This window comes from Paenibacillus sp. FSL H8-0034, from assembly GCF_038000305.1.
In the GTDB taxonomy this organism is placed as follows: Bacteria; Bacillota; Bacilli; order Paenibacillales; family NBRC-103111; genus Paenibacillus_S.
On the sequence record NZ_JBBOBS010000001.1, the window covers coordinates 1,766,959 to 1,882,301 of the forward strand.

Here is a 115,343-nt window from a genome sequence, read left to right on the forward strand (position 1 = left end):
ACAATACGACGAACATCGCGGCCAGCTCCAAAGCATGCAGTTGTTCATGCAGAAACAGCCAGGAAATAATCACGGTAAACAGCGGATTGCTGATCATAAATGTACTGGCTTTGGCTGGTCCTAATTTGGCAATCGAATCGAAGTACAGGTAACGGCCGAGGTAGGAGGCAAATAAGCCGGATAACATGAACATGAAAAAGCCCCATCCGTGAAACTCCATCGAGTAGCCGTTATATATCCACTGCCCAAGGAAAATCAGACCGGCAAACAGCACATTCATCGAAATGGAAATCAAAAAACCCGTATTTAAATCAAGTCTGCCGCTGGCGACCTTGGTAATGATCACATTCAAAGAAAACAGCAGCAGCGCGCCGATCGCAAGTAACTCACCCATACAAATCCCCCAACCATAAAAATTCATGTTCTCTGATTGTAACATAATGTTGAGCACCGTAGGATGAAGAAGATCAGATGCTTTTAACAAAATCAGCCGGAATTCCCCGACTTCCACCGACAATGCCCTCCAACCGCTGTCGTTAAGTCGGGGATGAATGGCATTAAAAAGAGAATCTAAATTGACTGTTTGCATGCAATCGAATATCCGCAGAAATATGGAACGAATGTCTGACCCATGCTAGAAATTATGCACGCCAACACGAGGGGAAATGGATCAGCCAATCGCAGTTGCAATCCGAACTGAAAGGTCAATTCCCCTTATCAGGGTAGTGAAAGACAGCAGGCAACCTGCTGCTTTGTAGAAAGTTACGGTGAGTAGTAGTAAGAAACTCCTGCCTCTAAGCAAAACGTAGGCAGGGGAGGTTCATATTGACCATTGAAGTGATTTGATGCTACAATGAAATTATATTATTTCGTGAACATAGTTCATTATAATGAACTAAAGAATGCTCACTTATCTATAAAAAAGCCCTTAGGAGGAATAACAATGGCAGACTATACTCAAGTTGGAAAGCTTCAGGTTGCTACGGTACTTTATGATTTTATCAATTCGCAAGCGCTTCCCGGGACAGGTGTGGATGGTGCGTTTTTTTGGTCTGAGCTGGATACATTAGTCCATGAATTGGCCCCCAAGAACAAGGCTCTTTTGGTTAGACGGGATGAGATTCAGCAGCTGTTGAATGTTTGGCACATCAATAATAAGAACAACTTTGATTTTGATGCCTACAAGGCTTATTTGCAGGAAATCGGGTATTTGGAGCCGATAGCAGCAGATTTCAAAGTGACAACCGAAAATGTCGATGATGAAATTGCCGTACAGGCCGGACCTCAGCTGGTTGTGCCTGTCAATAATGCCCGTTATGCGCTGAATGCGGCGAACGCTCGCTGGGGCAGCCTGTATGATGCACTTTATGGAACAGATGCGATTAGTGATGAGGGCGGAGCTGAACGTCAAGCTTCCTATAATCCGATACGTGGAGATAAAGTTATTGCGTTTGCCAAAAATTTTCTCGATCAGTCGGCACCGCTCAGCGAAGGCTCTCATCAGGATGCGGTTGCTTACACAGTTGCAGATGGCCAATTATCGGTATCGCTTAAGGATGGAACGGTAACGGGACTGCACAAGGCGGACCAATTTACAGGCTACCAAGGACAAGCAGCAAGTCCTTCCGCAGTGCTGCTTCGCAATAATGGACTTCATTTTGAAATTCAGATTGATCGTACTCATGCCATTGGCCGTACGGATGGCGCAGGCGTGAAGGATATCGTAATGGAAGCTGCGCTAACCACGATCATGGACTGCGAGGATTCGGTAACTGCGGTCGATGCAGAGGATAAGGTACTTGTATACAGCAGCTGGCTGGGACTGATGAAGGGCGATCTGCAGGCGGTTTTTGCCAAAGGCAGCAGCATGGTGACACGGTCGATGAACCCGGACCGCAGCTATACCTCACCAACTGGTGAAGCGATCAGCCTGCGTGGACGTTCCCTGTTATTTGTACGGAATGTGGGACACTTGATGACGATCAATGCCATTCTTGATCAGGATGGTCAGGAGATTCCCGAAGGCATTATGGATGCGGTGATGACCAGCTTGATTGCCAAGCATACGTTACTTGGGAACGGCCCTTACCAGAATTCTGCCAAGGGATCCGTCTATATCGTAAAGCCCAAAATGCATGGCTCGGCGGAAGCGGCTTTTGCCAATGAATTGTTTGATCGTGTTGAGGATATGCTCGGCTTGAAGCGGAACACGCTTAAAATAGGGGTGATGGACGAAGAACGCCGCACTTCATTGAATCTAAAAAACTGCATTCTTGAAGTCAAGGAACGGATCGTCTTCATCAATACCGGTTTCCTTGACCGTACAGGTGATGAGATGCACACTTCCATGGAAGCAGGCCCCATGATCCGCAAAAGCGAAATGAAAACTTCCCGTTGGCTGCAAAGCTATGAGAAATCGAACGTCGATGTCGGTTTGGATTGCGGACTGCAGGGTCGCGCCCAGATTGGTAAAGGGATGTGGGCGATGCCGGATTTGATGAGCGATATGCTAAAGCAAAAGATTGGGCATCCACAAGCAGGTGCCAATACGGCATGGGTTCCTTCGCCGACAGCAGCTGCACTCCATGCACTGCATTACCATCAGGTTGATGTGCAGCAGGTTCAGGATCAACTCAAGCTATCAATCAGCGATTTGCGCGACGATATTTTGCACATTCCACTGGAAAATAACCCACAATGGAGCGCTGAACAAATTCAACAGGAGCTGGATAATAACGCTCAGGGGATATTGGGCTACGTGGTTCGCTGGGTCGAACAGGGAATCGGCTGCTCCAAGGTACCGGATATTAACAATATAGGCCTGATGGAAGATCGCGCTACGCTGCGTATTTCCAGCCAGCACATCGCCAATTGGCTGCACCATGGTATATGTACGAAGGAGCAGGTGCAGGAAACACTGAAACGGATGGCCGCTGTAGTTGATGGGCAAAATGCTGCCGATCCGGTTTACCGTCCGATGGCCGCGGATTTCGATCGGTCGATTTCCTTCCAGGCTGCATGTGAGCTCGTATTTGAGGGATATCATCAGCCGAACGGCTATACAGAGCCGATTTTGCATCGTCGTCGGATTGAATACAAATCCAGTGCAGCTTTGAAAGCCTGAATTACCTAAATTGCAAGCCGCCGTGACGAACGGCGGTTTTTTTCTGTTCTTAATTTCAAAATGAAATCAAGATGCTATAATAGCCCTAAGAATGGATGCCATTTGAGGTAGCTGTGTTGAGGAGGGTTGTTGTATGTATAAAATTTTGTTAGCTGAAGATGAGAGTCTGATACGCTCACATATCGTTCATCTCATACATACGTATATGCAGGAATTTATTGTTTCCGTTGAAGCGTCCTCGGGGGAGGAGGCCATGGTTTCTTTGGATCAGGAAGAACCCGATATTTTGCTGACGGATATTCGCATGCCGGGAGCTAATGGACTGCAATTAATAAGATACGCTAAAGCACGTTATCCGGACCTTCCGTGTATTGTATTAACAGGCTATCAGGAATTCGAATGGGTAAGAGAGGCGCTTCAGCTTGGTAGTCTTGGATACTTGCTTAAGCCAGTGACCTCCAGTGAGCTCATTGAAGTACTGCAGCGAGCAGTAAGCACTCGCAAAAAAAACAATACCTATGCCGCCTTGTTTCCCCAATTTGAATTGGAGCCTTATTTCTTAAAAGCTTTGGACGGGGACGATGAGGATATACGTTGCTTTGCCGAAAAAGCAAATAAATGCATACCCTTCACGCTTGATAATGAGCCTAAAGCTGTATTGGCTATAGATGATCATATATCCAGACAGCGAATTTTGGAAGCGGTTTCTAATAAAAAGGGTATCGTATTCAGCACCCGATATCTGGTGTTTGCAGTCATTATTACTTTGCCCACTGGCTGGACCGCTGATAGACTGCGCGAGGATATGTACAGGATGTCTATAAGCATGGTCGAGAATCGTGAGAAACCGCCGGCTATCGGGATCAGCAGCTTTTTTTATAAATGGGAAGAAGCACCTTATAAATATCAGGAGGCGTTTCAGCATTACGCTCCAAGATTTTATAGAGGTCATCATTGGGTTGCCGGTCCGACAGACATGGGGGAATATCGTACCCCATCGAGAGCTCTGATTGTAGAGACAGAGCCCGTTATAGACAAGCTGGAACATGCTTATCATTCCGGAGACTTTTCGGAGGTAGAGCGGAACATTCATGAATGGCTGGATAAGATGGTCCAAGAAGCATGGTTTATAACAGACGTCTATACGTGTTGTTCTCGTCTTCTCCGCAGATTTTTGAGTGTGTATTCGAACGATCAGCTTGAGCTTATGGGGCTTCAAAGCTGGAATGCTATGCAATGGGTGACCAAAAGGCGGACAATGGATGTATTGAGGGATGACTTGCTTGGGTTTTTAAGAGGGATTGTTGTTCACACCGAGCATTATTCCGGTAATATCCAGTCGATTGTGGCCAAGGTCCAGGCAATCATCGAGCGCGATTATCGAATGCCTGAATTATCGATCCTGCAATTAGCGAAAGAGCTTTATATTAGCCCCTCGCACCTATCGACCGTTTTCAAGAAAAAAACCGGTAAGCCCTTCAGCCAGTATGTAACCGATCTGCGCATGGACAAAGCCCGCAAACTTCTTCATGAAGACCGTATCAAAACCTATGAGGTAGCGGCTGCAGTAGGCTACTGTAACGAAAAGGCATTTTCCAGAGCCTTTCGTCGTCAATTTGGTGTATCTCCGCAAAACTATAAAAAGCAAAGCGGGCTTCTATAATGAAAATACAAATGATGATGTTATCGATCCGATACAAGCTGCTAGTCGTATTCGTGCTGCTGATCACATTGACTGGCGGCCTTATTGGTGTATCTACATTTATTAACTGGGAACGATCAGCAGAACAGGACGCCATTCTCCTATCCCAACAAGTTCTATACAGCAAAAGAAATTATATGGAATCGTATTTGGATGAACGGATACGCTCTACTTTGCAGATCTGGTTTCAAAAGGATGTACAGGCTTTTATCCAATCGACAAATAATCCGGACCCACTGCTTATTAATCAAGTGGCGCATGTATTAGAAAATGAGATGCATCTAAAACAGGATTTGGCCGCTATTTTTCTATATACGGAGGATGGCAGAATTGTATATCAATCTTCAGAGAATACGTTGAAATATTCGATGGATGCAAGCTCGTTACTGCCCACAACGAACAGTACACGGCCGATAGTTTTGCCGCCACATCATCAGAACTATTTTATTAAGGGCCAGCAGGTGATTTCCATTATTCGTGGTATAACCGCAGGGGGGCAGCAAACTCCACATCATTATATGCTGCTTGATATTCATATGGACATTTTCCATAAGTTAGTGGATGCCGCGCTTTGGAATAAAGGTTACGTGTTTATTGTCGATGGGGCGGGCAAGTTTGTGTATCATCCAGATTCCAATAATGTCGGACATTCATTTCCTTTGCATAATGAAGAGAAAACCGAGCAATCTTATTTTTTCGATGTGTATGAAGGTAAAAAGATGCTGTTCACTGCATTAAAAGGGGACGTATCCGGATGGACGTACTATGGTGCGGTGCCTGAGGAAAATTTGCGAAGCAATATTATCAAAAATCGCAATTTGACTTTGGGTATGATGAGTCTGCTGATCATTGTGGCTACAGTTGCTGCTTTTTTTACAGCGTCTCGTATTACGCGTCCGTTAATTGAGTTAAAGCAGATGATGTCAAAAGTAGAAAAGGGCAACTTTACGGTTTCGCTTCCAATTCGCAGCAATGATGAGATTGGTTTTCTGACGTCAAGCTTTAATCGGATGACGACTCGACTGGACGAAATGACCCGCGAGGTTTATTTGTCTCGAATTAACGAAACGGAAGCAGCTCTAAAACGACTGCAGGCGCAGATCAATCCTCATTTTCTATACAATACGTTAGAGGCCATTCATGCTTTGGCGACCTTGGAGGGAATTAGGCCGATTCAAAAAATTGTCAGGTCCTTATCCACTCTGTTCCGCTACAACATCAGTCAAGAGGAAAGGCTTGTTACGGTAGATGAGGAAATCAAATATTTAAAGGTATATTTGGATATCCAGCAGGTGCGTTTTCAGGATAAATTTCAAATGCACATCACGATTGATCCGGCAGCGCAGTCCATGCAGGTATTGAAGTTTATTTTGCAGCCATTGGTAGAAAATGCATTTACGCATGGTCTTGAACCGAAAGCAGGAACAGGCGATTGCTGGATATCCGTATTAGATGAAGGAGCAGGCGTGCGGATTCGTATTTACGACAACGGTGTCGGCATGAGCTCGCAGCAATTGGATACAGTCAAGACTGCGTTAAGCGATTCGGAATCCGTCATGGGTCGTTACGAAGGCAAAAGTATCGGTTTAGTTAATGTCCATCAGCGTTTGAAGCTTCATTATGGGGATTCTTATGAGATGAAGGTCGAATCCAAACTGAATGAAGGAACCTTGATTGAAATTGTGATTCCCAAGGAAAATACGATGGCCACCTGATGGTCGGTATCGGTGATGATCATATCTACAGCAACCATTTCACATGCGTAGTGCCTGTTAAAAGCGCTTACACAAAAGTACAATATCCCTGTAAGAGTTAAGTATCAGAAACAAACTATTGGAGGGGTAAGAATGAAATTAAACCAAACGTCAAGTCGATTGCTAGTCCTGCTGCTATCGGCACAGGTCATCCTCACAGGCTGCTCAGAAACAGCTAAGCCGCAGATGGCAGAGAAGACTGTGGACAAGGGAGATAATCAGAAGCCGGTTACATTGAAGCTTTTTTCATCCAATGGACAGTTCAATAAAGGCTTCTTTGGCTACAAAGAAGTGGAGGCGTTTATGAAAGCGAATCCCAATATCAAGGTAGAGGTAACTTATGCGAACGGCAAGCAGTGGGTGGATACATTCCAGGCTCTGGCTGCCACGAATGAGCTGCCGGATGTGTTTCAACCAACAACCTTTACTTTCTCCGAGCTGCTGCAAAATAAATGGGTCCAGCCATTGGATGGACTGGTTCAAGCCGATTTCAAAAGTCGATTTGCCGAAGGCACCTTCCTGCAGGGAATCAACATGAATGACAGTAAAATATACACGTTTCCACGAATCGTAGCCAAAAAAGGACGAGAGCTTGTATATAACAAAGATGTGATGATAAAAGCAGGACTTGATCCGGAGAAGCCGCCAAAAACATGGGATGAGCTGTATCAAATGTCCAAGCAGGTCAAAGAAAAGACAGGAATTGCCGGATTGGTGATGCCGATGAAAGAATCCGATGGTTTTACGGATATGCTGGCAATGGCTACGCCTCTCCAACCGACCTTGGACCAGGGCTTTGACTTGAAGGATGGACGTTATGCGTATGATTCGCCTGCTGTTGTTAAAACCTTTGAATTTATGAGCAAGCTGAATAAGGAAGGGCTGCTGCATCCCAATTCACTCACTCTGGGTTTAACGGACGCTCAGGGCGTGTTTGCTAACAAGCAGGCGGCATTTATGATCAATCAGCATTGGATTGTTCGTGTGTTGGAGTTTGAATTGGATAAGGTCAAAGATTTTGGAGTCACGGATGTTCCGGTTCCTGAACAGGGAATGAAATTTACGCAGCTTGGCAGCAGCGCCGATCAGAATGCTTATATTTCGTCGACAACGAAATATCCGAAGGAAGCGGCCAAACTGATTGATTGGCTCAGCTCAAAGGAATATTATACACGGCAAATGAAGGAAGATTATTTGCTGGCCCCGATTCCAGAGCTATTCAAGGATGCGGCCAATTTCCCTAAGCCGGAGCTTAAGGACATGGCAGATTCCTACAGCCGCACAGTTATTGAGAAACCGATTCCGGAGAAGAAGAGTGAGGTTACGGAAGTACGCAAGCTGGAAGCCGCAATAGCCAAACCAAAGCCTGCATGGTGGGAAATTATGCAAGCAGCCTTATTGGGGAAAGGGAATATACAGGAGGATTTGAAGAAGTATACGGCCGATATGAACAAACGCCTGGATGACGCTATCAAGCAAGCCCAGGACAAAGGATTAAAAGTGTCAAAGGAAGACTTCTCATCCCCGCAATTTGACGGTAAAAAGGATTTTAAAAATTGATAACTAAATGGCTCCCTTCCTTGCAGGCAGGGGAGGGGATATTTATAGAAAGGATAGCCGCATGGAGACAGCAAAGATACCTCAATTATCTCAGGTGAAGGGAAAGGCAACACGGAAAAGGCAGCATAAGATTCAGCTTTATTGGATTTACCTGTTTCTGCTGCCGCAGACGGTGATGTATCTGGTGTTTACACTGTGGCCCATAATTGCATCGTATTATTTTTCGTTTTTTAAATGGGATGGGATCGGTTGGCCGACACAATTTATCGGTTTATCCAATTATATAGAGGTGGCCCAGGATTCATATTTCTGGAATGCATTTAAAAATTCTTTTGTATATACGTTTTTTCTTGTCCTTATTGTGGTTCCTTGTTCATTGGTTCTGGCTTTGGTATTAAATAGCAAGTCATTAAAGTTCAAAGTGTTTTTTAGAACGATGTTTTTTGTGCCAGTTGTTTTAACGATGTCCATCATTGGGGTCATTATGAATGTCATTTTTTCCACGGATGGATTTGCGAACAAGGTTTTACTGAGCTTTGGAATTATCGACACGGCAATTCCATGGTTGACGAGTCCAACGCTTGCAATGATCTGCCTTATTATAGTCGGGGTTTGGAAGGGATTCGGAATCAAGGTCATTTATTGGCTGGCCGGGCTGCAAACTTTGCCATTGGATGTGTATGAGGCAGCCCGGATAGACGGTGCCAACCGATTGCAGGAATTTCGCTACATCACGGTGCCGCTGCTGATCCCTTTTCTCGTTATTATTACCTTTTTCCAGACGGTCTGGTCATTGAATGTATTCGACCTGGTAAGAACCTTTACGAATGGCGGACCTATGTTCACGACAGATGTGGTACCCTTATATATTTATCGTTACGCATTTGAGGGAGGGTCACTGCCGCGGATGGGATTCGCTTCTGCTGCCGGTATCCTGTACGGATTTGCTACGATGATTATTTCGATCTTGTTGGGTCTGCTTGTCAAAAAATTCAGCGGCCGCAGAGCAGGCCATTAGAAGGGTAGGATCAATATGAGCCTAACATGGAGATCCATACGAAGCTCCCTGCTGCACATACTATTTTTACTTGCCGCCTTATTATGGATCTATCCTGTAATCTGGGCGGTCACTTCATCGGTGAAAACGACGAGGGAAATGTATTCAGGCAATATAAAGCCATGGCCGGAGCAATTGCAGCTTAACTATCTACTGCCGGGTAATTGGGGTCAATTGATCGATAGCTTTCATTTTAGCAACTATTCAAAGGCTTGGTATATAGCCGATTTTCAGAAGTATTTTATGAATACTATTGTTTTTACCAGTATGGTTGTCGTTCTGATTCTGCTTCTTTGCATGCTTACGGGTTATGTGCTCGGACGGTATTCATTTCCGGGTAAATATGTGTTCATAGGTTTTATCACAGCCACGATGTTCATTCCCAGTGGATACACGATTATTCCGATCTGGCAGCTAATTAATTTCCTTGGACTTTCCAAATCGATATGGGGTCTAGTATTGGCAGAATCCGGCGGGACTCATGTGTTATATATCTTATTGTTTATGACGTATTTCGCAGGGATTCCCAAAGAATTGGAGGAAGCTTCCCTGATCGACGGAGCAGGCTTTATCCGAACTTTTGCGATTGTCATGCTGCCGCTTGCCAAACCGGTCATCGCGACAACGGCGATCCTGCAAATGATCCATACCTGGAACAGCTTTTTTATCCCGCTTGTGTTCACTGTGCATCGTCCTGATCTTCGCACGCTCGGTGTGGGGATTTACTCCTTTGTCCATGATAATGGCAGTGATCTCGCGGGTATGGCAGCAGGAGTCACGATTTCGTTCATACCTATAATAATCGTATTTGTTTTCTTTCAGAGGTACTTCGTGGAAGGAATCGCCGGTGCAGTCAAGGGTTAACAGAAGGAAGGGGTATGTCAATGAAACCAAATATTTTGCTCATTACCGTGGATCAGATGCGTTGGGACTGCCTCGGGGTTATGGGACATCCCGTCATAGAAACTCCTAATCTGGATGCATTAGCGAACAAAGGGGTTTTATTCCGCAGCGCCTATTCGGCAACGCCAATCTGTATCCCGGCACGCGCTGCCATTATGACAGGTATGAGTCAACGTTCCCATGGCAGAGTCGGGTACGCGGAACGTATACCATGGAATTATGCACATACTTTGGCCGGTGAGCTGGCCAAGGCGAATTACCACACGCAATGCGTCGGCAAAATGCATGTGTATCCGACCCGGAATTTGTGCGGCTTTCACAACGTTGTGCTGCATGATGGTTACCTGCATCATAATCGGAGAAAGGATCATACGACAGCTGATACCCATTTTGACTCCTGTGACGATTATTTGCAATGGTTAAGGCAGATGACCGGAGCACAGACGGATTTGACCGATCTGGGATTAGACTGCAACGCCTCGACGGTAGCGCGTCCGTGGCATTTGGAGGAGCGATTGCATCCTACGAATTGGGCAGTTACACAATCGATTGATTTTTTGCGAAGAAGAGATCCAGGAAAGCCTTTCTTTCTGTGGACATCGTTTGTTCGGCCGCATTCACCACTTGACCCGCCACAGGCTTATTTCGATTTGTATAAGGACGTAGATATGCCGGATTCTCCAGTGGGAACCTGGGTAGACCAGCAGGCGGCAGAGCAGAGCAGGAATGACCCGACGATGCTGTTTGGCATTATAGCCAAGCGAAGGCTGGATCGTGCAAAAGCTGGATATTACGCGCTTATCACACATTTGGATGATCAGATCGGGAGACTGCTCAATGCTCTGCAGGAAGCCGGCGTACATCAGGATACGCTTATCGTGTTTACTTCGGATCATGGTGAGCTGATGGGTGATCATCATTTTTTCCGTAAAGGCTTGCCTTATGAAGGAAGCGCCAAGATTCCGTTGATTGTCTGTGACCCCGGAGGACAGATGGGCTTGAAGATCGGAAGTGAAGTCCGGGAGGTTGTGGAGCTGCGTGATATCATGCCTACATTGTTAGAAGCGGCAGGCGTTCCCATTCCCCACACCGTGGAAGGCAGCAGCGTATTGCCGTTATGCAAGGATAAATTTGAATGCTGGCGTTCGTACATTCACGGAGAGCATGCCTTGGGACAGCTATCCAATCATTATGTAACAGATGGAAAGGAGAAGTATATATGGTATTCACAAAGCGGCAGGGAACAGCTTTTTAATCTTGTCGATGATCCTCTGGAACTAACTGATCTGTCCGGCACGGATGAATATAAAACAAGGCTCAACGATTGGAGAACTATTCTTGTAAAAGAATTGGATGGGCGCGAGGAAGGATATGTCGATAATGGATACCTTGTTGCGGGTCGGAAGCCTCAAACGTATCTCAGTCATATCTCGGTCTAATTCTGGAAGGTGCGTCATTATCCCATTTCCTATGAAATGAAGGTGCTGATTTGTTCAGGCAGATCAAGGGGAACGCTCGTTATTGTCTTTTATTTGAACCGATGTTCCTTATTCCCTATAATATGGTTATTACGTATGCATCCGTCTATATGCTTGAATTAGGGCTGAGCCATTCACAAATTGGTCTTATTGCTACAATCGGATCTGTTCTGCAAGTGTTCACATCGCTCGGAAGCGGCTATTTAACAGACCGTTTGGGGCGAAAAAAAGCGTTGTTCATGTTTGACTTGTTATGTTGGAGCGTTCCGGCTCTGATCTGGATGTTTTCCAGTGATATATGGCATTTTGTCATTGCCGTTACTATTAATAGCCTGGTCAAAATTCCGACTACAGCCTTTTATTGTCTGCTGATAGAGGACACCCCTGCTGGGGTTCGATCCAAGGTGTTCTCCATTCTGCAATTTACCGGTGCTGCTGGAGGTGTGTTTGCTCCACTTGCGGCAATCCTAATTGCTTATTATGATCTCGTGACTTCGGTACGACTTCTGTATGCCTTTTTTTTCATGTGTACGACGATGATGGTGATAGCGAGACATTATTTTTTGTATGACACAGAAATCAGTGTCTCCAAAAGGGGGGAAGCCGTCAGCGATACCCTGCCAATGATCGTGAAGCAATACAGGTCTGCCGCAGGGTCATTGCTGCGCAATCGTTCTGTGCTGCCGATCATGTTTGTTTATGTGCTGTTTAATGTACAAATTATCGTTAAAAATACATTTCTGTCTGTCTATATGGTGGATTATTTAAATTTTGATACGATGACAATAGCCTGGTTTCCGGCGATTTCATCGATCTCGATGCTGGCGGCGCTGTTAGGGGTCATACCTCGTCTGAAGCAGAGCAGGATGTTTGTCTACATTACGATCGGTCTCTCTGTGACGGCCGTGTCCTATGTTTTGCTGCTTGTCTCACCGCCCAAAAGCTTTGTATTCGTAATCCTGATTACGGTTTTACATGCTATTGGAACGTTATTGATCCTACCGTTTCTGGAATCGTTCCTTTCGAACGTGGTCGAAGATGCCGAGCGTGCCAAATTTTATGCTCTATTCACGGTCTGCATCATGCTCTTCACTTCTCCGGCAGGTGCACTTGGCGGATGGTTCTATGACATACGACCGGGGATTCCCTTTCTCCTGATAGCCATTGGTTTAGTGGTATGCATGGGAGTCATGCTAGTAGAGGGAAAGCGAATAGGCAAGCAAATAATACGAACTCAAATTAAATGAAATAGTTAATAATTGGAGGCTGGAAAAATGAAGGTAAAGCGCATCGTTACCAATATAGAAACGCAGGATATTACCGCGGCTAAATCCTTTTATCAGGATGTGCTCGGCCTTGAGCTATTGATGGATCATGGCTGGATTGGAACCTACGGTTCTTCCGAGGAGATGAGCATTCAAATTAGCTTCGCTTCACAGGGGGGCAGCGGCACGCCTACGCCTGACCTATCGATTGAGGTTGATGATGTCGATGATGCGCTTGAACGCATGAAGAAGGCTGGTTTTCCAATACAATATGGGCCGGTTGATGAGCCCTGGGGCGTTCGGCGCTTCTACGTTCGCGATCCATTTGGCAGGCTGATTAACATTCTCGCTCATGTATAATCGGACTTACGATAAGGCATCGTATCGGGAGCTACCAAGGCTGTACAACACAGATAAGCATGAATTAGATAAAAAGGAACCTTCAGCTTGCCACAATAGTGGGCCTGAAGGTTCTTTTTGCATTATTCAAGCTCTGTCGCATCATCAGCTTCAACTTGTATCCAGTTCTCCGACCATAGTTCGATTTCTTTGATCAACGGGGCTAAAGCATGTCCTTTGTCGGTTAATGAATATTGGATGCGTACAGGGGTTTCCGGAAACACTTCTCTCAGGACGATCCCCTCCTGCTCTAATTCTTTAAGACGTTCTGACAGCAGTCTACCGCTAACAGGAAGTGCAGTCTCTAGTGAGTGAAATCGCTGGGTGCCACTCATCAGCTGATAAATAATGAGGATTGACCAGCGTTTGCTTAACAGCTGCATTCCTTTTTCGACTCTCGGACATAATGAAAATGGGATTACAGGCGAATTCATAGGTACGATCACCTCACAGTGTTGTAGATTTTCTTTTATTATATACTATTTATTATTAAGTTACAAAAAGTAAATATTAAACTTGACTTTAAAAAGTTATGATTGTATATTTAATTACAAAAAGTAACTTATATTCGTGATTATATTTTTAAGGAGAGCTGCATAATGAAAGATTCCATTCATCCCAATACGGTGCTCGGCGAGGTTCATTTAAAGGTTAGCAATCTGGCTCGCTCTATTCAGTTTTATAAGGAAGTTGTCGGATTACAGGTACTGGATCAAACGGCTGACAGTGCAAGATTTACTGTAGATGGGCACCAGGTCTTGTTAGCGATTCAAGAAGTAACAGGCACCATAGTACCGCGCAGATCCTCGGCAGGTCTGTATCATTTTGCAATTCTCGTTCCGGATCGTAAGACGCTGGGGTTATCATTAAGAAATCTGATTCAGTCCGGTATTCATATCGGGCAGGCGGATCATCTGGTGAGTGAGGCCCTATATATTGCTGACCCGGATAACAACGGTATTGAAATTTACAGAGACCGTCCTCGCGAGAGCTGGAAGCGTGATGCGCTGGGGAATTACAAAATGGCAACAGATCCGATCGATTGGGACGGCTTGCTTGCCGAAGCTGGTGACGAGTCTTGGACTGGATTGCCGCCTGGCACTATTATCGGGCATATTCATCTGCATGTGAGTAATTTGCAGCAGTCGAAAGCCTTTTATATCGACGTCCTCGGGTTTACGGTCGAACTGAATGGGGCGGCGAACATGGGAGCACTCTTCATAGCAGCCGGAGGCTACCATCATCATATCGGTCTGAATATTTGGGCGGGAGTCGGCGCACCTCTGGCACCTGCAGAAGGCACTGGATTGGCTTATTTCACCATCATTGTTCCGAACCAGACGGAGCTGCAAGCTGTCATTGAGCGGGTTAGCCAAGCAGGTATTGCCGTGAACGAGGCTAATGGAGCCTGGGCGCTGAAGGACCCTACCGGTATTGAAATCAGATTAGTTGTAAATAAATAAGAACAAGAAGGATGGGATCATGATGAGAATCGGAATTGTTGGAGCCAGTGGTAAAGCAGGCAGTCTTATTGCTAAAGAAGCTGTGGACAGAGGACATCAGGTAACAGCTATTGTCAGAAATGCATCAAAAATTTCCGTAGATGACCATGTTATGGTTTTGGAAAAGGAAGTGTTCGAGCTTACTTCTGATGATCTGCTGTCATTTGATGTCGTGGTGAATGCATTTGGCGCGCCAGCCGGGGAAGAACATCTTCATGTAGAAGCAGGCAATGTGTTAATTGAAGCTTTAAAGCAAGCACCTAACACCCGTTTGATCGTAGTAGGAGGTGCGGGGAGCTTGTTCGTTGATCCGGATAAAAAGCTGCAATTGTACAATACATCGGAGTTTCCAGCACAATATTTACCTACTGCCAGGAATCAAGGAGAAAACTTAAGAATTTTGCAGCAAACTGATTCGATTCAGTGGACGTTTATTAGTCCGTCTGCTTTCTTCTCACCAGAAGGTAAACGCACAGGAACCTATCAAAAAGGTCAGGATCACCTGCTCGTTAATTCTAAAGGAGAAAGCTATATCAGCTATGCCGACTATGCGATTGCTGTTGTAGATGAAATTGAAAAGCCACAGCATGTCAAGCAACGATTTACGGTAGTGTCCGAGGCTGAATAAGTAGGAAAATGAGTGCAATTGAACAGCCGCCGCTAGAGCAAATAACCTCCTTAAATTTGTAGGAGGTTTATTTGTTGTGTATGAAAGCCCCTTAAACGCGGCAAATTTCCTTAGGGCAGTTTTCACATTTGCAAATATCCTGAAGATAGTGGACATCATTAATGGTCAGCGTACCGTTTTCCATTGAGATTGCATCTTGTTTGCGCAGATCACTCAGCATCCGGTTCACACTTTCGCGGGTAGCGCCGATCATTTCGGCCATTTCCGAATTGTTGATTTTTTTGGTGATCTGGATGCAATCGCCTGCGGGAACACCATAGGAATTGCTTAAACGGATCAGCAGCGAGCAGAGTGCACCCGGTTTTCCATACAGCATGAGGTCACGGAATTTGGTTTGCGTCATCCGATGCATCATGCCCATCCACTTCATAAACTCAATGGCGAGATCACCATGCTGCCATAGCAAGGTTTCCAAATCCTTTTGCTGGATGATGCCGAACTCGGCGTCCTCCATAACCTCTGCATTAAAGGTATGTGCAGATTCCTGAAAAGGATCAATCTGTCCGAACATATCATCGGTATGATGCAGGTAAAGCGTAAGCTTTGTGCCAGCATCCGTAGTCTTCGTCAGCTTGACGAGACCTTTTTTAATATAATACAGGTAATCAGCGGGGTCACCCTCCCAGAACAGCAAGGTATCTGCCTTGGCGTGCTTGGTGTACATAATGCTGTGCAGTCTCTCCATATTTTCAGGTGAAAAGAAATTGGAAATTCCCTCTTTCGTATTTCCTTCTATGGAAGCTGCTTGCATATATTCATCAATGGCCATTCCAGCCATCCCCTCTCCGTATTGGATACCCTTATCATAGCGCGAACGCTCATAAAAAGGCATCGGGGGATCTCCTGATTTTTGGGAAGGGTAAAATGGCCTCTTACTGTGAGGAAAATCACAAGTCAGCTCAGGGTTATCCTTGAATTAGCTACGTTAAAGCCCAATTAGCCCCCATCATATTCCCTTACATGTTTTCAGGGAATTCCCTGACATACAAGGAAGGTCCACAGCGTTACAATAGAACAACACGCAGGGCATGATCTCGAGCAACACAACGAAGTACATCATTTATAAGGGGGAGCGGGCATGGTGGAATACGAAGGGGATCCTATGAGAAGACTTATAGATCATCTGCGAATCAGCTCGTCCCATGACTTTGCAGCTTTGGCGCTCCCGCGGGAGGACGGACGAACCTATGCCTGGTATTACGCCAGCGGTAATCTGAATCATCGCTATAAGGGGATGGTCGTGAAACGCGGAAAAGGGCTTCCAGGTTTAGCTTGGAGGCTTGGTGAAGCCGTTATTAGCGATTCCTCATCAAGCGGTACAGCCAAAGAGAAGCTGGATTGTGCTTTAATGACTGCGGAAGGACTGCACGCTGCAGCAGCTGTACCCATAGGTCCATTAGCAGCCCCGAGCGGAATTATTATGGTAGGAGCCCGTCAAGCCCGGATGTACACGACAACCGAGCTGCAATACCTGGATTCCTGCGCCATTGAGGTCGGTCGTGCTATTCAAATTCATAACCATGGACTTCATACAAAACAGAGCCATAATCCACAGCCATCCGCATTTGAGACTGGACCGATTTAAGAGCAAAGGGCTGCCGCGATAGTGAGTGGTTTATTTAGTAACAACCGGCTGCGCTCTTTTTGTAGCTGATATCCATTGAACCACCACATACACAATAAGAAACAAGATCATAAATCCTGCCGAATAACGATACATGATCGCGTAATCGGACATGGACGAGATTGCCCCGAGAATTAACGCACCTGCGGCTATTCCCAGGTCTGTGGTGTTATAGAACATACTGTTCGCCATTCCGTACTGCTCCTTGGTTGAGGACCGAAGCATCCAGGCTTGAAGGGTTGGCTGGATCGCACCAAAGCCAAGTCCATATAATAGAGCAGACACGATGAGCATGGACATCGATGTCGTATAGGAAAGCACCATCAAGCTTGCCACGACACTGACAGCTGCTGGAATGAGAACGGCCGCAGGTCCCTTTCTGTCAAAAACTTTACCGGAAATAGGGCGGATCAAAATGATGGTAAAGGCATTAAATAAGAAAAACAGACCCACCTGGTCGAGATGTCTCATTTCGCCGTACAAGGCAATAAAGCTGAGCAAGCCGCTGTAGGTCACTGCCAGTATGACGTTCAGCAGTGAAGGAAACAACAGTTTTGTATTAAAAGCCGTTTTGGGTTGCGAGCCTTCACCTGCAGTATGATTCGTGCTGGGAGCGGGTGGAATCGCGCGGGACAACAGAATGATCGGGAAAATCAAAATAATGGCAGCGGTGCTGATGATCGCCAACATACTGAACCCATAATGCTTCATCACATTTAATCCAATCATAGGCCCTATAGACATGGCAAGGCTGGTAGAATGGCCAAAATAGCCAATGCCTTCCCCGAGTCTCTTCGCAGGTATAATTTGCGATACCAGTGTAGGTATGATCGTACTCACCATCCCGAATCCGACACCAAAGCCGACGCGCATGATTAGCATCGAACCTATGGAGCCAGCCCATATCGTAATGCCGGTCATCACGGAAGCAATGACCAGTCCGGCAAACAAAATCACATTACGGTGCACCCTGCGCATTAATACCGCGCTCAAAAAGCGCGACAGGATGGCGGTTATCGCAAACACGCTGGTCACAAGGCTGACAGATAGGTCACCTATATGAAATTCATTTTTGACATACGCGGGGAAAGAAGACAGCATCATTTGCAGATTTAAAAATAAAAGCAATGAACAGATGGTTAAAGAAATAAACGGTTTCGTCCATAATTTTTGTGGTTGAACAGGATTCGGCATAGCGGTGGCGCCTACTTTCTTTCTGTTAATTCGTTTGCGTGATTGTTGATCCGAAGAAGAAGCTCAATAAGCAGATCATATTCGTCATCCGATACACACTGCTTAACATCCTCAGAGACTTGATGCTCGATCGGGGTCGTCTTCAGGATCACCGATCTGCCTTTATCCGTGATATGAACGAGAAACGAGCGTCGATCATTTTCTCCGATTTTCTTATAGATGAAGCCCTTGCCCTCCAAATGATCAAGAATGCGGGTTGTCGTCGGTTTATCTTTTCCTGAAAGCAAGGCAATATCCTTTTGGATCATGCCGTTAGTTTTGTCGATCTGGTACAATACAGACCATTGCTCAGGCGTAATGTCATACTCTTTGAGCCTGTGCTGGAGGAGATTCGTTAATTTACGGTAGGTCATGCCCATGATGAAGCCGACTGAACGATCTAAACCGTTAAAGTTAGTTGTCATAGTAATCTTTCCTTTTCGTTATATTCATCATATAGTTGTTTAGACAATTATATGTAAGACAACTAATATTGTCAATGCATTACGCATAATGCCAGCTCGATAAATAATAAATAATCGCTGGAATCGGCTGCATCGTTGTAGGGGTTCGTTTTTTTTGTTACGATAATTAAAGGAAGAAGTTTGCTCTGCAAACTATAAAAGTCCGGTGAAGAACGAGCGCAGCGGCCAAATGATCCTGGAGAAGCGTAAGCGTTCGCCTTTGAAATCGTGAATAAACCTCTTCATCTCATCCAATTTCACGATTTCAACAGCGATCGGAAGGATATTTGGCCGTCCAGCGAGACTTATTCACCGGACTTCTAAGGAGGATAACATGATCAAGCTATGTATTGTCGATGACCATGCGGTCGTTCGTTCCGGACTCATGATGCTCTTGAATGCCAAGGAAGATATGGAGGTCATCGGGGAAGCGTCCGAAGGAAATGAGGCTATTGAATTGGCATTGAGGTTGCATCCGGATGTCGTACTAATGGATTTAAGTATGCCTCACGGCAAGGACGGGCTAACTGCAGCCAAGGAATTGAAGCAGGTGTCACCTGACATAGCTATTCTTATTTTGACTATGCATGATGATGACGAATATTTATTCCGGGCGATTCATGCCGGAGCTTCAGGATATATTCTCAAAACAGCCCCACATGACGAGCTGTTAACGGCAATCCGTTCGGTCGCCGCAGGCAATGCATATTTATATCCGACAGCAACCAAACGATTAATGATTGAATATGTAGATCGACTTCGTGATGGAGAGGGCAGCAGCATGGAGACACTCTCGGAGCGTGAAACGGAAGTGGTATCTTTGGTCGCCAAGGGCTACAGCAACAAGGAAGTGGCGGAGCAGCTTGTAATCAGTGTAAAAACCGTTGAGTCGCATAAAGCCAATGTGATGGAAAAGCTCGGTCTCAAGACAAGGCCGGAGCTTGTTAAATATGCAATGAAAAGGGGGCTGCTGAATTTTGAATAACAAGCCTGATCCGGAATATTCGGAACAAGGAAACACACCCAACATAATGGAGCAGCATACCGGTGCTTTGAAACAGCTTGCTGATCTAAAATTTGCTCTGGATGAATCGTCAATAGTGGCAATGACTGACGACAAGGGTATCATTCGCTATGTCAACGATAAATTTTGTGAAATTTCCAAATATGATCGGGAAGAACTGATCGGACGGGATCATCGGATCATCAACTCAGGTTATCATGATAAAGCTTTTATGAATGATTTATGGGGGACGATTACTGCTGGTAAGGTATGGCGCGGCGACATCAAAAACCGTTCCAAGGATGGCAGCTATTATTGGGTCAATACGACGATTGTTCCTTTTATCGGCGAGCAGGGGAAGCCTTATCAGTATTGGGCGATTCGTAATGAAGTGACCGAGCTGAAGCGGGTGCAGGAAGAATTGCAGCAGATGATGAAGCAGGTCATGCACATACAAGAGGAAGAACGGCGGCGATTTTCCCGTGAGCTGCATGATGGTATCGGTCAAAGCTTGTTTTCGCTGATCATTCAGATGGATCGTTTGATTGGGGACGATGTTCATTCCGACCTGGGAGCCATTCGGACGCATGTCTCTCATATTATTGAGGACGTACGCGAGCTGGCCTGGGAGCTAAGACCCTCGGTACTGGATGATCTCGGCGTCGTGCCGGCGATTCGCACGTATATCGATAATTTTTCCGAGCATTATGGAATCAAGGTCAGCTTGGATACCAATCTGCGTAAAAGACTGGGAGCACCGGAAGAAACGACTATTTATCGAACCATACAAGAGGCTTTAACCAATGTAGGAAAATATGCGGACGTCGATCAGGCTATGGTCAGTGTGCAGGTGCTTGCAGACAGCGTAAGAGTTGAAATCGTCGATGCAGGAAAAGGTTTTGTACGCGAGGCAGTGTCCCGAGGTGTCGGTTTGTTTAGTATGGAGGAACGTGCCCGTGCTGTAGGAGGCCAGTTAACGATTCATTCGGAACCCGGAGAGGGGACTCGTGTATTGTTGGTAGTCCCATATCCGTGAAGAGGGTTCAGTTAGGTGATGGGGTCATGAGATTAGCCAAAGCCAACCATATAGCCCGATTAACGTAATCAATAGTGTAGGAATCGTAAGGATAATACCGATTTTAAAATAGTAGCCCCATGTGATGGTCACACCTTTTCGAGCCAGTACATGCAGCCATAGGAGCGTAGCCAATGAACCGATGGGCGTAATTTTGGGGCCCAGATCGGAACCGATCACGTTGGCATAAATTAAAGCTTCGCGAGTAACCCCTGCTGTGTTCGTACCTTTGATTGCCAGCGCATCGATCATCACTGTCGGCAGGTTGTTCATTACAGATGACAGCAGGGCCGCGATAAATCCCATACCCAGTGTAGCCGCAAGCAATCCTTGATCTGCAATGGCCTGGATGAGTGCTCCCAATTGATCTGTGAGACCTGCATTGCGCAGACCATAGACAACTACATACATCCCGATAGAGAATACAACGACAGACCACGGAGCCTGCTGAATGACCCGCTTGGTGTCAATCGCCGGACTTCGATGAGCAGCAATAACAAATGAAACAGCGGCAATGCCGGCAATGATCGAGACGGGCACATGGAGAAATTCACTAAGCAGATAACCGAACAGAAGCACCGCCAGAATGATCCAGGATATACGAAACAGACGGATATCTTTGATTGCCTCACGGGGTTGCTTCAACTGTTGAGCATCGTAATGCTTGGGAATACCTTTGCGAAATACCAGATACAGCACAAGTGTACTCGCAGCTAGTGAAAAGAAATTAGGAACGATCATCCGGCTTGCATATTCCACAAAACCAATGCCAAAATAATCAGCCGAGACGATATTCACCAGATTGCTTACGACCAAAGGCAGTGATGTGGTGTCCGCGATAAAGCCGCTGGCCATAATGAAAGGCAGAATCATCCGATCCTCGAATTTCAGTGCACGGACCATGGCAAGCACGATAGGAGTCAGGATCAGTGCAGCCCCATCATTAGCGAACAATGCGGACACAGCAGCCCCCAGCAGAACCACGTACACGAACATGACCATACCGTTGCCTTTGGCCATCCGCACAACATGCAGCGCTGCCCATTCGAAGAAACCAATCTCATCGAGAATAATAGAGAAGAGAATAATTCCGACAAAAGCGAGCGTAGCATTCCACACGATTAGCGTTACATCCCTCACGTCCATGAAGCTAACGACTCCGCACAGCAGCGCAAGGACCGCTCCTCCCACAGCAGACCACCCGATGCTCAGCCCCTTGGGCTGCCAGATGACAAAAACCAGGGTAACCACAAAAATAAGAAAAGCTGTGTAAACCATACTAACCTCCTGAGCTTAAGTACAGCATTCATTATCTTCACATCCCAGCGGTTTGAGCTGTTCTTTCTGTGAAGGGATATGCTTAAGAATTTCGGACACATAAGGCTTGTCTTGAATATGCAACGAATAGTAAACCCATTGACCTTTTTTCGTCTCCTTGACGAGACCGCCATCTTTTAATTTACGCATATGCTGACTGATGTTGGGCTGGCTGGTTTGCAGGATGTCGACAATTTCACATACACATAATTCCCTTTCCTTCAACAAGGCGATGATCGTTAATCGGTTCTTATCTCCCAGCAGCTTTAAAACGTCTGCTATTTCTTGAATTTGACTCATATGTACTCCTTTCCAGCAATAATCATTTATCATTTTCGCATACTCAATTTCATTTGTAAATCATTATATAATCATTTAGTTATATATATATGTTTCTTGAGTCACTGTGATCTATTTAACAGCGCTGCTTACCCTGGAGTAGTAAATTATAGTCATGGAGAACAAATAAACCTAAGCAGTGAACCAAGAAACAGATGAATGTCATTCACTACCAATTAGGAGATGGATAAGATGATGAAATGGATGCGGGAAAATGTATACGCGGCGGGAATTTTTTGTTTGCTTCGGATTTACCTGGGCTGGGAATGGGCAACAGCAGGCTTTCATAAGCTGACAGGCGGGTTTGATGCTACCGGATTTATCAAAGGGGCTGTGACCAAGCCAGTCATCGATAAGGCGACCAATGAGCTGATATATCCGACCTTTACAGCATTTCTTGAGCATTTTGCACTGCCGAATGCAGCGGTATTTAATGTGGTGATCCCTATTGGGGAGCTGCTGGTCGGATTGGGACTTATCGTCGGTGCGCTTACGACGGCAGCTGCATTTTTCGGACTGCTCATGAACTTTATGTTTATGTTTGCAGGCACCGTTAGCACCAACCCGTGGTTAATCTTGCTTGGTGGGATTATTTTTATAGCTGGCACGAATGCAGGGAGATTTGGTGTTGACCATTACCTGGCACCAATGGCACGTAAGCTCATCAACAAATACAAAAAAGACAAAAATGACAAAAATGACAGACCAGTTCATCCAACAACTGGGGGTACGCACAGACGAGCGCATGCTTAACTGCACATGGTTGAATGGACATATAAGAGCTGGAGTGCAGTCGAGCTGGCTGTGCTTCCAGCCTCTTTGAATAATTGGGCCACCTTCGAAAGGAGAGGATGGATATGCTGTCAGGAATTATTTTGGCAGGCGGAGACAGCTTGCGTATGAACGGTGAAAATAAAAGCTTGCTGAGCCTGGACAATGAGGTCTTGATTCTGCGCCAGATCCGAATCATGCGGGAGTTGTGCAGTGAAGTCATTATTGTGACCAACACGCCGAAGCATTTCCTGCGACTGGTTGATACCTCCGTGAGAATCATTACGGATTATATACCGGGAAAAGGGCCTCTAAGCGGAATGCACGCCGGTCTTACGTTATCCCGTAACCAAAGCGCCTGGGTAGTTGGCTGCGATATGCCATTTTTATCACCTGCTGCGGCTGAGCTAATGCTGCGCAAGAAAAAGAGTGGTCTGGACGCAATCATCCCCTGGTTACAAGGTGTTATGCATCCTCTGCATGCTATTTATGACAGAGATTGTGCGGGGCACATTTGGACATTATTGAAACACCAGGATACAGAATTATCCTCTCTGAGGAAGGGTTTATTATGGCAGGAAGCAGTTGAGTCCGAGTTCCAGTCAGCTGGCATCGATTGCAGCTTTGTCACCACAATCAAGACAAGGGATGATTACTTTCTTGCGCAACAGCATCTGGAGATGACTAAGGTGCGGTCCGGATAAATATACATGATAGTAAAAGTGAAAAGCGAATTTTCATGACCATGCTTACAATGCTGGTTTTCGCTAAAGTAAGACCAAAGATTATGCTTACGATGCTGGTTTCACTAAAGTGAAACCCGGAGGAGGAATCAACAATGAACATGTATCAAAAGCCGCGAGTAGAGATGACTAAGGCACCGATGACAGCTATTTCAGAAGGGCTGGAGCGCTTGAAGCAAGAGCATGGGGAGCTCAAGCAGGTTTTAATGGAAATGGAAAAACAGGCGAAGCAGGTTGAGTCCGCACCTGAGCGTTTTGGAGCGCTGCAGTCGCTGCTGAATTTAAGACTATGGGCACTCGCATTTCGGGAAGAGCTTGAACGGCATTCCAATTGGGAGGAGCTTGAGCTGTTTCCTTTCCTAACCTCTTATATAGAGCGTAAAATGTCTCCCTCCATACTGCCCTCCTTCTGGTCGTTAGAGAAAGATCATGAGCTGGCCGATGAGCATATGCAAGCCTTCCTGAGGTCAGTTCATTTGCTAAAGGCAAATCCGGAGGCTATGGGCTACAATCAGGCCGCTGCCTATCTGATTCAAGCTTGTCACATTTTGCAGGAGCATTTGGCTAAGGAAGAGCAGCTTGTTTTTCCTTTGACCCAACAGGTTCTGGACGATATCAATGGAGCGGCAGCCAACCTTTAATTGCTATTGAATTGGTAAAAATATGTCGAAAAATAAAATGAATATGTAATTAATTGTTAAATAATTCGAAATAGTTGTTTAAAGAATTTGAATTTTGGGTAAAGGTTGTGCTACTCTGTTAAAAAAAGGCCGAATCCAGTTCATCACAAGAGCTGGTACGGGGGATTCTTTATATGGGGTGAATGTTCGTCTGTCTCGAACTAGGGAAAACCTCTTCCCGAATCCGTCAACTAACCTCGAAGGCCGCAGGAGGAACAACTTGATATTATTACGGAAGCAGTTTATTTGGTTTATCGCTTTTTTTATGTTTGGTCTGTTGGCTGTTATGCATGCAGGAACTGCTCAGGCAGCGTCGTCTGATGAGGTCAGGATACAAATTAATGATTACCTGGTGACCTTTCCAGACGCCAAGCCCTACATCGATGGCAGCAATAATTTGCAGGTGCCTCTAAGAGTGCTGATTGAACAGTTGGGGTACCAGATGGAATGGAGCAAGAAGGAACAGGCGATACAGGTTACGCTAAGCAGCAAGCAGCAGAAGGTCGAATTGCAAACGGGTGACAGTCGAGTGCTTGTGAATGGAAAAACCGTTACCTTGGAATCAACTCCGCTGTTGTCTCAGCAAACGGTGTATGTACCTCTCCGATTCGTATCGGAAACGTTTGGCTATCAAATTCAGTGGGATGCGGTCAACAAGCTTGCGATCATAGATGCGGATGGTCAGTATCATGCTCCGGTTTGGTACGCACCTAAGCCCAAGGCTTCGATCCTGCAATCCGCATATAACTATTTGGGTGTTCCTTATGTGTGGGGTGGCAGCTCGCCGAATGGATTTGATTGCTCAGGATATGTAGGCTATATTTTTCAGTTAAGCGGAGTTCAATTGCCCAGAACATCGGCAGAAATGTACAGTTCGGCAGGTACTCGGGTTATGGATATTCAAGAAGGTGACCTGGTGTTTTTTGCTGAAGGGCGAAGAACCTCTCATGTAGGTATTTATATTGGCAATGATCAATTCATCTCGGCTACTTCCTATGGTGGTGTCACGGTTGCCAGCTTGAACAGCGGTTATTGGGGTTCCAGATACATAGGGGCAAAACGGTTGTAGCAGAGGCAGCAATCATATCGAATTATTCAGACCTGCCGAAGGGCGGGTCTTTTGTGTTAATATCAGAATATATAGCTTTCAACGGAGCTGATCAGAATTCAAATAAAGCATCCTCTACGACATGAATGCAGACTTATCGGAATAAGCATAGATTCAGTTGGTTGTTAGTCTGAATGTAAAAGAGGCGAGTACGTTGTTCAATAAACTGCAAGGGAACGCCCGCGGATGCTTGATTTATGAGCCCATGTTCATAGTCCCTTATAGCCTATATCTCACCTATGCTTCCATCTACATGCTGGAGCTTGGAATTACGGAGACCGAAATTGGGCTGGTGACTTCACTTGGGCTGGTGCTGCAAATATTTACTTCATTAATCAGCGGCTATTTAACGGATCGCATGGGACGCAAGCGAGCACTGTTGATCTATGATTTGGTTAGCTGGAGTGTGGCTACGCTGCTGTGGATGACAGCCCAGAACGTCTGGTTTTTTGTGATAGCGGCTGCGTTCAACAGCTTTCAAAAGGTGCCCAATACCGCGTGGTACTGTTTGCTCGTTGAAGGGACACACCCTAAGGACCGTGCTTATATTTTCTCGACGCTGCAATTTATTAGTGTGGCAAGTGGATTGCTCGCACCGCTGGGAGGACTTCTGGTAGAGCGTTACACATTAGTTTCTGCCGAGCGAATGATGTATGGATTAGCCTTTGTCAGTATGACAGCGATGTTCTTTTGCCGCCATTTTGCGACCTATGAGACCGAAATCGGGATCAGGAAAATGAAGGAGCACGCCTCTTTTCAATGGAAAGCGCTTTTACTGGAGTACATAATTGTATTGAGGACGATTGTCGCGAACAAGGCGCTGCTGCTCGTATTTGGTATTTATGTGCTGTATCAATTTCAGCTGACGATGCGCAATACGTATTTATCGATTTACCTGGTGCAATCGCTGCAATTCGATGCGGTTTGGATTGCCTGGCTGCCTGCTGTGACGTCCGTAGCGACTTTACTGCTGCTGTTCTTCTATATACCAAGATTAAATCGGGATCGCATGAATACGTATATGTTGGTCGGCCTGTTCATTTGCACGGCAGCCTATATTATACAGATTGTGACGCCGCCCGGTGCAGTCATGCCGATCCTGCTCAGCACGGTGCTCACGGCAGCAGGCAGCATTATTGTGTACCCGAACTTGGAGGCAGCTGTACAGAATGCTATTGATGATGATAAGCGAGCAAGTATTTTTTCGATTTTATCCGTACTGATTCTGATCTTTATTTCACCTGCAGGTTTGATTGGCGGCTGGACCTATTCGATCGATCCGAGGCTTCCTTTTATCCTTATCATCGCCGCATTTATATGGAGTGCTGTCCTGATGCTGCTGTATATCCGACAAACCGGGAAATCTGCCAACATGGAGAATACGAGAAATGAAGGATAAGCAGGAAATATGTCAATTAATGCCGAATATCTTGTGGACACCAAATAAAAGATTTTGATTGATCTGGCGAGTATTGTATACTTGTTGGTAACATGACACGGGGGTTGAACTTACAATGAGTCAAGACGTCAACGGCTTGGGCCGTCATTATTTACAAGCAGAGTCCTATGGTGCTTCTGCATTCTGTTTTTATCGAGCAATTCTTGAGGATCCTAACAATGGCAACGCTTGGAATGGACTTGTGCTTTCACTCAGCTTAATGCGTCGGGAAAACGATGCGCAGACGATTTTGGCCCGATTTGCCCGACACCCACTGCCTTATGACAAGGATATGGTGACCTTTGCCTTGATGATGTATCAGCAAAGCCCATTGGCGATGTCGGAATGGGTACGTGCGATGTCGATAAGATTTGGCGTCAATGCCCAGGAGCGGGAAGCTTTTACACAAATGGCGGAGGATTTGGAGCTTAATTACGCTGATTTGGTATCGCGCCATGGGGAAGAGGTATTAAAGGAGCAGGGTATGTTCAGTCTGGAAGAGTTTGCGGATCGCAAGATCGAGCTGGACTGGTTGATGTCAGAGCCGATCGATACGGTATACGGAGTGATTCAAACATGGCTGGGAGACCCCGAATCGGTGTTATCCGCGGTTAGAATGCTGTGTATGATGCCGGATGTGCGTAGTGAGAAGCTGCTGCGCAGAGTATGCCGTAATGAAGAAGTGGATGGCAAAACAAGAACCCATGCGCTGCTCGCACTTCGATGGCTCGGAGTACGAGGCAACGCCCGCATACATAAGATGGAGGAATCGTTCGTTATCAATCTGGACAATCCTGTACCTGAATTAACGGTGTCTGTTCCCGCTGCCTACAAGCCTGTGCTGGACCGAATGAAGCTTTGGATTGCGAAGCAGCAGGGTGTCGTAACGGAAGAGGAGTACGAACAACACGCTTCTACGGACGAAGTGGATCTTCCGGCCGAGCTCGCTGACAAGCTGGAGCAAGCGGACGTTCCAAGTGTGCTTCAAGAGGTAGTGCATGCCTTGATTCGATCCGCCTACGATCAATATTATCCACTCGTTCCCGGTATTCGCGGAACCCGTCAATGGAGCATAGCGCTGCTGATGCTTATGAAGGACTATGCGGTAGGTGTCATGAACGCATGGCCTTATGGCGAGATCGAAAAGGATGAGACTGCAGTATTGCATCGCAATTGGATCATCAGCGCAAGCCGTGACTTTTATGATAATATTGAAATTGCCAGAAAGCTGCGTGAAAGCCAGCTCGGGTAAGCCCGGTCAAATTCGAAGCACATGCCAGGAACCTTCAACTGAAGGTTCTTTTTTAAGTCGTGTTCCCACCGCCCCGTATCATCCATGGAACACAACTTCAACCACGGATGGAACCCCCATTCCGATGTCCTTCGCCAATGCACCCAAGTAGGGGTTTAGACAGGTACATCGCCTCTGACTTTCATTCGATGCAAAAAAAGCCTTATCCCAAAACAATTTCGGGATAAAGCCTTCGAAGGGAACTATACATCTATACCTAGCCTGAAATGATTAACGTGCTGGCAATGGGTTTCCATAAGGATACGTATAGTTCAATTCCTCGTCGAACGTGATGTAGTCCAGATTGACCATTAATAGCAAATAACGCATTCCTGTTTTGGGATCACTGATGATGATATGATCTCGTCCAGCTGCTTCCAGTCTGCCTTTGAATATTTTGGCATTCCATTCACTGTTGTTCTCGTAGGTCATGTAGATGGTGGCTGTCTTGCCCAGGTTTAATCGTAAAATATTCTCGATGAAGGACTGTTCCAGAGGCAGCAGCCCGGGTATAGTTGGCGACCCCTGTGACGGAGGGGTAGGTGCACCGGGGATGAAAGAACCACTGGGTCCGGCAGGGGGGAACTGACCCATCTGGTTTTGTGGTGTCCCCATAGGCACTTGAACATATCCAGGATAACCGGTGTACGGTGGTGTGCCGCTTCGATATGGATAGTTAATCATTAACGTATTCCTCCTTCATATGGCTCATGCCTCTTCTATATTTATAAGTATTATTACGGCTTGGCCGATTAGTACTAGTTAACGAAAAAAAACCTGCTTTTTTGAGACAGCCTGTATCACGGTCCGACTGTTTCTGAGACTGCAGCAGCAAGAAAAGAGCCAACGTCCACCTATTATAAAAGGTGAATGTTGGCTCTTTTCTTACATGATTGTGAAAATCAAAAGGTTTAGAAATTAAAATTATCCGGATCAGGTCCGAAGCGATGATTCTCGTTCAAGGCATCGAGCAGAGCAGAGTCCTCGGCCGATAAAGTGAAATCAAAGATCGCCGCATTTTCCTGGATTCGTTTGGGATTAATGGATTTGGGAATTACGACGATTCCATGCTGAAGCCCCCAACGAAGAATGATTTGCGCCGCAGATTTGTTGTACTTGTCAGCAAGCTTGGCAAGCGCGGGAATATCCAGATTCCCTTGCATTAATGGGCTCCAGGCTTCAACCTGAATCTTATGAGACTGGCAGAAGCTGCGCAGCTCCAGCTGAGTGAGACGGGGATGCAGCTCGATTTGATTGACCATCGGGACAATTTCGCTTCCCTTGATGACGTCCTCCAAATGATGAACCTGGAAATTACTTACACCAATGGCTCTCACAGCACCGTCTTTATAGAGCTTCTCCATGGCGCGCCAGGTGTCTTTATATTTGCCTTTTACCGGCCAGTGAATCAGGTACAGATCGATTACATCCAGACCGAGTTTTTTGCGGCTTTCATCAAAGGCTTGTAGAGTAGAGTCATAGCCTTGCGAGGCGTTCCAGACTTTAGTGGTAATGAACAGCTCTTCACGTGCGACTCCGCTTTGTTTGATGCCGATACCGACACCATCCTCGTTGCCATAGGCTGCTGCTGTATCGATGCTGCGATAACCTGCTTGAATCGAGGACTTCACGGCATTAATGACCTCGTCGCCATCCTTGGTTTTCCAAACCCCCAAGCCTAGAACCGGCATCTTGATTCCATTATGTAACTCTACGTTCTCCGTAATAGATACAGTCATCGTATTCATTCCTTCCAAAAGTTTTGTTCGCTAAGCAGAATCTTATTTTCTGAATCTTCTGCCGGTTCCCATTATAACACTGTGCACTGTGTATGGAAAATTCTACTGTGATCCAAGTGCTCACTGAAATATGGATAAAAGGCACAAAAGAAAAACAGCTCGCATGTGCCGCGGCTGTAATTTTTTTCTGTATGAGCTAGACGGCAAGATGTTTCTTTACCTGCTCCTCGCTGAGTGTAGAGGAGCTTCCTTCGGCGACGATTACACCTTTATCCAGAACGTAATAGTAATCAGCGATGCTTGTGGCAAAGGAAAGGCTTTGCTCGACGAGAAGCACCGACATTTGTTTGCTTGCTTTTATCGTTTCGATGACGTGTTCAATTTCCATAACGATTGAAGGCTGAATACCCTCCATAGGCTCGTCGAGCAGCAGCAGCTCAGGTTCAGATACTAAGGCGCGTGCGATGGATAGCTGCTGCTGCTGCCCTCCACTCAGGTCTCCGCCCTTACGGCGTATCATTTCCTTGAGTACAGGAAACATCTCATATACGTTGTCAGGTACCTTGCTCTTGCGTATACGGCTTGCTTCCAGACCGAGCATCAGGTTCTCCTCTACGGTCAGCTGTGGAAAAATATCGCGTCCTTGAGGGACGTAGCCGATGCCACTTTTGGCTCTTCGATCCGGAGGGAATGGAGTCATATCCTTCGGCCCATAATGGATCGATCCTTTTTTGGGTTTGATAAGGCCCATAATGGTCTTCATTAATGTTGTTTTGCCGACGCCATTACGACCCATCAGGCAGATCACTTGCCCAGGCTCTACCTTCATCGTAACGTTCCGCAGAATCATGCTTTCCCCGTAACCCGCCTCCAGTTCATGTATATTCAGCATTATCGCTCACCCCGCCTTCCCAAATAAACCTCGGCAACCTTATCATCATTTTGAACTTCCTGCATCGTACCTTCACAAAGTACAGAGCCTTCATGCATGACCGTAACGGTTTTGGCAAATTGTCGGACAAAATCCATGTCATGCTCGACGACGATAATGGTTTGTTGGTCGCTGATCTTGTGCAGCAGCTCACCAGTTTTCTCGGTCTCGCTGTCTGTCATTCCGGCGGCTGGCTCATCAAGCAGCAGAAGTTCAGGCTGCTGAATGAGCAGCATCCCGATCTCCAGCCACTGCTTCTCGCCATGGGATAACGAGCCTGCCTTGTCTTTGGACTTTTTCTCCAGTCCGATCATGTGCAAGTAATATTTCATGCGTTCGCGCTGCTCAACAGTCGTTTGAGCAATAAGTGAACTGAGCAGACCGCGTTTTTGCCGCATGGACAAAAGCAGATTTTCCAACACCGTTAACGTAACGAAGATGGAAGGGGCCTGGAATTTACGCCCGATTCCAAGCTGTGCGATTTGGTGCTCCTGATGTTTAGTCAGATCCACGTGGTTGCGAAACATTACTTTCCCTTTTGAAGGCTTAACCTTGCCGCATAAAACGTCAAGCAATGTCGTTTTGCCGGCGCCGTTGGGTCCGATCAGGAAACGCAGCTCACCGGATGAGAGAGAGAAGTCAAGTCCACGAATGGCTTTGAAGCCATCGAAATCTACCTCTAACTGTTCAATGCGGACCAATTCGCCAGCTGTTTCTTTTCTTGGTGATGTTTCCATCCTGGGAACAACCTCCTTAGAGTTTTTTTACTTGGTCGTGTGAGCGGGCTCTTTATCGCTTTGCATCTCTGTATATTTGGCCAAGGAAGAAGATGAATTCAGCAGATTCGATTTTTTGAACGGATATAAGCCCCATTTCTCACAATAGTCTTGAATGGTACCGACAAGTCCTTTTGGGAAAAAGAGTACGGCAACAATGAACATCGCGCCGAGAATAATCGGCCACCACTCGGGATAAGCTTCGCTGAAAGAGGTTTTCGCCGAGTTGGTAATCACAGCACCCAGTACAGCACCGTATACCGTGCCACGTCCACCAATAGCTACCCACAGCACCATTTCAATCGATGGAACGATACCCATCTGGGCCGGGGAGACGATGCCTTCCTGTAAGACAAACAGGATGCCTGCCAATCCGGAAAGAGCAGCGGAAAAGCAGTAAATGAACACCTTGTACGTAACCGGATTGTACCCGATAAAGCGTACACGGTTCTCGGCATCACGAATGGCGACGAGAATTTTGCCAAGCCGACTGGAGACCATCCATTGACACAGGATCAGGGTTCCGATGACGACGAAGGCGGTAATGTAGTAAAAAATCAATTTTGTCGATGGCTCACCAACATTCATCCCGAGAAATGTTTCAAAGTTGGTTAAGCCGTTCGTCCCGCCAGTATAGCCCTGTTGACCGACAAACAATGTAACGGTAATAATAACAAGAGCCTGTGAGAGAATAGCGAAAAAAGAGCCTTTAATTCGATTGCGAAAGGTCAAATATCCAAGGACGAACGCTACGGCTACAGGAACCAAAATGGCGAGTAGCAGGGTAACTCCAGCCGATTGAAAAGGCGCCCAGAACCACGGAAGCTTATCCACTCCGCTCCACGACATGAAGTCAGGAAGCTCTCCATGCGAAGCAACGAGCTTCAAGTGCATCGCCATACAATAAGCGCCAAGTCCAAAATAAACACCGTGCCCTAAACTAAGAATGCCTGTATAGCCCCAAATCAGATCAAGCCCCATGGCGATAATGGCGTAGCACAGAAATTTGCCCAAGAGTGAGAGTCTGAACTCTGATAAAAACATCGGCGCCGCCAGCATCACGGCGAGCAGGATGACGGTAAATACAATTTTCATCTTCGTGTTGGTGATGGCCATTTTATCAACTCCTAAGAGTTTTGCGTAGCAAAACTGACTTCGTAAGCATTTATTTATTCCCTCTAAAAATCCAGTGAATAAAGAGCGGAGTGTTCAAATGATCCTGTAGAAGCGTCAGCGTTCGCCTTTGAAATCGTGAATAAACCTATAAATCTCATCCATTTTCACGATTTCAACAGCGATCGGAAGGATATTTGGACACGCAGCGGAACTTATTCACCGAATCCTCTAATCCAAAGCCCGCGATTTCATCGTAACCAGACCTGAAGGCTTCCATTGCAGGAATGCAATTATAAGAGTGAAGACAATAACCTTGCCTAACGTAGCGCTGGTTGTATACTCGAAGACGGTGCTAAGCACCCCTATGCCCAGAGCGCCGGCAATAGTACCAATGATTTTGCCAATACCGCCAAGAACAACTACCATAAAGGCGTCAACAATATAATAGGTGCCGATTGTAGGTCCTATAGGTCCAACCAAGGTGAGCGCGCAGCCGGCGATCCCCGCCATACCTGAGCCAAAAGCGAACGCCTGACCGTCGATGCGTCGTGTTGAGATCCCGAGGCAGGAGGCCATACTGCGATTTTGCATAACGGCCTGCATATTGCGTCCGCCGCGGCTGTGGTACTGATACAAATAAATAATGGTAATGCAGACGATAACAAGCCCGATGATGAACAATCTTTTGTAGGGAAGCATCAGGTCCGTACCGAGTGCAAGACCGCCTTCGAGCCATTCAGGAGCTTTGACAGCCACGTTGGGAGCACCAAAAATCTGCCTTGCCAGCTGCTGCAGGACGAGGCTGACGCCCCAGGTTGCGAGCAGGCTGTCGAGTGGTCTGCCGTACAGAAAACGAATGAGCGTCACTTCGAGCAGCCAACCAATAACAAACGCCACACCAAAGGCAACAAAGATCGAAATGATAAAATACCAGCCGAACGCTGATGCAGGCACATATTTCTGAAAGATTTGCTGGATCGTATAAGCCATATAGGCGCCAATCATGATAAACTCCCCATGGGCCATATTAATGACATTCATAAGTCCGAACGTAATCGCGAGTCCGAGTGCAATGAGCAAGAGAATGGAGCTTAAGCTAATACCGTTAAAAAGTTGGAGCAGTAACAAGCCCATCGGAGTCAGCCTCCCTTATAAAATGCAGGACTGCCCTAAGCGGGCAGTCCTAATTTAGTTTGTCGTACCCGGTTATTCCATCGATCGAGCATGTTTCATTATTTCTTGGTCACCTCTGCGCCCCATGGGTAAGTTTTAAGGAACGGATCAGGTTTGACAGGTTTGCCGGAGTTCCATACTTCTTTAAATTGTCCGTCAGCTTGAACCTGACCGATTCGAACGGTTTTGTATACGTGCTGATTGTCGCCATCGATCATGACTTTACCGCCTGGAGCATTAAATTCAAGACCTTTAGCTGCTGTCTTTACTTTTTCCACATCGAAGGAGCCTGCTTTTTTCACAGCCTCAGCCCATAAGTAAACACCAAAGTAACCTGCTTCAATCGGATCGTCGGTTACGCGGTCTTTGCCGTATTTGGCTTTGTAGGCTTCAACGAATTTTTTGTTCTCCGGTGTATCGGTTGTTTGATAATAGTTCCATGCTGCATAGTGCCCTTCCAATACGGAAGCACCGATGCCGCGAATTTCTTCTTCGGCGATACTGACCGATAACGTAGTCAAATCCTTGGCGCTGATACCGGCATCCTTCAATTGCTTGAAGAAAGCTACGTTGCTATCACCATTCAGGGTATTGAAAATGACGTCGGGTTTATCTTTTTTGATTTTGCTAATAATTGTATTGTAGTCGGTATGTCCGAGCGGAGTGTACTCTTCGGCAACCGTTTCGCCGCCTTCAGCTTTCAGCTGTTCCTTGATGATTTTGTTGGCAGTTCTTGGAAATACGTAGTCAGAGCCTAAGAGGAAAAACTTCTTGCCCTTGTTTTGCAGCAGCCAGGTCACTGCGGGTACGATTTGCTGGTTAGTCGTTGCACCTGTATAGAAGATGTAAGGGGATGATTCCAAGCCTTCATATTGAACCGGGTAAAAGAAAAGTCCTTTGTTTTGTTCAACGACAGGAAGTACGGCCTTGCGGCTGGAGGAGGTCCAGCCTCCGAAAATAACGGCTGCTTTGTCTTTTTGCAGTAATTTTTTCGTTTTCTCTGCGAATGTCGGCCAATCGGATGCCCCATCCTCGACAATCGGTTTTAATTGTTTTCCAAGTACGCCCCCAGCTTTGTTAATCTCTTCAATCGCCATCATTTCCGCATCTTTAACGGATACTTCACTGATGGACATCGTTCCGGTGAGTGAATGTAGAATGCCTACAGGGATCGCTTCATCTTTACCTGCTTCCGGTTTGGCTTCGGCCGTTGTAGTTGCCGCTGCTGGAGCTGCTGCCGGCTGTGTCTGAGTAGCACATCCTGCCAGTAATACGGTGAGCGACATACTTACCGCCATTAAAACGTTGATCCCTTTTCTTTTTGCCAACATTCCATCCACTCCTTTTAAATATACTAAACGTAATGAATTCTAACATGAAACATGATTTCTGATCTGAAACCAGAATTTTTTCTGTCTAATCGATGCAATCGATGTTAGTTCACGTTTATCATGATAATTTATATGTAATATATATGTCAATATAAATAACATAAAATAACTTGAATAAATTGGATAAATTAACTTACATAGTTCGACTTTTTGCTAAAATGGCTTGTGAAAACCGTTAAAATACGGAAGATTAATCATTGAATACATAATAAAATGGATGTTGATGATTTACAGCAGATTAGATTGCGAATATAATAAACGTATTAAATGTTAATTATTCGCCTTTATCATGTTATGTTATTTGCCACATCGAGGTTTTGTGTGAAGGAGGTTCACCTGGAATGCATTTAACGGAAAGAGAAAAGGAAAAGCTGCTGATAACGGTAGCGGCAGATCTTGCCCGAAGGCGGTTGAATCGGGGTCTTAAATTGAACTATCCAGAGAGCATAGCTCTGATTACATCGGAAATTATGGAAGGTGCCCGAGACGGAATGACTGTTGCGGAGCTAATGCAATTTGGTACAAAGGTATTGAAAGTGGACCAAGTGATGGAAGGTGTTCCTGAAATGATCCATGAGGTACAGGTAGAAGCAACCTTTCCCGATGGGACCAAACTGGTTACGGTGCATCAGCCTATTGGTCATGGTTAGTTCGTACCCTTTTAAAATGATGAAGGAACGCAATGAACTCCCATTCAACCATTCTGATTTTCTGATAAAGGAGTGAGCTGCCATGATTCCTGGTGAATATCGCATCAAGGCGGGCGAGATTGAATTAAATAAAGGAAAACGTACGGTACGTATATTGGTAACGAATATGGGAGATCGGCCGATTCAGGTTGGGTCGCATTTTCATTTTTTTGAGGTGAACCGCGGGCTTCATTTTGACAGAGAGGCTGCCTTTGGTATGCGACTCAGTATTGCTGCGGGTACGGCTGTACGCTTTGAACCCGGGGAGGAGAAGCCGGTGGAGCTTGTTGAATTAGGGGGAGCGAAGCTGTCCTATGGACTCAATCATTTATCTCAGGGCGAAGCTGCGCATGGGCAGATGACAGAGGCGACTAAGCAGCGATTGGATGTATGGAAGGAGGGTCCGGTCTTGTATGGCAAAGATGGATCGTAAGGCTTATGCACAAATGTTCGGCCCGACTACAGGCGATGCCGTGCGTTTGGCGGATACGCAGCTATGGGCAGAGATCGAGCAGGACTACACCGTATATGGAGAAGAATGCAAGTTTGGCGGCGGCAAGGTCATACGTGATGGGATGGGCCAGTCCAGTCGTCATACGCGGGATCAGGGCGTTCTGGATACATTGATTACCAATGCGATTATTATAGATCATTGGGGAATTGTTAAAGCGGATATCGGGATTAAGGACGGTATTATAGTAGGAATAGGTAAAGCGGGCAATCCGGATCTGATGGATGGCGTACAACCTAATATGATCGTTGGTGCAGGAACGGAAGTCATCGCCGGTGAAGGCAAGATCATAACGGCCGGTGGTATTGATACTCATATTCATTATATATGTCCACAGCAGATAGAAACTGCACTCTCTTCCGGGGTTACGACGATGATCGGTGGCGGTACAGGTCCGGCTGCAGGAACAAGCGCGACTACTTGTACACCAGGTGTATGGCATATGCACCGGATGCTGGAGGCGGCGGAGGCTTTTCCGATGAACCTGGGTTTTACGGGTAAAGGAAATGCATCATTTCCAGAACCGCTTATCGAGCAGGTAGAGGCAGGAGCGATTGGACTGAAGCTTCATGAGGATTGGGGAACGACTCCGGCTGCGATTGATACGTGCTTGCAGGTGGCGGATCAGTACGATGTGCAGGTGGCGATCCACACGGATACACTGAACGAGTCCGGCTTTGTGGAAGACACGCTGGCTGCTATCGGCGGAAGAACGATTCACACTTATCATACTGAAGGCGCGGGTGGAGGGCATGCACCGGATATTATTAAAGCTTCCGCTGAGCTGAACGTGCTTCCATCCTCCACGAATCCGACCCGACCTTACACGGTGAACACAATCGAAGAGCATCTCGATATGCTGATGGTATGTCATCATCTGGATAGTCGAATCCCTGAGGATGTAGCTTTTGCTGACTCCAGAATTCGTCCGGAAACGATTGCTGCCGAGGATATATTGCATGATTTGGGTGTGTTCAGCATGCTGAGCTCCGATTCGCAAGCAATGGGACGGATTGGGGAAGTAATTATAAGAACGTGGCAGACGGCAGATAAAATGAAGCAGCAGCGTGGATATTTACCTGCTCCGGATGAACTGCCACAGCAAGCTGGCGTTACTGCGGATGATCAGGATAATTTTCGTATTAAGCGCTATATTGCCAAATATACGATCAACCCGGCAATTACACATGGCGTTTCTCATTTGGTAGGTTCAGTGGAAGTAGGCAAGCTGGCTGATCTTGTACTCTGGAATCCGATGTTTTTTGGTGTGAAGCCGGAAACTGTACTGAAGGGCGGGATGATCGCCTATGCGCAGATGGGGGACCCGAATGCTTCGATTCCAACCCCACAGCCGGTCATGAGTCGTCCGATGTTCGGTGCTTATGGGCGTGCGCTGAATCAATGTATTACCTTTGTTTCTCAGGCGGCCTTCGACCTTGGTGTTCACACACAGCTGGGACTGCAAAAAAGGATAGAGCCTGTGAAAAATTGCCGGTCTATCACCAAAAAAGATATGATCCATAACGGAGAAACACCGCGGATTGATGTAAATCCTGAAACCTATGAGGTTAAGGTGGATGGGGCTGCTATCACATGCGAGCCTGCCAAGGTTTTGCCGATGGCACAGCGTTATTTTTTATTCTAGAATTCCGGTGAATAAGTCTCGCTGCGCGGCCAAATATCCTTCCGGGATGGTGCTTACGAAGCCAGTTTGCTTAAACTCTCAGCTGTTGAAATCGTGAAATGGGATGAGATAAAGCGGTTTATTCACGATTTCAAAGGCGAACGCTTACGCTTCTCCAGGATCATTTGGCCGCTGCGCTCGTTCTTCACCGGACTTCTGATAAGCAGCAGGCATACGAAGTGAATTTTCTACGAAATAGGCAGATGCTTACGAAGTAAGTTTTGCTACGCAAAACTCAAGTTCATGCTTACGAAGTGAATTTTCTGCGAAATAGGCAAATGCTTACGAAGTAAGTTTTGCTACGCAAAACTCTTAGGATGGTGATCTCTTGCAGCAGGCACAACCGCCCATGACCAATTGGCTCTCCTATGTGCAGCTTCTGGATTCTGCCCTGCCAATCGGCGGATTTTCCCATTCCTTCGGGCTGGAATCCCTTGTACAAAATGGCACGGTGCACACGTCTGCTCACCTGAGGGATTATATGGAAACGATGCTTGTTCAGAGTTGGGCTCCCATCGATGGACTCGCTGTCAAGGCGGTCTATATGTATACGCCTCAGGAGCAGTGGGAAAAGCTGTGGAAGATTGATCAGATGCAGCATGTGCAGCGGACATCATTGGAAACTCGCGAAGGTGTAGTGAAAATGGGACGCAGGCTGCAGCAGCTGGGACTATCGATTTACCCGGAGCTTCCGTGGAGTCAGCTCAAGGAAGCGATCCGCCAGCAGAAGTGTTTTGGCACACATCCGTTGATTCATGGCTGGCTGAGCTATCATTTACAGGTACCGTTGTCAATGGCGGCAGAAGGCTATTTATATGCTTGCACTTTTACCTGCATCAATAGTGGTCTGCGGCTGATGTCCATTGGCCAAACCGAAGGTCAACGTCTGTTGGCTGAGATGCTGCCTGTTATAGCGGCGGCCTGGAAGCAAGCTGAGCATGGAGATCCGTTCGAGGATGGCTTTGGAAATACGCCAATGGCAGAAATAGCCATGATGCAGCACGAAAATTTATATTCCCGTTTATTTATGTCCTAACTATAGCTTTTAATAATTATAAATCAGGAGGAATGTCGTATGTGTCAAGGTGGAGCACATCATCATCATGAGTGGGAAGCGCCGGAGAAGGGTCATTTGGATCGTCCCATGCGGATAGGTATAGGGGGGCCAGTAGGATCAGGTAAAACCGCACTTGTGGAGAGGCTCGCGCGCAGATTGAACGATAAATACAGCATTGCTGTCATCACGAATGATATTTATACGAAGGAAGACGCCAATATTTTAATTCGTTCTGAGGCGTTGACTGCAGATCGTATTATTGGGGTAGAAACCGGAGGTTGTCCGCATACAGCGATCAGAGAAGATGCTTCGATGAACTTTGAGGCCATTGATGAGCTGGAGAAACGCTTTAACCATCTCGATATTATTTTTATCGAAAGTGGTGGTGACAATCTGGCTGCTGCATTCAGTCCGGAGCTGGTGGATCGCTTCATCTATATTATCGATGTAGCTCAAGGTGAGAAGATCCCGCGTAAAGGCGGTCCTGGCATTATCCGCTCGGATATGCTCATCATCAACAAAATTGATTTGGCTCCTTATGTAGGTGCAAGCTTGACGGTTATGGAAGAGGATACTCGCAAAATGCGCGGTGACCGCCCGTTTATTTTCTCCAATATGTTTGATGGTCATGGCGTTGACGCTATCGTAGAGTGGGTAGAGCAGGAATTCGATCATGCCTGAAATCACCGGCTGCATCACCGCTACTTTTAAGGAGCGGGAGGGGCAGACGAGTATCAGCGATAAATACAACACCTACCCATTAAAAATTGCCAAGACGTTTGCTTTCGATTACGGTCAGCTTGGTGTGTATATGATGGATGCTTCTCCCGGTATTATGGCAGGTGACCGATATGAAATGAGCTGGCGGTTCGATGAACGCTCGAATGTGTATATGACGAACCAATCCTATACCAAGGTGCATCCAGCGCGTCCTGAGCAGGGGGATTCTCAATCGGTGCGCGCGAGTGAGCAGGTTCAATCTCTGACACTAGGACCGGATAGCTATGTGGAGTACATGCCCGAGCCCGTGATGCTGTATAAGGATGCTGTATTGTATAGTCGGATGGATGTGCAGATGGAAGCAGGATCGACCTTGATTCTTAGCGATCTCATTTGTCCGGGGAGAACACAACGAGGCGAGCTTTTTCAATATGAGCATTATGAAAATCGTTTCAGTGTTACTTACGAGAATGAGCTCATTTATTGCAGTAAGCAGCGGATCGTACCTGCACAGCAGCGGCTGAACACAATCGGCAGCTGGGCTGAGTTTACTCATCTGGGGACACTTTATATATTCAATGAGCATGTCGACGCAGCTTTTGTGGAAGCATTGAACTTATTTATGGAACAACAGCTGGTAGCGGCCCAACTGGAATATGGCATCAGCCGTACGTACAAAAATGGTGTGGTTTTATCCATATTGGGGCACAAAGTATACGAAATTCAATCGTTACAGGAAGCTGCCTGGCAGTTCGTTCGTCAGCAGCTCTTTGGCAAAATGCCGCTGTATGTACGTAAATAAGCAATTGATCATGTGCTGTGCAACTGGACGTTATTGGGTACTATACCTTGGAATTTCAAAGGGTAGATGCTCAACAACGTCTTTTTCTTAATACAAAAAAGGAAGTGTTTGTAAAGGCTTCTCTAGTCAATAGTGCCAATTGTATCCATATGGCTTACTTAACATACCTATAAGTTGACTATGTATATGGAATAAACTAAAATGAACTCATAAAAATAATTACATGAGAATATGGAAATATGTTGTGAGTTTGACACAATCTATTAGTGACAAATCGAGATAAATAATGAATAATCATAAAGTAGAATCTACGATCGGATCGGATGATATGATACTCACAAAGCCCAGTAGCTGACTGAGCGAATGGGGCCGCCTGTTGAGATACCTCGACAGGCTTTTACAATTTATTAATGAAAAGAAGAGGAGCGGTTTTCGTTGACAGATATTAATTCGTTTCGCATTTTATTATATTACAAATTTGTTCAAATCCCGGAGCCGGAGTTGTTTGCAGCCGAGCATCTTGCATACTGCAAAAGCCTGGAGCTTAAGGGACGTATAATCATCGCAGAAGAAGGCATTAACGGGACTGTATCGGGTACGATCGAGCAAACCGAACAATATATGAAGGATATGCACAATCATCCACTTTTTTCGGATCTGGTTTTCAAAATTGACGAGGCCAGTGAGCATGCCTTCAAAAAAATCTTTGTCCGCCATAAAAAGGAGCTTGTCACACTAAGATACGAAGACCACCTGGACCCCAATGTTCTGAGTGGTAAACGTCTTTCTCCTAAAGAGTTTCATGAACAGCTTCAAAAAGAAGATGTAATCGTCCTGGACGGCAGAAATAATTATGAATTCGATCTTGGGCATTTTCGCAATGCGATCCGGCCTGACGTTGAATCCTTCCGTGATTTTCCACAGTGGATTCGCGATAATCTGAAGGAGGCCAAGGATAAGCCTATTCTGACTTATTGCACAGGCGGAATCCGGTGTGAAAAGCTGACAGGAATATTAATGAATGAAGGCTTCAATGATGTTTACCAATTGGATGGTGGAATTGTTACTTACGGAAAAGATCCTGAGGTTCAAGGAAAATTATTTGATGGCAAATGTTATGTATTTGACGATCGTGTCTCTGTTACGATTAACCAAACCGATGAGGACGTAATTGTCGGAGTCTGTCATCATTGCAGTAAACCGGCGGACACTTACATTAATTGTACGGACGACTTGTGCCACCACCAGCATCTTTGCTGTGATGAATGCCAAGAGGTTTATAAAGGATATTGTACCCCGGAATGTGAAATTAATGATAAAGCAGTTACCAAACTTGGCTAAGCAATAACATCTACAGGTTATTCCCGATCCTTGTTGGTTATCTTAATAGAAAATACGGGCCGATGGTTAACGCAACCGTCGGTTTTTCTATTCTGTATGCCCTGGAAATAGTGACAATCCGGCTACATATTTCGTCTGAAGATGCGACAATATTTTGAATTCGTGCCGTGCTTTATTGTCAAATGGATTTGAGGTTGATATGATAAGGATTGTAGAAGTACAAAGGGAATGTCGCTGCAATTGCTTCATATAGAGTTTTCAATGAAAACTCAGAAGATGCTTACGAAACTAGTTCTGCTAAAGCAAAACTCAGAAGATGCTTACGAAACTAGTTCTGCTAAAGCAAAACTCAGAAGATGCTTACGAAACTAGTTCTGCTAAAGCAAAACTCAGAAGATGCTTACGAAGTCAGTTTTGCTAAAGCAAAACTCTAAGGAGGATACAATCAAGTGAAAGATCAACTCAGCGTTAACCTTACGGTCGATTCGTTACCTGCCGCATCGGAAGCGGAGCATGTGGACCAAGGCCCTGTGACCTGGAGGGATTTTGTACAGTTGGCCAAGCCGGGTATTATTTTTTCGAATTCCATCACAGCGTTCGGTGGTTTTTGGGTAGCCTCCGGATGGCAGGTTAACTGGCTGCAATTGCTGTTTACTATGCTGGGAACTGCATTGGTGATGGGTTCAGGTTGTGTACTAAACAATTATTTGGATCGTGATATGGATACGAAGATGGCTCGTACGCAAAATCGTGCGCTGCCAAGCGGTAAGCTATCTCCTCAGGTCGTCATGTGGTATGGGATCATCCTGGGTATCATTGGTGTATCCGGTCTGTGGTTGCTCGTTAATCCGTTAGCTGCATTATTGGGTATGATCGGATTGTTTGCTTATGTATGGATTTATACGGCATGGTTTAAACGTACTTCGGTATGGAGTACAGTAGTCGGCAGCTTTTCCGGTGCGATTCCTCCGGTTATCGGCTATTGCGCCGTACGTCATGATATTGATGCGGGAGCGATTATTTTATTCGCGATTTTGTTCCTATGGCAGCCTCCACACTTTTGGGCGCTTGGTATTCGTCGTATGGAGGAGTATCGCGCAGCAGGGTTTCCGTTATTACCTGTTGTTAAAGGTACCTATGTCACGAAAATCAGTATGATCCGTTATGTTGTACTGCTCGTACCTGTTTCCATGCTGTTGTATGTGTATGGTTATGTTAATGTCATCTACTTCTACGCGGCCATCGTAATGGGACTATATTGGGCTTATCTCTGTATGAAGGGCTTCAAGAAAACCGAAGGCGAAGAAGAAGTGCTATGGGCCAAGAAAACATTTATTTATTCGATTAATTACTTGACACTGTTATTCATTATTATGGTCCTGACTACAGTGGCGAAATAATAATAGCCCGAAATAACGATTGTAATGTAGCTTCAAGTCCCATGGCAGCATGGGATATTTTTTTTATCGCAAAGGATGGGAACACGGATGAACAACGCATTTTTACAAAAAAACGGCTTTAAGCTGATCGTTATTGTGCTTCTGCTGGCAATGATCGGTACATTGGGGTATATGGTTCTTAAAGGCAACAGCGCAAGCAGCAAAATGGAAGTCATGAAAAAAGCCCCTGATTTTAAGCTCGATAATATTGATGGCAAATCCATTAGCCTGGCAGAGCTGGCCGGACGCTCCAAGCTTGTGTACTTTTTTTATTCCACTTGTCCTGATGTATGTCAGCCAACTACGTATAACCTATCGAAGGTGCAGGATGCTTTGGTGAAAAAAGGCGTTTTCGGTGATAAAACGGCGATTGTATCGATTTCATTTGATCCAACCAAAGATACGACAGCACAGCTTCAGCAATTTTCCAAAAGCTTTCATGCTGATCCTAAGGGCTGGTATTTCCTGCGTGGTGATGAGGCAGCTACAATTGATCTTGCGCAAAAATACGGGGTTATGGTCGTGAAGGATCAACAAGGTCAATTTACGCACAGCAATCTGATTTTGCTTGTTGATAAAAAGGGAGATATGAGAAGGTACTATGCGGGTAACGACGCTGATCTGGATGTTGATAAAATTGCTCAGGACCTGATCGAATTAAGCAAGGAAGGATAGGTGTATACTAGTTAAGGGAGCTCAAGCATGACGTACTTCATTTATATTTTACTTAATAATGTGATACCGCTCTCCATCATGATTGCCTTGGGTGTTATTCTGTATAGAGCGTTCAAGCTGGATATTCGAACGCTTTCGAAGCTGAACTTTTATCTGTTTTCACCCGCGCTTGTGTTCAAAATGCTTTATGAATCTACATTGTCGATGCAATTGATGCTGCAAACCTTGCTGTTTTTTGCGCTTCATCTGGCAGCGATGTTTTTGCTGGTAGAATTCATCATGCGTGTGAGAGGGTACCAGAACAGTATGATCACGGCGATGCGGAACAGCGTCATCTTTTATAACAGTGCCAATTATGCGCTTCCGCTCAATCAGCTTGTGTTTGTCGGTGATGCGTTTACGCTTTCCATCCAGATTATTATTATGATGATGCAATCGCTGCTGCCCAATACGTATGGGGTATACAGCGTGAATGCCCATAAAAATGATCCGCGGCAAACGCTGCGTACGATATTATCGCTGCCTGTGATCTATGTAATTCCACTTGCTTTTTTGATGCGCTGGCTGCATGTTCCTATTCCTGATCCGATCTATATGCCGATCACGTATATTTCCAATGCTTTTGTCTGTACGGCACTCATTACCTTGGGTGTGCAGCTGGGAAGCATGAAGTGGAAGCTGATGTTCTCGGATGTGATGCTCTCCAATGTGCTTCGTTTGTTGATTGGACCTGCTGTAGGGTTTGGTATCGTATGGCTGCTGGGTATTCATGGAACGATGGCCCAAGCGCTTGTGCTTGCGACATCTGTACCAACGTCACTAAGCAGTGCGTTGATCGCAGTAGAATACGATAATGAACCGGAATTTGCCTCACAGGTTGTATTTTCATCGACCATCTTTAGTATTTGTACAGTAACACTGGTCATTTATTTAATCCAATTTATTGCTTAGAGCCGGATCTGGAAGCGGGTAGTTGATATACGCCTCCAAACCGGCTTTTTCTAATTGCAGAATCAGATATTCATCGGGTGTACCCTCTACTCCTGCATAGCCTTTTCGGGTATATATTTGTTCTGCATCCGGGAATGTATCTCGTAAAATGGCGCGGATTTTTTTGCCGGAGGAATCGTTATCTGTAAATAAAAAAATCTCGCTGCTATCGGCATGCTTTTTTAAGGATTCAAGCCGTTCCGTGTTTAAGGATCCAAAGGTACAAAGTATAGTAATGTCCTCCGTCAGCAGCCTCCGCAGTCTGCTTTTATCGTTCTTGCCTTCTACAATAATCGTAATGGACATATCAGCACCTCACAAGCTCACTAGATGATTTGGCTTTCTCAAGTAGTATATCCACTTTCGCCATCCATTCCAAGCTGTTTGTATTTCCCAGGAAATGTCGAAATTAAGCTTATCCGCATATTGGATTCATGGAAGCTGCTGATCTGCCTTGTAGTTGTTATATTAAGATTGTGTGAGAACGGTTTGATAGAATGAACATATTGTTGGATACCATAGGAGATTATGTAATGGATTGGCGTACATTACTGCCAGTTTATCGCAAGAAGTTTGATTTTTTCAGCGAATAAAAAAAGGCACCGACATCACTGTCAGTGCCTTTTGGCTTGTAAATCTGCATTTAATTAGTCGTCAACCTGCTTACTTAGTTGATGAAGTTAGCTTTGGTTAACAAACGTTTCAGCATAGCAGCTGATTGTGCGCGTGTAGCCTGGCTAGTAGGAGCGATTGTGTTATCAGTGATTCCATCAATGATTCCTGCTTCAATCGCTGTTGCTACTTCTTGTTGAGCCCATACGATCTTGTTAGCATCGGTATACTTAGCTAACAATTCATTTTGACGTTCAGAAGTTACAGTTGGTTTAGCACCTGCGTAGTTCAAAGCACGGACGACCATTGCTGCAAGCTCTTCACGTTTGATCGGTTGGTTCGGTCTGAAAGTTGAATCCTCATAACCATCAATGATTTTAGCTTTGGTTGCTGCGCCTACAACGCCAGCGAACCAATCACCAGATGCAACATCATTGAAGGAGCTGCTTCCTGCCGCTTGCTCAAGACCGAGTGAACGAACGACCAAGGCTGCAAATTCAGCACGAGTGATGTTACGCTCCGGTTCGAACGTTGTATCGGTTACGCCATCAACAACCAGCTTGTTGGCCAGTAATTCGATGTAGCCTTGAGCCCAATGACCTTGGCTGTCAGGGAAGTTTTTGTTCAATTCGATTGCTGTATAAATACTGTTGCTATTACGTTTAATTGTAACTGTGCTGTCTGTGTCTGCTGTATTAATCAGAGAAGGGACAAAGCTTAATTTTTTCGTTGTTGTATCGAATACAACGCCTGTCGAACGTGTGGAATCTGCTGCTTTGGTCAAAGGAAGAATACGGCTCACATAATTCGAACCGAGATCAATCGTTTGAGTTTTGCTGTCTGGTGCAAGTCCCACAAGGTTGAAATCAACCGGTGTAGCGATTTCTGTAGCACCCAGGGCAGTAGCTGCAGATGTTATGCTAGCCACATCATCAGCACTTGGAGCACTGATGGATACTTTAATAATGAGCTCATCCACTGTAGTGCCGAGAGCACTTGCCAAGTCACTTAGGTTCAATACTGAGATCGGAAGGATATAAGTGCCTTTACTATTAGTAATCCGTAGTGTCTTGGTTGCGTCATTAGTGAAGCTGGTCAATGCCTTAGCTGGGATCAAAGCCAGATCTCCACTAAGATTAAGCACGACTTCATTGTTAGAAGTTAAAGCGTTTTGCAGCATGTAGGCATCAATGCTTCCATCAGAAGAAACACTCATGGTCGCTCCGGAAATAGTTCCGCCGCCACCACCACCGCCGCCACCGCCGCCGCCAGTGCTACCGCCATTGTTATTGTTTGTGTATGCGACTGTCGTAGTTGCAGATTCGCTTGGATCTACAACACCAGCTTTATATACAGTTGTAGTTACTGTAAGTGGACCCTCATAGCCATAGACAGTTAAACTTGGTATTTGGTAGCTCCATCCTTGGCCGCTTGAGTAAGTATTGTTATACACGGCTGGGGTCACAGATAGCAATGCACCACTGTTTCCGTACACATTGACATATACTGCGTCTCCAACATTGGAATCTAAATAAGTAGTGGAAGATACAGTTGCATTCACGCTATTATTCTGAAATGTTAAATTAGAAAATCCTGTTGCAGCAAAAGCCAGAACAGGCAGCATGATTGAAATCATCAGCGCAAGAACGGTAACTTGTGCGGTTTTTTTGGTAAAGGCTGGCTTCATTAACGTTTCACTCCTATCATTTCTTTTGTTTTTTTTGTGAAAAGGTTCGTTTGTCACTATGCTTTTCACCTCCTTTTTCGACATAGATATGCTGGGTACATGTCTTGTTACAAAGTTCGAACGCAACTCCCTTGTTTAAGTCCGTCTGACCCAAAAAAACGCATTGGGTATATCTGGGTTAAAGGAGACTGAGAAGTAACGCTTAACCTAACTTTTACTTACCCTGGGTAATTAACGTTGAAACACACAAAAAAATCGCCCGCAAAAGGCGATTTGTTAATCAGCACTGGCTGACAGCCAAGCAGTATAATTTCTTTTTAGATAGAAACGGGTTTGAAGGCTCGTAGGGGGACAACAGACAAGGCCAGCATCAGGCAGGCAAATGCAATAAAGTAAGGAGAAGTATGACTTCTCATATGTCCGGCCACAATGGGACCTATAAAGGCGCCTATGGAAAAAGATATGGATAAAAACGAAAATACACGCCCATAATGGCTCGAGCTTGTAATTCCTGCCAGCAGTGAGGCAATAGCCGGAAAAATGATGCCTTTGGCCATTCCAATCATAAATAACGAGACGTAGATCGGAATAGGCCAATGGATCGATAAGCCGAAAAAAATAATCGCCAGCCCCAGACTGCCCATAGTGGTCCTCAGAAATGGGGATTTGCGGTTCAAGAAGATCATGCTCAAGGTGACCAGCGCCCCCAAACTGACAAGTGAAAACAAAATGCCCGATGTCAGAATGGAACCGTTGGATTCCTTCATTAAAGGCAGTTCAAAAAATAGGATCCCTTGTGCACAGGAAATAGCCAAAGGAATACCAAAGAAAAGCCAGGGAACACGATTGTTTTTGAGCTCAGGCAGCTCATCGGGATGTTCAGCAATGCTCTGGCCGTGTGGGATGGACAAGTCGCCAATTGCTTTCTGACCTGTTGCTTCCTTCACTCCAACCATGGCAAGGACACCGGTAGCGATCAGAATCCAGCCCAACACCGTGAAGGATTGCGCAAAACCGAGCTTGGCTACCAGATAAGCGCCGACAGCAGGGCTTAATACTGAGGCCATCGTATGTACGAGTCCATTACCCGCCATAAACTTGCTTTGCTGGACACGGTCCTTGGCAATCTTGGCAAGCAGGGATAGGCATGCAGGCGATAGGAAGGCAAGGACAAAGCCGCTGATCGAGCGGATAATCAACAAATCCCAGGGATCCGTTACCCTTGATTGAACTAACAGCACAATACCTGCTACAATTAGGCTAAAGACAATAAAACCTTTACTTCCATAACGGTCTACACCATATCCTGCCAGCAGGTTACCAGGCAAGTGAGTCAGTGAGTATACACCTAAAATGAGCCCGATGAATGAAGGGGCAGCTCCAAGCGAGATGGCAAACGGGGATAATATCGGGTATTGCGCATGCAGATCGAAAAAAGCTACAAACATGAACAAATATAGCCACAGCGCGGTTTTCAAACGTATCACCTCGAATGGGATCCATAGTCTGCTTGCTTTCAGCAGCGTTATACTACGTTTACGTGACAAGCCCGGAGGTTAGTACCACTATTTTCGCGGGCCGCAGAATAAGCGATACATACAATGATTTATTGAGAAGAGGTTGCCGGTTATGGATCCGTTCCTGTTATTATTTTTGGTGGTCATATTGGTCTTTCTTATTTTTCGTTTGCGAACCACCTTTCGTAAGGCCAAAAAGTTCGACAAATCCGATCAGATTCAGCGCCAGCTCGCAGAACTGAGGAAAAAAAGGGATGAAGACAACGATAAAGATAGTGTATGATTACCAGTATTGAGTGAGATGAATTTGAGGAGAGATGAAGGTTGGATTTTATTACGTCATTTTTACAAGAGCGCTGGTATGTTATTTTGTTGGCTATTGTGATTTTATTCGTTGTTGTCCGCATCGTTAAAACCGTTATCAAATGGGTCATTGTACTTGCCATATTGGCAGGATTATATTTCTATGGTGCCAGCTATAAGGATCAATTGCTCAATATTGGAGCTACGGTAACAACTGAAGTAAAGAATCAGGCGATCAAAGTCGTATCGAACGAAATGAAGGATGCGCAATATAAGCAAAATGCGGACGGGTCTTACACGGTTACGACCAAAAGCCTAAAGGTTGATGGCATGCCGGGAGCGAGCGAGGTCACTGTCACTTTTATGAATCAGACCTTTACCATGAAGCTTGATGATATGCTGAAGGCATTGATCGAGCAGGCCAAGACGAACAAAGCAACCTAACGAGCGCTGCATTTCGTTCATCGTTGAAAAGACTAGGAGTTGAAGCAATGGCATCGACAATCAATCAAATCAGCTCAATCAATTGGATCACTGTGCTTATTGCAGGAACGCTAGTCTTTTCGGTCATTCAGGGGATGATTCGAGGCGCATCATCCTCAGCTCGTCACTTGGCGCTGATGGCTGCAGAAGGTGCTGCTATTGTGGTTGGCATTGTGTTGTCCTGGTGGTTGTCCTCCTGGGCCTCGCCGTATGTTCAAGGATGGCTGGTTGAGCTCAATATTGTGATTCCTACCAAGGATCTTGGTCTATTTGAGCAATTTTATTACACGGTCGTTACATCAGTCCGAGATTTTCCACTGCTGCGGCTCGGCGTTTTATTCATCATTGGTTATGCCATTATTAAACAGATCATCTATCGGATGATCCATCCGTTCTTTGGCCATTGGGAGACAGATAAGTTTCAGGGGGAGTCAAGGCAAACCAGAACCAAACGTCCCGGTATGATTAGCAGTGTGCTGGGTGGAATCATAGGTACGATTTCCGGTCTCGGGCGTTGTTTGCTCATAGTAGCAGCGCTCTTTATTTACACTACCTTTTTGCCGCAAACCGAGATTACCCCGTATATACAAGCTTCCACCCTGTATCAGGAAGGCGCAACGGCTGTTATCAAGCCGGTGGCAGGCGATTTTTTGACCAATCAGCTTCCTGTATTTACGAGAAAGTTTGAGGCGGAAGTCAATAATATTTTACAAAGAAAATATGATGTGCTGGATGCACAGATCCCTCCCGGCATAGCGGAAGCGGCCAAAGAGGTAACGCTCAAAGGAACAACTGACGAGGAAAAAGCGAAGCTGTTATATAAATGGATCGGCACCCGAGTAACTTATGATTGGGATAAGGTTAATCTCTATGAGCAAAAAAAAATCTGGAAGGAGCAAACGCCTGAAGAAACGTATGCAACAAGAAAAGGCGTTTGTATTGATTATTCCAGACTGTATGCCGTGATGGCCCGTTCGATTGGTCTAGAGGTCAAGGTTGTTACAGGGCTTGGCTATGATGGTCGTGGCGGATATGGACCTCACGCATGGAACGAGGTATATTTAAACGATAGCAGCAAGTGGGTACCACTCGATTCTACCTGGGTATCCAGCGGCGGCAACTGGTTTAATCCCCCGAATTTTAATCAGACGCATATCAGGGAAGTTTAAGGTTGTACGCATTACAAAGGAGTTGTAAGCATGTTTGGTAACAAAAAAGCTAATGATGACCCTCAGCAGCAGGAAGCAGCCAAGAGAAGTCACTTTACATTTAGGGTTAATCTGATCTTTTTCTGCACGTTTTTCTTTTTTTCCATTCTGATTGTCAGACTTGCCGTACTGCAGTTTGTCGAAGGCAGCCAGTTGAAGGCGGAAGAAGCCAATAATACCAAGATGGATACACCGATAGGTCCGATTCGTGGCAATATCTATGATCGGGGAGGGGCGCCGCTCGCTTTTACCTCGTCAACCCAATCGCTATATTTCCGTATGGAATCCGACCAAAAGAAAGACGATGTTATTATGCTCGCTCGTAAATTGGAAGAAATATTCAAGGAGCATGGGACGCCGCCTAATAATTTGCTGGGTGCAGCAGAAATCATTAAGGAGATGGATGTCGGTTACGATTTGGACAAGAATACATCGACAGCTCCAAGCTATTCTTTTGTTCCCCGAAGGATCAAATCTGGCTTATCTAATGATGAAATCGCCTATATACTGGAACGCCGCGATGAATTAAAATGGCTTGAGATAATGGAGGAAAGTATTCGTACTTACGACAACGGTCCCATTGCAGCACAGCTGATCGGATATATGAGACCCTTTTCCACGGCGAGGGAGCCGAACAATGGACTGCCCTTTTACAAGAACAAAGACAATACTAAAGGCTATCTAGACACTGAGTATGTCGGATACGATGGTATTGAGCTTATGTATCAGGAGGATCTTCGCGGTAAGAATGGATCAAAAACGTACCCGGTGAATGCCTCGCAAAAAATTATCGGCAAAGTGTCGGTCAAAGCACCGGAAAAAGGAAATAATTTATATTTAACGATTAATAAGAATGTTCAGGAGGTTGCCGAGAAAGCCATTATCGATCAGCTTGCGGCTGCCAAGTCAACGTCCAATCGTTCTGCGTCTGCGCCGAATGCAAGGGCTGGTTATGCGGTTGCGATCGAAGTGGAGACAGGAAAGGTCGTTGCAATGGCCAGCATGCCGGATTATGATCCTAATATATGGAACGGGGTTGTGTTGACCAGCGAGTACAACCGAATCCAGCCATTTATTAATAATGGTACGATTACAAGCGCCTTTCCGGATTATCCGCCAGCCGAGCTCAAAAATCATCCAACTTCGGTTGTATATGTAGGATCGATCATTAAGCCGTTATCGGTGTTAATTGGATTAAATGAAGGGCTGTTTGGGGTCGATACGCTTTATAATGACACCGGTGAGTATACGTATGGTAAGGACAATGGATCGAAGCTGACGAATTCAGACCGCGCTTCTTATGGGTACATCAATGCTGCCGATGCGATCTGGCATTCCTCCAATACGTTCATGTCAGCGATGGTTGGCTACAAGCTGCATCAAAAGTATGGAAGCCAATCTGCTGATATTTGGGAATCGTATTTGAACAAATTCGGTCTTGGTGTGACGAGTGGCAGCGGCTTGCCAAGGGAAAATGCGGGTATCAGCGAGTTTAAAACGAATGAGAAGGAATCGATGCAGTCCAGAATGGTATTTGCCTCATGGGGTCAGAATGAAAAATATACAACGATGCAGATGGCGCAATATGCCGCTACCCTGGCGAGCAGAGGCAAGAAGCTGAAGCCGCTTCTTGTTGATAAAATCGAAACCTATGAAGGTCAGCCCGTACAGACGATGGAGCCTGTTGTGATGGAGGAAACTACATTTCCCAAACCGTATTGGGATTCAGTCATTAAAGGAATGGAAAAGGTGTTTGTGACAGGCTTTGACGGATTTCCTTATCCTTATGCCCGTAAAACAGGAACCTCTACACAATCCGTTGGCGGCAAGCTGATTGATAATGCCGTGTTTATTGCGTTCGCTCCAGTGGAAAAACCAAAGCTTGCGATCGCTGTCGTAGTCCCTGAGGGTGGCTTTGGCTCGTGGAATGCCGCTCCGATTGCACGCAAAATTTTTGATGCCTATGATCAGTATTATGGCTTGGATGGTGTGCCCAAAGGAGCAAAAGGTGCGGCGGAAGCACCATAGTTATGAGTGTATAGATGTTCACAGAACCTGTCTGTCATGGACGGGTTCTTTTGGTGCAGCCTTACGGATTTTACTAAGAATATGCTATACTAAAATATCGAATAAATCGAATGATAGTTAACGTTGCCGTTGTACACTTGAGGAGGAAATGAAGACATGTGCGGTATTACCGGAGCAATGTATTTTGAAGATAGGGAACCGTCTCAGACGATGCTGAAAGCAATGACGGATTGTATCGTGCATCGCGGACCCAATGATTTTGGATTTTGGGGTGAGAACCGGATTGGACTGGGCTTTCGCCGGCTGTCCGTTATCGACCTTAAGGAAGGTCACCAGCCTCTGTCCAATGAGGACGACACCGTATGGATTGTTTTTAATGGGGAGATTTATAATTATAAATATTTACGCAGCTCGCTTCAGGAGAAGGGGCATGTGTTCAAAACACATAGTGATACCGAGGTTATCGTTCATATGTACGAGGAGTTCGGGGAGGATTGTGTGAAGCATCTTCGCGGGATGTTTGGATTTGTGATCTGGGATCGTAAAAAGAAGCGTCTATTTGGAGCGCGTGATCATTTTGGGATCAAGCCCTTTTATTATTTCAAAAACAGCAGGCAGTTTTTGTTTGGATCGGAAATTAAAAGCTTGCTGGCTGCAGGCGGCATGGACCGTTCGATACATACAGAAAGCTTGCTCAATTATTTGACCTTTCAATATGTACCGGAGCCGGATACCATGTTTCGGGATATTCAAAAGCTGCCTCCGGGTCATTATATTTCCATCAGTTACGATGGACAGATGGAGATCAATCGTTATTGGGATCCGATGTTTGAGACTGAAGAGCGTCCTTTTGAGGATTATGTCGAACAGATTCGCGAGGGCTTGAAGGATTCCGTTATTCATCATATGCAAAGTGATGTTGAGCGCGGCTGTTTTTTGTCCAGTGGTATTGATTCTACGGCGATAGCCACCCACATGCGTTCGATTGAGCCAATCCGCACATTTTCCGTCGGCTTCGAAGGTGCTAACAATGAGACGGGGATTGCTCAACAGACAGCAAGAGCGTTGGATACCGAGCATTATTCGAAAATTATTACGCAAAAGGATTTTTTTGATGTGCTTCCCAAGGCGGTATGGCATCAGGATGAGCCGGTAGCTGATCCTTCGGCTATCGCTTTGTATCATGTTGCACAGCTGGCACGCGAACAGGTTACCGTTGTTTTATCCGGAGAAGGTGCCGACGAGCTGTTTGGCGGCTATCGAATTTATAACGAGCCAAATTCGCTGCGCTCGCTGGACCGTCTGCCGATGGGCCTAAAGCGGATGCTGCACGCCGTTGCAAGAATGATGCCTCAGGGGTTATACGGGAGAAACTTTGTGCTTCGCGGTACGACACCGCTGGAACAAAGATTTTTGGGCAACGCGAAGATTTTCACCGAGGATATGAAATCTGAGGTCGTGCGCATGGATCAGGAAATGCTGCGCAGCTACCGCAACCCATGGCAGATTGCTGAACAGTACTATGCCAAAACCAGGCATCAGGATCCTGTCACTCGTATGCAATATATCGATATGAATCTGTGGTTGCCGGGCGATATTTTGATGAAAGCCGATAAAATGACGATGGCCCATTCACTGGAGCTGCGAGTGCCCTTTCTGGATGTGGAGCTGTATGAGGTCGCTCGTAAAATCCCGGCACGTTATCGAATCGCGGAAGGCACGACCAAATACATTTTCCGTAAAGCAATGGAAGGGATCATTCCTGATTTTATTCTTAACCGTCCGAAGCTTGGATTTCCGGTACCGATGCGCGATTGGCTGAAAGGCAATCAAGGCAAAGTGATGCTGGAGCAGATTGAAGCCAGCGGTATTGAGGATTACATTAACATGGGTACGATTCGTAACATGGTAGCCAAACACCAGAATGGACAAGGTGATTATGCAAGGCGTTTGTGGACCGTCTATATGTTTGCCCTATGGCATGTTACGTACATGCAGGACCTGCCTAAGCCTTCTGTAGCCGCAGCACTGTAGAGAGAGGGGACTTGAACGAATGAATAAGGGAAATTACAAGCTTATTGCTTTGGACATGGATGGAACACTGCTGACGGAGGATAAAAAGGTATCCGAGGAAAACCGTGCAGCGATCCAGGCTGCCGAGCAAGCCGGAATCAAGGTGATGTTCGCAACCGGACGAGGGATTCAGAATGTGGAAGCTTACATTGATGAGCTAAAGCTGGAAGCGCCGATTGTTACCGTAAATGGAGGCGAAGTCTGGTCAGCACCAGGCAAGCTGCACAGCCGTGCACTGCTGGAGCCTGCTCTTATCAAAGAAATGCATGCACTGGCAATTGAGTATGATACGTGGTATTGGGCTTATGCGGTTGGTGATATTTATAATAAGGAACGATGGGTAGAGCAGGTGGATGCCAGACAGTGGCTGAAGTTTGGTTATTATTATGAGGATGCAACCTGTCTGCAGGCTATTCGTACCAAGCTGGATTCATGGGGCGTATTTGAGATTACGAATTCGCATCCAGCGAACCTGGAATTAAATCCCAAAGGCATTCATAAAGCGAGCGGTGTCCGACAAGTATGTGAAATGTTTGGCTATGACATGTCGCAGGTGATAGCGATGGGAGACAGCCAAAATGATATTTCGATGATTCGCGAGAGCGGACTTGGCGTAGCGATGGGCAATGCACAGGAAGAGGTCAAAGCGCTGGCAGACGTAATCACAACGAGCAATGAAGAGCACGGCGTGGCGCGGATTATTGAGCAATATATTTTATCTTAAGCAGCTCTCAGGAGGTTTCCACCATGCTCATAACGGCTTGGATTATAGTCATTCTCTTGTTTATAATCGGCATGATCGGGGCCGTTTATCCGATTTTTCCGGGAGCGGTAGCGATTTTTGCAGCATTTTTTGTGTATGGCTGGATGGTCAGCTTTGAGCCCTTCGGTATTTGGTTTTGGGTCATTCAATCGACGATTTTCGTGGGTTTGATTGTGGCAGATTATGCCGTCAGCGCGCTCGGGGTGAAGAGGTTTGGCGGGAATAAGGCTTCTGTCATCGGCAGTATGATCGGTTTGATTGTGGGTCCGTTTGTCATTCCTATCGTTGGTTTAATCGTGGGTCCGTTTCTCGGGGCCGTTATTGGAGAACTCATCATAGGAACAGAAGCCAAGCAGGCGTTCCGGGCAGGCCTTGGCGCATTGATCGGATTGCTTTCAAGTGTTGTGGTGAAATTGGTTTTGCAGGCATTAATGATTGTGTTATTTTTTATTTGGGTGCTGTAAGGAGAAGTTCATGCCTGGTTCGGCAGGCGGTCGAGTATACAGGCAATCAGGCAGGGAGTAGGGAATATGGTGGCAAAGGATTCACTGGTAAAAGGAACACTCATCTTAACCGTGGCAGCGCTCGTTGCAAGAGCACTTGGTGTTGTTCAAAGGGTTCCGCTAATTGTTTTATTGGGTGACATCGGGATGGCGAGCTATGGAATCGCCTTTAACATCTACTCGATGCTGCTGGTTGTGGCAACAGCCGGTATTCCAAGTGCGCTTAGCAAAATGATTTCAGAACGCACGGAGCTTGGACTTTATGCAGAAGCAGATCGCATTTATCGTGCTGCCATAGCGTTCGCTGTAGGGGCGGGAGTTGTCATGACTGTATTCCTCTACGTTTTTGCGCCTTATTACGCTAACATGACATTGAATCCGCAGGCAGCGCTGCCGATACGCACATTAGCGCCTGCGCTGCTGCTGTTTCCGTTAATTGCCATTATGCGCGGCTATTTTCAAGGCAGACGGATGATGATGCCCAATGGCTTATCACAAATTGTGGAGCAAATATTCCGTGTCGCTGCATCAGTCCTGCTGGCTTACTTATTGCTCGCGCATAGCTTGGATTGGGCAGTTGCAGGTGCTTCATTCGGAGGAGTAGTCGGCAGTCTGGCGGCGGTAGCGGTGATGATTTATTATGCGCTTAGGCTGCGTCGCAATGATCGTTCGGAAGGCATGGGGGGATCGGAGCAAGCAGGTGTCTCTCGGTTGGAGACAAAGACAGCTTCAAGTCCGCTTGCGTTCAAAACCATTTACGCACAGCTGTTTAAGCTGTCGATTCCCATTGTCATCTTCTCCTTAACCGTTACTTTGGTGTATACGATTGATTCCTCGATTGTAACCTTGCTCTTGAAGGATCAGATCGGAGAAGCCAGTGCACAGGAGATACTTGGTGTGTTAGTCGGACGTGCTCAATCGCTTGCGGGGATTCCTATCATTTTGGCAATAGCGCTCAGTCAGTCGGTGGTGCCGATCATTTCTTCCGCTTATTCCAAAAAAGATTGGGTACAGGTAGGCGAGCAGACGGGTAAGGTGATGCAGCTATCGATTTTAAGCGGTTTACCGATGGTGCTTGTTATTTGCCTGGCAGCAGGTCCCTTAAACGGATTTATTTTTGGTAACTTAAAGCATTCGGCTGTTGTTGATACGTATGCGGCACCGATGATCATCTTATTAACGATCAGCTCGATTTTTCAGATTGTGATGCAAACCTCGGGTGCTGTATTGATGGGGATGGGTAAAATGCGTCCACTCGTACTGCACGTAATAGCAGGTATTGCCATCAAGCTGGTGGCCAGCCTGGCGCTTGCGCCTTGGCTTGGAATTTATGGAATTATAGCGGCTACTTGTCTTTGCTTTATGGCGATGACCGTGCTCAATTTGTGGGTGCTTCGCAAAGAAGTTTCCTTCCTTATTCTGGGTGCCCGTCGCTGGTTTGGTGTGGCGGTGACGACGGTACTGATCGTGCTCATTGGTATTGGCCTGAGCAGTGTTGTTCATGCTTATATCGGGCCTTACAGTCAGCCTCGTCTGGCTCCCTTTATTCAGGCCGTTATCTTGTGTGCAGTTACGGCTGGGGCTTATCCTGTATTACTGATGTTAACCAAAACAGTAAGTATATCGGATTTGCACCAAATGCCGCGTCCTATTCAACGTCTGGTAGGTCGGGTAGCCCCGAAGCTGCTGAATAGAAGCAGCAGTAAGCACTGACTCCGTGTCGGTGCTTTTTCTTTTGTAACTAGAAAAAGGAACCTGTTGTGGGAACAGGTTCCTTCATAATGGTCAGCTTTCAACATGATGTAATCAGCCGCAACTGTTTATTTTGGCATAATCAGCATCAAGCCATAGGCTGCAGCAGTTGTCAGCACAGCACTCCAGAACACAATGCCTACTCCCATCCATAACAGCAGTTTACGAGGCTCTGCGCTGAAAGAGATCCCAATTGCGGCCCCCAGTGGAGAGCCTGTTAGCAAGGGCGATAAGAAACCGAGTCCGATAATACCATAACGATTCCAGATACGGCCCATGCGGCTGTTTTTTCCATTTTTGTTTTTTTGAAATCGCCGTATCAACCATTCCCGCAAGGAACTCCCAAAGAAAATAATGATCAGCGCGCTGAGCCATGACCCGAGTCCGCTTAATATGCCTGTTGTGACGGGATGGAGCTGTAGAGTAAATCCTAATGGAATTGCCAGCCATAGCTCAAGCATGCCGGAACCCAGGACAGAAATCCATGAAAAAATATGATTCACCAAGCTCACTCACCTTCTGAGGTCAATTTGATTCTTGTATTGGGTTATCTATACATACGTACAAGTCCTCGTTTGGTCCCGTAGACCATCAATTCTAGCAGATCATATGACGATTTGCACGAAAATGGGTTAACCTCGCCGGATTAACTGACTGATCTATAGGCAGCCATCTGCTTCTTTTGAGTCAAAAAGGCTCAAAATGGACAAATAATATAGTAGCGAGCTTTACATGACCGATTTGTTACAAACCTAATGGATTCATAGGAAGGGATGGTTGATATGGGTGATCAACAAATAAGAATCGGATTGGTTGGATATAAATTTATGGGAAAAGCACATAGTCATGCTTATCGTGACCTGCCGTTTTTTTTCGATCTGCCGGCCGTCCCTGTGATGCAGGCGATCTCTGGCCGGGATGAGGATGGCGTTAACGCGGCGGCTGACAAGCTGGGCTGGGCTTCTCATGAAAATGATTGGCGAACTTTGATTCAACGAGATGATATTGATGCCATCGATATCGTCACTCCGAACCATTCACATGCAGAAATCGCCATTGCAGCCTTGGAAGCAGGGAAACATGTATTGTGCGAGAAGCCGCTGGCGATTAGTGTAGATGAGGCCAAGCGTATGCTGGCAGCTGCTCGCAAATCGGGCAAGGTCCATATGATTTGTCATAATTATCGCTTCTCTCCCGCCGTACAATTTGCCAAGAAGCTCATTCGTGAGGGGCGCCTCGGTCGTATTTACCACTTTCGAGGCCTGTATTTACAGGATTGGCTTATAGACCCCGACAGCCCGCTTGAATGGCGGATGCGCAAGGAGGAGAGCGGATCTGGCAGTCATGGTGATTTGGCCTCACATATGATTGATCTGGCGCGTTTTCTTGTTGGAGACATCGACGAGGTAGTCGGCACAATGGAAACCTTTATCAGCGCCCGCCCGCTGCCTGAACAGGAAGCCCCGGAGAAAATAACGGAGATGGGTGAGGTTGATGTCGATGATGCATCCGTATTTATTGCCCGCTTCAAGAATGGGGCGATCGGTACATTTGAGGCTACCCGTTTTGCAGGCGGTAACCGCAACGGCAATCGTTTTGAAATCAATGGTGAACGCGGCTCCATACGGTGGGATTTGGAAAACATGAACGTACTGGAAGTATATTTAAAGGATGATGAGCCGGGTCTGCAGGGCTTTCGAACGATCACCTGTACGGAAACCGAGCATCCTTATGGGAACATTTATTGGGCACCTGGCCATAATATCGGCTATGAGCATACCTTTTTAGGCTTGATGCGTGAGTTTTTGAATGGCATCGCTACAGGTCGCTGTCCACAACCGAGCTTTGCCGATGGGCTTCAGAATCAAATGGTGCTGGAGGCCGTCGAGAAATCAAGCCGCAGCCGGCAGTGGGTATCTGTAGACGGCTAATACGCCATTCTAGTGATGGGAACGAACGAAGTATCTTCTCCAATCGACTTATCATAAGGAAGCCTCCAAATCCACTGTCATAGTGGGATCGGAGGCTTCCTTTTTTACATAAGGTGGGGAGTGAGATGCGGAGTTGACCTTTCGCACAACGGCTTCATATGCTCTCTCGATTGCTTGGTCACTGGATCGGTACAAATCCACTCTTCTCGATAGCGGCAGCTCCCTTGGCGCTTAGAAGCCAGCTGAGCAAACGTGAGGTTGATTCATCCTGAGGCTCTTCATCGCGGGTGACGGCATAGAGCACAGCCGTTAACGGATAGCTGCCATTGCGTATGTTGTCCTTATTGCTTTGAATGCCATTGAGCTTCACAAACTTCACTCCCTGGCGGCGGTGCATTTCATTGGCGTAATAATAAAATGAGTACCCGATCGCATTGTTGGCATTCGTATATTCAGCTACCTTATCGATCATACCGCCCATTCCGGTAATTTTGTGTTCCCTTGCCGCTGTCATTAAGGAATGACCCTTCATCACCTTGGTTTCCATATAGGTTTGGCTTCCTGAGTTGGGTTCTCTCTGAAAAGAGGTGATGGCCTCGTTGTTCCCGCCAACCTCCTGCCAATTATGAATGGTTCCCGAATAAATGGCTTGAATTTGCTGGAGCGTAAGCGACTCGATGGGGTTGTTGTGATGGATGAGAAAAATAAAAGCATCTTTGCCAATAGGCGTCAGCTTCAAAATGACTCCGCTCTCCTTGGCCAGCAGTTGCTCCTCATCCGACGGTCCGGCAACGAGAATAAGGTCGGCTTTTTTGCTAATCAGATTGACGTAAGCATTGTGGGTTGTGCTGAAGCTGACGGCACGTTCGGTTTTTGGACGATTCATCCCTTCAAGCTGATGTGCCAGCTCTTGTCCAAGGTGGATAGCGGCTGTGGCTCCATCTACTTTGGGGTAAGACTGCGGTGTGAACTCGGCAAAGCTTGGGATAAGTAAGGAAACTCCGAAACAGAGCGTCATACAGCAAGGAATGGCGATCACTGAGATCAAGGTGTTGAGCCGGGACCAAGACCATGAAGAAGTGATGGAATAAAGCGACGTACCTAATATGCCGCATAGAGTAGGCAGGAAGGACGCGGCTAATCCGATAAAGGGCATCCAGCCACCGGATACGTAATGTCGGATATAGTCGAAGCCATGGGTTGCCCATGATACGTAAATAAGATAAATGAACCAGGTTTCTCCTGCAAAGCCATCCATCGGAGAACTGCCGAGGTAGCAGGAGTACCACAAATACACACCTACAAAAAGCACCGGCAGCGAAGTAAAGGCAAGTAATGGGACTGATTTCCTACTGACAGCAGCGAGAAGCAGCCCATAGCTGACGAATGCTGCTGCAATCACCGAGAGGATCGTTACATGAAGAAGAGCCAGACTGCCATCGCTAAAATTATCCGTTTGCAGCCAAGAGGCAACCGAAGATTCAGTAAGTACAAGGGTTCCAATGGTTGCAACAAGATAAAGAACAAGCGTTACGATACCCCAGCCCAGCAATGAGAAGATGATGAGCATCCAGTCTAGTGCACGTGATTGAACAGATTGCTTGTTGGCCTCGGGAGTGGAAGGATCGGTTGGAATCATGAGATCGGACCTCTTTTCTATACACATACAAATCAGATCATGATGTTCAACATATTCCACTTACGAAGGTCATTTCCTGCACTCGGATGATCTAATCCTTTTTGATAATATCAGAATGTATAAGTTTTCAGCGGAGCTGAATATTCTGATATTGCAAGAAAAGCTACATTTAAAACACGAATGTATCTTCACCGAATAGGCTTCGATCAGAAGCTTTTCTTATTTTACAAGCATTATCAAAGCTGAGCTGGGCACCAATTTGCCGCAAAAGCGTTGCCGTATCGAATAAAGCCCAATGTTCAGCGATTTGACCATCCCTGATTACATATTCCCGATAAATAGTTGCTTCGATCCGATTACCGGTAGGTGCAGTTCCTCGAAACGCTCCCAGATGAGTGCCGCGCATGACCATCCGTACCATAACCTTATCCCCTTGAGCGATAATCTCACTAATGGTGCTGTGTTGATCCGGAAATGCAGTATTCAGCACAATAGCCATTTGCTCCAGGCCCTCCGCGGTTTGCGGTGTATAGGCGTGATCCACATAATCTGCGGTCAATACAGTTTCAATACAGTCTAGCTTCTGCTGATTCCAAAAGGTTTCGATAAAATCCCGAACAAGCTCGATATTGGCTTGTTCCTTCGTTTTGGGTGCTGCGGTTGTCATAAAATAACCTCCTTGATGTGACCAAAGCTCGATCTGATCGGGCTCAGTCCATATAGTCAATTAAATTGACTAATATTTATGTTATAATAGTTTGGAAATATTGTCAATCTAATTGACTATCTAGGGAGGCTCTACCGATGATGAATCAACCGTCTGGAAGCTATGAGTTAACGATCCTGCTAGGGCTGTCATTCAGCGCTATAACGGATGATCTGCATAGACAATTGGCCAAAAAAGGCTTTGATGATGTGCGTCCTGTTCATGGGTTTTTGTTTCAGCGAATTGCAGCCAAGGGAGCTACCGGCAACGAAATCGCGGAGCATCTGGGTGTTACCAAGCAAGCCGCGAGTCAAATGATCGATTATTTGGAGCAGCATGACTATATAGAGCGCAAGCCGCATCCGCTTGATGGCAGGGGGAAGCTTGTTATCCTCACTGAACGGGGATGGTCCTGCATCCGAAATACGGAAGAGATTTTTATAAGCATTGAGCAGCGATATGCGGATATTGTGGGAGAGGAAAGAATGAATATGCTTAAGGCGGATTTGCGCAGTCTGGTCCATTCCATCAGTGATGACAGCAGCCCACTGCGGTTTCGCCCGGTATGGTAATTACCCCAGAAAAAGGAGTTTGCGCTGCTCATGTCGAATTGGTACCGGATGCCATAACAAATCTTATTATGACGGAGGTACAGAATGAACAACAGAAAACCACACTCATGGATCGCGCTACTGTTAGTAGCAGCACTGATTATGCTGACAGGGTGCCAGTCCGTAGATGGTCTGGATCTAAACAAGGTCATGAAAAATTCGTATACTATCCAATCTGCCGAAAGCAAACAAACGATAGCGTTGGAGATCACACCTAATCCCGCTGCAGAGTTAATGACTGAAGAAGATAAAAAAGCATTTGAGCTGTTCAGTAACGTGCAATTGACAATTTCCGAAGCCATACAGCAGGATTATAGCCATATTTCCATTAAAGGTGTATTTGAATACAATAAGGGAAAAATACCGTTTCAACTGACAATATCTGACCAGGATTATACGATTTTGGTGGAGGGTGCCAAGAAACCGATTGTTATTCACAACAACGGAGCCCTGCAGGAGCTGCAGGCCCAACATGGCTTATCCAAGGAAATGGAGCAGCTGATCAAGCAGACCTATCAAAAAATATATGATTGGTATCCGTCCCTTGGGGGCTATATAGCCGGGCTTATCCCGAATGTGAACAAAATTTCTGTATCGAGCGCTAGTGAGATGGTTGGTACTGAAGGCCTGAAAGGTAAAAATATCCATGTAGAGCTAAAAGGAAGCGAGCTCGTTGAGCTTACCCGATCGTTTCTGAAAAATTTGCTGGCTGACGACAAGGGTTTAAAAGAAACGCTGAGTCAAATCTATGATATCTTCGTTCCGATTGTGCAACAAGTCATGAAAGAAGATCAGGATGCAAGCGGCTCTTACAGTGATATGATTTCACCTTATTTAAACAATAAAACATTGGCTGTAGAGCTTGCCTACACGTATATTACGAGCAATTTGAAACAAACCATTGAATACTATGATACGTATGTCAAAGAACTATCCGAATCGTATTCGGGTGAAGCGTTGCAGGTATTGCTGAGTGATAAGTTTTCCGTGAAGTCGGACGTGTTTGTCGATGGTGATTTGATGCCGCGTAAGTCATCAACCGAGGTACTAGTCAACATGCCTGATGACGATACAACAGCAGTAAAATCGGTTAAGCTGACCACCACAGCCCAGACCTGGAACATTAACAAGCCGGTTAAAGCAGCTGTAATTGATACAAGTGCAGGACAAATTGAAATGAATTCATTTAACAAGCACAACCAGATTCTGGCTGCTTTGGACCCGAAATCATCCTTATATGAATTATTAAAATATGATCTGCATATTACCAAAAAAGATATTAACCTGTTGATGGATAATTACAGCGGCTTCGATGATTCCACCAAGCCCTTTTATCGCGATGGCGTTATTATGGTTCCTGCCCGGTTTGTTGTTGAAGAGTTGGATGCAGAAGTCAATTGGAATGCCGCCAATCAACAAGTTACAGTTACAGATCCATCAAGTAACGTAGTTATTAAGCTGAATGTTGGCAGCAAGCAGGCGACGGTGAATGGCCTAATCAAGCCGCTTGAAGTCGAGGCAGAGCTTAAGGATGGAACAACCTACGTACCTGTCCGATTTATTGCCGAAAGCTTGGGTGCCACTGTGAAATGGAATTCAGATATGCAGATGGTTACGATTAGCCGCGAATAGTATTCACTGACTCATCTTGCTTCTTTTCTCATAAGCAGCAGTAAAAAGCCTGATTCTGCCGGATCAGGCTTTTTGCTGCTGCTTTATATGTGCATATATCCCTACTCTTCTTGCTGAGAAGCCTCTGGTTTTTCCTTGGGAACTGATGCTTTGGGACCGGGTAACCTACCTGCACGAGCTACCGCCTCACGAAGCAAAAATTCAAGATGTCCATTCACACTTCGCAATTCGTCATCAGCCCAACGTTCGAGTGCCTCATACAGCTTGGGATCTATACGCAGGGCAAAGCTTTTTTTGGAAGCCATCAGATGGGTCCTCTAGTACAAGCTGCTTGTATTAATAATAGGACTCGCAGAGCGGTCGGATACAATCGCGACCAGCAGATTATTGATCATCGCAGCTTTACGTTCCTCATCCAGATGGATGGTGCCATCCTTTTCGATTTGAGCGATTGCCATCTGGACCATGCCGACAGCACCTTCCACAATCATGGTACGCGCCGAGATGATGGCGGATGCCTGCTGCCGCTGCAGCATGGCGCTTGCGATTTCAGTCGAATAAGCCAGATGTGTCAGCCGCGCTTCCATCACTTCAACGCCAGCCAGCGACAACCGTTCCTGCAGCTCTAGTCCAAGCTCTCTCGAGATTTCCTCCGAATTGCCGCGAAGTGAAAATCCGGTGTCGTGAAACAAATCATACGGATATTTGCTGGCAACGTGCCGCAAGGCCGTTTCACTTTGGATTTCAACAAACTGCTCATACTTGTCAACATCATACATCGCTTTGGCTGAATCGATCACACGAAATACAACGACAGCAGCAATCTCAATCGGATTACCTTCAATATCATTGACCTTCAGCTTGATGCTATTAAAATTGCGAACCCGTAATGAAACCTGTTTGCGCATAGAAAAGGGGAGAGTCAGCGATATGCCATTATTACGGATCGTTCCCACGTACCTGCCAAAGAAAGTGACGACGAGGGCTTGATTGGGTTGAACAATAGTCATACCCGACAAAAGGATGACCGAGATCACAAGTGCAATGATACCTAACATTACATACGTATTAATCAGCAATACAATACCAAGACCGACAAATATGGCAATTAACAGCAATCCAAGAAACCCGTTTTGTACCCACGCTTTATACTCTTTCATAAATATCACTCCTTAAAAGTTGATTAGTTAACTATTCACTTTCATATCATAATGATATCACTTATTCTAATAAATGTAAAACGTATGACAAAATTTTCATAAATCGATCGGGCCTTGACAGATAAAAAACATCATGCTATAACTAATAAAAGCTTTTTCTTAAAGCTTCATTCAGAAGGCGGTGGATGTTATGGAGCAAGTGAAATCAGAAGCGATTTTTCAACAAATTATAGATGGTGACAAGCCAACCATTGCAGTATTTAAAGCGACCTGGTGCAAGGACTGTCATTATATTGAGCCTTTTATGCCGTCGATCGAAGAACAATATGGAGACCGATTGAATTTTATCGAATTAGACCGGGATGAAGTTCCAGATTTATGTGAGCAGCTTAACATTTTGGGGATTCCAAGCTTTATCGCTTTCCGTAATGGTCAGGAGCTTGTTCGGTTTGTAAGCAAGCTTCGTAAAACAAGAGAAGAAATCGAGCAGTTTTTGGACCGTGCTGTAGAAGTTGCCACTGCTCTCAATAAATAAACCCGTTTCTGATGACGGATTAGAGCCGATTGCTTTCAGGGAAATATATCCTGGAAACAATCGGCTTTTTAGTTTCGATGCTTTGTAACAATTCCGCATGGATTTGGCTCCCTTTTATCGATATAATAATACATGAGCGATCGACTTGTCAGTCCGTGACGTATCCTGTCGAAGCTCAGAAAAGTAGGTGATATCAGCATATGAACCAGCAAAAATGGCTCAAGTACTTCTCATTTGCCAGCATGTATGGCATGTTTTTGATTCTCGTTATGGGCGCGCTCGTGACGAAAACAGAGTCCGGCCGTGGGTGTGGAGACGATTGGCCGCTATGCAACGGAAAATTTGTTCCAGCGTATACGATTGAATCGATTATCGAATACAGCCATCGGTTTGTTGTAGGTGTGGTAGGAATTGTTTTGCTCATTGCGACCATTCTTGTTTTTATTTGGTGTAAAAGAAAAGATGCGAAGATTTTCGTGTCTGGAGCGATGTTTTTTACAATACTGCAGGCTGTGCTGGGGGCTCTGGCTGTCATTTGGCCGCAATCCTCGTCGGTTTTGGCGCTGCATTTTGGATTTTCTTTAATGGCATTTGCATTTACTTTGCTGCTTTCCTTGGTGTTTACCCGCTTTGGAAGCATGCTGTCGGGTTCGACCGTTTCCATTACCGCTGGACTTCAATGGGGCATTTTCCTGATTACCATTTACAGCTATGCAGTCGTATATCTGGGTGCATTCGTGCGGCATACGCAATCCTCAGGTGGATGCATTGGATGGCCGTTATGCAACGGGAGTATTATTCCCGATATGATTGGCCCGACCCGAATCGTGTTTGCCCACCGGATGGGGGCTGCGGCCTTGTTCATTCTTCTGTTGTGGTTGTTCCTTGCGATACGTTCTCAAACACGTTCTCAGGACAATATATATCAATCCGCCAAATGGGCGCTGATTCTCGTGATTTTACAAATCTTCAGCGGCGCTTTTGTGACCTTGTCCATTGGATACGATGTGTATTTGATCGCGAGCCTGCTGCACGCGGTGCTGGTCTCCGCTTTGTTCGGGATATTGTGTTACTTATGTGTACTCGCCTTTTTGGCCAATAAGCAGAACGGACAGGCTTACAAAGCTCGATAGCTGCGTAAGCCTGTTGGTTTTTCCATATGATTGCAGGATGATGAATGTAAAGCTCAGTAAGTCCAAAGCGTATCTGGACTTATGAGATAGTTTGGAAGCGCTACACAAACAAGATGGCAATAAGAGGAAAAGTCTTATATAAAAATTGCACTGACATACACAGAAGATCACGATAATGGGTATCCTATTGTGAGGACTTGCCTGCCTCGGAAGAGGGACTATCACTCTGCTGCATGAATACCGATGTATAGGAATATAGAAGGGAAGTGAGCTCTTTATGCTTAGAGCGATGTTCGGCGAATCGGTACGTGAGGATACAGGTCTGATTGCCTCAGCGAATCATTCGATTCAGCAATATTTGGCATTATTACATACGATTCCTTTTGCCAAGCGCAACTCTCAGGATCGGCGATATATCATTTGGGGGAACAGCTTTCTGAGCGCGCTTGACGAGCTGGAGCAAAGCCAGTATGCGGCAATCCGCTGCAGCGAGAATATTTCGAAGACCTATATAGATGATATGAGTGCTGAAGAGCTGATTCATTATCGCCGGTATTTGTATTTTTACCGCAACGCTATCATTCGCATATTTGCCATTCTCGATAAGCTGGGCCACTTTATGAATGAACGGTTCAGGCTCAAAACCGAGGAGGTCAAATCCCGGTTTTCCTATTTTACCGTGCTTCGCAATATGCATCAGAACCATCTGTATGTCGAGCTTGAAAAGCAGCTGTATGATCTGAAAGAATCGTCCAGAAAACCCGTGGATCGTCTGCGTAACGAGCGTAACATGGAGATTCATACGATTAACGCCGATTTGTTGGATGATTTGCTGCAGGCAGCCGAGGCAGAGCAGCTGCAAGACGAACGGATGAAGGCGGAAAATGTATCCGAGCGTCTGTTGGACCTGGCAGTTGGGTGTGAAATGGTATTTGTTGCTGTCCGTACCACGTTTGATTATATTGGCAAGTTGTCCGAGTCAACCGGGCGTTATGAAGCCTGACGGATTGACCTTGAATCAGTTGTTAGCTTCCTCTATACTTTAAAGATATATGAGCAAGTGAGGAGAGGACATTCGAACATGATCGAACAACGGAAAGTCGCGCTTATAACAGGCAGTGCCAAAGGTTTAGGCAAAATGACTGCACTCCGACTCGCCGATTCCGGCTGCGATATTATTATCAATTATGTTCATAGCGCTGTTGAGGCGCAGAAGCTATGCGAACGTATACAAGCCAAGGGTGTACGCTGTTTGGCACTCCAGGGTGATGTATCGCGTTATGAGGATTTGCAATATGTGACAGAAACAGCTGTCCAGGAACTGGGCGGCATTGATATATGTATTAATAATGCGGGTCCTTTTGTACGTGAACGCAAGTTTTTTAATGAATACAAGCAAGAAGAGATTCAGTACATCATGAATGGGAATTTGCTCGGTGTCATGCAGCTCGATCATTTGGTGCTTCCTATGATGCGCAGCAAGAAGTGGGGGAGAATCATTCACTTTGGATTTGGGCATGCCTCAGAGGCACGAGGATGGCCCCACAGGGCTGTTTACGCCGCAGCCAAGGTAGGCCTTGTCTCATTCACCAAAACGCTCTCTGTTGAAGAGGCGCCCTTTGGGATTACAGTGAATATGATCTGTCCGGGCGACATCCATGGTGACAACAAGGAGAAGCTGATCGTTGAAGTAGAGCATGAGATCGATCCGGAATCACCTCGCGGACGTCCAGGTGTAGGAGAAGATATTGCAAGAGTGATTGCTTATCTCTGTGAGGAGCGCTCTGATTTTATAACAGGAAATATCATGGATATTTCCGGAGGACTGGATCCGATTCGCGCCAATATCCACAGCATGGAATGAGGAAGGCTATTCGGTGAAGATACATCTGTGTTGTACATGTAGCTTTTCTTGCAATATCAGAATATTCAGCTCTGCTGAAAACTTATAAATTCTGATAATTATAACAAAAAACCCGAGAGTGCGGAATAGCCATCAGGTACGACAGCTATGCTATGCACTCTACGGGTCTTAGACTTCGTCTGTCATGCAGACGTGAAGCTCAATTAAAATACTTGTACAACCTCGATAACGCCTTCTACTTCTTCAAGCAGAGCGCGTTCGATACCGGCCTTCAAGGTAATGGTTGAGCTCGGGCAGCTTCCGCACGCCCCCATTAATTTCAGCTTAATGATGCCGCCTTCCACATCAACTAGCTCTACGTCGCCGCCATCGCGCTGCAAAAACGGGCGCAGCTTATCTAAAACCTCCAGTACTTCATCGTACATGGTGCTTTGTGCTTGTTCAGTCATTTGACGTCAACTCCTTTCTAACTATATTATAATACAATTACAATGAAATTAAAATGGTTAACAGGGCAGGTGACTCATCAACATGAGAGCAATTATAGAATTTTGCAGCAGTAATTTGCATAGCGGTACCGAGCTGGTCATGAAAAGGCTTGAAGAAAGGCCAGACCTGGATGTGATCGAATACGGCTGTCTTGGCAATTGTGGGGAATGCTATACCTTTCCTTACGCACTGGTTAACGGCGAAATCGTCGCCGCTGCGAACGCAGAGGAGCTTGAACAGCAAATTGAAAACAAAATAAAACAGATCGATGAGATGCTCGATCTGTTGGGAGAATGAATCTTAACCGAAGTGGTGCTTGGATAACCAGAGCACTCCACTTTTAAGCGCCCGCGGCACCAGACCGGTAATGGGGCGCTTGCCCATAACACCAAAGCCGGATTTTTTACCTAGGGAACCAAGAACCCCCTTCAGCTTGATGGGGCCCAGCTTGGGCTGCTGCTGCTTCCAGCCAGCGCGAATAACTTGTGCAATTTGCTCGCCTTGCGCTTCAGCAGCTTGTCCACTAGGTGAAAAAGGCAATGAGGCACAATCGCCAACAACATAAATGTCCGTGTAATCATGAATTTGATGGTACTCATTGATAATGAGACGGCCTTGGTTATCCTTGGGCAATTGCAGCTGCTGTACAATCGGACTTGGCTGAATACCCGCTGTCCAGATCGTAACATCCGTAAGAATTACTTCCTGCTGATTATACAAATTATTGCCTTCCAGTCGTGACAGCGATACATGAGGGATCAACTCGATTTCATGAGACAGCATCCAGTCACGAACAAATTCCTGGAGCTTATCGGGAAAAGCGGATAAAATGCTCGGTCCACGATCCAAAATACGGATGTTCAGGTCAGGTCGGCTTTCTCGAAGCTCGGCCGCCATCTCCACACCGCTTAAGCCTCCGCCGACAATGGTGATCTGCCCATAAGGATTCGTATCGTTAACCCTTTGATAGGTTTTGCGTGTGCCTGACAAGGTTTGAATACTGTTGGAATATTGCTCGGCGCCAGGTATTTCGTGATATTTGTCCACACAGCCAAGTCCGATGATCAGCGTGTCATAGCTCATGGGCTCATCATTTTCAAATATAACCAGCTTCTGAACAGGATCTACTGAACGAACCTCTCCGTATTTCAGAATCAACCTGGGGTCTACGGGAAATTGGACACGAATCTCCTTATCGGAGAGCGTGCCTGATGCCAAGGCATAATATTCGGTTTTCAAGCCTTGGTAAGGCATGCGGTCGATAAGCACGAGCACAGTGTCGGCCGGCAAATCTTTTTCAAGCAGCTGATTAACGATCGTCAGACCGCCGTAACCTCCACCCAAAATAACGATTTTTTTCATAATTGACAAACTCCTTTTTTACAGCCATCCAAATGATTGATATGCAGTGAGTACGTAGGATGGGACAGATGCATGTAACTACTCAAACACTTTGATTTCATTATAAAAAGTATCGCGCTCAACAGCGATTCGTCCTGCTCCTTGGACAAGCCATACAAGCTCATCCCGTGTTAATCCTTCCGGTGATAGGGCACCTGCTGCATGACTGATCTTTTCTTTGATAATGGTTCCGTGTACGTCAGAAGCACCAAAGGTAAGAGCAATCTGGGTCAATTGAGTTCCAAGGTTAATAAAATAAGCTTTGATGTGTTGAATATTATCGAGCATCAGACGGCTGATCGCGATTGTTTTCAAATCGTCAAAAGCCGCTACACGGCGCTTGATTCCTGCATTGACACTGGCAGGCTGTACGGAATTCGGGATAAAAACCATAAAACCGTTCGTTTCATCCTGAAGCTCACGCAAATAAATCATGTGCTGAATGCGTTCCTCCAACGTTTCGATGGAACCGTAGAGCATGGTTGCATGTGTCTTGAGTCCGATACTATGGGCCACACGCTGAATTTCCAGCCATTGATCCGTAGTCGCTTTGCCTACACCCATCTTTTTACGATATCGTTCGGATAAAATTTCGGCTCCGCCGCCTGTCAAAGTGCTCAAGCCTGCGTCGACCAAAGCCTCAAGCACCTCTTTATAGCTTAACCCACTGATGCGGGAATAAAACTCAATTTCGGCCGCGGTGTGCGCTTTAATTGTAACGTTCGGGTAACGCTGCTTTAAGGAACGGATCGCTTCAAGGTAATATTCAAATTTAACGTGGGGATTATGACCTTGGGCAATATGGAACTCACGCATGCCGGGATGATAATGCTCATCAATAATGTCAAACATTTGCTCCGCTGTCAGGGTATAGGCACCTTCTTCGCCTTCATCGCGGCGGAAATGACAAAAAGCACAGTGGGCCTCACATACATTTGTAAAATAAAGGCTCATGTTTTCAATGAAATACACTTTTTTCCCGTTCTTGCGTAGATTAACCTCGTTAGCTAATTGTCCAATGGATAATAAATCGTCAGATTGGTACAAGAACACGCCATCCTCTGCAGACAATCGTTCACCATGCTTGACTTTTTCGGCAATTTCGGCCATTCGTTGATCGGGGTTGCTAATAATAATGCTCATGATGCCACCTCCTATAAAAGTATTTGTAGAACCAACTATAGTTAATATTAATTAGGCACGAATGGGTAAGCAATACTGTCTATTATAAACAACCTCATCTTGTGGGGCAATACGCAGTTCGACAAAAAGGGTTGAAAACCCTTATAATGGAATTGTAAGAGGAATTATGTATAATAAAGCCGCTGTTTTTCATGCATACTTTTAAAGCTATAAGTCTATTTAAAAGGGTGGTGCTATAATTGATGCCCCTATACTCGAACGAATTGATGGGAATTTCCATAGAAATCGAACGAATCAGAGCCCAGATGATCAAACTTGTAGAAGAACATGGGTTCATGCACCCGATTGTGCAGCAATGCAGCGGGCAATTGGATGTCTTATTATTGTCTTATTATCAATTGGACAAGCAGTTGAAGCTTAAGGGTCTTGAGGAGTATGTATATTAAGAGTATACTGAAGTAGCAGAATCTTTATGTAGCCAGTTTTTTTAATGAGCTGCTTCAAAAACTCTTAGGAGGTTATGACCGTGGTAAAAATTAGCGAAACCGCAAGCGATAAAATTAAAGAAATGCTGGCTAGCGAAGAAACGCCAAATCTGTTTCTGCGACTTGGAGTCAAGTCAGGCGGATGCAGCGGCTATTCTTACGGCATGGGCTTTGATGATAAAGAAAACAGCGATGACAAAGTGTTTGAAATGCATGGTCTGAAAGTGGTTGTGGACGGTGAGAGCGCCAAGTATTTATACGGCGTTGAGATCGATTTTAAAGACAGCGGCATGGGTGGCGGCTTCACCATTGATAATCCGAATGCGGTAGCTTCCTGCGGCTGCGGATCATCGTTCAAGCCTGCTGACTATGAAGGAACTCCAGAACCTTGCGACGATAAAGTGGAAGTCTAATAAGGGTTTAGGGGTGTTTGTAAGTGAATTTTTCACTTGCATAAATGTTTAACTCAATGAGAACAATGAAAGTAGTTGTAGATTAAGGATTGCAAGGTAAAATCGACAATCCGCAATCATAAAAATGAATGTACACAACCCTAAAAATGCTATTTCTGGGTTGCGGATCACGACCTTCCAAGCTTGTGTGTGAATGTAATTACACATGACTTAGGAGGTTTTTTTGTGTTGAAAAGGAAAGAACGCAGAGTACCTATTGGCAATCGCTCAGATCATCAAGAGTTTCCACGTATTGGTTTTCAACAAGCACTTGATTTCGTTATAAATGCTAAACGAGCTGAGGGACTTCGTGAGCGTACATTAAAGGATTATGTGAAAAATTATGGGTATTTTCTCGGTTGGTTAACTGAGAAATATCCTGAGATTGAATATGTTGATGAATTAACTTCAACTCATTTTAGAGATCATGTCAATTACATGAGATATGATGCTAAAAGGTACAGCGGTCACAAATTCATCAATGAAAACAAACAACGTATAGGCTTAACTGATACTACCGTAAACATTCGTTTACGTACATTGAAGGCAATCTTTAACCAATTGCGCAGGGATCGATTAATTGAGGTCAATCCATTAGAGAATGTTAGTCTTATTAGACAAGATATTGATTTAACTAACTGTTTGACTGATGAAGAAGTGAAAGCAATACTTGCACAACCCAATCAAAAGGACTTTGTTGGATATAGAGATTTTGTGGCGATAGTAACCATGCTTGATTCTGGCTTGCGTATCAATGAATTGCTTAGTTTACGGATAGCAGACATTGATTTTCAAACACGTTTTATAACGATTCCTGGTGAAAGAAGCAAGAATAGGAAGCCAAGACTTGTTCCTATTTCAACTCATGCTTCAAAATTTTTGCTTCAACTTGTATCAGAGAACAAACAACATTTTAGTACAGATAGGCTGTTCATGTCTTGTTTTGGTGAACCTCTTGGGCAAAATCACTTCAACAAGCGATTGAAATATTACGGTGAAAAGGCAGGAATAAGCGGAAAGAAAATGACAGCACATGTCTATCGCCATACATGGGCAAAAAATTTAACAATAAATGGGGCTGACCCCTTCTCTCTCCAGAAGATGGGAGGTTGGTCTGATATACGTACTGTACGTAGATATATTCAAATGGATGCATCGGATATAAGGAAATCTCATGACGATCACTCTCCATTAAACAACTTCCTAACGCAAACTGGTAGAGTGTCAAGATAATGTGAGCTGACCTATCAAATGCCTGTAAATTTTATAAAGAAGACTATCCCACCAATAGGAGGTAGGCAATCTCATGAGCGAAACAACAAATCAACAACAATCCATGAAACAAAAATACTTCAACCTCTCAGACGAAGAATATGAAATCCAGCACCGCTTAAAACTCTAAAATACCTTCAAAAAACATTAGCCAGTCTGCACTGCTCCTGGGATCAACACTCATAATACTCACCCTTAAAGAAGTTGTAGAAGCTCTTCACAGCATGCGGAATGACCTTGAAAGACCACCACATGCGAAACGATGAAGACCGCGGTTATGTGTTATGAATGCAATACAAGAAGAAGCGGTGAATTTGCAAGTTAAAGAGCTGAGAGGCTCTTTTTTTATTAAGATAGAAATGATTTAATTATTTTGTGTAAAAATGATACATAATTACACAAAATAGTTGACAATTCATCACTATTCGATTATTGTGTATTTATATTAATGAAATATTTAGAATCGAGGGATGCCGAATGATCGGATTAGAGTATGCATGTAAGGTATTTAAACAGGAGCAAAAAGAACTTGCTGATAAACTTAAAATTTCAGCATCAAATGTTAGTGGTTGGTTAAAGGGAACAAGAGAAATTCCAACAAAGTATTTAAGTAGTTTATCAAAAATCTTCAATGGTCTACACTCTGATTACTTCCAAAAAGAACTTTCTTACGTAGATCAACTTAAAGTACGTATCTACTACATTGAGAGTATGCCTGAAGAAGAACGTTATGGAAGATTAGAAAGAGATAGAGATACGGTAGATGAAGAAGATGATTCTTTAATACTTGATGAAGTTTTTGATAACTATGAAGATGAAATATTTAATCTTTATAGGGAATTAAATAGGCTTGAAAGGACAAATTCCTATAACGAGCGAATTAATTCCATATTCAAGCTTTTGGAATTAATGACTGAATCACAGAAAGATGATGTGTTTAATGGTAAAAATCCAGAAGACTTTATTAAGGGGAATCTAAACAATTACATAGATTTTCTGTCAAAGTTTCGAATCAAAGATATTGCCGCTATTGACCTAATGATTAATTACTTTATGGACTATAAGCGGATGGATCAAAGCAAATGGGGAGAGCATGATGTGATTCCAAATGAGAAGCAACTTGCTTTTTATAGGGACTTAGAGGGTTTACTAAAGAAGCATAACTTATTTTATTAATATAGCGTAAAGGCGAAAATTAAAATGAAAAGGTGGAAAACCAAATGACAACAACATCAGCGGAAGCGAACAATCAAGTAGGGGAAATGGAGATAAACATTAAAACGAACACGATTAGTTATCTTTCCAATCTGCATAAAGATGGAAGTCTGCGCTTTGATCATGCAATCCAACGTAATAGCGTATGGAAAAAAGAGCAAAAGCAGCGTCTTGCAGATTCCGTAGTTCATAACTTTCCAATTCCTCCGATATTCGCTTTTTATTCGAATGATGGAGTGCACTGGATGATTGATGGAAAACAGCGTACTGGTAGTTGGCTTGAATTTATTGAAAATGGGTTCCCTTTCGCAAAAGGCACTAAGCCTGTACGTGTTCGCAAGAAAGATGGCAGCGGTGAGACCGTACTTGTCGAAGTTGAAGGTAAATTTTTCAAAGACCTTCCTGACAGCTTGCAAGAAAAATATCTAAATCGTGAAGTTAGCATGATTAAAGTATCCAACGCAACTAACGCTCAAATTGAAGAAATGTTCCAACGCTTGAATGGCGGTTCTGCACCTACTAAGATGGAATTGATACGTGCCAAAGCAGGTTCGGATGTTATGTCTTATATTAACGAAGTGTCGACTTACCCATTCTTTGCAAGGTACGCTTTTATTGGCAATAATGCACGTAACCGTTTCGTTGACCAAGAAATGATTCTTCAAACGATGCTACTGCTTGAAAGATGTGATAGCGGTATCTCTTCCAAAGAGGTAGAGGATTTCGTTGAAGTGCTTAAGAAAAACGGTATTGACGAAGAGGATAAAAAAAAATTCAAAGATACATCTTTATTTTTGTACGATGCCTTTACTCAATTCGTCGAAATAGACAAGGATGGTAAACCTAACCACAATGTTCTCAACAAAATGCTTAAAAAGGTCCATGTCCCAATGTTATTCCTGACTGTTATTGAATCTACTGGAAAAGATGTTCATCCAATTGTATTCGGAGAATGGGCTAAGGACTTCCTAATTGAACGCTACACACCTGGCTCAGGCTTATACGGGATGTGTTGTACATCTGGTTCTGCTAGAAAGGTCAATGTTCAAGGACGCATCAAGGCTATGAAAGATGACTTCTCAAGTAACATTGACAAATTTGCTAAGCTTGAGACAGTGAAAGCTAAAATTCAAGCATTTGGAGAGAAATCTCAGCTCAACAACAAAATTTCTCCAGAGAAAGTAAATAGTGATGCGAGTGAGTGACTCGGAGGAAAGCTAGCCAATATTCCGCTCCCATATCGTAGTTAGTTGCGAACATTCGCCATAGGTAACGGAATATAAATCAGAGAAAGAGAGAAAGATTAACTAGAACTATAAGAAATGGGCTGGGTGAGTTCCAGCTTACCTCTCAGTTCAGAAACAGAATTGATATGCTTAAAATTAGTCAAATGGAAGAGACTTAAGAAAAAACTTTATATGCAAATATACATAAAGAATTTAGTGGTTTCGAGGATTATGATCTAATTAACTCTATGGAAAACATTATTTCTGAATCGAATGAATATGAATACAATAACTATAATGAAAACAGCTTTAAAGAGGAATACAGTAAATTGCTTATTACAGAAATGGAAGAAATTTCACTTGGAAATAATTCCAATAAAATGAATGAAAAATACTTTGGCTCAACCTAACTTGGATCAATATGGAAATAATGCTGGACAAACCACTGGTGATATGATATAATATTACACAGTTGAATTGAGTCGGGACATGTATATCTAAGAGGATGGTCATTGACCGTCTTCTTTTTGTTATTTCTATAAGATTGGAGGATGTACCATACGACTTGGTTAGCAAGTGGGAGAACAATCGCGGCGGCATATCACAAAAGAAAATAAGAAATTATATCGAGTATGTTGATAGTGATTGAAGAATGAAGCAAGGAAATCAGATTATGGTAGAGTGTGATGATTTATTATCACGCTTATTTGTCGTTTTATTTGAAATGGAGTCAACGAACAAAGTACGTAACCAAATAGAAATAAACATTAATAATTACATTGATTAATTTGGAGGGTTTGTAAATGGGTAACTTTGTGGTTATGGGGCAAAAGCTAGCAGGATTCCTTATGATGAAGGGATTCAAGCTACATGCATTGGAACAAAACAGGAAAGATACGAGAAAGCATGTCTTCATATTTACTACTAGTATTGAATTAGAAAAAGCAATTGAAGAATATAAGGCAATGGGCAGATAGAAAAGGAGAATTAGCACATGGGATTAGCAGATATAACGTATGAGAAAGTTTACGGTGACAAGTACAGAGTTAAGATTAACAATCTGAGCAAGCAGATCACGGAGAAAGAAAGCGGCATTGATACGTTCAGAGTTATCAATATCGAAGCAGGTCTTGGTAAAAGCGTTGAAACGAATAGAATTGTCAGAGAATACTTAGAAAGCTATGAGTTCACAGGTGAAAATTGTGGTGAGCAACATAGAAAATTCTTAATCGTTAAACGCTTCAGCAAGGACGTGATAGATGCTGAAATTGAGATTGGTAGGGGACTTAACACTGACAAACGAAAGAAGGTAGTAGGTATTACAGGGGAGAACTGGACTGGAGATTGGCAACTTAATTTGGATAAATTAGCTGAAGCATATGTAATTATTATCACTCATGCTAGGTATGTGCTACTTTGTTCAAAAGTAGAGGAACGTCAAGTATTTACACAAGGCAGGCACACATTGATAATTGATGAACGCATAGATTTCACTAAGTATTCGTTCAGCAAGAAAATATACGATGAAATGATGAAGATTCTTCCGTTTGGATTGCATAATAGCCTGGTAGATGTTTCACGCTCATTATTAAATGAAATGGACAGAGTAAAAGGTCAGAAGGACAAGAAAACTGGTAAGGCTTTGTTCAATAAACAAATTATGAAAACGGAGAAGCCATCAGCTAGAAATCTTCATTTGTTTAATAAATTCAAGTCATTGATAGGTGAGAACTTACCGAAAATTCAATTTGAACAAGGTGTTGAGAAAGCGAGTAAGGTTCGTGATTTTATAAATGTGCTTGAAGTTCTTTATTGTGAAGATGGTTACTTCAATAACGGCACATTGACAAGTTGTAATCACAATCACAATTTATGGAGTCTTGCCAATAACATTATCCTTGATGCCAATGGATCAATTGATAAATTGTACCAGTCAGATGATAAATGGAAAATTAAGTTTGTATTGGACAAGCAAAGTTTTATAGTAAATCATTCAGAATCAACCTTCACACATATCAACTTTAACTCTAGTAAAAGTAAGATTGAGGAGTTAGATAAGGAACCTGAAAACGAATACTACTCTCAAATTGCTTCTCTAATCAAAGCGGAGTATAAAACTGGTCAGCGTTTACTGATTGTCATGCAGAAGCAATTCGTACTTGATAATAATGGTGAAGGTTCATTTGTACGCTATCTCAGGAAACAAGAGATCAATGACATATTTATTGGTGCCGAAGAAGATAACCGTACTCACAGCGAGCAGAGGATTGCTATTAACTGGTTTGGTAATGTTATAGGCAAGAATGACTGGAGAGATTTTGATCAATGTTGGATTCTAGGAACCCCGAATATTCCAATGGAGACTCACGTGATCAATATGTCTCAATACTCTAAAAAATATGACTGGCGTTTAGGATTGGAAATGATCAGGAGAGACAAGAACAAATATATCTTCAAAAATAAGGTGTACGAGGACATAAGGAAAGGTTATTTGATCGGTGAGATGTATCAAGCTATCAAACGTGTTCAAAGAAACGCTGTTCCTAAAGCAAAGTATTTTATCGTTAATAATGACGAAGATGTAATAGAAGGTGTTGTTAGCTTACTTAAGAATGTCAAGGTTGCTGAGACTTTGGCTATAGAAATTAAGAAGAAGGAAAAAATGGAAAGTCCCAAGTCTAAGCCGCCTGTATCAGATATTACCATGAAAATACTTGTGTGGATTCTTGCCCAGGCAAGAGGTGATTACACAAAGGGTGTTTTGTGTGAGGCTGTTGGAGTTGAGAAAAGCAATTTCAATAAATACTTCAACAAGAATAATGCCGCAGTCAAATCATACATTGACTCAGGCGAGATAGCAATTGCTCATCGTAAGATTACTCGCTTTTGAACTATTTACTCTTGACGCTACCTAATCCGATTGAAAAGATTCGCTACGCTCCTCTTTACAACAAATGAGTCGCAACCACGTTGCAACTCTTAACTAAACTCTACTCAAATCTCACTGGTAAGTTGATGAGAGGAAAAAATTAGAACTCGTATCACTTGCTCTATCTATTAATGGTGTTGTCATACGAGTTCTCGTTTTTCTCAAATTGAATAAGGGTTTCCAAGTGGTGTTAAATGGAAAAGTTTGAGGCGTTTCAACTCAGAAATGCCCCAAACTTTTTTTCATTGCATGAGTTCATAAGAGTTTGAGTGAGTTGCGTTAAACAAAAATGCGTAGCATTGTTGTATCTGTTAGGACAAGCGTTAGCTTTCCTAATCGGATTAGTTAGCGTTAGGGGTGAAAAGTTTATCAAGCTTTCCAACATCATTCTGTGGGATTATTCCTTATTCCTGCTTCGCTAAAAGAATATGAGGCTTGGAGCGTATCTTTGTCGCTGCGCGAAGGAAATGCTTCCATAATCACAATTAAAACGGGATACGCAGCTGCAGATCTACGTTTCAATTCATTGAACTATCGTTTCCCGTTCGTAACAACTTGGTCGAACTCACTAATTGATCATGCTGATCTATACACTTTAACGCATCATTGACCACTTCTCGTAAAAAATGTGTTAGTTGATGGACTTGCCCTTTCGAATTAGCATTCAAAGTTAGTGTTATTTATTCTGTTATATTCCTCAACTAATTCCTGATAACAACCTTCATCTTTACGTAACATCCATTCAAATAATGTCATAACAGCTTCAAATATCTCTGGTTTAATCTTATAAGGAATTGCCTTCCGAGTAATTTCATTCTGAACTAAATGTTCATAAAAACCTACACAAATTGCATTATTTATATAATGACTTCTGCGATATTGGTTATAACACCACTCAGCATAATTATAAATCTTGTCTTGCTCTCTTAAATCATTATTAATATGGGCTTCTATAAGTCTATCATTCAAAAATACCAACAAGGAATAGATCGAATCATCCTTCTCATTAAATTGAAATCTAAGATCATAAAATAATTCTAATCCAATTCTTCTCCAGGTACTCATGTGTAATGCTCCTATTTTAGGGTGTTTTTCTGTTCTTAATGGATTTAAATAGATTTGCTAGTCTTTCATCTGACGTCTTATATACGAATTTCGCCAACTTTCCATACTTGAAGTATTCGCGAAGACATTAAACAATCCTGCCGTTAGCTGAGCGAAAGGCTACCTTTTGTGCTGGCAGCCTCAACGACCAACAAACTGTTCAACAACTTGTCCACTCATTGAAAGACAACTTTTTAATGGTAATACTAATATAATTTTCTTAATAAAGCACATTTGTTCGTGTGTAAATACGTATCTTGCTATCCTGCCAATAAGGTGGAAATGGCTGCATATTTGTTGTTCAAGCTCAAAAACTGCCCGTTAAGCGAAGTCGAATTTTCTACTATAGAGTACTGGCGGCAAAGAAATGCTACAAATAAATATTATTTGCAATGAAAACAACCTGAAATCGTCTGATTTTAGGCAAAAAAAGATTCAAACTGTGGCAAAGAAATAAGTTCAAGTCACAGAATAATAAATACAAGTTATCTATATGTTGCAAATACTCATATAAGTCTATAAAAGTGTTCTACGGCGCGAAACATGTTATAGCTTACGATAGACTGTTAACAAATTTCGCTTTTTCTATAAAGTATTTGACTAAATATCTCGTAAAAATTGCTGATGGATTCTGTGCAAAAATTGTGCTTATTATTAAAAAGTTTTCATCTTCATCGATACCAGATTGATGAGCAGTTGCATACATAAAATTATAGTTTTATCTAAGATCAATACGTTACCAGACGAACAGATTTAGTGTTCAGATCCACTTGGATAAAATGGAATCATATGGTATGTTGAGGTGAATAGAGGCTTCTGATTAAAGAATAAAGTTATATAACCTTGTACTTATTTTTCATATCAAATTAACATGAGGTGCAATTCGAAGAAAAGGAGAATTATTTTGGTGTTTAACGATTTAATGGAACTAAAAGATATTTTTTTCTTTGGTCTCACAGAACCGCATGCTAATTCATTAAGGGTATTTTTCAGTAAAAGTAGATTAAGTGATACACCTGAACCGCTTAAAGCTGGTGATAAAGTATTTGGAGACTTATATCAAATAAATATTGATGAAAACTCACCAATAATTCAGATTGATTTCGATACATATATAGCATATTCTATCCGCAATGAATCTTATACATCATGGGATGATTACGAAGAATTTGAAGGTAATGTATTCAGGATATACAAGAAATCAAGATACCTTGATTTTGTTACACTTGGGACTTTTGCAACAGAAATTTATCCTGGTCCTTTTCTACACTATGGTATTTCTTGTCTTGATCACATTGTCGACATAGTCTCAGACTCTGAACCAATAATAAGTGAAGTGCGTTGGAATAATATATAGTGTTCTTCTCACACAATATACATCACCTGACATGCATTCGCTCAACTAGCTGGTAAGGATAGTACAATAAACCACTCTGTCCATGAACGGTTTTCTTTTGATCAGAAATCAATAAAACATGTTAACAGAGTCTAAATAAAAGGACGATTTTTTATGACCAATTCAAGATTTATAGATACTGGTGAGAGGTTACATGACTTTCTATTCGAGGCAGAGGTTCTATTAGAATGTTACACGTGCATGAAATGTGCAAAAGCCGTAAAAATACAAGATGTAGATTATGAATACAAACTGATATGTAGTCGTTGTGGTATCTTGTCTAATCCAACAATAGGATCAGGAGGTAACGGTGCTTTCATGGGGCTAAATCTTTGGTTGAGAACTAACTGTTGCGGTAATGTTCTTTGGGCTTATAACATAGAGCATTTAGATTTTTTAGATACCTACATCAATTCATCATTACGTGAACGCATTCCATATAAAAATCAGAGTTTGGCAAGTAGATTACCTGAATGGCTAAAGAATGCGAAAAATCGTCAAGAACTATCAAAAGGAATAGATAAGTTAAGGAATAGGCTTGAAGATGGCACCAAATGAATGATTCAATTTTAATGAATGGTGCTCATTGAGAAAATATATGATAAATGAAACACAATCAGCTAGTATAAAAAAGGTAATGATATACGAAATAACAGATGGGGTCTATGTATTTTTGTATGATACAGATAAAGATACATTTGAATACGCCGATTATTAGTTTGAGAAACTTGACGAAGCAGAAGCCTTATTGCTTGAAAAACTTTGAAGTTATAGGAAAGTGGATTATAATTTCAGACCCATTGGAGCATTGCCAGCATGATTTAATTGTGAATGGAGATACCATAATGTTAAAAATATTAGCAGTGGTTTACTTTCTAACAAAGGCTGAAGGTGGACGACCTAAAAATGTATTTTCAGGTTACATGCCGTCTTTCAGTGTCAAAGACGAATTAATAATGTGTAGGGTCATACATACTGACGAAAACGAGATATTGTTACTTGGGCAGAATTATACAGTAATAATTGAATTGCCCTATGGAGAACAGTTCAAGGAGTTTATTACGGATGGCTATCCATTCAATTTGAATGAAGGCGGTAAGATTGTAGGCAAGGGTAACGTAATAAAGGTAATTCAGGCATCGTAAGTTTGCAAAGCATTCAGGTGTAGGTTAGTCAACCTGCCGATAGAAAGGAAAAGGGTGCTTGGAATGGATTACACCATCACGCATTATGAGAGACCTAATAAAAACAATAAGGATGTTGTAGATCAAGTAATAGCTGTAATAGATAGCATGGTTGGAAAATGGTTCACTTCTGATGTACCACATGATACACGTAAGGACTTATTCTTTCATGATGCGTTATGTTTGGAGATTGGCGGCAAAATTGCATCATTTATTGCGTTTACAAGTTCGGAAGGGTCGATAGTTATCTCGTTGATGGGTACACATTCAGATTACCATAGAAAAGGTTATGGCTCGATCCTAATTGAAAGTTTGTTCGAGCATACTAAGCACCTTGGTTTTAATAGAATATTTGCTTGGACAGTACCTCCAAAATCTAAAGCATCCTACCAGCAAACAGTTGACTTCTACACAAAACATGGCTTTATTATTGAAAAAGAGTATAGTGAACTTTGGCAAAGCGGCACGATCCAATTAGCAAAATATATGTAATGAAGTAATGATTTTATTTAAATAAAGGATGACACTATGACCATTATTATCAAGGAAATCGTAACTCCAAGTTCAAAATATAAAGCAGAAGTAGTTATGCGAAAAGAAGGTTTGTTTGAGGTACTAACTTATAAATGGTATGAGGAATATGTTGAGCCATATGGATTAATTGCAGATGGCTGGGAAGCTGCTACCAAAATGAAAATTTTAGTTGATACGGAGTTAAAAGCAACACAATTAGTTATTGAAGAATTACAATGTTTATCTGGAGAGATTTTAGAGTAAATAACATGCTAATGAAAAATATACAAAGAACAACTTTTATCAGCTTATGGAGGTTCATGTTGAAAGAAAAACCTTATACCATGTGGATTGAAGCGGAAAACTGGGCAGATGGTGAATGGGATATATATGATGATAACACAGATGTGATAGTTACATTTGAAGATGGATCAAGATGGGTAGCATCATTTTTTACTTACAAGAACATACAAACACTGACTGAAAAGAACAGAAGGACTGGTGAGTGCTTATATGGTAAGTATTTTTGGGGAAGTGACATGCTCCTTGTAGATGAATGTAGTCGTAACCGTATTGAAGAAGTGATTAGGGATCTAATAAAAGAGGGTGATTTTGAAAATATATTTAATAGGTGTGAGGAATCCAATTAATCAGGAGGATAGCATGGAGATCGATGAAATTAAGGCGATATTAACCAGGAGGTATCCACACTGGAATTTGTATTTTGATAAGTATGGTGTGGCTGTCTGGATAAGTATGAATGATGGCAAATCAAATTACTTTGAGATACAAGTTACTCCTAAAAATGGAGTAGGAATATCGACTAGAAAAGAAATAGATGGTTTAGATTTTGGTGGTCATGATGAAGCATTTAATAGTCTTTATGAAGCGTTGGATTACATGGATAACATAGTTGATTGAAGCTGATTCATGGAAAATTGTATTTCAAACAGTAAGGAGTAGACGTTATGTCCATCACATTTTTAAAGTTAATACCAGTTCATCCAGAGTTAACACCAAATCAAGCAGAATTAATTGCTGTTAGAGACTGGATGAAAGTAAATTACCATGACAACGATGAAACGAGATATATTTTAACGGATGAAGTACGCTTTATTGATCAAGGTGAGAATTTTGAAAACATACATTGTCCTTGCTGCTCCAGACAGATTGATATCTCTTGGTGGCAACAAAAAATGGATGAGGCATATAAAAGTCTATTTCATAGTCTCCAAATTGTGCTTGATTGTTGCGGAGAGGCAATATCCTTGAATGATCTAGAATATAAGTGGGCTGCTGGATTCGCACGTTTCTCAATTGAAATCATGAACCCAGAAAACGATCTAATAGACAAGGATATATCCAAGCTAGAACAAATACTGCAATGCTCAATAAGAAAAATTTTTGCATATTACTGAACAGATCTACGGATTTATTTAAAATATATCGAGAGGTGAACTTGTGACAATAAGTAAAAAGGGTTACAGAAAAATAGTTGTAGACGAAGAAGAATATAGGTGGGGAAATTGAAATATGTCCATTAACAGTAAATTATCAGACCTTTACCATCAGTACATAAAACCAGATGAACATTTTGTCGCTGGCGGCGTTGTCGATGAAGCAGATTATGAAAATGCTAATGTGAAAGTGCTCATGCTCTTTAAAGAAGTAAATGACAAGGGACAGAAAGAAAATTGGTCATTGGTCGATCTAATACAACAACAACTGAACGATCAAAGTTTCTTACCTATGTGGAAAAGGGTAGGGGAATGGAATTGTGGTTTGCAAGTTGGATTTCCTCAGTATTCAACGGCAAGTTATAATATGAATTTGGGTTTACAATGGCTTGCTACGACAAATTTGAAAAAGTCAGGTGGTGGTGGGCAAAGTAACTATGCAGTAATCAGGGAACATGCAATTAATAATGTGGTGCTTTGGACAAGTGAAATTGAAATAATGAAGCCTGAGTTAGTAATCTGTGGAGGGACATTTGAGATTGTCAAAGAAGTTCTTGGACTTCATACGACAGTTTCCCCTTCTGGTAAACAAGTGGGAAAGGCTCTTAGTACAACGTTTGTTCAATTTTACCATCCTATGTACAGGATTAGTCCAAATGTACTGTATTCTCATTTTAAAGAAACAATGATTGGTCTTGGGTATGGGAAGTAGCGTAGGTATTGTAAAGATAGGCTCAAACTAAATTTATAATTATAAAGGTATGGTGGTTAAAAAATGGATGAAGATATTTTTGGTGATAATAATGTAATTGAGTATCCCAAAAAAGGAGCGAAATTATTTCAGGGAACTAGTAATTACTATGAGTTCGCTCATTTCGGATGGGGAATTAAATCAAGCTTTTATGGCTTTATCAAGGGTTATAAAGGGGTAAGTGATAGAGCAGTTGATTTTGCAGTAAAATCTAAAGATATAGCTATTTTAGATACCCATGTTTTTCCTATCATATTTAATTACAGACAATTTTTGGAGTTGTCCTTGAAGGCATTGTATTTGGATTATTCAAGTGATCCAACAGAAGTGAAAAAGGAAAAATTCAAAGATTTTAACCACAATCTAATGACTGTTTGGAATGCAATAGAGCCAATGTTATTAGAAGTATGTGGAAGCAATAAAGAAATGGTTAAACATGCTAAAGGCTATGTAGAACAATTTCATAAACAAGATAAATCTTCTTTCAGTTTCAGGTATCCTATTACAAAACAATTGGAGCCTATACATAAAAAAGAAGAAAGATTTGATCTTGTAAATTTAAAAAACCGCATGGAAGAATTGGATAATTACTTTGGTGGTGCGGATGGAGCATTAGATTACTTAAAATCATGCATACAAGATCAAGAAGAATATAGGAATGAAATGAGAGCAGAGTGGGAAGCTGAAATACAAGCGATGCAAAATGAAGCCAGAGCAGAATGGGAAGCTGAAGGAAGAGCAATCCAAGCAGAGCATGAAGCAGAAGCAAGGCAAGAAATAGAAGCTGAAATGAGAGCCGAAACATTGGCTAATAGAGAATACGAATAAAATAAAAAGGGTGGGAAAAAACACAATCCTGCTGTAATCACTCTTATGAAAACGTCAAATGTGGTTAGTGAATCAATAATATATTGCAAATAAGAAAAACTCCCAAATATCGGGAGTTTTGTTTGTTTTTATATGGGATGTGTGCCGCCGCTGAGTTCCTGATACTAAATAACGACTGCAAAATTGAATTGTGGAGCATTATGCCAGTAAAACATTGGTGCTATTCGTTCATGATGATGGCAAAAAAAGAGAGAAAACAAAAAGTTTCTCCCGAAAATATTGATTAACCTACAATAAATAATAGTAAATTAAAAGCATACACGAAAATCTCAAAACGGAAGACCATCTAGTATGTCATCAATAAAGTTTGTTGATTCACTAAGAAAGATTTCCCTTAACTCTTGATCATGTTCGATAAGTGGTTTTACTTCCTCGTAGTAGATTTTAATAATTTCAGATAAATTTAATTGTTTTACTATTAGTTTTTCGTTAAGGGACAATAATTTTAGATTAAATTGATCGATTAATTTTCTGGCATTATTTTTAAAGAAGTTTGCATTTCTGTCTACCACATTTTTGAAAATATCATTTTCTAATATATTAGTTGCAAATAAATCCACAAATTCTCTTGCTAATCCAACTGTGCTGCCGTATTCCTTAAATGCTATATTAGTAGATATTTGTTGAGCAAGAAACTTTAGGAGTTTTTTGTTTTGTGCTTCAATGACTTTTTCATATTCTCCATTATCACCTAAGACTTTCTTTCCTACTTCTGTTAACATTTGATTCATTCTATCAGTAATGTTTTTTAATTCAGACATAGAATCATTTATTTCTTTTGTTTTAGGTTTATTCTGAAGCTCGTTAAGGTATAGAAAAAACATACCTGCCCATTGACTCCTAAGGTAACTGTCTATGTCATCAAATTTTTCGAAAGTGTGAATAGGATTAATTTTTACATCATCTATAAAGTTAAAAACATTTATACTATCAACATGTGCAAATTTAAATTTCACTTCTTCATTTCTATCATTTTTTATAGATTGCTTTAACAAATCAGCATTTTCAGAAAATGTATGATATTCAGCATAAACATTTTTGTCTATAAAAATGAAAACTGGAATTTTGCTTTCTAAAGCTGTATTAAATTCACCCCTTGTTATTGACATATAGCCTTTCTCATAATTCTGTATTAATTCTTGTTGTTTCTGCTCACTTGCAGGGGAACCATACCTTCCACCGATAATAAGTATCATCATATGACATAACTTGACTTCATTAAAGCAAGATTCATCAAGTTGTTTGTTGTACTCGAATGTTACTCTGCCACTCTCAAATAAAACTGGCTCAAAGCCATATTGTTCTATGAAGCGTTCAATATTATTTCGGATATATTTAAGGTCGTAATAAGTTGAACTAATAAATACTCTTGGTCGCATATTTGAAATCTTCCTTCCCAAAGTACAGTTTCTAATTTTCCAATATTTCTATTACCCAATTAAGTATATTACTTCAATTCTTGTCTGTATTTAAAATCAATGAGTCTTTATCAATACCGATCCAATAACAATAATCCTAAATTCAAGTTGTGTTGGATCAAACGAAACAAATAGTGAATTTTCAGAGGTTTAATACAACTATAATATAATATTTCGTATGACATGGGAATATTTACTTTAATTTCTATTTAGTAGAGTCGCAAGATATAAAGAGATTCCAAAAGAGAGCTAATTTTATGCAAAGAACAAAACGAATGTATATGAGACTTTCTTACCGATTCACTAAATCACTCAATCCATATCCAGCTATTGGTACAAAACTCGTCTCAAAAAAAAAGTGATAAAAGGCTGGACATTAGCATTGATGAGAATGCACTCTGGTCTGGTTCTACATCATAAGAGTTAAAATATGGTTTGCATTTTAGAGCAAGTGTCTACATAAATATCGGGTTGTAAAATTAGCATGGACTTATTTGACAAAAGTAATTATTACATATGAAAAAACGGCACATTCTAACCATATCAAGAGTTTGAAGCCGTTTTTTTGTTTATCTAATCGAGTCTGGGTAATTAGTACGCTAGGATGAAGCAAATCAATAGTAACAAAGCTAAATTCTTTAGTTTCAAAAAGTATACTTTATGCCATGCCGATTCAACTTCCATTCTTTATAGTATTTTGCCTTTCAAAATGTGGGGTTTCCATATTTGAAACATTTCAAATAAAACTGGTATGTTTTGAAATAACATGCTAATATACTGGAAACCAATCGAAGGGTGAGAGCCAATATGGGAGAGATACGGAGCTTTGGCTATATACGTGTTTCAACGAAAGAGCAAAATGAAGCAAGACAAATTGAAGCATTGAAAGGTTTGGACATTCAAGAACGCGATCTTTACATAGACAAGCAAAGCGGTAAGGATTTTGACCGACCAAAATACCAAGCATTAAAGTTGGTATTGAGAAAAGGCGATATACTTTTTATTAAAGAGCTGGATCGGTTAGGCAGAAACGCAGAAGAGATAAAAAAGGAATGGAAGGAAATCACTCAGGAAATTGGCGCGAATATTGTTATTTTGGATATGCCAATTTTAGATACCAGGCAATACAAGAATGGTTTAGAAAAAGTCATTTCCACTATAGTATTAGAATTATTGTCGTATATGGCTGAAAGAGAAAAGGAAAAAATCAATAGTAGGCAAATGGAAGGAATAGCCACCGCTAAGGCTAGCGGAGTTAAGTTTGGTAGACCAAAACGTGAAATTAGCAATGAGTTTATTGTTGTTTATGAGGAATGGAAAACTGGAAGCATTACCGCGGTAGAAGCAATGCGTAGAGTTGATATGAAACCTAATACGTTTTATAGAAGAACAAATGAATATGAACAGGAGAAGGCATCCATTTAATAATGGATGTTAGTTTGCATAGAAAAACAATCAGCCATGGTGGGTTGCCAAAGATGTATGTGATGTATTAGATATTAAGAATCCAACACAGGCAATCAAAAAACTAGACGAAGATGAGCGGTCTATGTTTAACATAGGTCAACAAGGAGAAGCAAACATAGTAAATGAATTTGGTCTTTATTCGCTTGTCCTTGGAAGTCGGGAAGATAGAAAACATTGAGAATTTTAACGACCTTAATTTTAAGTCCGTTGAATATTTCGATAAAAAAGGCGAGAACAGACCGATGTACGAAATGACGCGCGATGGGTTCATGATGCTGGCTATGGGGTTCACTGGTAACCTGGTTTGTTGCCGAAATACTGAGTTATACCAATACAAATTAATCAACGGAACCTATAAATGAGAGAGCATCCCAATAATAGTGGATGCTTTTTTTTCGTATTCTATTAGGGGAAAGGGGGCTGGGATATTACTTTTTATCAAAAATGTATATTGTAGGAGGGTATAGGCACTGCAAATCGCCGCGCTGTATTTTGAAAAGAACGATAATATTATCAACTACAGCGATATGCCAAATGGTACTATAGGTATAAAAAAGGAAAATATATACTTGGTTAATTAGAAATATTTCAGGAGGGATAGATGAGTCATGATGATATCCTTTGAAAGAGAATCATGTAAATTTCAGGTTTGTTTGGTTTAACGAAAGATGAATTTATTGAGATGCAAAAAGAAGATGGTTCGTTAAGCTAACTTGCAGGATTGTACTTTGAAAAAGGGAAAGGAGTAGAACTAAAATGCCTGAGTCAGGGTTCCGTAGAGTATAATTAACTTTATCATCACATAATGGATGGGAGAGTATTATGTACCCAATTAAATTGGTTTTGTTTGATCTAGATGATACACTTTTACACTTTGACGAATATTGGGAAAATAGTGTTAAGGACGCGTTCAGAAATCATTTTTTCACCAGTGAAATGAATAGTAACGATTTATTTGAAGTCTTTAGTAATGTAGAACAATTCTTAGTAAAGAAATTAGATAGCAAACAAATTTCTTTTGACGAATATCGGACTAAACGTTTTCTCTATTCTATGGATCAAATGGGGAAAACAACGGATGTAGAAACGGCAATTAACTTTGAAATGTTCTACCAATCAATAAGTAAAAAGCATATGAAGCCTAATGTGATGATAAACAAAACCATTAAGGATCTTAGTAATTATTATCAAATAGGAGTATTAACGAATGGAAGCAAAGGGTGGCAGAATGATAAATTGGAGGCAATCGGATTAGATCGTATCATTCCAAAAGAGTATGTGTTCATATCTGAAGTTATCGGCTATGAAAAACCAAGCCCAGAAATTTATCATTATGTTCTATGTATGACTTCTTTACCACCAGAACAGGTACTTGTCGTGGGCGACTCTTGGACAAATGATGTTGCAGCTCCAATACAAGAAGGGTTGAAAGCTATATGGTTAAATAAGAAGAATTATGAAGTACCTCAAGAGCCTCACCCTCTAGCAGTGATTACCGAAATAGAGGAGTTACGTGCGATTTTGTTGTCACACGTAGGGGACCTCTGTGGATAGCACAAATTTACGAGGCGTCAGTATTGAAGGTTGCGATATCGAAGGGTTGACGATAGACGGCGTCGACATTGCGGCATTGTTGCGGCAGCACAAGGGTCCCCTTGATTGAGTACCTTATTCGCGCTATTACGCTAACGGAGTACTCTAGCTCAATAAACAACTAAGACGCGGCTGCCGTCTATGCCAGCAGACCGTGTTGTGCTAACAGGCAGTTTACTGCAAAAACAGCATCTTGGTTGCAAAGCAAAGATAAATCTGGGAACATTAAAAAATGATTTGGATCAAGGAGGTGACGTTAATGGGAAATGATAAGGCTAAAGAAGTCTGGACTGAATTTGAACGTTTATCCGAAGAAGACAAAGACTCCATAGCCAAAGCTTTTATACATCATTTCGGACAAATAAGATTTTCATTGGACGAATTAACGAAAATGGACCTAAAAGACTTAGAAATAATTAAATCAACAATAAGTGGTTTGATTCTTACCAGAGAGTGTTTACCAGATATTTTAATAGAATATAAAACAAAGGATAACGTATTACCCTCTAAAATTTCATTCGGTATACATTCTGAACGTGACAAGGATTAACGTTTAATCGCTCCTTCAATATAATTTAGTAAAAGGAGCTTCCCAAAGGATGCTCCTTTTGCAGCAAGAAACTTGCTCGTTGAAGAACCTCAACTTGAATGCTTATCAAGAATAACTTTTGTAAATCCGCAAGAATAATCCTCAAATCCATCCTCATCGGTTGACCAAATTTCATTCCATAAATATAGACCATCAATACATTCAATAATTTCATTCTTGGGTATGTATTCTGATATAGATGACCACCACTCTAGTTCATTACCTCTAGCCAAACGATAGGTTGGTTGTTTTGAAGCCTCTGCTTCATCATATGTTATAGTCAACCGAATAGCATCAATCAACTCTCCCTTACGAATAATGTGACTTACATTGCCTGTGTAGTACGCGTATGCTTTTCTTGTGTTATTAATTGGTTTTGCATTTAATACTAATCCGTTTGTAATCATGATCATTCTCCTTAAAATAAAGTATGAAAAATAGATAAGTTATTGTTATAGTGTCAAAATTAGATATTGATTTAACTGTATAACGTAATTTTTACGATATATTAATTTCAGTAACAAATTGCAGTGAAGCATTGAGACATAATCTAGTTAATAACCGAGAAATTATTTCAATTAATCCATTGTTCCCCCTTGTAAAGTATTTATTTTGTAAATCGGCTTGTTAAATATATACCATAAAAACAAAAGTGGTGTCAATAAATAAATTAAATATATTTAATATATACGAGTGAATATGAATGTAAATAAAGGTTTTAGTTGGTTTATATTAAATATATTATTCATTTGACATTTAGTTATGTATATTTTATTTTATATTTATAACTTTGGACGGAGTGATAGAATGAGTTACATTATTGGAGATAGAGTAAAACTTAAAAGAGAAGAGTTAGGGATTACAGCTAGAAGATTAGCGGAATTAGCTAATTGCACTCCCTCAGCAATTGGTCAATTAGAAAGTGGAAAGTCTGATAATCCAACAATGAAGTTATTATCAAAGCTAAGTGAAGTCTTTAATGTTTCAATTGACTGGCTAGTTAACGGAGAACAGGAAATTTTAAACAAGCAAGAATATTACAAACTTGATGAATTTGAAAGGAGATTTATCTTAGAGTACATCGACTTTTGCTTGAAGCGAAAAAATGAAGAGATTTAAATATGTACTAATATCCCTCATTAAGTGAACGGACCACGGTTGCATTGGAGATAAAGGACATTTCTATATTAATACACAAGAAGATGGGATCGTGGGTTGAACTGACACTCTTAAAGAAGGTTTAGGAACCGACTAGGATGGAATAAGCCATAACTACAAATAATTTTCTCGGAGTGTTGGTAAATCAATATAATGAGGTAATAGTTTAAGACAAGAAAAAGTCTAATATTACTTATAAAATGTAAATATTTGACAAATATTAATCGAGATGGTATACTAGTATAGTAGGTAAATGAACTGCAAATATAATTTATTAAGAGAAGGGTCAAATTTGACTTTCTCTTATTTTTGCGTTCTAAAATTAATAAGGGGTTGCTTTTACGTGGATAATATTAGAGAAATATACAGAGCAAAAAGGTTGAAAAGTAGGATCAAACTTATAGAAATAGCGAATATCCTTGGCTGTACGAAGGGTTTAATTAGTAATTGGGAAAATGCTAGAAGTAGTATGGTCGAAGAGAAGGTAATAGCATATATGGAATACATTGATTCGAAGGAAAGCGTTGGTGAAACCATATGTCATCATGTTTAATATTACAAACGCTTAGAACAATTCTGATTGGATCGGATACAGCGATTTCTACTAATCTTAATGACCAGATATATAGATTGAGTGATGATGGGGAAAAACTATGGAGTATAGACGGAAGTGTTATATTCTGTTCTGGCGATATGGATACTGCATATAAGATTATGGGAACATATTTGCAATTGCAAGACAGAAAAGTTAAAGATATTAGTCGTATAGCACGTATCCTATGTAAGGATATCATAAATAAGAAAATAGCTATAGTGGTGTGTTCAGTGCTATCAAATTGTTCCATAGTATATGATATTTCATCAGAAACCAATTTTGAAATTATCGAAAAAAGGATGGGTATAAATCAATCTAATGATGTTGCAATTTGGGCAGCAGGTATTAAAACAAAAGAAGCTGGAGAACTAGCGGAGAAATTCCTTGGACTAGGATATGATGCATTAACTACATATAAGAAAGTATTCAATGAAATTTCTTATGAGGGTGTTGGAGGTTCTTTGGTTCTTAAACAGGTTACACAAGAACAAGTGAAAAATTTAATGATAGAAACGATTACGGAGAAACCAGATATGAAGATTCTGACTGAGGAATTATATTGGAAACTGCAACCTCAATTAATCATAGCGGAAAGGGTATTCGGAAAATTAATAGCAGGAGTAAATTTACAAATAGATGCATCTGATGAAACTGGAATGAAGACTTTTACTGTAGATGGTAATGGAGTCACCATAGCAGGAACTCGCCTGACAATCACTGGTGGTCTTCCTACAAGTCAGTTAGATCCTACCTTTAAAGATAGTCTAGTCAATCTGGGGAAGGCTTACAATGGCGTTGTAATCGATTCAGTGAATGGTCTTGTAATTACTAAAAGCGATAACGCAATTAGAACTGTTCTTAATGCAACTGATGGATTTAAGTTCCAAAAGAATGTTAGTGGAACATGGACAGATAGACTTTCATATGATGCTATTACTGGAAATTTGGTTATCGATGGTTCAATTAATGCAAGAGAGCTTAAGATTAATGGAACTAATGTGTTAGTTGGAGCTAGTACAATTGGTGGACAATTTATTGACAAGATCAAGGTTGAACAATTGGATGCTACAACCGCTAAGATTGGATCAGCAATGATTGGTAGTATTTTTGCTAATCAAATTGTTGTTGGCAATGGAACTATTGCAGATAATTTACTTTCAGGAAGCTCAAGATGGAATGGTAGAACTACGTTGATCAATGATAGCGGTATATACACTGGTACATTAACGGCTAATCAAATCAATGTAATTCAAGGAATTACACTTGGAGCAAATGCTACCATTGATTGGAGCTACATGAACAAGCCAACAGCAGCTCAAGTTGGTGCATTGCCAAGTAATACATTTATACCAACAGTTCCAGCTTATATAACAGCAACAAAGATTACACAAACGTCTATTGAGAGTCCTAATATCACAGGTGGAACTATCGTAGGAACTATATTTAAAACAGCTTCGAACGGTGCAAGGCTACAGATGGATACAAGTGGCATAAAATCATATAACTCTTCTGATCAATATCATGGTATCAATATTTCTAGTGGGAATTTTTCATATCTGGATTTTTATTATCAAGGTGAAGATCGTGGTGGAATGTATCAAGCTGGTGGGGTTTTACATATTGAACCAAGAAGTGGAGCGGATTTAGTCATTTCTCCTAATTACGCATATGGGAACATAACGATTCAAGCAGGTTCTAGTGCATTAACTAAAGCAAAAGGAAATTGGGATTTTACTGAAGCCAATGTTACTGGAATTTACGCTAGATTTGCGTAAAGGTATAAGGAACAATGAAGAAATAAGAACATAGTATAAAACTTTAGTTTTATTATCTTGCTCGTAATAATGTATTATGCTAAAATAACTTGGGGTTATGCTTCGAATATTAATATAAATTAATATATCGGAGGAGGCTGTTGTTTTGCTTGACATAAATATTGTTATAGTTTTTGCATTACTTGTATTTTTTTTAGGTAAGAAAATTGAGTGGGAAGTGCAATTAAAAAGAAAAAAGAAGCGTATTATTATTTCATGGAAAAGTTCTTAAATCTCAAAATGTAAGTTAGCTTTAGTAAGAAGCATAGTCCTATTGCTAGTTTTATAAGATGAAAGTATATCTTTCATTTTTATAAAACTGGTGATAGGTGTAAAATATATTATATTAATAATACAAAAAACCATCTTATATTTAAACATCTAAGATGGTTTTTTGCGTCAAAATGCTACTTTAAACACACAATTTTCCTTTATAAAGTAATCTCCATTAACAACCACACATTCATCCGTATGTTTACTTATCCTCCCATAATCAATTTTCTCACCTTCTTGATACACATGTACGGGAATAGCAAAAAACCTGGCATTGTCAAAATCGAATGGTGATCGTAACTCTTGGTTTGCTTGGAACATAATCAGACCTTCTTTCTTGTTAATTTAGGGTGTTGTTTTGATACTACTTCGACAAAATATCCATAAATCCTTTTAATTAGGTAAATATAACCATGTAAAAAGAAGGATAAAATAGTAATTTATCGAATTGTTTAGATTGTAGTTGAGAATGAAAGGGGAATTGTATATGAAAAAGAGAGTATTAGCAGGGGTAATTGGAACTACGTTGTTAATGGGATTAGGAACAGGGGCATTAGCAGCATCTTCTTTAGAAGAAATCAAAGCATATTTAAATGGAGAGATTAAATTCAAAGTGAATGGGGCTGACTGGCGTCCAAGTGATGAAAAGGGTAATGAAATGATGCCTATTACTTACAATGGAAATACATATGTACCACTACGGTCAGTTTCAACAGCATTGAACACACCAATCGATTACGATGGTGAGAGCAAAACTGTAGTATTGGGTGAGAAAGTGGATGGAATTAGCTTGCTTTCAAAAGATATTAAGTATACAAGAACCGTTAAAGCAGATGCTGAAGATTTAATGGACAAAGATCAATTGATATTAAATGGAAAGCAATATAACGGCGCATATAGACTTGATCTCATCACTGATAGTGGTGATTTTAGGATCACCTCTTTAGATTTGGGGAAATCCTACTCAAAAATGAATGCTGTTATTGGTATTAAAGGTAACGGTGCAAAAGTGAAAGTGACTGGAGATAAAGATCAAATCTTAAAAGAGTTTGAGTTAGGCAAAGATGAAGTTAAGGAAATTCAAATTGATCTTCAAAATACGCAAAAGCCTAAATTTTATGTAAGTAGCAAAGGTAAAGGTTCCTTTTACTTGTTCAAAGAAACTACAGTGAAATAGATGAGTGGTATGATAATGTAATGGTGGGAGCATTCGATAATGAATGCTCTTTTTTTGATGATGCGATTGTGATTGGTGATTTAAGAAACACATGTGATTTGAAGGTTATAGAAGATCATCCTCAACTAGTAAGTAAGTCACAAACCGAATACAAAATTGGATTATTGTGGTATAATCTGACATGATAAGCTTTTACTCCTACTAACGAACTACATATCTTCATCAAAGAGTTAAGGAGAGATAGGATATATGTCATTATTTAATAAGATTTTCGGCAAGAGAACAATTCAAAGCCCAATTTTCATTAAGGACTTTACAAAAGATAATCCTCACTTAATAGCCTTAAAAGAACTCTTCAAAAAGGTTAACGAAGGGGAGCAGAAGGACAATATTGAAAGAGACATGAAACTCCTGAAGTATGGAATTGATGGGGAGAATAACGTTTACTTTGAGTTAAAAAATTCATTCTTGCCAATTTTGTGCTTACATGACGTAAGGATTCAGTATGGCGATTACGTTGCTCAACTAGATTTTGTCGTTATTTCGAACAAGTTCACTTGTATCCTGGAAACGAAAAAATTAAGTGGTAATATCAGTATTGACCATGAAGGAAACTTTGTGAGAACTATGAAGAACAGGTATGGAAAAGAGTATAAAGAAGGCATATATAGTCCTGTTACTCAGAATGCAAGACATGTTGATATAATCAAACATGTCTTATCGAAAGAATTGAAGATCAATAACATGCCAATCTTGTCGCTTGTGGTGATGGCTAATCCTAAAACTATAATTAACAAGAACAAATGCCCTGCGGAGATAGAAAGAACAATCATAAAGTATGATCAAATAAAAGTAACACTAGAGAAGTATCAGAATGATAAAGCAAATACTTATGACTTAGCGGAAAAAGACATGAATAATATTGCAGAATTGTTAAACAAATTTAACACACCAATAAAAATGGATTTGGAAGCAAAGTACCAACTTTCTAGTGAAACGTTTCTAAGAAAAGACGAAGCACAACTTCGCCTAGAGCTTACGGCATACAGACTAGCAACTTCGAAAGCAGAGAACATCAAGGCTTATATTATATATAATAATAACGAAATGGAAGAAATGATAGTTAAGTATCCAAAATCAGTAGAAGAACTGTTAGAAGTTAAAGGATTTGGCAAAGTAAAAGTAGAGAAGTATGGTCAGCAAATATTGGATATCTTCAATGGGTGAGAAAATAGTTAATAGTGTATCAAAGAACATATTTGAAGGTGTTGAGATTGATACATGGAGTTTATTTGGAGGAAACAAGCTGCTCTTACTGATTGTTGCAACGATAGTTTATGGAGTACTACTTGGATTGTTGTTAAGGATGCGTTTCTTACGATGGATTCCAAATCAAATAGTACGGCTTGTTGTAGGAGCAGGATTTCTAGCTATCTTTTACTTTTGGATAACAAAGATCATCTAAATGCAGGAGTTGAAAGATGGACTCAGTGAAAATTGAAAAGATCACAGAACAAGGACATTTATTTAGAAATGCAGTTGATCAATTCTTCTATTATATTAGTGAAAGGATTGTATAAATGTAGACAGTTTCGGAGGTTAGTATGGGTGGAAATCGTTTTTGGGAGTTTTATCTAGTTCGATATTTACTTGGAACAATATTTGGAGTAGTTGTTTTATTCTATCTTGTGATTAATTACAATAATGAAATTACTACTTCCTTTTTTAAAAGTGAAATATCTACTAAAATTGAAAAATTATGTAATAATAAACAAAATTCAAGTGAAATACAGAAATTAGAATGCAAGTATAAAAAACAACAAGCTAAAGAGTCGCTTAAAGCAGGTGAAATACTAGGAGCTGTTAGGATGCTCCCAGATGAGGAAAAGATAGGTGCCAAAATAGCAAGTTTATTGTATGAAACAACTTATGATGTAGGGAAAGAAGATGCAATTGATGTTTTGAAAACTTTAGGTGGTACTGATCTTTTTCCAAGTAAGTTTGGCGATAACAAAATTACGTTAAAACAAACGGGTTTCCCTATTCTTGCAGCAATTGTTATTGTGGTATCTGGTTTCCTATATATGTATTTTTCTAGTATGATTATTTTAGTTTTACATGGAATACGTTTCGCTTGGATGGGTTTTTTTGTAAATTCCAAAAAGACTGATAAGAAAGGCGTTATCTTTTTACTATCTCTATTTTTAATTCTATTCTTCATAGTAATGTGTGGTACCACTGAATTGAGACATAGTATTACTTTCATAGTTACATTCTTAATAATGATAATGTTGATTTTATTGTTTCCAAATGTTGGGATATTTTATTTATATTTGAGTAAGTATAGAGGTAGTATATCGAAAATTAGTAAAAAAACTGAAGGATTACAAGATCCCGTAAAAAGTGAATATATTGAGTCATATAAACATTTACGTGAACATGGCAATGCGTTTGGTATTATTGTATGTGAGATTATATTTGCAGGTTGGCTTATAATGTGGGATTTTTCATTTTGGGCAATTTTTTATTGGTGTCTGATTGGGTTTACTTCGTGGATATTAGGTAGTTACTTGGAAATAAAAGCGGTTAGTGAAAATTAAATTAATGCAAATAAAGCAACGATTAGTATTAAATCAGGTTATGAATTGATTCCATAAAATTCTTCTTTCATGTAAGTTTGTGAAAGGGTGCATAGTATAATAACAGACGCTTCAGGAGTGTGCCTGAGCGTCTTCTTTGTGTTGGTTAATATCAATAGATATGGGGCTAGAGGAATAGAGTCTGCCGTGATTATGAGGTTTAATCATTTGAAAATTATTTATTGATTTTTGAATATGTATCTAGCATATCTTTCATCATTCGTAATACCAATTGTATCTCTTCAACTTTTCTCCCTGAAACTAATGAGTTAAGGGCATTCAGTAAAATCTTCTTATCTGTTCGTTCTTCGATTGATTCAATATTTTCAAACTTAAACAGTTCGCTGGGAAGGATATCTAATGCAGTAATCACTTTATCTAAGGTTTCCAGAGTGATATTTCGTTCTCCACGCTCGATGTCGGATATATACGTTATATAAACACCTGATTTTTCTGCTAATGATTCTTGTGTATAGCCTTTTTCTTTACGAATCGTCCTGATTCGTTCTCCTACTAGTTTGACAAAATCGGATGACATAAATCCACGCTCCCTTTCTATCAAGCGTAGGGGAGCATAGTACAATAATACAGATGTTCAAATCAGAATATAACTTGAAAATATCGTATATAAACGATATTATTGGTGGTAGTTATAAATACATAGGAAGGAAGAACTAACATGAAAATTATAAAGTCTTTATTGCTTACTTCAATGTTTGCGACTTCAATAGCATTGCCGACAAACGTTTTTGCGGATGATGCAATAACTGTCTACGTGGATGGACAACAGTTAAGCTTTGAAGTAGAGCCTGTCATAAAAGATGGGACGACGTTAGTTCCACTGAGGGCAATCTTTGAAAAATTTGGTTATGAGGTTTCGTGGCATCCTGAAGACCAAACCATTCTTGGTCTAAAGGATGGGGCAGATATTCAGATGAATATTGGAAATAATCAGGCATATGTAAGGGGGAAAGCCTTTACGCTAGAGGTTTCGCCTACCATTATCAATGGGAATACACTTGTTCCATTGAGGTTCATTGGAGAAGCAAGCGGAATGAAAATTGCATGGGATGGTACAAATAGAAGAATTGATGTGAAGAGTCAAACTGAAAATATCGCAATGGTTATAACTAATACCCTGACAGGAAGCACATTCACTGGCGAAGTTGTTAATGGAAAACCAAACGGTAAAGGTACGATGGTTTTAAAGGATGGAAGTAAATTCGAGGGATTTTTTGTTGATGGTGTTATTAACGGGTATGGTGTGGCTACATATGACGATGGTTCTAAATATGAAGGATATTGGCAAAATGGGAAATGGCATGGTGAAGGTAAATTAATTTATTCAGATGCTCATTATTATCAAGGAGATTTTATCGAAAATAATTACGATGGTTCTGGTGTTGAATATGATAAAAATGGAAATGTCCTTAGAATGGGTAACTATTCAAGGGGAGTTTTGGTTTCTCCCTCTAAGCAAGATATAAGAAAAAAAGATAATGACAAATATTTCACATTATCATGGGGAATGAGTGAGTCAGAAGTAAAAGCATCTAGGAGCGACAAGCCTACTCTGGAGAGGAAAGATAGCAAGGGTAATAATCAAATTGTGTATGACTATACATTTGAACTGGGTGAAAAGGGCAAGGTCGGATATATCTTCAATAACACTGGATTAATCGAAGTTATGTATTTGACGGAAAGTATGTCAGAGTTTGATGACTTGTTTGGGGTGTACACACTTCTTGATATGGATTTGAGTTCCCTTTACAACAATGAGAATGGTCAAGATGATTTCAAATGGAGGGTAGACGATATAGCAATCAAGGCATACAAAAAGGTGTATGCAAATGATTTCAGAGGCATGGCTGAAATGGCTATGAGGTCAAATGAACTAACACTATTAGCTCAATTTAAAAGCATTGACAGCAATATCGATCTAGCTATGTATAACGGTGGCTCGTTATCAAAGCCAAGCTACACAGTTGGACTAAGCTATGTAAAAAAATAATTTTTAGGGGAAGGGAATAAGGTGAGAACCATTTATAAAACAAAGATTCTATTTATATGCGTCATAGCGGTCAGTTTCATGGCTGGGTGCGGCAATGATAAGATAATACCTACAAATACACAACCAACGCCAGCAGTGGTTACGGAAAGCAAACCACAATCGATAACAACAAGTACACCTTCAACTAGCAGCAATCAAACTACCACACCAAGCAGTAGCAGTTCGCAATCGTCCAGTACATCATTAAGCGGTAAGAGTACAACAACCGATAAGCCCGTATACACTAAGGAGCAACTTGAAAAGGACTCAAAAGCACCATCTAAGAACCCAGCAGACTATAACAAGAATGGTGAATACGTTCCGAAGACTGGTGTGTCAAAGAATCCAGCAGACTATAACGCAAAAGGCGAGTACAAGCCTGCTGATCAAATGACAAAAGAGGAAAAACGAAAAGAGCTGGAGGAAATGTTAAAAAGGCGGTAAAGTGAGCATTTGTAGATGTATGAAAAACTATATGAGCATTTAACAGGGAGTAGCAAAGCTACTCTCTTTTGCTTGGTAGAAAGATCACTATTTCATTTGCGTACGCTAAAATGCTTCCAGAACGTTCTTTGTTGTTTAGAAGGAAATAGTTATCACTATTACAATACAAACCGTTAACGAGCAAAATCTGTTCGTCTGATTGGATGTGAACGTGGGGTGTGGTTCGGTGATTGAATATTATTATTGGATCTTGATGACGAGGTGAATTGTTTTTTTGAATATATAGGAATAATTCAATCTATTGGAATTAAACGGTTTAATAATATGAGCGAGTAGCTTTGGGCTATTCTATTGGTTTTTATAAGTGTTTATTGGTTGTCAAAATTCGACTTTTATTTTTCACCTAATTTCTATGAAGATTAGATTTATAAGGAAGGGGATAAATCGGTTGTGTATGTGCAAGGGAGTCGATCTTTAATGGAGTGAAGAAAATACTGGTTTAATCGCATAAGTTTGGGTATACTGGTGTTAGCATGATCCACAAGCTTAGGACAATGCAATCCGTAATCTACATTACAATCAACAACTCTCATATTAAACAAGCCGATTCGTTCAAATCCTTGCTACGCCAAGTATTTATACGGCGTTGAGATCGATTTTAAAGACAGCGGCATGGGTGGCGGCTTCACCATTGATAATCCGAATGCGGTAGCTTCTTGCGGCTGCGGATCATCGTTCAAGCCTGCTGACTATGAAGGAACTCCAGAACCTTGCGACGATAAAGTGGAAGTCTAAGACTTCATCTGATGAAGCCTCCAGTCCTGTAGATGCACATGCATCGAGAGGATAGGGGGCTTTTTTGTATGCCTATATATACGCGCCAAATTGCTGTAAAACGATTCAAACTATAAGAATGGGGTAAATAAAAATAAAATCATCTTATTATGGGGATAACTTCCAAAACTAACCTATAAATTTTACGACAAATTTCGGAGTTGATCACCTGTGTATAACCTTGTCCACATTATCCACTGCGCTAACAGTCACTTTATTACACTTACCAACAAATTGCGCACAGCTTATACACAATATCCTGTGGATAACGGAACACTTGTTCTATTTGGTTGAACATGGTAATATGATTTTACTTTACAGAATTTGGGTGATTATTGATGAGGTTAATGAGCAATGAAGTACTGATTCACTGTTATTTCAAAGCCATCGATTTGAAGCTTGAGGCGGAATTTATTAATCTGCTGAGGGACGAGATCAAACATCGCCAAATCAATTTGGATTACTACACTAATGGCGAAGCGCAGGTGAGCTAATTCTCATCATAGATTGGAACGACAAGGCAATCTAAAAAGGATATTCCAAATTCGGGCTTAGCCGGAAGGAATATCCTTTTTGGTTCAAAATGATGAGCTTCATGTTAATAAACTACATTTTCATATTGCTGCTATGACCTGGGGATAATTTGGCAGTAGGATCGATATATACTTTGGCATTGTTAATAGCAGTTGGCGCTTCGCCAAATCCTACAGCAATCAGCTTCAGCTTGCCCGGATAAGTGGTAATGTCGCCGGCGGCAAAAATCCCGGGGATACTTGTCTCCATGCGGGAATCGACGATAATAGAGCCGTTGTCGATTTCAAAGCCCCATTCAGCGATCGGGCCCAGAGAGGAAATGAAACCAAAGTTGACGATAACCGCATCAACGTCGACATCAGTCGTTACACCGCTTTTGCAATCAGTCAGTACAACTCTGTTGATATAATCCTCACCGTGAAGCGCAGTAATTTCTTTGGGGGTTAAAATTTCAACCGTGGATTTATTCAAGTTTTCCACACTATGCTCATGGGCACGGAATTTATCACGACGATGTGTCAGATAAACTTTCTCGGCAATTGGCTCCAACATGAGCGCCCAGTCAACAGCAGAGTCGCCGCCACCGCTGATCAGTACCTTTTGACCTTTGAATTTATGCAAATCACTAACGAAGTAGTGAAGGTTTTTCTTCTCGTATTTGGAAGCTTCAAGCAGCTCCAGACGTCTTGGCTCGAATGCGCCTACGCCTCCGGTAATGATAACCGCCTTGGAGGTATGAACGCCTTTGTCGGTCACGACTTCGAACAAACGCTCATCCTTCTTGATCACTTGCAATACTTTTTCTTCCAGACGAACATCCAATGGGAAATGCTTCAGCTGACGCTCCAGGTTATTAACGAGCTCCTGAGCCGTTACCTTTGGGAAGCCGGCTACGTCATAAATATACTTTTCCGGATACAAAGCAGCCAATTGACCACCTAATTGGGGCATACTTTCAATAATTTTTACGCTTGCTTGACGCATACCTCCATAAAAAGCGGCAAACATACCAGCAGGACCGCCGCCTACGATAATAATATCCACAATCTCATTTTGCATGTGCTTATTGTACCTCCCTGAATTAATTAAATATCAGTGATAATAATTATCAATGATAATGACTATCAATTATTAATATTCGAATTATATTATACATGATGACAGAATGGAAGGATATATTACATGATAAATTTGTGAACAATAAGTGAATATATGAATGGAAGTCGTAAAGGTATCCTATAGGAAACGTAAGGAGCTGCAGAAAATAGTCAGCAATTAGGAGGAAACGTTTAAATACTCATGTTAGTTTACGTTTTTTACCTGTATATTAACCAAAACAAAACTTGCTATTTGTCACTTTACAGTATACTATGTCTTGAGAACTTGTTTACACAGATGTGATTTCTGACACGTGAACGGTCATATTTTTATTTCAATTGGATCAAACTATTCGTTAGAAAATGACCCGCGATGTACTTTGTGTAAATTTTCACAAATGATTTTGTGAACAATTACAATGAATGATAAAAAGAAAAAGAAACTAACGGATGGAAGGGATTAACCATGAGTCGAATACCTCGAATAGTCATTTTGGGAGCAGGATATGGCGGTATTGTAACGGCTATTCGCTTACAAAAGGAATTGAACTATAACGAAGCTGATGTAACACTTGTTAACAAACATGACTACCACTATATTACTACACATTTACACATGCCGGCTGCAGGAACGGATAATCCCGAGAATGCGCGTGTCAATATTCTTAAGTTAATTGATGAATTCAAAATTGATTTTGTTAAATCGACAGTTGTGCAAATTCGCCCACAAGAGAAGAAGGTTATACTGGAGGAAGGTACGCTTTCTTACGATTATTTGGTTGTGGGATTGGGCGGAGAGCCTGAAACCTTTGGTATTCCTGGCTTGAAGGAATATGCGCTCAGCATTCGCAGCATTAACAGTGTTCGCTTTATTCGTGAGCACATCGAGTATCAATTTGCCCGGTTTAAACGGGAGCCGAACCGTCTGGATTACTTGACTTTTATCGTAGGCGGAGCCGGATTTACAGGAATCGAATTTATTGGAGAGATCACGGACCGTATTCCGAAGCTGTGCAAAGAATATGATGTCGATCCTTCCCTTGTGAAAGTATATAACGTTGAAGCTGCACCAACAGCACTGCCTGGTTTTGACCCGGAGCTTGTTGAATATGCAATGAATGTGCTGCAAAATAAAGGGGTAACCTTCAAAATTGCCACAGCGATCAAAGAATGCACACCAGATGGAGTCATTCTGGCAACCGGAGAAGAAATCAAAGCAGCTACAGTGGTTTGGACCGGCGGTATTCGCGGCAACCATATGCTCGATGATGCGGGCTTTGAAACGATGCGTGGAAGAATCAAGGTTGATGAAAATCTGCGTGCTCCTGGTCATGATAATGTGTATGTACTAGGCGATTGTTCGCTTGTATTCAGCCCGGAAGGTCGCCCATATCCACCAACTGCCCAAATTTCGATTCAGCAGGCGGATATCTGTGCACACAATCTGGTTGCATCGATTCGCGGGGAGCAGCTTAAGAGCTTTACCTATGAAAGCAAAGGTACAGTAGCTTCACTTGGACGCGGCGAAGCCATCGGAATTGTGGGTTCACGTAAAGTCAAAGGCGGTATGGCAGCTATTATGAAAAAGGTTATCGATATGCGGTACCTGTACATTATTGGCGGCATTCCACTGGTGCTGAAGAAAGGCCGTTTCTAGATATGCGGCACTGCAGCGTACAGGTACGCGGGTTATTGACGAGGGAAGAGCTGGATCGCTATAACGCACTGATTGATGTGGGACATTTTCTGGAATCCCAGACCCGTTATGATCTGGTTTATACGGTGCAAAAAGAAATCGACATTCTTATTCTACCCGCTATCGAGCGCTTAAAGGAAAAGTCGCGTCAGCGTGATCGGGACACCGAAGCTTATCTGGCGCAAAAGGCTGAGGCCAATCGGGATGACAGATTCAATGATGAGGACGAAGACGACAAATAATGGGTGAAAAAGCCTTGCAGCAGCCGAAATCGGTAGTTGCAAGGCTTTTAATGATGCTACAGCTTGAGCATAGTTTCCATTTTGTCGCGATTAAGCAGATTACCCACGTAGAATTCACCAAATTCACCAAAGCGTGCGCTTGTTTCATCAAACCGCATTTCATGAACGATTTTTTTGAACTGCAGGGCATCTTCTGCAAATAAGGTAACGCCCCATTCCCAATCATCAAGGCCGATCGAGCCCGCGATAATTTGCTTGATTTTACCGGCGTAATTGCGTCCGATCATGCCATGTGCACGCATAAATCCACGGCGCTCGTCTACGGACAGCATATACCAATTGTCGTTGCCTTCGCGGCGTTTGTTCATCGGGTAGAAGCAGACATGGCGTGCTTTAGGCAATGTTGGCTTCAGGCGTGCAACAATATCAGGATCTTCCATCGGGTCTGTACCCGGTTTGGCCATGTAGCTGCCCAGCTCAACGACAGATACGTAAGAGAATGTCGGAATGGTTACTTGTGCAAACAAGGTTTTGTTAAACGCCGTTTCCAGCTCGTTCAGCTCTTCGAGCGTTTCCCGTAGATGCATGAACATAAAATCAGCCTTTTGCCCAACGATAGAATAGAAGGCTGTACTGCCTTCACGCTGATCCTCAGTAGCCTGATATTGGGCTAATAAGCTGTACAGCTCGTCCTCCGCGCGGCCTCTTTCTTGCTTGCTTAAGCTTTTCCATGCCGTCCAGTCAATTGCACGGAAATCATTTAAAACGTACCAGCCCTCAAGGGTTTGCATCGCTTCGCTCATTAAGAACACTCCTTCTATGTATGAATAGGGATATTACTTATATGCATGTTACATACTTCTTACGAATAAGAGACGGTTAGGCAAAACGATCTCGCCTGTATTATTGTAACGAAATCGACAGCAAAGGGCAAATGGTTAGAGGCTCAAGGTACATATATAAAATATGAAGCGTTCATGAAGCGTTCACTTTACCCAGAGCCAAAATTTCTATAGAATATATAGTGATGCATTCGATTGAAGGAGTTGGGGATTGTGCTGCAACTGATGATTGTTACCGTGCTGTTGCTCGTGTTGTTCTTCGGTCTCGGTTTTATATTGAACATGCTGATGAAAACGACATGGTTTCCGATTTATGGCTATATTGTGCTGGTTATCGGATTAATCATTTATTGGGGTTGGGGGACAGGCTCTCTCGCATCCAATATTTCGGAGTATTCATTTGTGGATTATGTGCCGGCTGTCGGCGGATTATTGGGAGCGGCACTCAGCGGCTGGACCATTAAGGCTTTACGTGATAAAGGTTATCAAATGTTTTAGCGACCTGTACATAAGCCAAGCGTGCAGCGTAAGAGGAAAGCAGGTGTGAGCTATAATGAATGGCCAGCAACGTAAGGATGTAGTGCCAGGACGCAAGGTACAGGTGGTTCAAAAGCAAGACCAGAGGAGTGGCAAGCTGACTGCAGGTGTGGTCAAGGATATTCTGACAAATTCACCAAACCACCCGCATGGGATCAAGGTCCGGCTCGTGGATGGAACTGTGGGCAGAGTCAAGGAAATTATTACAGACTGAAATGGAAAGCTCCCGAAGGGTTTGTTGCGACAAAGCTTGCGGGAGCTTTTTCAATACGGAGTGCGTCTGGCCTGATCATGTCGCCTATTTTAATAGAAGAAAGCGTAATCACAGCTTTGCTGTTTTCCCTCTAAGCTTAACCGATCGTTGTTTTCCTGACCAAAAACTGATGAGTACAGCAGCCAGCCCGAGTGTTACAATAGAGCTAGCCAGCCATGGATTGTAAAGGACTGTTGAAGATGTGCTGATTAACACTCCACCTGCTCCAGCACCCGCCGCTAATCCCAAATGAACAATCGATGTATTTATACTGAGAACGAGACCTGACGACTGAGGTGCTTGTTGAATAAAATACGTTTGGATAGCCGGACCGGACATGAACATAGATACCACCATAACGGTGAGCAGTACTAACCCGATCATAAGCGAATCGGCAAAAAGCGGAAGCAGAGCCAGCACAGCCACATGAATGACTACACTCAACGTTACCATACGAGCCGCCCCCCACCTGTCAACGCCATACCCTCCAAAACGGGAGCCGAATGCGCCAAATAGACCAAACACAAGCATAATGATGCTAATCCTGGAAAATTCCACATGATAAATGTCCTGAATAAATGGAGTTAAGTAAGTGAACAGGATGGAATTACCGGATTCTCTGAAAAAGGTGAACAACAAACCGCTCACGATGACCAAACTGCCCAGCACTTTGAATTGCTGCCGGAACGGAACAGGAGCATCCCCGTCGATATCGGGAAGTAGGCGGTATATCACAAATGTAATCCATACACTGAATAACGCTAATACAATAAAAATCGCCTGCCAGCTCAGCCAGTTGGTAATAGCTATCCCTATCGGGACGCCAAGGATCATCGCGCTGCTAAAACCGAGAATGATCGTACCGATTGCGCTGCCCAGCTTCTCGGGGGGGACAATCCTTGCAGCGGTGCCTAATGCAGTGACAAGGTAAACACCTGAGCTGACCCCAAGTATGATTCGGGATATCATCAGCATCGCGATATGTCCACTTGCAAAGGATATCAGACAACCGAGGATAAATATGGTGAGTGAGCCCACCAACACTTGTTTGCGTCCCATACGGGCAGTGAGTGAAATCAGAATGGGAGTTCCAATCGCAAACGACAGCGAATAAGCTGTAATCAATTGTCCGGCAAGAGAGATGGAAATACTCAAATCATCGGCAATGACCTGCAATATTCCAGAGACGACCAGTTCGGAGGTTGCGGTGAAGAACACTCCAAGAGCTAACAGATAAATAGGGAGTCGATTCATTACATTCAATCCTTTCTGTAACTCGCAGTACCGTCTGATCACCTATAACCAGCTTATGGATGTTCGTTATTAGGCCTTTGCGAGATCATTTGATTGAATTATAATAAGGTTACAATATAAATGTAAGAAGGCAAACTATTTGGACATTATCCAAATAAATGGACTTACTAATTTTAAGTAAGCAGGTGATATGGATTGGAAATCGTAAATGAAGAGAAGCAGGAATTTACCAGCATTTGTTCTGTACTGCAAATTCTCGGGGCCAAATGGGCTTTTCTGGTGATCGCCGAGCTGTCCAAAGGGCCTAAACGCTTCAAACAGCTGCATAGAGATTTAGCGATCATCAAAACACAATCTTTAACCGATGTACTGCGGCACCTGGAGAAAAACGGGATTGTTTTACGTGTTGTATTTCCTTCTGTTCCTATTTCAGTCGAGTATTCATTGACAGAAAAAGGGGCTGATTTTCAGACCGCACTGAAGGAGATGGACAAGTGGGCGGTCAAATGGGGAAAGACAGATTGAAATCAGGCGATAACATCCTGTCGAAATCTATGTTAAAATGTAGTTTACTAGACTAGTAACAATTCATGGATGGGATTTGAGTTAATGCGAATTACGAATATGCATCATTTCTCGGAATATCACCGTTTTTATGTGGCGCGTGATTTTTCATTAAGTGGTTTGGATATGAAAATGCTCTCTACAATCTATCAGCCTATGATCGGAGCGTATGCAGTCAGCTTATATCATACACTGTTTCTGCAGCTGCCTATCGATAAGGTTGGTTACTCGGCTACCGAGCAGCAGCGCAGGCTGTTCTTATCGCTGGAGCTGGAGACGGGAGAGCGTGGACGCAAATATTTTATTGAACAGACTGCCAAGCTGGAGGCTGTGGGCTTACTGAAAACGACGCGGAAGTTCGCCGAGGTTTCAGATGATTATGTGTATGTCTACACGCTGTCAGCCCCATTGTCACCGAATGAATTTTTTAAAAACCAGCATTTGACCCTGCTGCTCAGGGACAAGGTTGGCAAATATATGATCTATTCGCTGCGTGATGAGCTGGTGCTGCCGGAATCAGACGAGCTGAAGGATGCCAATGAGGAAAATTTGTCGGTTCCTTTCTACGAGCTGTTTCATTTGAATTCGCAGGTCATTGATCTGGAAATGGAGCAGGCATTTTTTCAAACGGCAGTGTCCAAACCTTCGGAAACCAAGCCTGAGAGTGCAAATAGAGGCTTTCAGTATTCGGATATCATTATGCATTTTCCGCGGGAATCGGGCAATCGTGTGTTCGTGGAGCAATTGAAGTACGAGCCGGAGCAGATGGGACAAATTAATTATGTTGCCAAAAAGTACGGCTTGTACTTGACGGACATTTGCCGGCTGCTGGACGAGGATGGTGTGTTTGATCCGCAGGGCGAGTTGATGCTTGAACTGCTGCAGCACAAGGCTAACATGGTCTTCCGACAGGATAAGAAGCGTGGTGAGGAACGCGGACGATATTTGGCTAAGGTCGATCAGCAGACTCGGGGAGCAGCGTCATCTAATCAGGAGAACGGTACTGAGATTGCTAGTGACAAAACAGTTGAAATGGAGTTTTATTTGCAGGTACCGGATATTTTCCAGGGCGAATGCAACCAGCATCAGTACAACTATATTTTACGGAATGAGCCCTATATCTTTTTATTGGAAAAAATCTTTTCCAAGGGTACCGTACCGGACGGACTGCTGGATACGCTGGCGAAGGTCGATTTGAATTATGGCTTGAAAGAAGAAGTCATCAATGTCATGATCCATTACTTATATATGAACAAACGCTCATGGTCCAAGGCATCGATAGAGTTCAGCGTTACGGATATGCTGGCCAAGCAGGTGAACTCTTTTGAGCAGGCTGTGCAGTATATACGCGAGCAGTCCAAGTATCAGGAGAGCAAGACGGCCCCTCGCACAGGCAGCCGAGCTGGTACGGGTGGAGCCGCGGGCGGACGTAATACGGGTACAGCACGTGGTGGAGTAAGACAGAAACCGCTGCTTCCTACGGTGGAGGACAAGCCAAGCACAGCAGCGGCCTCACGGAGTGCAGAAGAGCGTGAAGCTATGCGAAGAAGAGCACAAATGCTTGATGGTAAAGTCTAGTATTTAGGTGAAAAACGAGCGCAGCGAGACTCACTCACTGGTCTTCTAGAATCAAGCTCAAGTCATTTAACAACGGGAAGGAGTGTAAGAACCTATGGAATCGCTCGCGGATGCGTTAAAGTCGCTGCCCAACTCCAAATTTCGTCAACAAGCCGAGGAAAAGGTGAGACAAATCGTTGCTGATCCATTAGTGGTGAAGCTGCGTGCCAAATATCCGACGCTTGATGAATATACAATGAAAATCAACATGAACCGGCTGTATCAATATGTGAGCGAGCATCGGAACTGCTCCAACTGTCCGGGACTGGATTTGTGCCCAAATGATTTTGCAGGGCATTATACACTGTTATCGGTCGAGACAGAAGCCGGAAAAGCCAACCTGTATGATACCAAGGTAGCCTGTAAGAAGCAGATCGCGAGACAAAATCAGGAGGCTATCCGCAGCCGGATTCGCAGCTTTTATGTGGATGAGCGGGCACTGTCACAGGGCTACTCGTCGATGGAAATTTTCGATAAGGATCCTGCGCGTGAGGAAGCTGTGGATAGTCTTATTCGTTACATTATGAAAACCCGTGATGAAGGCTTGCAAAGCTCGGGTCTCTATTTGGCTGGAAGCCTCGGCACCGGCAAAACGTTCCTGATGTGTTATCTGCTTCACGAGCTGGCGAAGAGCGGCTATTCCGGTGCCATTGTGTACATGCCCGATTTTGCCGAAGATTTAAAGGCGATGTTCCAGGATCCGCAGAAGCTGAAGGAAACCATTGATGCGCTCAAGGATACGGATTTGCTCGTATTCGACGATATGGGAGCGGAGAATTTGAACCCGTGGCTGCGCGATCATGTGATGGGTGCAATACTGAATTACCGAATGAACCGCAAGCCAACCTTTTTCACGTCAAATCATGATTTGGATGCATTGGAGCAGCATTTTAGCTTCACCAGCAAGGATGGCGATGAAGAGTTCAAAGGAAGAAGAATTATGGACCGAATTCGTCCTTTTGTTGAGGTCATTATGGTGAACGGCTACAATAAGCGCGGCAAGTAAACTGCAATAATAGGCACAGTCAAAGTCCGTCTCTGTAGGAGAGCGGGCTTTTTCCGTTGGTATCGAAACAAAAAAAGCCTGTTCCCGTAAGGAACAGACTTTACTGACGTAGCATCGGCTTGAAACAAGCTCGATGCCTACTTCATTAGCAGCGTAATAACTGTTGCGGCAACGCCCATGAGCAGCAAAAAGGCGAAAAATGCACCGAAACCAATCGCCGTGTCCAGAAAATCATTACTCGGCTCTTCGTTAATATGAAGCTCGGGGTGATTTACATCGTTCATAGCCATAATTCCTCCTTGGATTGAGTAAAACCGATGGTTGAAGAATTATATTCAGTATACCCAACTTCACAGATAAATGTAAAGCATGGGGAAGTGAAAATTGCACACCACATTTATTGATTGTGACAAGATGAAGGCGGAATGCACTGGAAACAGTTAGCCAAGCGGGTTTGCGGTTGAAAATAGGGTCTATTGTGGTATACTTTACATGTTGACAACCTATTTTATCGGATAAAGGAGAACTTTTTATGGCTATCGTAAATGTTACAGATCAATCCTTTCAGAATGAAGTTGAAGGATCTGGTACGGTTTTGGTTGATTTTTGGGCTCCATGGTGTGGACCTTGCAAAATGATCGCTCCTGTTTTGGAAGAGCTGGATAAAGAGCTTGGAAGTTTGAAAATTGCTAAGGTTAATGTGGATGACAATCCGGAATCAGCTTCCCGTTTTGGCGTAATGAGCATCCCGACTCTTATCGTTTTCAAAGACGGCCAACCTGTTGATAAAGTGGTAGGCTTTCAATCGAAGGATGCTTTGAAGAACGTAGTATCGAAGCACCAGTAATGTGCCAAGTGGGTTGTGCTACGCAAAACTCAAAGCGAATGCTTACGGAGTCAGTTTTGCTACGCAAAACTCATGGAGTAAAAGCTCTTTTTCTGCTATGCTGGAAAAGAGCTTTTTTTGTGCTTAAAGGAGTGGAAATGTGATGTCTACACATGAAGAGGAGCAGGAACGTAAGCAGAGGGCAGAGCAAATTCGCAGTAAGCTGGCGCTGCTGCCAGAAAAGCCAGGCTGCTATCTGATGAAAAACAAGGAAGGCACGATCATCTATATCGGCAAAGCGAAGGTGCTGCGCAATCGGGTACGTTCGTATTTTACCGGAAGTCATAATGCCAAAACCTATGCGCTTGTTAATGAAATTGCCGACTTTGAATATATCGTCACGGCCAGTAATGTCGAGGCGTTAATTCTGGAATGCAACCTGATCAAGAAGCATCATCCTCGTTATAATGTACTATTGAAGGACGACAAGTCCTTTCCCTATATTAAAATCACGCATGAAACCCATCCGCGGCTGGAGGTTACTCGCCGTGTGCTGAAGGATAAAGGAAAATATTTTGGCCCGTATCCGAATGCGTTCGCGGCGCAACAGACGAAGAAACTGCTGGATCGCCTGTATCCGCTGCGCAAATGCAAAAAGCTGCCTGACCGGGTTTGTCTGTACTATCATCTGGGTCAATGCATAGCTCCCTGTGAGTACGAGGTGGATCAAGAAACGTACGAGCAGATGGTACAGGAAATTTCGCGTTTTCTAAATGGCGGTCATGATGAGATCAAGAAGGATTTGACGCGCAAGATGCAGGAAGCGTCCGAGGAGCTGAACTTTGAACGGGCCAAGGAACTGCGTGATCATGTGCTTCATATTGATCAGGTCATGCAAAAGCAAAATATTACGACGACAGATGCGATGGACCGCGACATTTTTGGCTATGCGGTAGACAAAGGCTGGATGTGCGTCCAAATATTATATATGCGTCAGGGCAAGCTGATTGAACGGCATGCTTCGATGTTTCCTTATTATGGTGATGAGTATGATGATTTTGTAACCTTTATTACGCAGTACTACAGTGAGAATCCGGCACTTCCGAAGGAAATATTTTTGCCGCTGGAGGCTGTAACGGTGCTGCCTGCGGCTGCGGTGACGGCTAAGACGGAACCAGCTGAGACTACCAGCTCTCAGTCTGATCTAAGTGTGGAGTCGAGCTCTGA

At 42.8% G+C, this 115,343-nt stretch carries 117 protein-coding genes, 2 pseudogenes and 1 riboswitch (2 of these 120 only partly in view); of the genes and pseudogenes, 86 read left to right on the top strand and 33 right to left on the bottom strand.

What is annotated here, in order from left to right; translation table 11 throughout:
* A protein-coding gene (locus tag NST47_RS08045; RefSeq protein WP_341154665.1) for a DMT family transporter crosses the window boundary here: on the bottom strand, window positions 1-394 show its start. 572 nt of this gene lie to the left of the window's left edge; the window shows 394 of its 966 coding nt (coding positions 1-394); it begins with the start codon at window positions 392-394; its stop codon lies off the left edge, out of view.
* A gap of 549 nt (window positions 395-943) precedes the next feature.
* Between NST47_RS08045 and NST47_RS08050 the strand changes: the two genes are divergently transcribed.
* From NST47_RS08050 to NST47_RS08090, 9 genes are all read left to right on the top strand, one after another.
* Window positions 944-3,124, top strand: a complete 2,181-nt coding sequence (locus NST47_RS08050) for a malate synthase G (protein WP_341154666.1) — start codon at window positions 944-946, stop codon at window positions 3,122-3,124.
* A gap of 133 nt (window positions 3,125-3,257) precedes the next feature.
* Complete coding sequence (locus NST47_RS08055) at window positions 3,258-4,787, top strand: response regulator transcription factor (RefSeq protein WP_341154667.1); 1,530 nt, start codon at window positions 3,258-3,260, stop codon at window positions 4,785-4,787.
* On the top strand, window positions 4,787-6,541 hold the full coding sequence (locus tag NST47_RS08060) for a sensor histidine kinase (RefSeq protein ID WP_341154668.1): 1,755 nt from the start codon (window positions 4,787-4,789) through the stop codon (window positions 6,539-6,541). The genes NST47_RS08055 and NST47_RS08060 overlap by 1 nt, the downstream gene beginning before the upstream one ends.
* Window positions 6,542-6,673: 132 nt before the next feature.
* Window positions 6,674-8,140, top strand: coding sequence for an ABC transporter substrate-binding protein (locus tag NST47_RS08065; protein ID WP_341154669.1), 1,467 nt, complete (start codon window positions 6,674-6,676; stop codon window positions 8,138-8,140).
* Window positions 8,141-8,201: 61 nt separating this feature from the next.
* Entirely contained in the window at window positions 8,202-9,158 is a 957-nt protein-coding gene (locus NST47_RS08070) for a carbohydrate ABC transporter permease (protein WP_341154670.1), read from the top strand.
* Window positions 9,159-9,173: 15 nt separating this feature from the next.
* Entirely contained in the window at window positions 9,174-10,061 is an 888-nt protein-coding gene (locus tag NST47_RS08075) for a carbohydrate ABC transporter permease (RefSeq protein WP_341154671.1), read from the top strand.
* A gap of 20 nt (window positions 10,062-10,081) precedes the next feature.
* Entirely contained in the window at window positions 10,082-11,539 is a 1,458-nt protein-coding gene (locus tag NST47_RS08080) for an arylsulfatase (RefSeq protein WP_341154672.1), read from the top strand.
* 122 nt (window positions 11,540-11,661) lie between these two features.
* On the top strand, window positions 11,662-12,825 hold the full coding sequence (locus NST47_RS08085) for an MFS transporter (RefSeq protein WP_341154673.1): 1,164 nt from the start codon (window positions 11,662-11,664) through the stop codon (window positions 12,823-12,825).
* A gap of 27 nt (window positions 12,826-12,852) precedes the next feature.
* Window positions 12,853-13,203, top strand: coding sequence for a VOC family protein (locus tag NST47_RS08090; protein WP_341154674.1), 351 nt, complete (start codon window positions 12,853-12,855; stop codon window positions 13,201-13,203).
* 122 nt (window positions 13,204-13,325) lie between these two features.
* On the opposite strand, the gene NST47_RS08095 is transcribed toward NST47_RS08090, so the two are convergent.
* The gene (locus NST47_RS08095; RefSeq protein WP_341154675.1) at window positions 13,326-13,676 is read right to left on the bottom strand and encodes a winged helix-turn-helix transcriptional regulator; all 351 of its coding nucleotides are present in this window, start codon (window positions 13,674-13,676) and stop codon (window positions 13,326-13,328) included.
* A 165-nt stretch (window positions 13,677-13,841) separates the two neighbouring features.
* Here NST47_RS08095 and NST47_RS08100 point away from each other — a divergent pair, with 165 nt between their 5' ends.
* Together NST47_RS08100 and NST47_RS08105 are read left to right on the top strand one after the other, a co-directional pair.
* On the top strand, window positions 13,842-14,705 hold the full coding sequence (locus NST47_RS08100; RefSeq protein ID WP_341154676.1) for a VOC family protein: 864 nt from the start codon (window positions 13,842-13,844) through the stop codon (window positions 14,703-14,705).
* Between the two features lie 22 nt (window positions 14,706-14,727).
* Window positions 14,728-15,372 (top strand): NAD(P)-dependent oxidoreductase, encoded by a 645-nt coding sequence (locus NST47_RS08105; RefSeq protein WP_341154677.1) that lies wholly within the window; start codon window positions 14,728-14,730, stop codon window positions 15,370-15,372.
* Between the two features lie 91 nt (window positions 15,373-15,463).
* Here NST47_RS08105 and NST47_RS08110 read toward each other — a convergent pair whose 3' ends face one another.
* The gene (locus NST47_RS08110; protein ID WP_445667447.1) at window positions 15,464-16,201 is read right to left on the bottom strand and encodes a Crp/Fnr family transcriptional regulator; all 738 of its coding nucleotides are present in this window, start codon (window positions 16,199-16,201) and stop codon (window positions 15,464-15,466) included.
* A gap of 309 nt (window positions 16,202-16,510) precedes the next feature.
* On the opposite strand from NST47_RS08110, the gene NST47_RS08115 reads away from it, so the two are divergent.
* Window positions 16,511-17,017 (top strand): GAF domain-containing protein, encoded by a 507-nt coding sequence (locus tag NST47_RS08115; RefSeq protein WP_341154678.1) that lies wholly within the window; start codon window positions 16,511-16,513, stop codon window positions 17,015-17,017.
* A gap of 30 nt (window positions 17,018-17,047) precedes the next feature.
* Here NST47_RS08115 and NST47_RS08120 read toward each other — a convergent pair whose 3' ends face one another.
* Together NST47_RS08120 and NST47_RS08125 are read right to left on the bottom strand one after the other, a co-directional pair.
* Complete coding sequence (locus NST47_RS08120; protein WP_341154679.1) at window positions 17,048-18,250, bottom strand: MFS transporter; 1,203 nt, start codon at window positions 18,248-18,250, stop codon at window positions 17,048-17,050.
* Window positions 18,251-18,261: 11 nt separating this feature from the next.
* Window positions 18,262-18,714, bottom strand: coding sequence for a MarR family winged helix-turn-helix transcriptional regulator (locus NST47_RS08125; RefSeq protein ID WP_341154680.1), 453 nt, complete (start codon window positions 18,712-18,714; stop codon window positions 18,262-18,264).
* Between the two features lie 373 nt (window positions 18,715-19,087).
* Here NST47_RS08125 and NST47_RS08130 point away from each other — a divergent pair, with 373 nt between their 5' ends.
* Window positions 19,088-19,738 carry a response regulator transcription factor gene (locus tag NST47_RS08130; protein WP_341154681.1) on the top strand — a complete coding sequence of 217 codons (651 nt, stop codon included), beginning with the start codon at window positions 19,088-19,090 and terminating at the stop codon, window positions 19,736-19,738.
* Between the two features lie 46 nt (window positions 19,739-19,784).
* On the top strand, window positions 19,785-20,792 hold the full coding sequence (locus NST47_RS08135; RefSeq protein WP_341159629.1) for a PAS domain-containing sensor histidine kinase: 1,008 nt from the start codon (window positions 19,785-19,787) through the stop codon (window positions 20,790-20,792).
* Between the two features lie 24 nt (window positions 20,793-20,816).
* On the opposite strand, the gene NST47_RS08140 is transcribed toward NST47_RS08135, so the two are convergent.
* Both NST47_RS08140 and NST47_RS08145 read right to left on the bottom strand, forming a co-directional pair.
* Window positions 20,817-22,109, bottom strand: a complete 1,293-nt coding sequence (locus NST47_RS08140; protein ID WP_341154682.1) for an arsenic transporter — start codon at window positions 22,107-22,109, stop codon at window positions 20,817-20,819.
* A 15-nt stretch (window positions 22,110-22,124) separates the two neighbouring features.
* Window positions 22,125-22,448 carry an ArsR/SmtB family transcription factor gene (locus NST47_RS08145; RefSeq protein WP_341154683.1) on the bottom strand — a complete coding sequence of 108 codons (324 nt, stop codon included), beginning with the start codon at window positions 22,446-22,448 and terminating at the stop codon, window positions 22,125-22,127.
* Window positions 22,449-22,679: 231 nt separating this feature from the next.
* On the opposite strand from NST47_RS08145, the gene NST47_RS08150 reads away from it, so the two are divergent.
* The 6 genes from NST47_RS08150 to NST47_RS08175 all read left to right on the top strand — a co-directional run bounded on the left by NST47_RS08150 (window position 22,680) and on the right by NST47_RS08175 (window position 28,479).
* Window positions 22,680-23,240 carry a DoxX family protein gene (locus NST47_RS08150; RefSeq protein ID WP_341154684.1) on the top strand — a complete coding sequence of 187 codons (561 nt, stop codon included), beginning with the start codon at window positions 22,680-22,682 and terminating at the stop codon, window positions 23,238-23,240.
* Window positions 23,241-23,344: 104 nt separating this feature from the next.
* Window positions 23,345-23,962 (top strand): molybdenum cofactor guanylyltransferase, encoded by a 618-nt coding sequence (gene mobA / locus NST47_RS08155; RefSeq protein ID WP_341154685.1) that lies wholly within the window; start codon window positions 23,345-23,347, stop codon window positions 23,960-23,962.
* A gap of 134 nt (window positions 23,963-24,096) precedes the next feature.
* The gene (locus tag NST47_RS08160) at window positions 24,097-24,642 is read left to right on the top strand and encodes a hemerythrin domain-containing protein (protein WP_341154686.1); all 546 of its coding nucleotides are present in this window, start codon (window positions 24,097-24,099) and stop codon (window positions 24,640-24,642) included.
* A 117-nt stretch (window positions 24,643-24,759) separates the two neighbouring features.
* A riboswitch (cyclic di-AMP (ydaO/yuaA leader) is annotated at window positions 24,760-24,902 on the top strand.
* Window positions 24,902-25,750 carry a C40 family peptidase gene (locus tag NST47_RS08165; RefSeq protein ID WP_341154687.1) on the top strand — a complete coding sequence of 283 codons (849 nt, stop codon included), beginning with the start codon at window positions 24,902-24,904 and terminating at the stop codon, window positions 25,748-25,750. Its footprint overlaps the riboswitch before it by 1 nt.
* 193 nt (window positions 25,751-25,943) lie before the next feature.
* Window positions 25,944-27,188, top strand: a complete 1,245-nt coding sequence (locus NST47_RS08170) for an MFS transporter (RefSeq protein WP_341154688.1) — start codon at window positions 25,944-25,946, stop codon at window positions 27,186-27,188.
* Between the two features lie 115 nt (window positions 27,189-27,303).
* Entirely contained in the window at window positions 27,304-28,479 is a 1,176-nt protein-coding gene (locus NST47_RS08175; RefSeq protein WP_341154689.1) for a HEAT repeat domain-containing protein, read from the top strand.
* Window positions 28,480-28,749: 270 nt separating this feature from the next.
* Here NST47_RS08175 and gerQ read toward each other — a convergent pair whose 3' ends face one another.
* The 7 genes from gerQ to urtA all read right to left on the bottom strand — a co-directional run bounded on the left by gerQ (window position 28,750) and on the right by urtA (window position 35,584).
* Entirely contained in the window at window positions 28,750-29,202 is a 453-nt protein-coding gene (gene gerQ, locus NST47_RS08180; RefSeq protein WP_341154690.1) for a spore coat protein GerQ, read from the bottom strand.
* A gap of 227 nt (window positions 29,203-29,429) precedes the next feature.
* Window positions 29,430-30,257 (bottom strand): aldo/keto reductase, encoded by an 828-nt coding sequence (locus NST47_RS08185; protein ID WP_341154691.1) that lies wholly within the window; start codon window positions 30,255-30,257, stop codon window positions 29,430-29,432.
* Between the two features lie 196 nt (window positions 30,258-30,453).
* Window positions 30,454-31,149 carry an urea ABC transporter ATP-binding subunit UrtE gene (urtE, locus tag NST47_RS08190; RefSeq protein ID WP_341154692.1) on the bottom strand — a complete coding sequence of 232 codons (696 nt, stop codon included), beginning with the start codon at window positions 31,147-31,149 and terminating at the stop codon, window positions 30,454-30,456.
* Window positions 31,149-31,925 carry an urea ABC transporter ATP-binding protein UrtD gene (gene urtD, locus NST47_RS08195; protein WP_341154693.1) on the bottom strand — a complete coding sequence of 259 codons (777 nt, stop codon included), beginning with the start codon at window positions 31,923-31,925 and terminating at the stop codon, window positions 31,149-31,151. Before urtD ends, urtE begins: the two co-directional genes overlap by 1 nt.
* Window positions 31,926-31,952: 27 nt before the next feature.
* Window positions 31,953-33,080 (bottom strand): urea ABC transporter permease subunit UrtC, encoded by a 1,128-nt coding sequence (urtC, locus tag NST47_RS08200; RefSeq protein ID WP_341154694.1) that lies wholly within the window; start codon window positions 33,078-33,080, stop codon window positions 31,953-31,955.
* A 228-nt stretch (window positions 33,081-33,308) separates the two neighbouring features.
* A complete protein-coding gene (urtB, locus tag NST47_RS08205) occupies window positions 33,309-34,214 on the bottom strand; it encodes an urea ABC transporter permease subunit UrtB (protein WP_262681999.1) in 906 nt (301 codons plus the stop codon).
* Between the two features lie 98 nt (window positions 34,215-34,312).
* On the bottom strand, window positions 34,313-35,584 hold the full coding sequence (gene urtA, locus NST47_RS08210; RefSeq protein WP_341154695.1) for an urea ABC transporter substrate-binding protein: 1,272 nt from the start codon (window positions 35,582-35,584) through the stop codon (window positions 34,313-34,315).
* 401 nt (window positions 35,585-35,985) lie between these two features.
* Between urtA and NST47_RS08215 the strand changes: the two genes are divergently transcribed.
* The 10 genes from NST47_RS08215 to NST47_RS08260 all read left to right on the top strand — a co-directional run bounded on the left by NST47_RS08215 (window position 35,986) and on the right by NST47_RS08260 (window position 45,513).
* Entirely contained in the window at window positions 35,986-36,294 is a 309-nt protein-coding gene (locus NST47_RS08215) for an urease subunit gamma (RefSeq protein WP_076236498.1), read from the top strand.
* 82 nt (window positions 36,295-36,376) lie between these two features.
* Window positions 36,377-36,766 carry an urease subunit beta gene (locus NST47_RS08220; protein WP_341154696.1) on the top strand — a complete coding sequence of 130 codons (390 nt, stop codon included), beginning with the start codon at window positions 36,377-36,379 and terminating at the stop codon, window positions 36,764-36,766.
* Window positions 36,747-38,489, top strand: a complete 1,743-nt coding sequence (ureC, locus tag NST47_RS08225) for an urease subunit alpha (protein ID WP_341154697.1) — start codon at window positions 36,747-36,749, stop codon at window positions 38,487-38,489. The genes NST47_RS08220 and ureC overlap by 20 nt, the downstream gene beginning before the upstream one ends.
* Before the next feature lie 367 nt (window positions 38,490-38,856).
* On the top strand, window positions 38,857-39,564 hold the full coding sequence (locus NST47_RS08230; RefSeq protein WP_341154698.1) for an urease accessory protein UreF: 708 nt from the start codon (window positions 38,857-38,859) through the stop codon (window positions 39,562-39,564).
* A 39-nt stretch (window positions 39,565-39,603) separates the two neighbouring features.
* Entirely contained in the window at window positions 39,604-40,266 is a 663-nt protein-coding gene (gene ureG / locus NST47_RS08235; protein ID WP_076236493.1) for an urease accessory protein UreG, read from the top strand.
* On the top strand, window positions 40,259-41,107 hold the full coding sequence (locus NST47_RS08240; protein WP_341154699.1) for an urease accessory protein UreD: 849 nt from the start codon (window positions 40,259-40,261) through the stop codon (window positions 41,105-41,107). Before ureG ends, NST47_RS08240 begins: the two co-directional genes overlap by 8 nt.
* Window positions 41,108-41,542: 435 nt before the next feature.
* On the top strand, window positions 41,543-42,448 hold the full coding sequence (trhO, locus tag NST47_RS08245) for an oxygen-dependent tRNA uridine(34) hydroxylase TrhO (RefSeq protein ID WP_341154700.1): 906 nt from the start codon (window positions 41,543-41,545) through the stop codon (window positions 42,446-42,448).
* A gap of 449 nt (window positions 42,449-42,897) precedes the next feature.
* The gene (gene cyoE, locus NST47_RS08250) at window positions 42,898-43,848 is read left to right on the top strand and encodes a heme o synthase (protein WP_341154701.1); all 951 of its coding nucleotides are present in this window, start codon (window positions 42,898-42,900) and stop codon (window positions 43,846-43,848) included.
* A gap of 87 nt (window positions 43,849-43,935) precedes the next feature.
* Window positions 43,936-44,562: an SCO family protein gene (locus NST47_RS08255; RefSeq protein ID WP_076236485.1), complete on the top strand. Its 627-nt coding sequence runs from the start codon at window positions 43,936-43,938 to the stop codon at window positions 44,560-44,562.
* A 27-nt stretch (window positions 44,563-44,589) separates the two neighbouring features.
* Entirely contained in the window at window positions 44,590-45,513 is a 924-nt protein-coding gene (locus NST47_RS08260; protein ID WP_341154702.1) for an AEC family transporter, read from the top strand.
* Here NST47_RS08260 and NST47_RS08265 read toward each other — a convergent pair.
* From NST47_RS08265 to NST47_RS08275, 3 genes are all read right to left on the bottom strand, one after another.
* Window positions 45,493-45,858: a toprim domain-containing protein gene (locus tag NST47_RS08265; protein ID WP_341154703.1), complete on the bottom strand. Its 366-nt coding sequence runs from the start codon at window positions 45,856-45,858 to the stop codon at window positions 45,493-45,495. The two genes, NST47_RS08260 and NST47_RS08265, sit on opposite strands and share 21 nt — an antisense overlap.
* A 361-nt stretch (window positions 45,859-46,219) precedes the next feature.
* Window positions 46,220-47,851 (bottom strand): S-layer homology domain-containing protein, encoded by a 1,632-nt coding sequence (locus NST47_RS08270; RefSeq protein WP_341154704.1) that lies wholly within the window; start codon window positions 47,849-47,851, stop codon window positions 46,220-46,222.
* Window positions 47,852-48,168: 317 nt separating this feature from the next.
* Window positions 48,169-49,329 carry an MFS transporter gene (locus NST47_RS08275; protein ID WP_341159630.1) on the bottom strand — a complete coding sequence of 387 codons (1,161 nt, stop codon included), beginning with the start codon at window positions 49,327-49,329 and terminating at the stop codon, window positions 48,169-48,171.
* A gap of 363 nt (window positions 49,330-49,692) precedes the next feature.
* Between NST47_RS08275 and NST47_RS08280 the strand changes: the two genes are divergently transcribed.
* From NST47_RS08280 to NST47_RS08310, 7 genes are all read left to right on the top strand, one after another.
* Entirely contained in the window at window positions 49,693-50,115 is a 423-nt protein-coding gene (locus NST47_RS08280; RefSeq protein ID WP_341154705.1) for a hypothetical protein, read from the top strand.
* Window positions 50,116-50,162: 47 nt separating this feature from the next.
* Window positions 50,163-51,323, top strand: coding sequence for a transglutaminase domain-containing protein (locus NST47_RS08285; protein ID WP_341154706.1), 1,161 nt, complete (start codon window positions 50,163-50,165; stop codon window positions 51,321-51,323).
* Window positions 51,324-51,353: 30 nt separating this feature from the next.
* On the top strand, window positions 51,354-53,390 hold the full coding sequence (locus tag NST47_RS08290; RefSeq protein ID WP_341154707.1) for a peptidoglycan D,D-transpeptidase FtsI family protein: 2,037 nt from the start codon (window positions 51,354-51,356) through the stop codon (window positions 53,388-53,390).
* 156 nt (window positions 53,391-53,546) lie between these two features.
* Window positions 53,547-55,424, top strand: coding sequence for an asparagine synthase (glutamine-hydrolyzing) (asnB, locus tag NST47_RS08295; RefSeq protein ID WP_341154708.1), 1,878 nt, complete (start codon window positions 53,547-53,549; stop codon window positions 55,422-55,424).
* A gap of 19 nt (window positions 55,425-55,443) precedes the next feature.
* On the top strand, window positions 55,444-56,187 hold the full coding sequence (locus NST47_RS08300; RefSeq protein WP_341154709.1) for a Cof-type HAD-IIB family hydrolase: 744 nt from the start codon (window positions 55,444-55,446) through the stop codon (window positions 56,185-56,187).
* 23 nt (window positions 56,188-56,210) lie between these two features.
* Entirely contained in the window at window positions 56,211-56,690 is a 480-nt protein-coding gene (locus NST47_RS08305; protein ID WP_076232402.1) for a DUF456 domain-containing protein, read from the top strand.
* 66 nt (window positions 56,691-56,756) lie between these two features.
* Complete coding sequence (locus tag NST47_RS08310) at window positions 56,757-58,442, top strand: putative polysaccharide biosynthesis protein (protein ID WP_341154710.1); 1,686 nt, start codon at window positions 56,757-56,759, stop codon at window positions 58,440-58,442.
* Window positions 58,443-58,549: 107 nt separating this feature from the next.
* Here NST47_RS08310 and NST47_RS08315 read toward each other — a convergent pair whose 3' ends face one another.
* Window positions 58,550-58,984, bottom strand: a complete 435-nt coding sequence (locus tag NST47_RS08315) for a small multi-drug export protein (RefSeq protein WP_341154711.1) — start codon at window positions 58,982-58,984, stop codon at window positions 58,550-58,552.
* A 279-nt stretch (window positions 58,985-59,263) separates the two neighbouring features.
* Here NST47_RS08315 and NST47_RS08320 point away from each other — a divergent pair, with 279 nt between their 5' ends.
* Entirely contained in the window at window positions 59,264-60,412 is a 1,149-nt protein-coding gene (locus tag NST47_RS08320; protein WP_341154712.1) for a Gfo/Idh/MocA family protein, read from the top strand.
* A gap of 178 nt (window positions 60,413-60,590) precedes the next feature.
* Here the strand turns inward: NST47_RS08320 and NST47_RS08325 are convergent, their stop codons facing one another.
* Window positions 60,591-62,051: a substrate-binding domain-containing protein gene (locus tag NST47_RS08325; protein WP_341154713.1), complete on the bottom strand. Its 1,461-nt coding sequence runs from the start codon at window positions 62,049-62,051 to the stop codon at window positions 60,591-60,593.
* 169 nt (window positions 62,052-62,220) lie between these two features.
* On the bottom strand, window positions 62,221-62,718 hold the full coding sequence (locus NST47_RS08330) for an ester cyclase (protein WP_341154714.1): 498 nt from the start codon (window positions 62,716-62,718) through the stop codon (window positions 62,221-62,223).
* Window positions 62,719-62,855: 137 nt separating this feature from the next.
* Between NST47_RS08330 and NST47_RS08335 the strand changes: the two genes are divergently transcribed.
* The gene (locus tag NST47_RS08335) at window positions 62,856-63,329 is read left to right on the top strand and encodes a MarR family winged helix-turn-helix transcriptional regulator (RefSeq protein WP_445667366.1); all 474 of its coding nucleotides are present in this window, start codon (window positions 62,856-62,858) and stop codon (window positions 63,327-63,329) included.
* An 84-nt stretch (window positions 63,330-63,413) separates the two neighbouring features.
* Window positions 63,414-65,000 carry a copper amine oxidase N-terminal domain-containing protein gene (locus NST47_RS08340; RefSeq protein ID WP_341154715.1) on the top strand — a complete coding sequence of 529 codons (1,587 nt, stop codon included), beginning with the start codon at window positions 63,414-63,416 and terminating at the stop codon, window positions 64,998-65,000.
* Between the two features lie 101 nt (window positions 65,001-65,101).
* Here NST47_RS08340 and NST47_RS08345 read toward each other — a convergent pair whose 3' ends face one another.
* Together NST47_RS08345 and NST47_RS08350 are read right to left on the bottom strand one after the other, a co-directional pair.
* A complete protein-coding gene (locus NST47_RS08345; RefSeq protein ID WP_076232390.1) occupies window positions 65,102-65,305 on the bottom strand; it encodes a ribbon-helix-helix domain-containing protein in 204 nt (67 codons plus the stop codon).
* Window positions 65,306-65,317: 12 nt separating this feature from the next.
* Entirely contained in the window at window positions 65,318-66,160 is an 843-nt protein-coding gene (locus tag NST47_RS08350; RefSeq protein WP_341154716.1) for an SPFH domain-containing protein, read from the bottom strand.
* Window positions 66,161-66,350: 190 nt separating this feature from the next.
* Between NST47_RS08350 and NST47_RS08355 the strand changes: the two genes are divergently transcribed.
* The 4 genes from NST47_RS08355 to NST47_RS08370 all read left to right on the top strand — a co-directional run bounded on the left by NST47_RS08355 (window position 66,351) and on the right by NST47_RS08370 (window position 69,692).
* A complete protein-coding gene (locus tag NST47_RS08355) occupies window positions 66,351-66,695 on the top strand; it encodes a thioredoxin family protein (RefSeq protein ID WP_076232388.1) in 345 nt (114 codons plus the stop codon).
* Window positions 66,696-66,895: 200 nt separating this feature from the next.
* On the top strand, window positions 66,896-67,828 hold the full coding sequence (locus NST47_RS08360; protein WP_341154717.1) for a COX15/CtaA family protein: 933 nt from the start codon (window positions 66,896-66,898) through the stop codon (window positions 67,826-67,828).
* A 277-nt stretch (window positions 67,829-68,105) separates the two neighbouring features.
* A complete protein-coding gene (locus NST47_RS08365) occupies window positions 68,106-68,831 on the top strand; it encodes a Cthe_2314 family HEPN domain-containing protein (RefSeq protein ID WP_341154718.1) in 726 nt (241 codons plus the stop codon).
* 78 nt (window positions 68,832-68,909) lie between these two features.
* Window positions 68,910-69,692: an SDR family oxidoreductase gene (locus NST47_RS08370; RefSeq protein WP_341154719.1), complete on the top strand. Its 783-nt coding sequence runs from the start codon at window positions 68,910-68,912 to the stop codon at window positions 69,690-69,692.
* A 203-nt stretch (window positions 69,693-69,895) separates the two neighbouring features.
* Here the strand turns inward: NST47_RS08370 and NST47_RS08375 are convergent, their stop codons facing one another.
* The gene (locus NST47_RS08375; RefSeq protein WP_076232383.1) at window positions 69,896-70,141 is read right to left on the bottom strand and encodes a NifU family protein; all 246 of its coding nucleotides are present in this window, start codon (window positions 70,139-70,141) and stop codon (window positions 69,896-69,898) included.
* Window positions 70,142-70,223: 82 nt separating this feature from the next.
* Here NST47_RS08375 and NST47_RS08380 point away from each other — a divergent pair, with 82 nt between their 5' ends.
* On the top strand, window positions 70,224-70,478 hold the full coding sequence (locus NST47_RS08380; RefSeq protein ID WP_341154720.1) for a YuzB family protein: 255 nt from the start codon (window positions 70,224-70,226) through the stop codon (window positions 70,476-70,478).
* Window positions 70,479-70,481: 3 nt separating this feature from the next.
* Here the strand turns inward: NST47_RS08380 and NST47_RS08385 are convergent, their stop codons facing one another.
* Both NST47_RS08385 and mqnE read right to left on the bottom strand, forming a co-directional pair.
* On the bottom strand, window positions 70,482-71,543 hold the full coding sequence (locus tag NST47_RS08385) for an NAD(P)/FAD-dependent oxidoreductase (protein WP_341154721.1): 1,062 nt from the start codon (window positions 71,541-71,543) through the stop codon (window positions 70,482-70,484).
* Between the two features lie 78 nt (window positions 71,544-71,621).
* Window positions 71,622-72,725 (bottom strand): aminofutalosine synthase MqnE, encoded by a 1,104-nt coding sequence (mqnE, locus tag NST47_RS08390; protein ID WP_076232377.1) that lies wholly within the window; start codon window positions 72,723-72,725, stop codon window positions 71,622-71,624.
* Between the two features lie 266 nt (window positions 72,726-72,991).
* Between mqnE and NST47_RS08395 the strand changes: the two genes are divergently transcribed.
* From NST47_RS08395 to NST47_RS08430, 8 genes are all read left to right on the top strand, one after another.
* Entirely contained in the window at window positions 72,992-73,171 is a 180-nt protein-coding gene (locus NST47_RS08395) for an aspartyl-phosphate phosphatase Spo0E family protein (protein WP_341159632.1), read from the top strand.
* An 80-nt stretch (window positions 73,172-73,251) separates the two neighbouring features.
* Window positions 73,252-73,623: a HesB/IscA family protein gene (locus tag NST47_RS08400; RefSeq protein ID WP_177237581.1), complete on the top strand. Its 372-nt coding sequence runs from the start codon at window positions 73,252-73,254 to the stop codon at window positions 73,621-73,623.
* Between the two features lie 228 nt (window positions 73,624-73,851).
* Window positions 73,852-74,895, top strand: coding sequence for a tyrosine-type recombinase/integrase (locus NST47_RS08405; protein WP_341154722.1), 1,044 nt, complete (start codon window positions 73,852-73,854; stop codon window positions 74,893-74,895).
* Window positions 74,896-75,411: 516 nt separating this feature from the next.
* The gene (locus NST47_RS08410) at window positions 75,412-76,110 is read left to right on the top strand and encodes a helix-turn-helix domain-containing protein (RefSeq protein ID WP_341154723.1); all 699 of its coding nucleotides are present in this window, start codon (window positions 75,412-75,414) and stop codon (window positions 76,108-76,110) included.
* Window positions 76,111-76,154: 44 nt separating this feature from the next.
* Complete coding sequence (locus tag NST47_RS08415; protein ID WP_341154724.1) at window positions 76,155-77,354, top strand: DUF262 domain-containing protein; 1,200 nt, start codon at window positions 76,155-76,157, stop codon at window positions 77,352-77,354.
* 269 nt (window positions 77,355-77,623) lie between these two features.
* Window positions 77,624-77,785 carry a hypothetical protein gene (locus NST47_RS08420; RefSeq protein WP_341154725.1) on the top strand — a complete coding sequence of 54 codons (162 nt, stop codon included), beginning with the start codon at window positions 77,624-77,626 and terminating at the stop codon, window positions 77,783-77,785.
* A 393-nt stretch (window positions 77,786-78,178) separates the two neighbouring features.
* Entirely contained in the window at window positions 78,179-78,352 is a 174-nt protein-coding gene (locus NST47_RS08425) for a DUF5659 domain-containing protein (protein ID WP_341154726.1), read from the top strand.
* Window positions 78,353-78,369: 17 nt separating this feature from the next.
* Window positions 78,370-80,265, top strand: a complete 1,896-nt coding sequence (locus NST47_RS08430) for a hypothetical protein (protein WP_341154727.1) — start codon at window positions 78,370-78,372, stop codon at window positions 80,263-80,265.
* 696 nt (window positions 80,266-80,961) lie between these two features.
* Here NST47_RS08430 and NST47_RS08435 read toward each other — a convergent pair.
* Entirely contained in the window at window positions 80,962-81,369 is a 408-nt protein-coding gene (locus NST47_RS08435; protein WP_341154728.1) for a DUF7674 family protein, read from the bottom strand.
* 946 nt (window positions 81,370-82,315) lie between these two features.
* Between NST47_RS08435 and NST47_RS08440 the strand changes: the two genes are divergently transcribed.
* The 10 genes from NST47_RS08440 to NST47_RS08485 all read left to right on the top strand — a co-directional run bounded on the left by NST47_RS08440 (window position 82,316) and on the right by NST47_RS08485 (window position 87,537).
* Window positions 82,316-82,765 carry a hypothetical protein gene (locus tag NST47_RS08440; protein ID WP_341154729.1) on the top strand — a complete coding sequence of 150 codons (450 nt, stop codon included), beginning with the start codon at window positions 82,316-82,318 and terminating at the stop codon, window positions 82,763-82,765.
* Window positions 82,766-83,005: 240 nt separating this feature from the next.
* Window positions 83,006-83,362, top strand: coding sequence for a hypothetical protein (locus NST47_RS08445; protein WP_341154730.1), 357 nt, complete (start codon window positions 83,006-83,008; stop codon window positions 83,360-83,362).
* A 194-nt stretch (window positions 83,363-83,556) separates the two neighbouring features.
* Window positions 83,557-83,949, top strand: coding sequence for an EF-Tu C-terminal domain-related protein (locus NST47_RS08450; RefSeq protein ID WP_341154731.1), 393 nt, complete (start codon window positions 83,557-83,559; stop codon window positions 83,947-83,949).
* Window positions 83,950-84,012: 63 nt separating this feature from the next.
* Window positions 84,013-84,480, top strand: a complete 468-nt coding sequence (locus NST47_RS08455) for a GNAT family N-acetyltransferase (RefSeq protein ID WP_341154732.1) — start codon at window positions 84,013-84,015, stop codon at window positions 84,478-84,480.
* Window positions 84,481-84,516: 36 nt separating this feature from the next.
* Complete coding sequence (locus tag NST47_RS08460) at window positions 84,517-84,765, top strand: hypothetical protein (protein ID WP_341154733.1); 249 nt, start codon at window positions 84,517-84,519, stop codon at window positions 84,763-84,765.
* A gap of 59 nt (window positions 84,766-84,824) precedes the next feature.
* Window positions 84,825-85,151 carry a hypothetical protein gene (locus NST47_RS08465; protein WP_445667367.1) on the top strand — a complete coding sequence of 109 codons (327 nt, stop codon included), beginning with the start codon at window positions 84,825-84,827 and terminating at the stop codon, window positions 85,149-85,151.
* A 13-nt stretch (window positions 85,152-85,164) separates the two neighbouring features.
* Window positions 85,165-85,422: a hypothetical protein gene (locus NST47_RS08470; RefSeq protein WP_341154735.1), complete on the top strand. Its 258-nt coding sequence runs from the start codon at window positions 85,165-85,167 to the stop codon at window positions 85,420-85,422.
* Window positions 85,423-85,469: 47 nt separating this feature from the next.
* Window positions 85,470-85,919: a hypothetical protein gene (locus tag NST47_RS08475; RefSeq protein ID WP_341154736.1), complete on the top strand. Its 450-nt coding sequence runs from the start codon at window positions 85,470-85,472 to the stop codon at window positions 85,917-85,919.
* Between the two features lie 115 nt (window positions 85,920-86,034).
* Window positions 86,035-86,670 carry a hypothetical protein gene (locus tag NST47_RS08480; RefSeq protein WP_341154737.1) on the top strand — a complete coding sequence of 212 codons (636 nt, stop codon included), beginning with the start codon at window positions 86,035-86,037 and terminating at the stop codon, window positions 86,668-86,670.
* Between the two features lie 63 nt (window positions 86,671-86,733).
* Window positions 86,734-87,537 (top strand): hypothetical protein, encoded by an 804-nt coding sequence (locus tag NST47_RS08485; protein ID WP_341154738.1) that lies wholly within the window; start codon window positions 86,734-86,736, stop codon window positions 87,535-87,537.
* Between the two features lie 329 nt (window positions 87,538-87,866).
* Here the strand turns inward: NST47_RS08485 and NST47_RS08490 are convergent, their stop codons facing one another.
* Window positions 87,867-88,976 carry a DUF4062 domain-containing protein gene (locus NST47_RS08490; RefSeq protein ID WP_341154739.1) on the bottom strand — a complete coding sequence of 370 codons (1,110 nt, stop codon included), beginning with the start codon at window positions 88,974-88,976 and terminating at the stop codon, window positions 87,867-87,869.
* 846 nt (window positions 88,977-89,822) lie between these two features.
* Here NST47_RS08490 and NST47_RS08495 point away from each other — a divergent pair.
* The 5 genes and pseudogenes from NST47_RS08495 to NST47_RS08510 all read left to right on the top strand — a co-directional run bounded on the left by NST47_RS08495 (window position 89,823) and on the right by NST47_RS08510 (window position 92,625).
* Window positions 89,823-90,440: a recombinase family protein gene (locus NST47_RS08495; protein WP_341154740.1), complete on the top strand. Its 618-nt coding sequence runs from the start codon at window positions 89,823-89,825 to the stop codon at window positions 90,438-90,440.
* A gap of 37 nt (window positions 90,441-90,477) precedes the next feature.
* Window positions 90,478-90,660: pseudogene (locus NST47_RS08500) on the top strand (BRO-N domain-containing protein); the annotation flags it as partial.
* Window positions 90,605-90,844 (top strand): Rha family transcriptional regulator, encoded by a 240-nt coding sequence (locus NST47_RS37150; protein ID WP_445667368.1) that lies wholly within the window; start codon window positions 90,605-90,607, stop codon window positions 90,842-90,844. The pseudogene NST47_RS08500 and the gene NST47_RS37150, both read left to right, overlap by 56 nt.
* Window positions 90,845-91,304: 460 nt before the next feature.
* Window positions 91,305-92,036, top strand: a complete 732-nt coding sequence (locus NST47_RS08505) for an HAD family hydrolase (RefSeq protein WP_341154741.1) — start codon at window positions 91,305-91,307, stop codon at window positions 92,034-92,036.
* A 298-nt stretch (window positions 92,037-92,334) separates the two neighbouring features.
* Window positions 92,335-92,625 carry a hypothetical protein gene (locus NST47_RS08510; RefSeq protein WP_341154742.1) on the top strand — a complete coding sequence of 97 codons (291 nt, stop codon included), beginning with the start codon at window positions 92,335-92,337 and terminating at the stop codon, window positions 92,623-92,625.
* An 89-nt stretch (window positions 92,626-92,714) separates the two neighbouring features.
* Here NST47_RS08510 and NST47_RS08515 read toward each other — a convergent pair whose 3' ends face one another.
* A complete protein-coding gene (locus NST47_RS08515) occupies window positions 92,715-93,071 on the bottom strand; it encodes a hypothetical protein (RefSeq protein ID WP_341154743.1) in 357 nt (118 codons plus the stop codon).
* A 400-nt stretch (window positions 93,072-93,471) separates the two neighbouring features.
* Between NST47_RS08515 and NST47_RS08520 the strand changes: the two genes are divergently transcribed.
* The 5 genes from NST47_RS08520 to NST47_RS08540 all read left to right on the top strand — a co-directional run bounded on the left by NST47_RS08520 (window position 93,472) and on the right by NST47_RS08540 (window position 100,281).
* Window positions 93,472-93,783 carry a helix-turn-helix domain-containing protein gene (locus tag NST47_RS08520; RefSeq protein ID WP_341154744.1) on the top strand — a complete coding sequence of 104 codons (312 nt, stop codon included), beginning with the start codon at window positions 93,472-93,474 and terminating at the stop codon, window positions 93,781-93,783.
* Window positions 93,784-94,359: 576 nt separating this feature from the next.
* The gene (locus tag NST47_RS08525) at window positions 94,360-96,192 is read left to right on the top strand and encodes a hypothetical protein (RefSeq protein ID WP_341154745.1); all 1,833 of its coding nucleotides are present in this window, start codon (window positions 94,360-94,362) and stop codon (window positions 96,190-96,192) included.
* A gap of 799 nt (window positions 96,193-96,991) precedes the next feature.
* On the top strand, window positions 96,992-97,681 hold the full coding sequence (locus tag NST47_RS08530; protein WP_341154746.1) for a stalk domain-containing protein: 690 nt from the start codon (window positions 96,992-96,994) through the stop codon (window positions 97,679-97,681).
* A 249-nt stretch (window positions 97,682-97,930) separates the two neighbouring features.
* Window positions 97,931-98,908: an NERD domain-containing protein gene (locus NST47_RS08535; RefSeq protein WP_341154747.1), complete on the top strand. Its 978-nt coding sequence runs from the start codon at window positions 97,931-97,933 to the stop codon at window positions 98,906-98,908.
* A 377-nt stretch (window positions 98,909-99,285) separates the two neighbouring features.
* Window positions 99,286-100,281, top strand: a complete 996-nt coding sequence (locus NST47_RS08540; RefSeq protein WP_341154748.1) for a hypothetical protein — start codon at window positions 99,286-99,288, stop codon at window positions 100,279-100,281.
* A gap of 214 nt (window positions 100,282-100,495) precedes the next feature.
* On the opposite strand, the gene NST47_RS08545 is transcribed toward NST47_RS08540, so the two are convergent.
* Complete coding sequence (locus NST47_RS08545) at window positions 100,496-100,858, bottom strand: helix-turn-helix domain-containing protein (RefSeq protein WP_341154749.1); 363 nt, start codon at window positions 100,856-100,858, stop codon at window positions 100,496-100,498.
* 141 nt (window positions 100,859-100,999) lie between these two features.
* Between NST47_RS08545 and NST47_RS08550 the strand changes: the two genes are divergently transcribed.
* The 4 genes and pseudogenes from NST47_RS08550 (at window position 101,000) to sda (ending at window position 104,142) form a co-directional block, all read left to right on the top strand.
* Entirely contained in the window at window positions 101,000-102,331 is a 1,332-nt protein-coding gene (locus tag NST47_RS08550; RefSeq protein ID WP_341154750.1) for a stalk domain-containing protein, read from the top strand.
* 21 nt (window positions 102,332-102,352) lie between these two features.
* Complete coding sequence (locus tag NST47_RS08555) at window positions 102,353-102,814, top strand: hypothetical protein (RefSeq protein WP_341154751.1); 462 nt, start codon at window positions 102,353-102,355, stop codon at window positions 102,812-102,814.
* 633 nt (window positions 102,815-103,447) lie between these two features.
* Window positions 103,448-103,609: pseudogene (locus tag NST47_RS08560) on the top strand (HesB/IscA family protein); the annotation flags it as partial.
* 386 nt (window positions 103,610-103,995) lie between these two features.
* Window positions 103,996-104,142, top strand: coding sequence for a sporulation histidine kinase inhibitor Sda (gene sda, locus NST47_RS08565; protein WP_341154752.1), 147 nt, complete (start codon window positions 103,996-103,998; stop codon window positions 104,140-104,142).
* A gap of 112 nt (window positions 104,143-104,254) precedes the next feature.
* On the opposite strand, the gene NST47_RS08570 is transcribed toward sda, so the two are convergent.
* Window positions 104,255-105,241: an NAD(P)/FAD-dependent oxidoreductase gene (locus NST47_RS08570; RefSeq protein ID WP_341154753.1), complete on the bottom strand. Its 987-nt coding sequence runs from the start codon at window positions 105,239-105,241 to the stop codon at window positions 104,255-104,257.
* Window positions 105,242-105,745: 504 nt separating this feature from the next.
* Between NST47_RS08570 and NST47_RS08575 the strand changes: the two genes are divergently transcribed.
* Together NST47_RS08575 and NST47_RS08580 are read left to right on the top strand one after the other, a co-directional pair.
* A complete protein-coding gene (locus NST47_RS08575; RefSeq protein WP_076232368.1) occupies window positions 105,746-106,936 on the top strand; it encodes an NAD(P)/FAD-dependent oxidoreductase in 1,191 nt (396 codons plus the stop codon).
* Window positions 106,937-106,938: 2 nt separating this feature from the next.
* A complete protein-coding gene (locus tag NST47_RS08580; RefSeq protein ID WP_341154754.1) occupies window positions 106,939-107,217 on the top strand; it encodes a hypothetical protein in 279 nt (92 codons plus the stop codon).
* Between the two features lie 56 nt (window positions 107,218-107,273).
* Here the strand turns inward: NST47_RS08580 and hemQ are convergent, their stop codons facing one another.
* Window positions 107,274-108,020: a hydrogen peroxide-dependent heme synthase gene (gene hemQ / locus NST47_RS08585; protein WP_341154755.1), complete on the bottom strand. Its 747-nt coding sequence runs from the start codon at window positions 108,018-108,020 to the stop codon at window positions 107,274-107,276.
* Window positions 108,021-108,272: 252 nt separating this feature from the next.
* Between hemQ and NST47_RS08590 the strand changes: the two genes are divergently transcribed.
* A complete protein-coding gene (locus NST47_RS08590; protein WP_262687598.1) occupies window positions 108,273-108,557 on the top strand; it encodes a YuiB family protein in 285 nt (94 codons plus the stop codon).
* Between the two features lie 55 nt (window positions 108,558-108,612).
* Window positions 108,613-108,810, top strand: coding sequence for a YwbE family protein (locus tag NST47_RS08595; protein ID WP_076232363.1), 198 nt, complete (start codon window positions 108,613-108,615; stop codon window positions 108,808-108,810).
* Between the two features lie 108 nt (window positions 108,811-108,918).
* Here the strand turns inward: NST47_RS08595 and NST47_RS08600 are convergent, their stop codons facing one another.
* Window positions 108,919-110,103, bottom strand: coding sequence for an MFS transporter (locus NST47_RS08600; protein ID WP_341154756.1), 1,185 nt, complete (start codon window positions 110,101-110,103; stop codon window positions 108,919-108,921).
* A 195-nt stretch (window positions 110,104-110,298) separates the two neighbouring features.
* On the opposite strand from NST47_RS08600, the gene NST47_RS08605 reads away from it, so the two are divergent.
* From NST47_RS08605 to dnaI, 3 genes are all read left to right on the top strand, one after another.
* Window positions 110,299-110,628 (top strand): winged helix-turn-helix transcriptional regulator, encoded by a 330-nt coding sequence (locus tag NST47_RS08605; RefSeq protein WP_341154757.1) that lies wholly within the window; start codon window positions 110,299-110,301, stop codon window positions 110,626-110,628.
* Window positions 110,629-110,712: 84 nt separating this feature from the next.
* A complete protein-coding gene (locus tag NST47_RS08610; RefSeq protein ID WP_445667448.1) occupies window positions 110,713-112,245 on the top strand; it encodes a helicase DnaB in 1,533 nt (510 codons plus the stop codon).
* A gap of 94 nt (window positions 112,246-112,339) precedes the next feature.
* The gene (dnaI, locus tag NST47_RS08615; RefSeq protein ID WP_076232356.1) at window positions 112,340-113,290 is read left to right on the top strand and encodes a primosomal protein DnaI; all 951 of its coding nucleotides are present in this window, start codon (window positions 112,340-112,342) and stop codon (window positions 113,288-113,290) included.
* A 137-nt stretch (window positions 113,291-113,427) separates the two neighbouring features.
* On the opposite strand, the gene NST47_RS08620 is transcribed toward dnaI, so the two are convergent.
* Entirely contained in the window at window positions 113,428-113,574 is a 147-nt protein-coding gene (locus NST47_RS08620; protein ID WP_144026482.1) for a YqzM family protein, read from the bottom strand.
* A gap of 248 nt (window positions 113,575-113,822) precedes the next feature.
* Here NST47_RS08620 and trxA point away from each other — a divergent pair, with 248 nt between their 5' ends.
* The gene (gene trxA / locus NST47_RS08625; protein WP_341154759.1) at window positions 113,823-114,137 is read left to right on the top strand and encodes a thioredoxin; all 315 of its coding nucleotides are present in this window, start codon (window positions 113,823-113,825) and stop codon (window positions 114,135-114,137) included.
* A gap of 142 nt (window positions 114,138-114,279) precedes the next feature.
* On the top strand, window positions 114,280-115,343 hold the 5' portion of the coding sequence (uvrC, locus tag NST47_RS08630) for an excinuclease ABC subunit UvrC (RefSeq protein ID WP_341154760.1). 910 nt of this gene lie beyond the right edge of the window; only the first 1,064 of its 1,974 coding nucleotides appear in the window; its start codon is at window positions 114,280-114,282; its stop codon lies beyond the right edge, outside the window.

Excerpts from the sequence above, each read along its gene's own strand:
- mqnE (WP_076232377.1), bottom strand. The coding sequence starts at position 72,725 with ATGAGCATTATTATTAGCAACCCCGATCAACGAATGGCCGAAATTGCC.
- urtC (WP_341154694.1), bottom strand. The coding sequence starts at position 33,080 with ATGGCCATCACCAACACGAAGATGAAAATTGTATTTACCGTCATCCTG.
- NST47_RS08415 (WP_341154724.1), top strand. The coding sequence starts at position 76,155 with ATGACAACAACATCAGCGGAAGCGAACAATCAAGTAGGGGAAATGGAG.
- NST47_RS08185 (WP_341154691.1), bottom strand. The coding sequence starts at position 30,257 with ATGACTGTATCTATTACGGAGAACGTAGAGTTACATAATGGAATCAAG.
- NST47_RS08175 (WP_341154689.1), top strand. The coding sequence starts at position 27,304 with ATGAGTCAAGACGTCAACGGCTTGGGCCGTCATTATTTACAAGCAGAG.
- NST47_RS08255 (WP_076236485.1), top strand. The coding sequence starts at position 43,936 with ATGAACAACGCATTTTTACAAAAAAACGGCTTTAAGCTGATCGTTATT.
- NST47_RS08125 (WP_341154680.1), bottom strand. The coding sequence starts at position 18,714 with ATGACAACTAACTTTAACGGTTTAGATCGTTCAGTCGGCTTCATCATG.
- NST47_RS08075 (WP_341154671.1), top strand. The coding sequence starts at position 9,174 with ATGAGCCTAACATGGAGATCCATACGAAGCTCCCTGCTGCACATACTA.
- gerQ (WP_341154690.1), bottom strand. The coding sequence starts at position 29,202 with ATGATTAACTATCCATATCGAAGCGGCACACCACCGTACACCGGTTAT.
- NST47_RS08600 (WP_341154756.1), bottom strand. The coding sequence starts at position 110,103 with ATGAATCGACTCCCTATTTATCTGTTAGCTCTTGGAGTGTTCTTCACC.
- NST47_RS08070 (WP_341154670.1), top strand. The coding sequence starts at position 8,202 with ATGGAGACAGCAAAGATACCTCAATTATCTCAGGTGAAGGGAAAGGCA.
- NST47_RS08525 (WP_341154745.1), top strand. The coding sequence starts at position 94,360 with ATGTCATCATGTTTAATATTACAAACGCTTAGAACAATTCTGATTGGA.
- NST47_RS08160 (WP_341154686.1), top strand. The coding sequence starts at position 24,097 with ATGAACATGTATCAAAAGCCGCGAGTAGAGATGACTAAGGCACCGATG.
- NST47_RS08420 (WP_341154725.1), top strand. The coding sequence starts at position 77,624 with ATGGAAAACATTATTTCTGAATCGAATGAATATGAATACAATAACTAT.
- NST47_RS08080 (WP_341154672.1), top strand. The coding sequence starts at position 10,082 with ATGAAACCAAATATTTTGCTCATTACCGTGGATCAGATGCGTTGGGAC.
- NST47_RS08495 (WP_341154740.1), top strand. The coding sequence starts at position 89,823 with ATGGGAGAGATACGGAGCTTTGGCTATATACGTGTTTCAACGAAAGAG.
- NST47_RS08610 (WP_445667448.1), top strand. The coding sequence starts at position 110,713 with ATGCGAATTACGAATATGCATCATTTCTCGGAATATCACCGTTTTTAT.
- NST47_RS08550 (WP_341154750.1), top strand. The coding sequence starts at position 101,000 with ATGAAAATTATAAAGTCTTTATTGCTTACTTCAATGTTTGCGACTTCA.
- ureG (WP_076236493.1), top strand. The coding sequence starts at position 39,604 with ATGTGTCAAGGTGGAGCACATCATCATCATGAGTGGGAAGCGCCGGAG.
- NST47_RS08140 (WP_341154682.1), bottom strand. The coding sequence starts at position 22,109 with ATGGTTTACACAGCTTTTCTTATTTTTGTGGTTACCCTGGTTTTTGTC.
- NST47_RS08455 (WP_341154732.1), top strand. The coding sequence starts at position 84,013 with ATGGATTACACCATCACGCATTATGAGAGACCTAATAAAAACAATAAG.
- NST47_RS08445 (WP_341154730.1), top strand. The coding sequence starts at position 83,006 with ATGAAATGTGCAAAAGCCGTAAAAATACAAGATGTAGATTATGAATAC.
- NST47_RS08105 (WP_341154677.1), top strand. The coding sequence starts at position 14,728 with ATGAGAATCGGAATTGTTGGAGCCAGTGGTAAAGCAGGCAGTCTTATT.
- NST47_RS08110 (WP_445667447.1), bottom strand. The coding sequence starts at position 16,201 with ATGGCCATTGATGAATATATGCAAGCAGCTTCCATAGAAGGAAATACG.
- NST47_RS08320 (WP_341154712.1), top strand. The coding sequence starts at position 59,264 with ATGGGTGATCAACAAATAAGAATCGGATTGGTTGGATATAAATTTATG.
- NST47_RS37150 (WP_445667368.1), top strand. The coding sequence starts at position 90,605 with ATGAATTTGGTCTTTATTCGCTTGTCCTTGGAAGTCGGGAAGATAGAA.
- NST47_RS08345 (WP_076232390.1), bottom strand. The coding sequence starts at position 65,305 with ATGGCTTCCAAAAAAAGCTTTGCCCTGCGTATAGATCCCAAGCTGTAT.
- NST47_RS08545 (WP_341154749.1), bottom strand. The coding sequence starts at position 100,858 with ATGTCATCCGATTTTGTCAAACTAGTAGGAGAACGAATCAGGACGATT.
- NST47_RS08050 (WP_341154666.1), top strand. The coding sequence starts at position 944 with ATGGCAGACTATACTCAAGTTGGAAAGCTTCAGGTTGCTACGGTACTT.
- NST47_RS08115 (WP_341154678.1), top strand. The coding sequence starts at position 16,511 with ATGGTGGAATACGAAGGGGATCCTATGAGAAGACTTATAGATCATCTG.
- NST47_RS08090 (WP_341154674.1), top strand. The coding sequence starts at position 12,853 with ATGAAGGTAAAGCGCATCGTTACCAATATAGAAACGCAGGATATTACC.
- NST47_RS08365 (WP_341154718.1), top strand. The coding sequence starts at position 68,106 with ATGCTTAGAGCGATGTTCGGCGAATCGGTACGTGAGGATACAGGTCTG.
- NST47_RS08595 (WP_076232363.1), top strand. The coding sequence starts at position 108,613 with ATGAATGGCCAGCAACGTAAGGATGTAGTGCCAGGACGCAAGGTACAG.
- trxA (WP_341154759.1), top strand. The coding sequence starts at position 113,823 with ATGGCTATCGTAAATGTTACAGATCAATCCTTTCAGAATGAAGTTGAA.
- NST47_RS08470 (WP_341154735.1), top strand. The coding sequence starts at position 85,165 with ATGGAGATCGATGAAATTAAGGCGATATTAACCAGGAGGTATCCACAC.
- NST47_RS08120 (WP_341154679.1), bottom strand. The coding sequence starts at position 18,250 with ATGCCGAATCCTGTTCAACCACAAAAATTATGGACGAAACCGTTTATT.
- NST47_RS08620 (WP_144026482.1), bottom strand. The coding sequence starts at position 113,574 with ATGAACGATGTAAATCACCCCGAGCTTCATATTAACGAAGAGCCGAGT.
- NST47_RS08395 (WP_341159632.1), top strand. The coding sequence starts at position 72,992 with ATGGGAATTTCCATAGAAATCGAACGAATCAGAGCCCAGATGATCAAA.
- NST47_RS08380 (WP_341154720.1), top strand. The coding sequence starts at position 70,224 with ATGAGAGCAATTATAGAATTTTGCAGCAGTAATTTGCATAGCGGTACC.
- NST47_RS08305 (WP_076232402.1), top strand. The coding sequence starts at position 56,211 with ATGCTCATAACGGCTTGGATTATAGTCATTCTCTTGTTTATAATCGGC.
- NST47_RS08330 (WP_341154714.1), bottom strand. The coding sequence starts at position 62,718 with ATGACAACCGCAGCACCCAAAACGAAGGAACAAGCCAATATCGAGCTT.
- NST47_RS08215 (WP_076236498.1), top strand. The coding sequence starts at position 35,986 with ATGCATTTAACGGAAAGAGAAAAGGAAAAGCTGCTGATAACGGTAGCG.
- NST47_RS08485 (WP_341154738.1), top strand. The coding sequence starts at position 86,734 with ATGGATGAAGATATTTTTGGTGATAATAATGTAATTGAGTATCCCAAA.
- NST47_RS08095 (WP_341154675.1), bottom strand. The coding sequence starts at position 13,676 with ATGAATTCGCCTGTAATCCCATTTTCATTATGTCCGAGAGTCGAAAAA.
- NST47_RS08130 (WP_341154681.1), top strand. The coding sequence starts at position 19,088 with ATGATCAAGCTATGTATTGTCGATGACCATGCGGTCGTTCGTTCCGGA.
- NST47_RS08410 (WP_341154723.1), top strand. The coding sequence starts at position 75,412 with ATGATCGGATTAGAGTATGCATGTAAGGTATTTAAACAGGAGCAAAAA.
- NST47_RS08285 (WP_341154706.1), top strand. The coding sequence starts at position 50,163 with ATGGCATCGACAATCAATCAAATCAGCTCAATCAATTGGATCACTGTG.
- NST47_RS08290 (WP_341154707.1), top strand. The coding sequence starts at position 51,354 with ATGTTTGGTAACAAAAAAGCTAATGATGACCCTCAGCAGCAGGAAGCA.
- NST47_RS08220 (WP_341154696.1), top strand. The coding sequence starts at position 36,377 with ATGATTCCTGGTGAATATCGCATCAAGGCGGGCGAGATTGAATTAAAT.
- NST47_RS08145 (WP_341154683.1), bottom strand. The coding sequence starts at position 22,448 with ATGAGTCAAATTCAAGAAATAGCAGACGTTTTAAAGCTGCTGGGAGAT.
- NST47_RS08575 (WP_076232368.1), top strand. The coding sequence starts at position 105,746 with ATGAGTCGAATACCTCGAATAGTCATTTTGGGAGCAGGATATGGCGGT.
- NST47_RS08150 (WP_341154684.1), top strand. The coding sequence starts at position 22,680 with ATGATGAAATGGATGCGGGAAAATGTATACGCGGCGGGAATTTTTTGT.
- NST47_RS08265 (WP_341154703.1), bottom strand. The coding sequence starts at position 45,858 with ATGTCCATTACGATTATTGTAGAAGGCAAGAACGATAAAAGCAGACTG.
- NST47_RS08325 (WP_341154713.1), bottom strand. The coding sequence starts at position 62,051 with ATGATTCCAACCGATCCTTCCACTCCCGAGGCCAACAAGCAATCTGTT.
- NST47_RS08310 (WP_341154710.1), top strand. The coding sequence starts at position 56,757 with ATGGTGGCAAAGGATTCACTGGTAAAAGGAACACTCATCTTAACCGTG.
- NST47_RS08260 (WP_341154702.1), top strand. The coding sequence starts at position 44,590 with ATGACGTACTTCATTTATATTTTACTTAATAATGTGATACCGCTCTCC.
- NST47_RS08435 (WP_341154728.1), bottom strand. The coding sequence starts at position 81,369 with ATGAGTACCTGGAGAAGAATTGGATTAGAATTATTTTATGATCTTAGA.
- NST47_RS08060 (WP_341154668.1), top strand. The coding sequence starts at position 4,787 with ATGAAAATACAAATGATGATGTTATCGATCCGATACAAGCTGCTAGTC.
- NST47_RS08505 (WP_341154741.1), top strand. The coding sequence starts at position 91,305 with ATGTACCCAATTAAATTGGTTTTGTTTGATCTAGATGATACACTTTTA.
- NST47_RS08270 (WP_341154704.1), bottom strand. The coding sequence starts at position 47,851 with ATGAAGCCAGCCTTTACCAAAAAAACCGCACAAGTTACCGTTCTTGCG.
- dnaI (WP_076232356.1), top strand. The coding sequence starts at position 112,340 with ATGGAATCGCTCGCGGATGCGTTAAAGTCGCTGCCCAACTCCAAATTT.
- mobA (WP_341154685.1), top strand. The coding sequence starts at position 23,345 with ATGCTGTCAGGAATTATTTTGGCAGGCGGAGACAGCTTGCGTATGAAC.
- NST47_RS08580 (WP_341154754.1), top strand. The coding sequence starts at position 106,939 with ATGCGGCACTGCAGCGTACAGGTACGCGGGTTATTGACGAGGGAAGAG.
- NST47_RS08460 (WP_341154733.1), top strand. The coding sequence starts at position 84,517 with ATGACCATTATTATCAAGGAAATCGTAACTCCAAGTTCAAAATATAAA.
- NST47_RS08240 (WP_341154699.1), top strand. The coding sequence starts at position 40,259 with ATGCCTGAAATCACCGGCTGCATCACCGCTACTTTTAAGGAGCGGGAG.
- urtD (WP_341154693.1), bottom strand. The coding sequence starts at position 31,925 with ATGGAAACATCACCAAGAAAAGAAACAGCTGGCGAATTGGTCCGCATT.
- urtA (WP_341154695.1), bottom strand. The coding sequence starts at position 35,584 with ATGTTGGCAAAAAGAAAAGGGATCAACGTTTTAATGGCGGTAAGTATG.
- hemQ (WP_341154755.1), bottom strand. The coding sequence starts at position 108,020 with ATGAGCGAAGCGATGCAAACCCTTGAGGGCTGGTACGTTTTAAATGAT.
- NST47_RS08520 (WP_341154744.1), top strand. The coding sequence starts at position 93,472 with ATGAGTTACATTATTGGAGATAGAGTAAAACTTAAAAGAGAAGAGTTA.
- NST47_RS08300 (WP_341154709.1), top strand. The coding sequence starts at position 55,444 with ATGAATAAGGGAAATTACAAGCTTATTGCTTTGGACATGGATGGAACA.
- sda (WP_341154752.1), top strand. The coding sequence starts at position 103,996 with ATGAGCAATGAAGTACTGATTCACTGTTATTTCAAAGCCATCGATTTG.
- NST47_RS08085 (WP_341154673.1), top strand. The coding sequence starts at position 11,662 with ATGGTTATTACGTATGCATCCGTCTATATGCTTGAATTAGGGCTGAGC.
- NST47_RS08100 (WP_341154676.1), top strand. The coding sequence starts at position 13,842 with ATGAAAGATTCCATTCATCCCAATACGGTGCTCGGCGAGGTTCATTTA.
- ureC (WP_341154697.1), top strand. The coding sequence starts at position 36,747 with ATGGCAAAGATGGATCGTAAGGCTTATGCACAAATGTTCGGCCCGACT.
- NST47_RS08510 (WP_341154742.1), top strand. The coding sequence starts at position 92,335 with ATGGGAAATGATAAGGCTAAAGAAGTCTGGACTGAATTTGAACGTTTA.
- urtB (WP_262681999.1), bottom strand. The coding sequence starts at position 34,214 with ATGGGCTTGTTACTGCTCCAACTTTTTAACGGTATTAGCTTAAGCTCC.
- NST47_RS08530 (WP_341154746.1), top strand. The coding sequence starts at position 96,992 with ATGAAAAAGAGAGTATTAGCAGGGGTAATTGGAACTACGTTGTTAATG.
- NST47_RS08135 (WP_341159629.1), top strand. The coding sequence starts at position 19,785 with ATGGAGCAGCATACCGGTGCTTTGAAACAGCTTGCTGATCTAAAATTT.
- NST47_RS08430 (WP_341154727.1), top strand. The coding sequence starts at position 78,370 with ATGGGATTAGCAGATATAACGTATGAGAAAGTTTACGGTGACAAGTAC.
- NST47_RS08535 (WP_341154747.1), top strand. The coding sequence starts at position 97,931 with ATGTCATTATTTAATAAGATTTTCGGCAAGAGAACAATTCAAAGCCCA.
- urtE (WP_341154692.1), bottom strand. The coding sequence starts at position 31,149 with ATGCTGAATATACATGAACTGGAGGCGGGTTACGGGGAAAGCATGATT.
- NST47_RS08370 (WP_341154719.1), top strand. The coding sequence starts at position 68,910 with ATGATCGAACAACGGAAAGTCGCGCTTATAACAGGCAGTGCCAAAGGT.
- NST47_RS08375 (WP_076232383.1), bottom strand. The coding sequence starts at position 70,141 with ATGACTGAACAAGCACAAAGCACCATGTACGATGAAGTACTGGAGGTT.
- NST47_RS08355 (WP_076232388.1), top strand. The coding sequence starts at position 66,351 with ATGGAGCAAGTGAAATCAGAAGCGATTTTTCAACAAATTATAGATGGT.
- NST47_RS08515 (WP_341154743.1), bottom strand. The coding sequence starts at position 93,071 with ATGATTACAAACGGATTAGTATTAAATGCAAAACCAATTAATAACACA.
- NST47_RS08335 (WP_445667366.1), top strand. The coding sequence starts at position 62,856 with ATGATGAATCAACCGTCTGGAAGCTATGAGTTAACGATCCTGCTAGGG.
- NST47_RS08055 (WP_341154667.1), top strand. The coding sequence starts at position 3,258 with ATGTATAAAATTTTGTTAGCTGAAGATGAGAGTCTGATACGCTCACAT.
- NST47_RS08490 (WP_341154739.1), bottom strand. The coding sequence starts at position 88,976 with ATGCGACCAAGAGTATTTATTAGTTCAACTTATTACGACCTTAAATAT.
- NST47_RS08065 (WP_341154669.1), top strand. The coding sequence starts at position 6,674 with ATGAAATTAAACCAAACGTCAAGTCGATTGCTAGTCCTGCTGCTATCG.
- NST47_RS08540 (WP_341154748.1), top strand. The coding sequence starts at position 99,286 with ATGGGTGGAAATCGTTTTTGGGAGTTTTATCTAGTTCGATATTTACTT.
- NST47_RS08360 (WP_341154717.1), top strand. The coding sequence starts at position 66,896 with ATGAACCAGCAAAAATGGCTCAAGTACTTCTCATTTGCCAGCATGTAT.
- NST47_RS08570 (WP_341154753.1), bottom strand. The coding sequence starts at position 105,241 with ATGCAAAATGAGATTGTGGATATTATTATCGTAGGCGGCGGTCCTGCT.
- NST47_RS08350 (WP_341154716.1), bottom strand. The coding sequence starts at position 66,160 with ATGAAAGAGTATAAAGCGTGGGTACAAAACGGGTTTCTTGGATTGCTG.
- NST47_RS08475 (WP_341154736.1), top strand. The coding sequence starts at position 85,470 with ATGTCCATCACATTTTTAAAGTTAATACCAGTTCATCCAGAGTTAACA.
- NST47_RS08480 (WP_341154737.1), top strand. The coding sequence starts at position 86,035 with ATGTCCATTAACAGTAAATTATCAGACCTTTACCATCAGTACATAAAA.
- asnB (WP_341154708.1), top strand. The coding sequence starts at position 53,547 with ATGTGCGGTATTACCGGAGCAATGTATTTTGAAGATAGGGAACCGTCT.
- NST47_RS08385 (WP_341154721.1), bottom strand. The coding sequence starts at position 71,543 with ATGAAAAAAATCGTTATTTTGGGTGGAGGTTACGGCGGTCTGACGATC.
- NST47_RS08340 (WP_341154715.1), top strand. The coding sequence starts at position 63,414 with ATGAACAACAGAAAACCACACTCATGGATCGCGCTACTGTTAGTAGCA.
- NST47_RS08425 (WP_341154726.1), top strand. The coding sequence starts at position 78,179 with ATGGGTAACTTTGTGGTTATGGGGCAAAAGCTAGCAGGATTCCTTATG.